This window comes from Lentisalinibacter salinarum (assembly GCF_040706555.1).
GTDB classification, from domain to species: domain Bacteria; phylum Pseudomonadota; class Gammaproteobacteria; order Steroidobacterales; family Woeseiaceae; genus Lentisalinibacter; species Lentisalinibacter salinarum.
This window is the reverse complement of the sequence record NZ_JAPDRH010000003.1, coordinates 737,839-850,825: the sequence shown is the minus strand read 5'-3', so window position 1 is coordinate 850,825 and position 112,987 is coordinate 737,839. Positions and strand designations below refer to the sequence as shown.

General features: G+C 67.8%; 104 protein-coding genes and 1 riboswitch (2 of these 105 running past the window's edge). Of the genes, 61 read left to right on the top strand and 43 right to left on the bottom strand.

Annotated features, from left to right (window positions below):
- From ACJMKZ_RS14425 to ACJMKZ_RS14405, 5 genes are all read left to right on the top strand, one after another.
- Positions 1–471: the 3' portion of a MotA/TolQ/ExbB proton channel family protein gene (locus ACJMKZ_RS14425; RefSeq protein WP_405233901.1), read on the top strand. Its footprint begins 330 nt before the window's first position; only the last 471 of its 801 coding nucleotides appear in the window; the start codon falls outside the window, past its left edge; its stop codon occupies positions 469–471.
- 10 nt (positions 472–481) lie between these two features.
- Positions 482–1,840 (top strand): FHA domain-containing protein, encoded by a 1,359-nt coding sequence (locus tag ACJMKZ_RS14420; protein WP_405233900.1) that lies wholly within the window; start codon positions 482–484, stop codon positions 1,838–1,840.
- Positions 1,830–2,930 (top strand): vWA domain-containing protein, encoded by a 1,101-nt coding sequence (locus ACJMKZ_RS14415; RefSeq protein WP_405233899.1) that lies wholly within the window; start codon positions 1,830–1,832, stop codon positions 2,928–2,930. The genes ACJMKZ_RS14420 and ACJMKZ_RS14415 overlap by 11 nt, the downstream gene beginning before the upstream one ends.
- A 3-nt stretch (positions 2,931–2,933) precedes the next feature.
- Positions 2,934–3,938, top strand: a complete 1,005-nt coding sequence (locus tag ACJMKZ_RS14410) for a VWA domain-containing protein (protein ID WP_405233898.1) — start codon at positions 2,934–2,936, stop codon at positions 3,936–3,938.
- Positions 3,939–4,067: 129 nt separating this feature from the next.
- A complete protein-coding gene (locus ACJMKZ_RS14405; protein ID WP_405233897.1) occupies positions 4,068–4,820 on the top strand; it encodes a DUF456 family protein in 753 nt (250 codons plus the stop codon).
- 79 nt (positions 4,821–4,899) lie between these two features.
- On the opposite strand, the gene ACJMKZ_RS14400 is transcribed toward ACJMKZ_RS14405, so the two are convergent.
- Positions 4,900–5,412, bottom strand: coding sequence for a GFA family protein (locus tag ACJMKZ_RS14400; RefSeq protein ID WP_405233896.1), 513 nt, complete (start codon positions 5,410–5,412; stop codon positions 4,900–4,902).
- Between the two features lie 59 nt (positions 5,413–5,471).
- Here ACJMKZ_RS14400 and ACJMKZ_RS14395 point away from each other — a divergent pair, with 59 nt between their 5' ends.
- From ACJMKZ_RS14395 to ACJMKZ_RS14385, 3 genes are all read left to right on the top strand, one after another.
- Entirely contained in the window at positions 5,472–6,044 is a 573-nt protein-coding gene (locus tag ACJMKZ_RS14395; protein WP_405233895.1) for a GNAT family N-acetyltransferase, read from the top strand.
- A 99-nt stretch (positions 6,045–6,143) separates the two neighbouring features.
- Positions 6,144–6,923, top strand: coding sequence for a hypothetical protein (locus ACJMKZ_RS14390; RefSeq protein WP_405233894.1), 780 nt, complete (start codon positions 6,144–6,146; stop codon positions 6,921–6,923).
- 104 nt (positions 6,924–7,027) lie between these two features.
- Positions 7,028–7,369: a 4a-hydroxytetrahydrobiopterin dehydratase gene (locus tag ACJMKZ_RS14385; RefSeq protein ID WP_405233893.1), complete on the top strand. Its 342-nt coding sequence runs from the start codon at positions 7,028–7,030 to the stop codon at positions 7,367–7,369.
- Positions 7,370–7,375: 6 nt separating this feature from the next.
- Here ACJMKZ_RS14385 and ACJMKZ_RS14380 read toward each other — a convergent pair whose 3' ends face one another.
- Positions 7,376–8,170 carry a DUF1295 domain-containing protein gene (locus ACJMKZ_RS14380; protein ID WP_405233892.1) on the bottom strand — a complete coding sequence of 265 codons (795 nt, stop codon included), beginning with the start codon at positions 8,168–8,170 and terminating at the stop codon, positions 7,376–7,378.
- 135 nt (positions 8,171–8,305) lie between these two features.
- Here ACJMKZ_RS14380 and ACJMKZ_RS14375 point away from each other — a divergent pair, with 135 nt between their 5' ends.
- The 3 genes from ACJMKZ_RS14375 to ACJMKZ_RS14365 all read left to right on the top strand — a co-directional run bounded on the left by ACJMKZ_RS14375 (position 8,306) and on the right by ACJMKZ_RS14365 (position 11,793).
- The gene (locus tag ACJMKZ_RS14375) at positions 8,306–9,301 is read left to right on the top strand and encodes a threonine ammonia-lyase (RefSeq protein WP_405233891.1); all 996 of its coding nucleotides are present in this window, start codon (positions 8,306–8,308) and stop codon (positions 9,299–9,301) included.
- A gap of 67 nt (positions 9,302–9,368) precedes the next feature.
- Positions 9,369–10,313, top strand: coding sequence for a DUF1838 family protein (locus ACJMKZ_RS14370; protein WP_405233890.1), 945 nt, complete (start codon positions 9,369–9,371; stop codon positions 10,311–10,313).
- Positions 10,314–10,356: 43 nt separating this feature from the next.
- Positions 10,357–11,793, top strand: coding sequence for an aldehyde dehydrogenase family protein (locus tag ACJMKZ_RS14365; protein ID WP_405233889.1), 1,437 nt, complete (start codon positions 10,357–10,359; stop codon positions 11,791–11,793).
- A 30-nt stretch (positions 11,794–11,823) separates the two neighbouring features.
- On the opposite strand, the gene ilvB is transcribed toward ACJMKZ_RS14365, so the two are convergent.
- Complete coding sequence (ilvB, locus tag ACJMKZ_RS14360) at positions 11,824–13,674, bottom strand: biosynthetic-type acetolactate synthase large subunit (protein ID WP_405233888.1); 1,851 nt, start codon at positions 13,672–13,674, stop codon at positions 11,824–11,826.
- 171 nt (positions 13,675–13,845) lie between these two features.
- On the opposite strand from ilvB, the gene ilvN reads away from it, so the two are divergent.
- Genes ilvN through glpD form a run of 4 tightly spaced genes read left to right on the top strand, consistent with a single transcriptional unit; the run spans position 13,846 to position 18,461 of the window.
- The gene (gene ilvN, locus ACJMKZ_RS14355) at positions 13,846–14,364 is read left to right on the top strand and encodes an acetolactate synthase small subunit (protein WP_405233887.1); all 519 of its coding nucleotides are present in this window, start codon (positions 13,846–13,848) and stop codon (positions 14,362–14,364) included.
- A 19-nt stretch (positions 14,365–14,383) separates the two neighbouring features.
- Positions 14,384–15,541, top strand: coding sequence for a glutamate 5-kinase (gene proB, locus ACJMKZ_RS14350; RefSeq protein WP_405233886.1), 1,158 nt, complete (start codon positions 14,384–14,386; stop codon positions 15,539–15,541).
- Positions 15,538–16,842: a glutamate-5-semialdehyde dehydrogenase gene (locus ACJMKZ_RS14345; RefSeq protein WP_405233885.1), complete on the top strand. Its 1,305-nt coding sequence runs from the start codon at positions 15,538–15,540 to the stop codon at positions 16,840–16,842. The genes proB and ACJMKZ_RS14345 overlap by 4 nt, the downstream gene beginning before the upstream one ends.
- Complete coding sequence (gene glpD / locus ACJMKZ_RS14340; protein WP_405233884.1) at positions 16,839–18,461, top strand: glycerol-3-phosphate dehydrogenase; 1,623 nt, start codon at positions 16,839–16,841, stop codon at positions 18,459–18,461. The genes ACJMKZ_RS14345 and glpD overlap by 4 nt, the downstream gene beginning before the upstream one ends.
- A gap of 106 nt (positions 18,462–18,567) precedes the next feature.
- On the opposite strand, the gene aceK is transcribed toward glpD, so the two are convergent.
- The 5 genes from aceK to ACJMKZ_RS14315 all read right to left on the bottom strand — a co-directional run bounded on the left by aceK (position 18,568) and on the right by ACJMKZ_RS14315 (position 24,856).
- Entirely contained in the window at positions 18,568–20,328 is a 1,761-nt protein-coding gene (gene aceK / locus ACJMKZ_RS14335; protein ID WP_405233883.1) for a bifunctional isocitrate dehydrogenase kinase/phosphatase, read from the bottom strand.
- A gap of 20 nt (positions 20,329–20,348) precedes the next feature.
- A complete protein-coding gene (icd, locus tag ACJMKZ_RS14330; RefSeq protein ID WP_405233882.1) occupies positions 20,349–21,647 on the bottom strand; it encodes an NADP-dependent isocitrate dehydrogenase in 1,299 nt (432 codons plus the stop codon).
- A gap of 108 nt (positions 21,648–21,755) precedes the next feature.
- Positions 21,756–23,870 (bottom strand): TonB-dependent receptor, encoded by a 2,115-nt coding sequence (locus ACJMKZ_RS14325; protein WP_405233881.1) that lies wholly within the window; start codon positions 23,868–23,870, stop codon positions 21,756–21,758.
- The gene (locus ACJMKZ_RS14320) at positions 23,870–24,124 is read right to left on the bottom strand and encodes a hypothetical protein (protein WP_405233880.1); all 255 of its coding nucleotides are present in this window, start codon (positions 24,122–24,124) and stop codon (positions 23,870–23,872) included. The genes ACJMKZ_RS14325 and ACJMKZ_RS14320 overlap by 1 nt, the downstream gene beginning before the upstream one ends.
- Positions 24,125–24,187: 63 nt before the next feature.
- Positions 24,188–24,856 carry a serine/threonine protein kinase gene (locus tag ACJMKZ_RS14315; RefSeq protein WP_405233879.1) on the bottom strand — a complete coding sequence of 223 codons (669 nt, stop codon included), beginning with the start codon at positions 24,854–24,856 and terminating at the stop codon, positions 24,188–24,190.
- A 120-nt stretch (positions 24,857–24,976) separates the two neighbouring features.
- Between ACJMKZ_RS14315 and ACJMKZ_RS14310 the strand changes: the two genes are divergently transcribed.
- A complete protein-coding gene (locus tag ACJMKZ_RS14310) occupies positions 24,977–29,044 on the top strand; it encodes an AAA-like domain-containing protein (protein WP_405233878.1) in 4,068 nt (1,355 codons plus the stop codon).
- Here the strand turns inward: ACJMKZ_RS14310 and ACJMKZ_RS14305 are convergent.
- Positions 28,989–30,878: an MFS transporter gene (locus tag ACJMKZ_RS14305; protein ID WP_405233877.1), complete on the bottom strand. Its 1,890-nt coding sequence runs from the start codon at positions 30,876–30,878 to the stop codon at positions 28,989–28,991. The two genes, ACJMKZ_RS14310 and ACJMKZ_RS14305, sit on opposite strands and share 56 nt — an antisense overlap.
- Positions 30,879–31,096: 218 nt before the next feature.
- Here ACJMKZ_RS14305 and ACJMKZ_RS14300 point away from each other — a divergent pair, with 218 nt between their 5' ends.
- Positions 31,097–31,564 carry an EexN family lipoprotein gene (locus tag ACJMKZ_RS14300; RefSeq protein WP_405233876.1) on the top strand — a complete coding sequence of 156 codons (468 nt, stop codon included), beginning with the start codon at positions 31,097–31,099 and terminating at the stop codon, positions 31,562–31,564.
- Positions 31,565–31,657: 93 nt separating this feature from the next.
- Here the strand turns inward: ACJMKZ_RS14300 and ACJMKZ_RS14295 are convergent, their stop codons facing one another.
- From ACJMKZ_RS14295 to ACJMKZ_RS14285, 3 genes are all read right to left on the bottom strand, one after another.
- A complete protein-coding gene (locus ACJMKZ_RS14295; RefSeq protein ID WP_405233875.1) occupies positions 31,658–32,533 on the bottom strand; it encodes a lipid-binding SYLF domain-containing protein in 876 nt (291 codons plus the stop codon).
- 145 nt (positions 32,534–32,678) lie between these two features.
- A complete protein-coding gene (locus ACJMKZ_RS14290) occupies positions 32,679–34,616 on the bottom strand; it encodes a M48 family metallopeptidase (RefSeq protein WP_405233874.1) in 1,938 nt (645 codons plus the stop codon).
- 35 nt (positions 34,617–34,651) lie between these two features.
- Positions 34,652–35,242, bottom strand: coding sequence for a LemA family protein (locus tag ACJMKZ_RS14285; RefSeq protein WP_405223081.1), 591 nt, complete (start codon positions 35,240–35,242; stop codon positions 34,652–34,654).
- On the opposite strand from ACJMKZ_RS14285, the gene ACJMKZ_RS14280 reads away from it, so the two are divergent.
- The 11 genes from ACJMKZ_RS14280 (at position 35,241) to ACJMKZ_RS14230 (ending at position 46,166) form a co-directional block, all read left to right on the top strand.
- Positions 35,241–36,278, top strand: coding sequence for an FAD:protein FMN transferase (locus ACJMKZ_RS14280; RefSeq protein ID WP_405233873.1), 1,038 nt, complete (start codon positions 35,241–35,243; stop codon positions 36,276–36,278). The two genes, ACJMKZ_RS14285 and ACJMKZ_RS14280, sit on opposite strands and share 2 nt — an antisense overlap.
- Before the next feature lie 390 nt (positions 36,279–36,668).
- On the top strand, positions 36,669–37,154 hold the full coding sequence (locus ACJMKZ_RS14275) for a TlpA family protein disulfide reductase (protein ID WP_405233872.1): 486 nt from the start codon (positions 36,669–36,671) through the stop codon (positions 37,152–37,154).
- 52 nt (positions 37,155–37,206) lie between these two features.
- On the top strand, positions 37,207–37,761 hold the full coding sequence (locus tag ACJMKZ_RS14270; protein WP_405233871.1) for an AraC family transcriptional regulator: 555 nt from the start codon (positions 37,207–37,209) through the stop codon (positions 37,759–37,761).
- Between the two features lie 7 nt (positions 37,762–37,768).
- Positions 37,769–39,616, top strand: coding sequence for a tetratricopeptide repeat protein (locus tag ACJMKZ_RS14265; RefSeq protein ID WP_405233870.1), 1,848 nt, complete (start codon positions 37,769–37,771; stop codon positions 39,614–39,616).
- Entirely contained in the window at positions 39,613–42,414 is a 2,802-nt protein-coding gene (locus ACJMKZ_RS14260; protein WP_405233869.1) for a tetratricopeptide repeat protein, read from the top strand. The genes ACJMKZ_RS14265 and ACJMKZ_RS14260 overlap by 4 nt, the downstream gene beginning before the upstream one ends.
- On the top strand, positions 42,392–43,057 hold the full coding sequence (locus ACJMKZ_RS14255) for a tetratricopeptide repeat protein (protein ID WP_405233868.1): 666 nt from the start codon (positions 42,392–42,394) through the stop codon (positions 43,055–43,057). The genes ACJMKZ_RS14260 and ACJMKZ_RS14255 overlap by 23 nt, the downstream gene beginning before the upstream one ends.
- On the top strand, positions 43,057–43,485 hold the full coding sequence (locus ACJMKZ_RS14250) for a hypothetical protein (protein WP_405233867.1): 429 nt from the start codon (positions 43,057–43,059) through the stop codon (positions 43,483–43,485). Before ACJMKZ_RS14255 ends, ACJMKZ_RS14250 begins: the two co-directional genes overlap by 1 nt.
- Before the next feature lie 44 nt (positions 43,486–43,529).
- Positions 43,530–44,177, top strand: a complete 648-nt coding sequence (locus tag ACJMKZ_RS14245; RefSeq protein ID WP_405234173.1) for a MotA/TolQ/ExbB proton channel family protein — start codon at positions 43,530–43,532, stop codon at positions 44,175–44,177.
- The gene (locus ACJMKZ_RS14240; protein WP_405233866.1) at positions 44,174–44,680 is read left to right on the top strand and encodes an ExbD/TolR family protein; all 507 of its coding nucleotides are present in this window, start codon (positions 44,174–44,176) and stop codon (positions 44,678–44,680) included. Before ACJMKZ_RS14245 ends, ACJMKZ_RS14240 begins: the two co-directional genes overlap by 4 nt.
- 3 nt (positions 44,681–44,683) lie before the next feature.
- Positions 44,684–45,208 carry an ExbD/TolR family protein gene (locus ACJMKZ_RS14235; RefSeq protein WP_405233865.1) on the top strand — a complete coding sequence of 175 codons (525 nt, stop codon included), beginning with the start codon at positions 44,684–44,686 and terminating at the stop codon, positions 45,206–45,208.
- 10 nt (positions 45,209–45,218) lie between these two features.
- Positions 45,219–46,166, top strand: coding sequence for an AgmX/PglI C-terminal domain-containing protein (locus ACJMKZ_RS14230; RefSeq protein WP_405233864.1), 948 nt, complete (start codon positions 45,219–45,221; stop codon positions 46,164–46,166).
- 144 nt (positions 46,167–46,310) lie between these two features.
- Here ACJMKZ_RS14230 and ACJMKZ_RS14225 read toward each other — a convergent pair whose 3' ends face one another.
- From ACJMKZ_RS14225 to ACJMKZ_RS14190, 8 genes are all read right to left on the bottom strand, one after another.
- Positions 46,311–47,213, bottom strand: a complete 903-nt coding sequence (locus tag ACJMKZ_RS14225) for a radical SAM protein (protein ID WP_405233863.1) — start codon at positions 47,211–47,213, stop codon at positions 46,311–46,313.
- Positions 47,206–47,601 carry a hypothetical protein gene (locus tag ACJMKZ_RS14220; RefSeq protein WP_405233862.1) on the bottom strand — a complete coding sequence of 132 codons (396 nt, stop codon included), beginning with the start codon at positions 47,599–47,601 and terminating at the stop codon, positions 47,206–47,208. The genes ACJMKZ_RS14225 and ACJMKZ_RS14220 overlap by 8 nt, the downstream gene beginning before the upstream one ends.
- Entirely contained in the window at positions 47,598–48,308 is a 711-nt protein-coding gene (locus ACJMKZ_RS14215; protein WP_405233861.1) for a glycosyltransferase, read from the bottom strand. Before ACJMKZ_RS14215 ends, ACJMKZ_RS14220 begins: the two co-directional genes overlap by 4 nt.
- The gene (locus tag ACJMKZ_RS14210; protein WP_405233860.1) at positions 48,305–49,762 is read right to left on the bottom strand and encodes a dihydrolipoyl dehydrogenase family protein; all 1,458 of its coding nucleotides are present in this window, start codon (positions 49,760–49,762) and stop codon (positions 48,305–48,307) included. The genes ACJMKZ_RS14215 and ACJMKZ_RS14210 overlap by 4 nt, the downstream gene beginning before the upstream one ends.
- The gene (locus tag ACJMKZ_RS14205) at positions 49,759–50,466 is read right to left on the bottom strand and encodes a TVP38/TMEM64 family protein (RefSeq protein ID WP_405233859.1); all 708 of its coding nucleotides are present in this window, start codon (positions 50,464–50,466) and stop codon (positions 49,759–49,761) included. Before ACJMKZ_RS14205 ends, ACJMKZ_RS14210 begins: the two co-directional genes overlap by 4 nt.
- Complete coding sequence (locus ACJMKZ_RS14200; protein WP_405233858.1) at positions 50,463–51,155, bottom strand: TIGR04282 family arsenosugar biosynthesis glycosyltransferase; 693 nt, start codon at positions 51,153–51,155, stop codon at positions 50,463–50,465. Before ACJMKZ_RS14200 ends, ACJMKZ_RS14205 begins: the two co-directional genes overlap by 4 nt.
- Positions 51,156–51,273: 118 nt before the next feature.
- On the bottom strand, positions 51,274–53,715 hold the full coding sequence (locus ACJMKZ_RS14195; RefSeq protein WP_405233857.1) for a TonB-dependent receptor: 2,442 nt from the start codon (positions 53,713–53,715) through the stop codon (positions 51,274–51,276).
- Between the two features lie 237 nt (positions 53,716–53,952).
- Entirely contained in the window at positions 53,953–54,291 is a 339-nt protein-coding gene (locus ACJMKZ_RS14190; RefSeq protein WP_405233856.1) for a P-II family nitrogen regulator, read from the bottom strand.
- 65 nt (positions 54,292–54,356) lie between these two features.
- Here ACJMKZ_RS14190 and ACJMKZ_RS14185 point away from each other — a divergent pair, with 65 nt between their 5' ends.
- Together ACJMKZ_RS14185 and ACJMKZ_RS14180 are read left to right on the top strand one after the other, a co-directional pair.
- Complete coding sequence (locus ACJMKZ_RS14185) at positions 54,357–55,169, top strand: NUDIX hydrolase (protein ID WP_405233855.1); 813 nt, start codon at positions 54,357–54,359, stop codon at positions 55,167–55,169.
- On the top strand, positions 55,166–55,999 hold the full coding sequence (locus ACJMKZ_RS14180; RefSeq protein ID WP_405233854.1) for an MBL fold metallo-hydrolase: 834 nt from the start codon (positions 55,166–55,168) through the stop codon (positions 55,997–55,999). Before ACJMKZ_RS14185 ends, ACJMKZ_RS14180 begins: the two co-directional genes overlap by 4 nt.
- A gap of 25 nt (positions 56,000–56,024) precedes the next feature.
- Here ACJMKZ_RS14180 and ACJMKZ_RS14175 read toward each other — a convergent pair whose 3' ends face one another.
- The gene (locus ACJMKZ_RS14175) at positions 56,025–56,393 is read right to left on the bottom strand and encodes a (2Fe-2S) ferredoxin domain-containing protein (RefSeq protein WP_405234172.1); all 369 of its coding nucleotides are present in this window, start codon (positions 56,391–56,393) and stop codon (positions 56,025–56,027) included.
- A 198-nt stretch (positions 56,394–56,591) separates the two neighbouring features.
- Between ACJMKZ_RS14175 and ACJMKZ_RS14170 the strand changes: the two genes are divergently transcribed.
- From ACJMKZ_RS14170 to ACJMKZ_RS14160, 3 genes are all read left to right on the top strand, one after another.
- Complete coding sequence (locus ACJMKZ_RS14170) at positions 56,592–57,188, top strand: malonic semialdehyde reductase (RefSeq protein WP_405233853.1); 597 nt, start codon at positions 56,592–56,594, stop codon at positions 57,186–57,188.
- A 90-nt stretch (positions 57,189–57,278) separates the two neighbouring features.
- Positions 57,279–58,151, top strand: coding sequence for an HDOD domain-containing protein (locus ACJMKZ_RS14165; protein ID WP_405233852.1), 873 nt, complete (start codon positions 57,279–57,281; stop codon positions 58,149–58,151).
- Between the two features lie 13 nt (positions 58,152–58,164).
- A complete protein-coding gene (locus ACJMKZ_RS14160; RefSeq protein WP_405233851.1) occupies positions 58,165–58,629 on the top strand; it encodes an NUDIX domain-containing protein in 465 nt (154 codons plus the stop codon).
- Between the two features lie 32 nt (positions 58,630–58,661).
- Here the strand turns inward: ACJMKZ_RS14160 and ACJMKZ_RS14155 are convergent, their stop codons facing one another.
- The 4 genes from ACJMKZ_RS14155 to ACJMKZ_RS14140 form a co-directional block, all read right to left on the bottom strand.
- On the bottom strand, positions 58,662–59,849 hold the full coding sequence (locus tag ACJMKZ_RS14155; protein WP_405233850.1) for a CaiB/BaiF CoA transferase family protein: 1,188 nt from the start codon (positions 59,847–59,849) through the stop codon (positions 58,662–58,664).
- Positions 59,850–59,865: 16 nt separating this feature from the next.
- On the bottom strand, positions 59,866–60,669 hold the full coding sequence (locus tag ACJMKZ_RS14150) for an alpha/beta fold hydrolase (RefSeq protein WP_405233849.1): 804 nt from the start codon (positions 60,667–60,669) through the stop codon (positions 59,866–59,868).
- A 71-nt stretch (positions 60,670–60,740) separates the two neighbouring features.
- Positions 60,741–61,055, bottom strand: coding sequence for a Rieske (2Fe-2S) protein (locus ACJMKZ_RS14145; protein WP_405233848.1), 315 nt, complete (start codon positions 61,053–61,055; stop codon positions 60,741–60,743).
- A gap of 74 nt (positions 61,056–61,129) precedes the next feature.
- Complete coding sequence (locus ACJMKZ_RS14140) at positions 61,130–62,062, bottom strand: SMP-30/gluconolactonase/LRE family protein (RefSeq protein WP_405233847.1); 933 nt, start codon at positions 62,060–62,062, stop codon at positions 61,130–61,132.
- Between the two features lie 75 nt (positions 62,063–62,137).
- On the opposite strand from ACJMKZ_RS14140, the gene ACJMKZ_RS14135 reads away from it, so the two are divergent.
- The 6 genes from ACJMKZ_RS14135 to ACJMKZ_RS14110 are packed head-to-tail and all read left to right on the top strand — an operon-like array spanning position 62,138 to position 69,026.
- Positions 62,138–63,106, top strand: coding sequence for an alpha/beta fold hydrolase (locus ACJMKZ_RS14135; protein ID WP_405233846.1), 969 nt, complete (start codon positions 62,138–62,140; stop codon positions 63,104–63,106).
- Positions 63,107–63,153: 47 nt separating this feature from the next.
- Positions 63,154–63,999 carry an SDR family oxidoreductase gene (locus tag ACJMKZ_RS14130; RefSeq protein ID WP_405233845.1) on the top strand — a complete coding sequence of 282 codons (846 nt, stop codon included), beginning with the start codon at positions 63,154–63,156 and terminating at the stop codon, positions 63,997–63,999.
- A gap of 2 nt (positions 64,000–64,001) precedes the next feature.
- Complete coding sequence (locus ACJMKZ_RS14125; protein WP_405233844.1) at positions 64,002–65,081, top strand: phosphotransferase; 1,080 nt, start codon at positions 64,002–64,004, stop codon at positions 65,079–65,081.
- A complete protein-coding gene (locus tag ACJMKZ_RS14120; RefSeq protein ID WP_405233843.1) occupies positions 65,078–65,917 on the top strand; it encodes an enoyl-CoA hydratase-related protein in 840 nt (279 codons plus the stop codon). The genes ACJMKZ_RS14125 and ACJMKZ_RS14120 overlap by 4 nt, the downstream gene beginning before the upstream one ends.
- Positions 65,918–65,943: 26 nt before the next feature.
- Positions 65,944–66,807: a MaoC family dehydratase gene (locus tag ACJMKZ_RS14115; RefSeq protein ID WP_405233842.1), complete on the top strand. Its 864-nt coding sequence runs from the start codon at positions 65,944–65,946 to the stop codon at positions 66,805–66,807.
- A 17-nt stretch (positions 66,808–66,824) separates the two neighbouring features.
- Positions 66,825–69,026, top strand: a complete 2,202-nt coding sequence (locus ACJMKZ_RS14110) for a PQQ-dependent dehydrogenase, methanol/ethanol family (RefSeq protein ID WP_405233841.1) — start codon at positions 66,825–66,827, stop codon at positions 69,024–69,026.
- A gap of 4 nt (positions 69,027–69,030) precedes the next feature.
- Here the strand turns inward: ACJMKZ_RS14110 and ACJMKZ_RS14105 are convergent, their stop codons facing one another.
- A complete protein-coding gene (locus ACJMKZ_RS14105) occupies positions 69,031–69,777 on the bottom strand; it encodes a YceI family protein (protein WP_405233840.1) in 747 nt (248 codons plus the stop codon).
- Positions 69,778–69,831: 54 nt separating this feature from the next.
- On the opposite strand from ACJMKZ_RS14105, the gene ACJMKZ_RS14100 reads away from it, so the two are divergent.
- Positions 69,832–70,638 carry a crotonase/enoyl-CoA hydratase family protein gene (locus tag ACJMKZ_RS14100; protein ID WP_405233839.1) on the top strand — a complete coding sequence of 269 codons (807 nt, stop codon included), beginning with the start codon at positions 69,832–69,834 and terminating at the stop codon, positions 70,636–70,638.
- Positions 70,639–70,662: 24 nt separating this feature from the next.
- Here the strand turns inward: ACJMKZ_RS14100 and ACJMKZ_RS14095 are convergent, their stop codons facing one another.
- Positions 70,663–71,019 (bottom strand): DUF1330 domain-containing protein, encoded by a 357-nt coding sequence (locus ACJMKZ_RS14095; RefSeq protein WP_405233838.1) that lies wholly within the window; start codon positions 71,017–71,019, stop codon positions 70,663–70,665.
- Between the two features lie 95 nt (positions 71,020–71,114).
- On the opposite strand from ACJMKZ_RS14095, the gene ACJMKZ_RS14090 reads away from it, so the two are divergent.
- The gene (locus ACJMKZ_RS14090) at positions 71,115–71,861 is read left to right on the top strand and encodes an SEL1-like repeat protein (protein ID WP_405233837.1); all 747 of its coding nucleotides are present in this window, start codon (positions 71,115–71,117) and stop codon (positions 71,859–71,861) included.
- Between the two features lie 25 nt (positions 71,862–71,886).
- Here ACJMKZ_RS14090 and ACJMKZ_RS14085 read toward each other — a convergent pair whose 3' ends face one another.
- The 3 genes from ACJMKZ_RS14085 to ACJMKZ_RS14075 are packed head-to-tail and all read right to left on the bottom strand — an operon-like array spanning position 71,887 to position 74,974.
- Positions 71,887–72,759, bottom strand: a complete 873-nt coding sequence (locus ACJMKZ_RS14085; protein WP_405233836.1) for a MipA/OmpV family protein — start codon at positions 72,757–72,759, stop codon at positions 71,887–71,889.
- Positions 72,756–73,421 carry a TetR/AcrR family transcriptional regulator gene (locus ACJMKZ_RS14080; protein ID WP_405233835.1) on the bottom strand — a complete coding sequence of 222 codons (666 nt, stop codon included), beginning with the start codon at positions 73,419–73,421 and terminating at the stop codon, positions 72,756–72,758. The genes ACJMKZ_RS14085 and ACJMKZ_RS14080 overlap by 4 nt, the downstream gene beginning before the upstream one ends.
- Positions 73,418–74,974, bottom strand: coding sequence for a fatty acid--CoA ligase (locus ACJMKZ_RS14075; protein WP_405233834.1), 1,557 nt, complete (start codon positions 74,972–74,974; stop codon positions 73,418–73,420). Before ACJMKZ_RS14075 ends, ACJMKZ_RS14080 begins: the two co-directional genes overlap by 4 nt.
- Positions 74,975–75,147: 173 nt before the next feature.
- On the opposite strand from ACJMKZ_RS14075, the gene ACJMKZ_RS14070 reads away from it, so the two are divergent.
- The 4 genes from ACJMKZ_RS14070 to ACJMKZ_RS14055 are packed head-to-tail and all read left to right on the top strand — an operon-like array spanning position 75,148 to position 80,602.
- The gene (locus ACJMKZ_RS14070) at positions 75,148–78,591 is read left to right on the top strand and encodes a methylmalonyl-CoA mutase family protein (protein ID WP_405233833.1); all 3,444 of its coding nucleotides are present in this window, start codon (positions 75,148–75,150) and stop codon (positions 78,589–78,591) included.
- A gap of 22 nt (positions 78,592–78,613) precedes the next feature.
- The gene (locus ACJMKZ_RS14065; protein ID WP_405233832.1) at positions 78,614–79,369 is read left to right on the top strand and encodes an enoyl-CoA hydratase/isomerase family protein; all 756 of its coding nucleotides are present in this window, start codon (positions 78,614–78,616) and stop codon (positions 79,367–79,369) included.
- The gene (locus ACJMKZ_RS14060) at positions 79,369–79,833 is read left to right on the top strand and encodes a PaaI family thioesterase (protein ID WP_405233831.1); all 465 of its coding nucleotides are present in this window, start codon (positions 79,369–79,371) and stop codon (positions 79,831–79,833) included. Before ACJMKZ_RS14065 ends, ACJMKZ_RS14060 begins: the two co-directional genes overlap by 1 nt.
- Before the next feature lies 1 nt (position 79,834).
- Entirely contained in the window at positions 79,835–80,602 is a 768-nt protein-coding gene (locus ACJMKZ_RS14055) for an SDR family NAD(P)-dependent oxidoreductase (protein WP_405233830.1), read from the top strand.
- Between the two features lie 61 nt (positions 80,603–80,663).
- Here the strand turns inward: ACJMKZ_RS14055 and ACJMKZ_RS14050 are convergent, their stop codons facing one another.
- Complete coding sequence (locus tag ACJMKZ_RS14050; protein ID WP_405233829.1) at positions 80,664–81,404, bottom strand: SDR family NAD(P)-dependent oxidoreductase; 741 nt, start codon at positions 81,402–81,404, stop codon at positions 80,664–80,666.
- A 190-nt stretch (positions 81,405–81,594) separates the two neighbouring features.
- On the opposite strand from ACJMKZ_RS14050, the gene ACJMKZ_RS14045 reads away from it, so the two are divergent.
- Positions 81,595–81,981 carry a cupin domain-containing protein gene (locus ACJMKZ_RS14045; protein ID WP_405233828.1) on the top strand — a complete coding sequence of 129 codons (387 nt, stop codon included), beginning with the start codon at positions 81,595–81,597 and terminating at the stop codon, positions 81,979–81,981.
- On the opposite strand, the gene ACJMKZ_RS14040 is transcribed toward ACJMKZ_RS14045, so the two are convergent.
- Positions 81,959–82,705: an aspartate/glutamate racemase family protein gene (locus ACJMKZ_RS14040; RefSeq protein ID WP_405233827.1), complete on the bottom strand. Its 747-nt coding sequence runs from the start codon at positions 82,703–82,705 to the stop codon at positions 81,959–81,961. The two genes, ACJMKZ_RS14045 and ACJMKZ_RS14040, sit on opposite strands and share 23 nt — an antisense overlap.
- 112 nt (positions 82,706–82,817) lie before the next feature.
- On the opposite strand from ACJMKZ_RS14040, the gene ACJMKZ_RS14035 reads away from it, so the two are divergent.
- From ACJMKZ_RS14035 to ACJMKZ_RS14025, 3 genes are all read left to right on the top strand, one after another.
- On the top strand, positions 82,818–83,270 hold the full coding sequence (locus tag ACJMKZ_RS14035) for a GNAT family N-acetyltransferase (RefSeq protein WP_405233826.1): 453 nt from the start codon (positions 82,818–82,820) through the stop codon (positions 83,268–83,270).
- A 275-nt stretch (positions 83,271–83,545) separates the two neighbouring features.
- On the top strand, positions 83,546–83,884 hold the full coding sequence (locus ACJMKZ_RS14030) for a TfoX/Sxy family protein (RefSeq protein WP_405233825.1): 339 nt from the start codon (positions 83,546–83,548) through the stop codon (positions 83,882–83,884).
- 601 nt (positions 83,885–84,485) lie between these two features.
- Positions 84,486–85,373: a substrate-binding domain-containing protein gene (locus ACJMKZ_RS14025; RefSeq protein ID WP_405233824.1), complete on the top strand. Its 888-nt coding sequence runs from the start codon at positions 84,486–84,488 to the stop codon at positions 85,371–85,373.
- Between the two features lie 12 nt (positions 85,374–85,385).
- Here the strand turns inward: ACJMKZ_RS14025 and ACJMKZ_RS14020 are convergent, their stop codons facing one another.
- From ACJMKZ_RS14020 to ACJMKZ_RS13995, 6 genes are all read right to left on the bottom strand, one after another.
- Positions 85,386–86,192, bottom strand: coding sequence for a substrate-binding domain-containing protein (locus ACJMKZ_RS14020; RefSeq protein WP_405234171.1), 807 nt, complete (start codon positions 86,190–86,192; stop codon positions 85,386–85,388).
- A 53-nt stretch (positions 86,193–86,245) separates the two neighbouring features.
- Positions 86,246–87,004: an ATP-binding cassette domain-containing protein gene (locus ACJMKZ_RS14015; protein ID WP_405233823.1), complete on the bottom strand. Its 759-nt coding sequence runs from the start codon at positions 87,002–87,004 to the stop codon at positions 86,246–86,248.
- A complete protein-coding gene (locus tag ACJMKZ_RS14010) occupies positions 86,997–87,704 on the bottom strand; it encodes an ABC transporter permease (protein ID WP_405233822.1) in 708 nt (235 codons plus the stop codon). Before ACJMKZ_RS14010 ends, ACJMKZ_RS14015 begins: the two co-directional genes overlap by 8 nt.
- A 96-nt stretch (positions 87,705–87,800) precedes the next feature.
- Entirely contained in the window at positions 87,801–88,925 is a 1,125-nt protein-coding gene (locus ACJMKZ_RS14005) for a putative porin (protein ID WP_405233821.1), read from the bottom strand.
- A 287-nt stretch (positions 88,926–89,212) separates the two neighbouring features.
- Positions 89,213–89,590: a VOC family protein gene (locus ACJMKZ_RS14000; RefSeq protein ID WP_405233820.1), complete on the bottom strand. Its 378-nt coding sequence runs from the start codon at positions 89,588–89,590 to the stop codon at positions 89,213–89,215.
- Positions 89,591–89,647: 57 nt separating this feature from the next.
- Entirely contained in the window at positions 89,648–91,021 is a 1,374-nt protein-coding gene (locus ACJMKZ_RS13995) for a cytochrome P450 (protein ID WP_405233819.1), read from the bottom strand.
- A gap of 155 nt (positions 91,022–91,176) precedes the next feature.
- Here ACJMKZ_RS13995 and ACJMKZ_RS13990 point away from each other — a divergent pair, with 155 nt between their 5' ends.
- From ACJMKZ_RS13990 to ACJMKZ_RS13960, 7 genes are all read left to right on the top strand, one after another.
- The gene (locus ACJMKZ_RS13990) at positions 91,177–91,815 is read left to right on the top strand and encodes a TetR/AcrR family transcriptional regulator (RefSeq protein ID WP_405233818.1); all 639 of its coding nucleotides are present in this window, start codon (positions 91,177–91,179) and stop codon (positions 91,813–91,815) included.
- Positions 91,816–91,854: 39 nt separating this feature from the next.
- Positions 91,855–93,063, top strand: a complete 1,209-nt coding sequence (locus ACJMKZ_RS13985) for an acetyl-CoA C-acetyltransferase (RefSeq protein ID WP_405233817.1) — start codon at positions 91,855–91,857, stop codon at positions 93,061–93,063.
- Positions 93,060–95,243, top strand: a complete 2,184-nt coding sequence (locus tag ACJMKZ_RS13980; protein ID WP_405233816.1) for a 3-hydroxyacyl-CoA dehydrogenase NAD-binding domain-containing protein — start codon at positions 93,060–93,062, stop codon at positions 95,241–95,243. Before ACJMKZ_RS13985 ends, ACJMKZ_RS13980 begins: the two co-directional genes overlap by 4 nt.
- A 10-nt stretch (positions 95,244–95,253) precedes the next feature.
- On the top strand, positions 95,254–96,048 hold the full coding sequence (locus ACJMKZ_RS13975) for an enoyl-CoA hydratase/isomerase family protein (protein WP_405233815.1): 795 nt from the start codon (positions 95,254–95,256) through the stop codon (positions 96,046–96,048).
- Positions 96,049–96,078: 30 nt separating this feature from the next.
- Positions 96,079–97,278, top strand: coding sequence for an acyl-CoA dehydrogenase family protein (locus ACJMKZ_RS13970; RefSeq protein WP_405233814.1), 1,200 nt, complete (start codon positions 96,079–96,081; stop codon positions 97,276–97,278).
- 85 nt (positions 97,279–97,363) lie between these two features.
- A complete protein-coding gene (locus tag ACJMKZ_RS13965; protein ID WP_405233813.1) occupies positions 97,364–98,134 on the top strand; it encodes a 3-hydroxyacyl-CoA dehydrogenase in 771 nt (256 codons plus the stop codon).
- Entirely contained in the window at positions 98,131–99,306 is a 1,176-nt protein-coding gene (locus tag ACJMKZ_RS13960) for a CaiB/BaiF CoA transferase family protein (RefSeq protein WP_405233812.1), read from the top strand. The genes ACJMKZ_RS13965 and ACJMKZ_RS13960 overlap by 4 nt, the downstream gene beginning before the upstream one ends.
- 59 nt (positions 99,307–99,365) lie before the next feature.
- Here ACJMKZ_RS13960 and ACJMKZ_RS13955 read toward each other — a convergent pair whose 3' ends face one another.
- The 3 genes from ACJMKZ_RS13955 to ACJMKZ_RS13945 all read right to left on the bottom strand — a co-directional run bounded on the left by ACJMKZ_RS13955 (position 99,366) and on the right by ACJMKZ_RS13945 (position 106,807).
- The gene (locus tag ACJMKZ_RS13955; RefSeq protein ID WP_405233811.1) at positions 99,366–100,598 is read right to left on the bottom strand and encodes a lytic murein transglycosylase; all 1,233 of its coding nucleotides are present in this window, start codon (positions 100,596–100,598) and stop codon (positions 99,366–99,368) included.
- A gap of 181 nt (positions 100,599–100,779) precedes the next feature.
- Positions 100,780–104,061, bottom strand: coding sequence for a TonB-dependent receptor (locus tag ACJMKZ_RS13950; RefSeq protein ID WP_405233810.1), 3,282 nt, complete (start codon positions 104,059–104,061; stop codon positions 100,780–100,782).
- Between the two features lie 454 nt (positions 104,062–104,515).
- Positions 104,516–106,807, bottom strand: a complete 2,292-nt coding sequence (locus ACJMKZ_RS13945; RefSeq protein ID WP_405233809.1) for a DUF3604 domain-containing protein — start codon at positions 106,805–106,807, stop codon at positions 104,516–104,518.
- A gap of 122 nt (positions 106,808–106,929) precedes the next feature.
- Between ACJMKZ_RS13945 and ACJMKZ_RS13940 the strand changes: the two genes are divergently transcribed.
- The 4 genes from ACJMKZ_RS13940 (at position 106,930) to ACJMKZ_RS13925 (ending at position 109,929) form a co-directional block, all read left to right on the top strand.
- Positions 106,930–107,805 carry an NAD(P)-dependent oxidoreductase gene (locus tag ACJMKZ_RS13940; RefSeq protein WP_405233808.1) on the top strand — a complete coding sequence of 292 codons (876 nt, stop codon included), beginning with the start codon at positions 106,930–106,932 and terminating at the stop codon, positions 107,803–107,805.
- A gap of 40 nt (positions 107,806–107,845) precedes the next feature.
- Positions 107,846–108,577 (top strand): urease accessory protein UreH domain-containing protein, encoded by a 732-nt coding sequence (locus ACJMKZ_RS13935; protein ID WP_405233807.1) that lies wholly within the window; start codon positions 107,846–107,848, stop codon positions 108,575–108,577.
- Between the two features lie 117 nt (positions 108,578–108,694).
- A complete protein-coding gene (locus ACJMKZ_RS13930) occupies positions 108,695–108,961 on the top strand; it encodes a hypothetical protein (RefSeq protein WP_405233806.1) in 267 nt (88 codons plus the stop codon).
- 14 nt (positions 108,962–108,975) lie between these two features.
- Complete coding sequence (locus tag ACJMKZ_RS13925) at positions 108,976–109,929, top strand: DUF4437 domain-containing protein (protein WP_405233805.1); 954 nt, start codon at positions 108,976–108,978, stop codon at positions 109,927–109,929.
- Between the two features lie 259 nt (positions 109,930–110,188).
- Here the strand turns inward: ACJMKZ_RS13925 and ACJMKZ_RS13920 are convergent, their stop codons facing one another.
- Together ACJMKZ_RS13920 and ACJMKZ_RS13915 are read right to left on the bottom strand one after the other, a co-directional pair.
- Positions 110,189–111,661, bottom strand: a complete 1,473-nt coding sequence (locus tag ACJMKZ_RS13920) for a class I adenylate-forming enzyme family protein (protein WP_405233804.1) — start codon at positions 111,659–111,661, stop codon at positions 110,189–110,191.
- Complete coding sequence (locus ACJMKZ_RS13915; RefSeq protein WP_405233803.1) at positions 111,654–112,547, bottom strand: amidohydrolase family protein; 894 nt, start codon at positions 112,545–112,547, stop codon at positions 111,654–111,656. The genes ACJMKZ_RS13920 and ACJMKZ_RS13915 overlap by 8 nt, the downstream gene beginning before the upstream one ends.
- 40 nt (positions 112,548–112,587) lie before the next feature.
- Positions 112,588–112,722: riboswitch (TPP riboswitch) on the top strand.
- Between ACJMKZ_RS13915 and ACJMKZ_RS13910 the strand changes: the two genes are divergently transcribed.
- Positions 112,714–112,987 carry the 5' portion of a TonB-dependent receptor gene (locus ACJMKZ_RS13910; protein ID WP_405233802.1) on the top strand. Its footprint extends 1,850 nt past the window's final position, so only the first 274 of its 2,124 coding nucleotides appear in the window; it begins with the start codon at positions 112,714–112,716; its stop codon lies beyond the right edge, outside the window. It overlaps the preceding riboswitch by 9 nt.

Sequence of the window (112,987 nt, the reverse complement as noted above, 5' to 3'; positions counted from 1 at the left end):
CCGGAAGACACCCGCGAGTACGCCCGCCAGATCCAGGCGCTGGACGACGCCCAGCAACGCATGCTCTTGCCGCGCGCCCTGCTGAATGCGCTGCAGCGCTTCAACTCCACCCATAACGTGCAGGATGTCGCCTCGAGCACTCATACCATCTGCGAGTCCGAGGCCGAGCGGCTGGACTCCGAGCTGGCGATGATCCGCTACATCTCCTGGGCCATCCCGTCCATCGGCTTCATCGGCACGGTGCGCGGCATCGGCGAGGCGCTGGCCCAGGCCGACCGGGCCGTGGAGGGCGACATCGCCGGCGTCACCCAGAGTCTGGGCGTCGCCTTCAACTCCACGTTCATCGCGCTGCTGCTGTCCATCGTGCTGATGTTCCTCGTCCACCAGATGCAGCTGTTCCAGGAACGGCTCGTCTTCGACACCGAGAGCTACGTGGATCAGCAGCTGATCCGCCACATGAAGTCCGACTGACGGAGACGGTTTGACGACCCTCGCGATATCCCTGAACGACGCCGCCGTCACGGCGGTGACCGGCTCGCGGCTGGTCTACCGGGAGCCGGGATTCGCGCTGCTCGGCGACGGCGACCTGGTCACCGGCCGGCGGGCGATGGCGGAGGCGCGCCGCCATCCGCGCAGCGTCGTGAATCATTTCTGGCGCCATCTCGGCCTCGAGCCGGTCCAGGAGCTGAAGTTCCGCCACCTGACGCCGGCGGACCTGGCGTCCCGGCAGCTGGAGGAGATCTGGCGCAGCGAGCGCTCGGCGGCGGACGGCGTGGTGTTCGCGGTGCCTGCCTGGATGGAGCGTGACAGCCTCGGCGTGCTGCTCGGCATCGCCGGTGAGCTCGAGCTGCCGGTCACGGCGCTCGTGGACTCCGCCGTGGCCTGCTCCCGGCGTGCCTATCCGGGCCGCTCGCTGCTGCACATCGACCTCTCCCTTCACACGGCCACGGTCAGCCGCATCGCCCAGGAAGAAGGGGCTGCGACCGACCGGGTGGAGCTGGTGGACGCGGCCGGCCTCGCGGCGCTGCGCGACACCTGGGTGGCGGTGATCGCCGAGGCCTTCGTGCGCCAGAGCCGCTTCGACCCGCTGCACACTGCCGAGTCCGAGCAGCTCCTCTACGATCGCCTGGAGGCGTGGCTGGAGACGGCGCAACGCAGCGGCGAGGTGCGCATGCAGCTCGAGTTCGGCGGCCATACCCACGAGGCCGCGCTGGGGCTGCTGACCTTCACGGAGGCGGTGAGCGGCATCTACCAGAGTCTCGCCGGCCACGTCCGCTCCCTGATCCGGGCCGCCGAGTCGCCGGCGCTGCAGTTCACCCGGCACACCGCAGCTCTGCCCGGGCTGGTGGACTTCCTCGTGGCCCGCGCCGGCGGCGAACCCTTCGTGCTGGAGGAGGCCGCGGCCGCGCGTGGCGCGCTGGCGCGGGCCCCGGCGGCGACGGCGGGACCTGCCCGGCTGACCCGGCGCCTGCCCTGGGACCAGAGTCCGGTGGAGGCGCCCGCTGCGCCGGTTCGTGAGGCCGGGGAGTCGCCCAGCCATCTGCTCCACGGCCACCGTGCCTGGGCGCTGGACGGCGACGGTCTCGCCATCGGTACCAGCCTCGGCGGCGAACGGGGTATCACGCTGGCCGCCGACATGGCCGGCGTCTCCCGCCGCCATTGCGTGCTGCGCCGGGACAACGGCCAGTGCATCGTGGAGGATCTCAGCCGCTACGGCACCTGGCTGAACGGCAGCCGCATCGAGCGATCGGCGGTGCTGCAGGCGGGGGACAGCCTGCGGGTGGGTACGCCGGGCCAGGAGTTCCGGCTCATCCGGGTGGTGGAGAGCGATGACGCGTAAGCGCCGCAGGACAGAGGCCATCAGCCTGTCGTTCCTCGACATCATGAGCTGCGGCTTCGGCGCGGTGGTGCTGTTCTTCATGATCATCAACGCCACCGTCTCCCGCAACGCCGACACCGAGACGGCCGAGCTCATGAGCGAAACCACGCGCCTGGAGGAGCAGGTGCTCGAGGGACGCAAGGACATGGTGAAGGTCCGCAACGTCCTGGAAGAGGTGGAGGAGGAGCGGATCCGGACCGAGGGCGAGGCCGAGCGGGTGCAGCGGGAGATCGAGCGCATCCGGGAGGAGCTGTCCGAATACGAGGACACCACCCTGGCGCGCATCGAGCGCATCGAGAAGCTGCGCGCCGATATCGAGCAGCTGGAGGCGGAGAAGAAGCGGCTCGAGGCGGCGGCCGCAGAGCGGGAGGCTGCGCTCGGCGACCAGGTGCGTGCCTTCCGCGGCGAGGGCGACCGCCAGTACCTCACCGGCCTGAAGGTGGGCGGCGACCGCGTCCTGGTGCTCCTGGACGCCTCGGCGAGCATGCTGGACAAGAAGGTGGTGAACGTCATCCGCCGGCGCAACATGGGCGACGAGCAGAAACTGCGCGCGGCGAAGTGGCGCCAGGCCATCGCCTCGGTGGACTGGATCACCACCCAGTTCCGGCCGGACGCGAAATTCCAGATCTATACGTTCAACGATAGCGCCGAGCCCGTGCTGGACGGCAGCGACGGTGTCTGGCTGGACGTGGGCGACGGCCTGAAACTCGGCGAGGCCATCCGACGGCTGCGCATCACCGTGCCGCAGGGGGGCACGAACCTGCAGGGGGCCTATGAGGTCATAAGGAAGATGAATCCGCGGCCGGACAACGTGTTCCTGCTGGTGGACAGCCTGCCCACCCGTGGCAACAAGCCGCCGGCCCGGCGCACCATCTCCGGGCCCCAGCGCCAGGCCCTGCATGCCCAGGCCGTGCGGGAGGTGCCGAGCGGCGTGCCGATCAACATCATGCTGTTCCCGATGGAGGGCGACTACGCGGCGCCGATCGAATTCTGGAAGCTCGCGTACCGCACGCGCGGTTCGTTCATGAGCATCAGCAAGGACTGGCCCTGAACCATGGCGCGGCGCAGGAAAAGAGACGCGGAGGGCTTCAGCCTCTCGTTCCTGGATGCGATCAGCTGCGGCTTCGGCGCGGTGCTGCTGCTGCTCGTGCTCACCAAGATCTACGAGCCGCAGACCATCGAGCGCACCCAGCAGGACCTGGAGGGACTCATCGCCCGGCTGGAGCAGGAGCTGTTCGACATCCGCGGCGAAACGGTCATCCTGAACCGGGAGCTGGACAGCGCCAAGGAGCAGGTCTCCGAATCGAAGGAGAAGCTCGCGCGCCTGTACGGCGATCTCTCCCGCATCGAGGGACGCTACGACGCCACCGCGGGCGACCAGAGCATCCCCACCGTGGACGAGGGCGAGCTGCGGGCGGCCAGGCAGCAACTCACCGAGGAGATGCGGCGGCTGAACGCGGACTACAGCCGTCCGGAGGATGCGCCCGTCGGCGGCATTCCGGTGGACAGCGAGTACATCGTCTTCATCATCGACACGTCCGGCTCCATGCAGGAGTTCAGCTGGAATCTCGCGCGGCGCAAACTCACCGAGACGCTCGATCTGTATCCCCAGGTGAAGGGCATACAGATCATGAACGACAACGGCCGTTACATGTTCGAGAGCTTCGCCGGCAAGTGGATCCCGGATACCCCGTCCCGCCGCAAGGCGATCCTCTCGGCCATGGCCAGCTGGCGGCCGCTCAGTTTCTCCACCCCGGTGAATGGCATCCAGACCGCCATCCGCACTTTCGCTGCGCCGGACAGGAAGGTGAGCCTGTACGTCTTCGGCGACGAGTACACCGGGCAGTCGGTGGAGGGGGTGGCCGATGCCGTCGACCGGCTCAATCCGGAGGGGCAGGACGGCCAGCGCCTGGTGCGCATCCACGCCGTCGGATTCCCATACCGCTTCGGCGGCCCGGGCAACATCCAGAATTCCACCATCCAGTTCGCCGCACTCATGCGTGAACTCACCCACCGCAACGGCGGCACCTTCGTCGCGCTGGTCGACGACAACCGCTGAGGCGCCTCGCCACAATTCGTCATATTTCGTCCCGATCCGTCACGGGTGTTCCACTGCGGCGCCCGGCCGCGGCGCTTCAATGGCAACCGTAGCCAACGGACGCGGCCATCGCCGCAGGAGAATGACGACATGAAGACGAAAACCATGAGCCGGTCCCTCGCCCTGATCACGAGCCTCGCGCTGGGCATCACCGCCGCGGTGCAGCCGGCCTCGGCCGCCGAGGCGTCGCGCCAGGAGACAATCGGTTTCGGTACCGGTGCCGTCGTCGGCGCCGCCGCCGGCGGCCCGGTCGGATTCCTGGTGGGCGCCGCGCTGGGGGCGAAACTCGGCGACATGTACCACGAGAAGGACGCGCGCAACGAAGTCCTGAGCGGCGAGCTGACGGCCGCGCGGCAGCGTCTCGACCGGATGGAGGCCGAGCTGGCCGCCACCGACGGCGATCTCCGGAAGGTCGGCGCTGAATTGCAGGCGCTGGTCGCCAGTGGTGCGCCCCAGATGCTGGAGCTGATGACGACCGGCATCGAGATGGACCTGCTGTTCCGTACGGAGGCCGACCAGTTGAATGCCGAGACCGCGGCCCGCGTGGACGAACTGGCGCGGGTGCTCGCGGCGCTTCCATCGGTGCAGATCAGGCTCGACGCGTGGGCCGATCCCCGCGGCGAGGAAGACTACAATCAGTCACTGTCCGAACGCCGGGCCGAGCACGTCCGCGGCCTGCTCACTGCCGGCGGCATCCCCGCCTCCCGCGTCACGGCCAATGCCCACGGCGAGGCCGGAGGCGAGGAGGGCGACCCGGACCGCAACGCCCTCGAGCGCCGGGTCAGCCTGACGCTGTACGTGCCGGAGGACGGCGCGGCGCAGCGGGTGGCGGAGACGCGTTGAGAGTCGGCAACGGCCCCGGTCATACGGCGAGAGGAGGCGGCTGCCGGCGACGGCAGCCGCCTCTCCTTTGCCGGCCCGCCTAGACTCGCGGCGACTGGTCCTTGTGGCCGGCCCACTTCGGCAGGTCGTCGTCCACGTCTATCACCCGCATGCCGTAGAAGATGTGACAGGTCGGGCGGAACGCGTCCGGTATCCGCCGGGGCCGGCCGAAGTCGAACAACTCGGGGAACGCGAGCCACATCCGCCGTCCCTCGTCGGCGATGGGGGTGCCGCAGCGGCCGCAGGAGACCTTGCAGGGCAGGATGCGCTCCGCCCGGCCCGGGCCGCTCGCGTAGAAGCGCAGGCGCTCGATGCCCGCCGTGACGCGTACATGCCGCTTGTGGAATATCGCCGCCCACTGCATGGGTGCGCCGTGCAGCACCTGGCAGTCGCGGCAGTGGCAGAGCTTCACATCCACCGGGTCGGCGCCCACCTCGTAGCACACGGCGCCGCAGTGACAGCGGGCCGCATACCGCGCGCGGAACGCCGGATCGGCCGGAGAGCCGTAATCCGGTCCGAGGGTGTCGGGTCCTCGCTCGCCGCTTCGATACATCAGAGTCCATCCGGACGGGGTATGCTTCGCCAGTCGGGATTATGACGGATCGACGAAGCGTGAAAAGGCCGGTGATCGAGACACGGCGGCTGCGGTTGCGGCCTTTCGAGATGTGGGATGCTGCCGACGTGCAGCGTCTCGCAGGGGACCGTGCGATCGCCGATACGACGCTGAATATCCCGCATCCGTACGAACAGGGCATGGCCGAGCGCTGGATCGCTTCCCACCAACCGGAGTTCGAGGCGGGCCGGCTCTGCAATTTCGCCATCACCCGCGGCAGCACCGGTGAGCTGATCGGCGCCATCGGACTCCGCCGCCTGGAAGCTGCCGAAGTCGCGGAGCTCGGTTATTGGCTCGGCGTGCCGTTCTGGAACCGGGGTTACTGCACCGAAGCTGCGATCGCCGTCGTGGCTTTCGGGTTCGAAGAGCTGGGCCTGACCCGGGTGCAGGCACATCACCTGCTGCGCAACCCGGCCTCGGGCCGCGTGCTCGTCAAGGCGGGGATGCGCAGGGAAGGCGTGGCCCGGCAGGAGTTCCGCAAGGGAGAGCGGCACGAGGACATTGTGCTGTACGGGATCGGCAGGGACGACTGGCAGCGGCCATCCCGCGCGGACACGACGTCCGCCGGCTGACCGCCCCGAGGGTATACTGTGCCGCGGGGGAGCCGCGGGCGCTGTCGTGTGCCGCCGGTACCTCAGAAAAAAACCGATAACAACGATGAGGATACGAGCATGAAGATACGAGCGATACTGGCGGGTGTCCTGGCGACCCTCGCACTGACTGTGCCGCTGAGTCTGCCGGCGGACAATCACGAAGAACCGAAGCCTCTGACCGACGTCTGGTACGTCATACCGAAGCGGGGCATGGAGGCCGAGTTCGAGGCCGCCGTCAAGGCGCATAACCAGTTCCGGGTGGATCAGGGCGAGGCCAGGGAATGGGCGATCTACGTCCCCGTGGTGGGCCACAAGCTCGGAATCTACCAGTTCCGCTCCTGCTGCCACGACTTCGCGGACCTGGACAAGTTCGAGAGTGAAGACAGCAAACAGGGGTTGTCCCGACACTGGAACGAGAACGTGGATCAGTACGTCGATCACTACCATCACTATCTCGAGCGCAACGACTGGAAGCACAGCCACATGCCCGAGGATGCCGGCCCGTACAAGTATTACGGCGTCACGAGCTGGGTCTGGAAGGAGGATGCGGGCCCCGCAGCCGGCATCGCGCGCAGGCACTTCAGCAAGATCGCGAAGGAGGAAGGCTGGGCGGATGGGGATCACCAGTGGCTGTGGCTGTCGCGCATCGGCGGCAAGTCGGTGCTGATGCTGGTCAACCCGATGGAGAATTTCGCGGACATGGCGCCCACGGATCCGAGTTTCTACGACTTCCTGGCCGAGAAGCTGGGATCCGAGACGGCAGCCGATGCCGTATTCGCCGACTTCAACAGCGGCTTCGCGAGCTCCGACTACACCATCTGGACGGAGCGTGAGGACCTGAAGCCGGCCGACGACTGACAGGGCCGGGCTCCGTTGATACCGTGGCCTCACGGCGGATCGTCGATCGACCGTCGTGAGGCCGCCTGAAGGGTTGCGAACGGAACGATGTGCAGGAACCGTCGATGACATCACTGGCAGACAAGCATTGCCGGCCCTGCGAGGGCGGCGTGGAGCCGCTGACCGCCGAGCAGGCGCAGGCGCTGATGAAGGGGTTGGATCCGGAGTGGAACCTGTCCGGTGACGGCAAATCCATCAGCCGGGACTTCGAGTTCACGGGATTCGCGCGCACCATCGCGTTCACCAATGCCGTGGCGTGGATGGCGACGGTGGAGGGTCATCACCCGGTGATGGAAGTGAGCTACGGGCGTTGCCTGGTGCGCTACACCACCCACGCCATCGACGGGCTCTCCGACAACGACTTCATCTGCGCGGCCAAGATCGACCGTCTGGCCGCGGGCGCGTGAGTGGCGCTAGTCCTTCGGCGGCAGCGGGAAGAACGCGCTGGTGCGCCGCACGTATTCCTCGTACTTCGGCTTGGTCTTCTTCAGCGAGCGCTCCAGCAGGCTCACGCCGCTGACCTTCAGCAGCAGCCAGGTCATGGCGACAGGGGCGTAGACCGTCCACAGGCCCACCGGATTCTCACAGGCGATGACGAACAGGCCCCACCACAGGCAGGCATTGCCGAAGTAGTTCGGATGCCGGGTATAACGCCACAGACCCCGGTCCATCACCTGGCCCTCGTTGGCGGGGTCGGCCTTGAAGCGGGCCAGCTGCCAGTCGCCGACGGCCTCGAACAGGAAGCCGATGAGCCAGAGGGCCGCGCCGATGGCGGCGACGATGCCGAGTTCGGCCGGCCGGTCGTAGATCTGGCCCACCTGCACGGGCATGGAGATCAGCCACATCAGCACGCCCTGCAGCAGGAATACCTTGAACAGGCTGGCGGCGACGAAGTTGCCGCCGGCGGCCTCGGTCTTCTCGCGCATCCGGCGGTAGCGGGGGTCTTCGCCATGGCCGATATTGCGCCAGGCGAGGTACAGCCCGAGCCGCGCCGCCCAGATGACGGTGAGCGCCGTCAGCAGGTTCTGTCGTGCGAGCGCGCCCTCGGCCAGGAACCAGGTGACCACGGCGATGACCCCGAAGCCCGGGCCCCAGAAAATGTCGACGATGCTGGCGTTCTTCAGCGGTATGCTGAGCAGCCACAGAATGAATACGCAGACGAGGGTGACGATGAGGGTCGTGCCGAGGACGAGTGCCAGTTCCTGCATGGATGACGGCTCCTTGGTGCCGGGAGGAGTGAATTTTCCGGCGGTTATTCGTATCGCTATTCGTATAGCGGCTGCCGCCGGACGCAGCGTCGAGGGTAGCAGTTTCCGTGCGGGTGCGCGCCGGGAGACGGCGTCGTGACGGCGGAGCGCGAGCCGGACCTGGCGGTCATCGAGGCCGCCGCCGCACGCATCGCGGGCGTGGCCGTGCAGACGCCGCTGCTGGAATCGCCGGCGCTGAACGAGCGGGCCGGGGGCCGCGTGCTGCTGAAGCCGGAGTGCCTGCAGCGCACGGGATCGTTCAAGATCCGGGGCGCCTATAACTGCCTGGCGCAGATCCCGCCTGAGGCGCGGGAGCGCGGCGTGGTGGCCTGGTCGTCGGGCAACCACGCCCAGGGCGTGGCGGAGGCGGCCCGGCTGCTCGGCATGCGCGCCACCATCGTCATGCCGGAGGACGCGCCGCAACGCAAGGTGGAGGCGACGCGGAGACTCGGCGCTGAGATCCGCCCCTACGACCGCTACCGGGAGGACCGGGAAGCCATCGGCCACGCCATCGCCGAGGAGCGCGGCGCGACGCTGGTGCCCTCCTACGACCACTACGCGGTGATCGCCGGCCAGGGCACCGTGGGGCTGGAGATCTGTCGGCAGGCCCGGGAGCTCGGCGCGATGCCGGACCGCATCCTGGTGTGCTGCGGCGGAGGTGGCCTGAGCGCCGGCATCGCACTGGCGGCCGAGTCGCTGGCGCCGGCGACGGAGATCTGGGCGGTCGAGCCCGCCGCGTTCGACGACACGGCCCGCTCGCTCGCCAGCGGCCGGCGGGAGAGCGTCTCGCCGGAGGCGCGGTCGGTCTGCGATGCCCTGCTCACGCCCTCGCCCGGGCGGCTGACCTTTCCGGTGCTGCAGCGCCGACTCGCGGGCGTCCTCACGGTTACGGACGAGGAGGCCGTCGCCGCGATGCGCCACGCCTTCGAGGAACTTCACCTGGTGCTGGAGCCCGGCGGCGCAGTGGCGCTAGCGGCACTGCTGGCCGGCAAGGTCGGGAGCGCCGGCACCACCGTGGTGGTGCTCTCCGGCGGCAACGTGGCCACCGGGGATTTCTGTCGTCTCACAGGCGGGGGCACGGAGGCGGCGTGATAAGCTTGAGCCGCCCGCGGGGAGCGGTCCGGCGGGCAGTGCGGGAACAGCGAGAAGGAGAACAGGAATGCACGCGAGCCCGACGAGGATCCTTGCGAATGCCAGTGCGATGACCATTGCCATGGCAGCTGCGATGATGGTCTGTCTGACGGCGGCACCTGTGGCGCAGTCGGCCGGGATCGATCTGTCCACCGGCGAGGGCGCCGTAGCCGCCTCGCGCAAGATCATGTGCTCCCTGGAGGACGAGAAACCGGTGTATTACTGGTGGCACGGGCGGGCCTACAGCCGCGTGCCCGGCGAGGCGGACAAACTGCTGCTCCTGGTGGAGGGCATGAACGTGCGTCAGTGCGGCACGGTCACCGACCCCGAGAGGGGCGAGGGCTACCGGCTGGTGAGCCGCGAGATCCTGCTCTACAAGGATCCGCAAACGGGCGAAGTGCTGCAGGAGTGGGAAAACCCCTGGACCGGCGAGACCGTGGAAGTGGTGCACGTCACCAACGATCCGGTGAACGGCCGGCCCACCTTCGAGCGCACCGCCGACGGCGAACCGTATCAGGTCGGCCTGTCGACGAAGAACAACGCCTGGTGGATGACCATCACGGTGCCGCTGTTCTACCCGAACCCGCTCGGCGGTGACTACCAGCCCTACGTCGGCGGCACTTATCACGCCACGGAGATGTTCAATTTCATGGGCGACATCGACGATCTGGTGGACGCCGACAAGCACACGGCCGACGTCCGCGTGGGCTGGGTGCGCCGTTCCCAGTGGCTGCCCTGGATGAAGATGGGCGGACGCCACGGCGACATGTACATGCACACGGCGGGCCTGAAGATCAACGGCTACGACGAGCTCTCGGACACGATGAAGACGCAGATCGAGGAGAACTACCCGATCTATCGCGAGCCGCCGCCGGTGGACGATGCCCGGCGCAACGTCACCAGCTGGTCGTACTTCCGCAGCCTCATGGAGCAGCGCCGCGAAGCGCGCGAGGAGGCGGGGTCCCGCCACTGATCCTCAGTCCTCGTCAGATCGCCATAGCTGGCCACAAAATGTCATGAGCGACGAGCGCCTGCTCGACGTCCGCAATCCGCGGACCGGCGAGTACGACTACCGAATCGCGCCGGCCGACGCCGGGGCCGTTGCCGCCGCCGCTGCCCGCCTGCGGGCGGGCCAGCCGGCGTGGGCGGCGCGGCCGCTCGAGCAGCGTATCGGTGTGCTGGGTGACTGGGTCGATGCGCTGTCCCGTTACCGGCAAGAGCTGCTGGACGCCCTGGTCGCCGACACCGGACGGCATTTCGTCTCCGTGGCGGAGATCGGCGGCGTCGCCGGCACCGTGCAGCGCTGGTCGCGGCTCGCGCCCGAGATACTGGCCGAGCCGCTGCGCTCGTCCTCGGTCCCGGGCATTACCTACCGCACCCAGCTGGTGCCCGTGCCGCTGGTGGGCGCCATCAGCCCCTGGAATTTCCCGCTGACGCTGTCGCTCATCGACGCCATACCGGCGCTGATCGCGGGCTGCGCGGTGCTGGTGAAGCCGAGCGAGGTGACGCCGCGCTTCGTCGCGCCGCTCGCCGCCGCGCTGGCGGAGGTGCCGGAACTCGATGCCGTGCTCGGCTTCGTGCAGGGCGACGGCGCCACCGGCGCGGCGCTGATCGACAACGTGGACGCCGTTTGCTTCACTGGCAGTGTGGCCACCGGGCGCAAGGTGGGTGCGGCCGCTGCCGCCCGCTTCATCCCGGCCTTCCTGGAACTCGGCGGCAAGGACCCGATGGTGGTGCTGGCGAGCGCCGACCCGAAGCAGGCGGCAGCCACGGCGCTGCGTGCGTCGGTGACCGCAACCGGACAGGCCTGCCAGTCCATCGAGCGCGTTTATGTTGCGCGGGAGATCTTCGACGAGTTCGTCGCGGAGCTGGTGGCTGCGGCCGAACGGGTCGAGCTGAACTGGCCCGACATCCACGCAGGCCACATCGGCCCGCTGATCTTCGACCGGCAGGCGGAGACCATCCACACGCAGCTGGAGGATGCGGTGGCGCGGGGTGCGCGCATCCGCTGCGGCGGCGAGATCGAGACCCACGGCGGCGGCCTTTGGATACGGCCGACCGTGGTCACGGGCGTCGATCACGGTATGGCACTGATGCGCGAGGAGACCTTCGGGCCGGTGATCCCGGTGATGCCGTTCGATACGGTGGAGGAGGCCGTCGCGCTCGCCAACGACAGCGAGTTCGGCCTCTCGGCCGCGGTCCTGGGCGGCAGCCTGGAGGAGGCCGAGGCCGTGGGCCGGCAACTGGAGGCCGGTGCGGTCAGCCTCAACGACGGGGCGATGACCGCCCAGTTCTACGAGGCGGAGAAGGATTCGTTCAAGAGCTCCGGCCTGGGCGGCTCGCGCATGGGTCCGGCAGGCATGCGGCGCTTCCTGCGCCGGCGCGCCCTGATACGTCAGGAGAACGCGCCCGTCACCATCGAGGCGGTGGCCGAACGCCACGGCCGACCCTGAGCGCTGCGCCGCGCCCGCCGCACCGCGGGCTCAGAACATCTCCGACGGACCGGCCTCCCGCGAGCCCTGCTTGCTGCGGCTCGGGATGAAGTCGCCCGTGATCATCTCCGAGTAGGGCATGCCGGGGCCCACCATCGGGAAGACGCTCGCCTCCGGGTCGATGATGACCTCCAGAAACGCGGGGCCGGGATACTCGATGAACTCGCGGATGGTCTCGGGCACCTGCTGCTTGTCCGCGAGCCTGACGGCGTACTGAAAGCCGTCGGCCTGGGCCGCCTTGACGAAGTCCTTGCTGTGCAGCGACTTGTCGCTGGCCGACAGGCGGCCCCGGTAATAGAGCCGCTGCCATTGCTTCACCATGCCGTCGCCGTAGTTGTTCAGCACGACGACCTTCACCGGCAGCTCGTAGGTGGTCACCGTCTCCAGCTCGCCGAGGTTCATGCGGATGCTGGCATCGCCGTCGATGTCGATCACGAGGCGATCGCGGCGGGCGAACTGGGCCCCCACGGCCGCCGGCAGGCCGAAACCCATCGTGCCCATGCTGCCGGAGGTCAGCCACAGGCGCGGCGCCTTGAAGTCGAAGTACTGCGCCGCCCACATCTGATGCTGGCCCACGCCGGTGGAGATGATGGCCTCGCCGCCGGTCAGCCGGTTGATTTCCTCGATGACGTACTGGGGCTGGATCAGCTCGCTCGCCCGGTCGTAGTTGAGCGCGTAGGTCTTCTTGAGGTCGGCGATCTCGCCGTGCCAGCGGGAGTAGTCCTTGTCGAAGCCGATACGCCGGCCGTACGCGGACAGCTTGCGCAGACTCGAGGTCAGCTCGCCGATGTAGTGCCAGTGCACGCTCTTCACCTTGCCGATCTCCGACGGGTCGACGTCGAAGTGGGCGATGTGGCGAGCGTTCGGCGCGAACTTCTTCGGTACCCCTGCCACCCGGTCGTCGAAGCGCGCGCCCACGGCGATGAGGAAATCGCAGTCCTCCACCGCGTAGTTGGCGAAGGCCGTGCCGTGCATGCCCAGCATGTGCAGCGACAGCGGCTGCGTGGTGTCCGCCGCGCCGATGCCCATGAGCGTGGTCGTGACGGGTATGCCGTGCTGGTCGGCGAACTCGCGCAGCGCCTCGGTGCCGTTGGAGTTGACCACGCCGCCGCCTGCGTAGATGAGCGGCCGCTCCGCCTCGGCCAGCATGCGGTAGAAGTTCTCGCACTGCTCGGCCGAGAGCGAGTCGCTCATGGCGGTCTGCAGCCGGCGCCGGTAACCCGGCACGGGCAGCGAGCCACCGCCGCGGAAACTGCCTTCCCAGTTCTGCACGTCCTTCGGGACGTCCACGACCACCGGGCCGGGCCGGCCCGTGCGAGCGATCTCGAAGGCGGTGCGCACGGTGGCCTCGAGGCGCTCCGGGTCGGTGACCAGGAACACGTGCTTGGCGACGGCGCCCATGATGGCGGAGACCGGCGCCTCCTGGAATCCGTCGCTGCCGATGGCGCCGGTGGGCACCTGCCCGCTGATGACGACGATGGGCACCGAGTCGGCCATGCAGTCGCGCACCGGCGTCACCGTGTTGGTGGCGCCGGGGCCGGAGGTCACCATGACCACGCCCACCTTGCCGCTGGCCCGCGCATAGCCTGCCGCCATGAAGCCGGCGCCCTGTTCGTTCGCGGGCACCACCAGCGGCACGGGCGAGCGCCCGTCCTCGCCGCGGTGTTCGTCGTTGTAGCGGAACACGGCGTCGTAGGTCGGCAGGATCGCGCCGCCGCTGTAGCCGAAGATCGTGTCCACGCCCTCGTCCACCAGTACCTGCACGATGATGTCCGCGCCGGTCATGGTCTTGCCCGCCAGCGGGTGGGCGGGGGCGGCTCTCGTCTCGCTGATCTCGCTCATGGCAACTCGCTCGCGGCATCGCGCTGTGGCTGCGGCCTGCCGCAACCCTGGGAACGGCGGAAAATCAAGGGTCCGATCGAGTCTCGGTCAATTCCTTGTGCATTGCAATAGCCGGGAATAAGCGCCAGTATCATCACGTTACGTCATTCTTGCCACGGGACCAGCCGGACCATGCGACACGTCATCTCCGTACTCATGCAGAACGAGGTGGGGGCACTGACCCGTCTCACGGGCATGTTCTCCACCCGCGGTTACAACATCGAATCGCTGAACGTGGCGCCCACCGACGACCCCACGCTGTCCCGCCTTACGGTGGTCTCCAGCGGCTCGGATGCGGTCATCGCCCAGATCGTGAATCAGATGGGCAAGCTCATCGACGTGGTGAGCATCCACGACATGACGCTGGGCGAGCACTTCGAGCGGGAGCTGTTGCTGCTGAAACTGAAGATACCCACGGGCGCCTACGAAGAGTTGCGCGGGGTGGTCGACGCGGCCGGCGCGCGCGTCCTCGACGACTCCCAGAACAGCTTCACCCTGGAGCTGACGGCCACCGTGAAGGAAGTGCAGGATTTCATGGACCGCTCCGCCGGCATCGCGCGGATCATCGCCGTGGTGCGCAGCGGCGCGCTGGCCATGTCGCGGGGCGAGCAGGTGCTGGCCCACGAGTCCGGCCTGCGCGACAGCGCCTGAGATCGTCGGGGCCCAGGCCGTGAGTTCGCGCGGCAGACCGGGAGACTACCGGCGCCTGGTGGTCAAGATCGGCTCGGCGCTGCTGACCACTGAGGACGGCGCGCTGGACCGGGACTGGCTGGCGGCGCTGGCGGCCGACCTGGCGGCACTCCGCGCCGAGGGACGTCAGGTGCTGGTCGTCTCTTCCGGCGCCGTGGCGCTCGGCAGCGCACCGCTCGGACTCGCACGCCGCCGCTCCCGGCTGGAGGAACAGCAGGCGGCGGCCGCGGTGGGCCAGGTGCGCCTCGCCCATGCCTGGCAGTCGGTGATGGCGGAGCACGGCGTGACCGTCGCCCAGGTGCTGGTCACGCCGGACGACACCGAGGACCGGCGCCGTCATCTGAACGCCCGCGGCACGCTGGAGACGCTGCTCGAGCTCGGCGCGATGCCGGTGATCAACGAGAACGACACTGTGGCCACCGACGAGCTGCGTTACGGCGACAACGACCGCCTCGCGGCCCGGGTGGCGCAGATGATCAGCGCGGACGGCCTGCTGCTGCTGTCCGATATCGACGGCCTGTACACGGCCGATCCCGCCGCGGATGACTGTGCCGAACATATCCCGGAGGTCGAGCGTCTCACACCGGAGATCGAGGCGATGGCCGGGCCGGTATCTTCCCGCTGGGGCTCCGGCGGCATGCGCACCAAGCTCGCCGCGGCCCGCATCGCGCTGGCGGCGGGCTGCGACATGATCATCGCCGACGGTCGGGTGCACTCGCCGATTGCGGCGCTGGCCGCGGGCGGTCGCTCCACCCTGTTCCGTGCGGGCGCCACGCCGGTGGCGGCGCGCAAGCGCTGGATCGCCGGCAGCCTGGAAGTGCGCGGCCGGCTGCTGCTGGACGCCGGCGCGGTGGCCGCGCTGGCCCGGGGCGGCAGCCTGCTGCCGGTGGGCGTCACGGCCGTGGAGGGTGAGTTCGCCCGGGGCGATACGGTGGCCCTGGCCGATGCCGACGGCACGGAGATCGGCCGCGGTATGATCGCCTATTGCGCGGAGGATGCCCGCCGCATCCGCGGCAGGCGCTCGGCGGAGATCGATCGGATACTCGGCTTCGCCGGCCGCAGCGTGATGGTCCACCGGGACGATCTGGCGCTGTTCCCGGCGGCGGACGACGGACGGAAAGACGAGGCAACGGCATGAGCGAACGCGCGCACGCGAGTGCGGAAGAGAGCGAACTGCAGGCGGAAGTCGACGCACTGATGGAAGAGATGGGTCGCGCGGCGCGTGATGCTGCCGGCGAGCTGGCCCGTTCCACGGGCGAGCAGCGCGAGCAGGCGCTCAGGGGGGCGGCTGCGCACCTGCGCGACTCCGCTGCCGATGTCCTGAGCGCCAACGGCAGGGACATGGCGCTCGCCCGGGAGAAGGGCCTCTCAGCGGCCATGCTCGATCGCCTCGCGCTGGACGAAGGCAGGGTCGAGGCCATGGCGGCGGGCCTCGAGGCCATTGCCGCGCTGCCGGATCCGGTCGGCCGGGTGATCGCGGAGTGGGACCGGCCCAATGGCCTCACCATCCAGCGCGTGACGGTGCCGCTGGGCGTGATCGGCATCATCTACGAGAGCCGGCCCAATGTGACGGCGGACGCGGGCGGGCTGTGCCTCAGGTCCGGCAATGCGGTGATATTGCGCGGGGGCTCGGAGAGCTATCACTCGAGCCGGGCGATTCTCGCCAGCCTGACCGCCGGCCTGGCCGCCGCCGGGCTGCCCGAGGCCGCCATCCAGATGGTGCCCACGCGGGATCGTGCGGCGGTCGGCGCACTCCTGTCCGGGCTGGACGGCTGCGTGGACGTGGTCGTGCCCCGGGGCGGCCGGAGCCTGGTGGAGCGGGTGCAGCGGGATGCCCGGGTGCCCGTCATCGGCCATCTGGAGGGGTTGTGCCACGTCTACGTGGACGGGAGTGCCGACCCTGACAAGGCGGTGGCGGTCGTCGTCAACTCCAAGATGCGTCGCACGGGGATCTGCGGCGCGGCGGAAACGCTGCTGGTCGATCGTGCAGTGGCCGGTGTGCTGCTGCCCCGGATCGGCGCGGCGCTTGGCGAGGCGGGCTGCCGGTTGCGGGGCGATGCGGAGGCCTGCCGGAGGCTGGATCACTGCGAGCCGGCGGAGGAGGCGGACTGGCGCACCGAATATCTGGACGCGGTCATCGCCATCCGGGTGGTGGACGGCGTGGACGGGGCCATCGCACACATCCGCCGCTACGGCTCGGGCCACACGGAATCCATCATCGCGGAAGCCACCATGCCGGTGGAGCGCTTCTTCCGCGAACTCGACAGCGCCATCCTGCTGCATAATGCGTCCACCCAGTTCGCCGACGGCGGCGAGTTCGGCATGGGGGCGGAGATCGGCATCGCCACCGGGCGCATCCATGCGCGCGGGCCCGTCGGCGCCGAGCAGCTCACGAGCTACAAGTACCTGGTTCGCGGCGACGGGCAGACGCGGCCGTGAGCGAGGCCGCGGCCGGCGAGGGCGGGAGCGGGTCCCGCTACGATGTCGTCGTTATCGGCGGCGGCATCAACGGCGCGGGCATCGCGCGGGATGCGGCGGAGCGGGGGCTCGATGTGCTGCTGCTCGAGCAGGACGACTTTTCCGCGGGCACTACGGCCTGGTCCAGCCGGCTCATCCACGGCGGGCTGCGTTATCTGGAATACGCGGAAATCTCGCTGGTGTACGAGTCGCTGCACGAGCGGCGCCACCTGCTCGAGGCCGCACCGCACCTGGTGCATCCGCTGAAGCTGGTGATCCCGGTCTATCGGGGCGCGCGGCGGGGCAAGGCGCTGATCCGCGCCGGCATGCTCGCCTATGACCTGCTTTCGCTCGGCAAGGAGCTGCCGGGGCACGACATGCTGAGCCGGCGGGAGCTGCTCGACGAGGAGCCGGGGATACTGGCCGAGGGGCTGCGTGGGGCGGCCGCCTATTACGACGCCCAGGTGCCCTGGGCGGAGCGACTGGTGATCGAGAATCTGGTGGCGGCCGAGCGGGCCGGCGCCGTGCTGCGCAACTATTGCCGGGTGGAGGCGCTGTGCGACGGCTCGGGCAAGATGGACGGCGTCGAGTACCGGGATCTGGCGACGGGAGATCGGCACCGCGTGCATGCCCCGGTGGTCGTGAACGCCGGTGGCCCGTGGGTGGACAGGGTGCTGAAAGGGCTGCCCGCGCGGCTGCCGCGGCTGATGGGCGGCACGAAGGGCAGCCACGTGGTCGTCTCGCCGTTCGAGGGAGCGCCGTCCAGCGCGTTCTACATCGAAGCCGAGGCCGACGGCCGGCCGATGTTCGTTATCCCGTGGAGCGGGCTGTATCTGATCGGCACCACGGATATCCGTTACTCCGGCGACCCGGCGGATGCGCGGGCGAGCAGCGAGGAGGTGGACTACCTGCTGGCGGAGGCCAATCGGGTCTTCCCGCGGGCGGGCCTCCGGCGGGAATCGGTGCACTACACCTACTGCGGCGTGCGGCCCTTGCCCTGGGAGGAAGGGCCGGAGGGCGCGATCACGCGCAAGCACATCATCCGGGAACACGACGACGTGGCCCGGGGGCTGCTGTCTATCATCGGCGGCAAGCTCACTACCTATCGCCACCTGGCGGAGGAGGTCGTGGACCGCATCGGCCGGCTGCTGGAACGGGATCTGCCCGAGTGCCCCACGGACGACGAGCCGCTGCCCGGCGGTGCGGATTTCGAGGAGGCGCGGCAGCGGCTGGCTGCGGCCGCGATCGTCGCGGAGAAGACCGCCGGTCACCTGCTCTCGGTCTACGGCAGCCGGGCCCTGGAGATCGCGGAGATGGCAGTCGCCGAGCCGGCGCTGGGTGAGATCGTCTGCGAGCGTACGGGCGCGATCGCCGCAGAGGTGGTCTTCAGCCTCGAGCAGGAACACGCCCGCACGCTGGACGATCTGCTGCAACGGCGCATGATGATCGGCCTGGGTCCGGAACTGGGGCTGGACGTGCTGGATGCTGTGGCGTCTGTCGCCGGCGACCACCTGGGCTGGAGCGACGAGGAACGCAGTGCGGCCAAGGCCGCCTACCACCAACGCCTCGACCGCTTCCAGGTGCCGGACCGAACTTTTTAAACTTTTGAAACTTATTTGCCGGGAAGACGGCGGACAATAGCGGCAGCCGCCTATGGACTGCCAACAGGAATAAGTTTCAAAAGTTTAAAAAGTTCGGTCCGGCACCTTAGTGACGCAGGGCGTAGAGGCCTGGGCCGCGGTGGTCGGCCCAGCTGCGCGGCGAGTAGGGCACCACCTCGATGATCTCGCCGGCCTTCAGGCGCTTTTGCACGCCGATCCACCACTCCGCCTGCAGCAGCTCGGAGTGGTGCTCCATGAACGCCTCCCGGTAGTCGGGCTTCAGACCCAAGAATTCGATGAACTGCTCCGGGAAGACGTCGTTCGGGCCCACATAGAACCAGGCACCCGACTGCATCTCCTCCATGTCGTCCCGCGGCGTCGGCATGTTGCGGAAATTCGCCTCGGTGACCAGGCACAGCTCGTCGTAGTCGTAGAAGATCACCCGGCCGTGGCGGGTGACGCCGAAGTTCTTCAGCAGCAGGTCGCCGGCGAAGATATTGCTGAAGGCCAGATCCCGTATGGCCTGGCCGTAGTCGATGACCGCCCGCAGCGCGTCGTCGTATTCCGCTTCCTGCACGTAGAGATTCAGCGGCGTGAGCCGACGCTCGATGTAGGCGTGCTCCACGATCAGATCGTCGCCCTCGATCCGGCAGGTATCCGCGCAGCCGGTCAGCAGATCCTCCAGCAGCGACTGCTCGAAGCGGTGCTTGCCGAATTCCAGCTGGCGGAATTCCTGCGCGTCCACCAGCCGCCCGGCCCGGTCGTGCTTGAACACCAGCTGATACTTTTCCAGCACGTCCTTGCGCACCGTCGTCTTCGGAAACGCGAAACGATCCTTGATTATCTTGAACACGATGTCGTAGGAGGGCAGCGTGAACACCTCCATCACCATGCCCTTGTCGCCCCGCGCCCGCACGAACAGGTCGTCCGACTGCTCGAGGTGGTGGAAGAAACTGCGATATCGCTCCGTCTTACCCTGCTTCGCCCGGCCCAGCACCGTGTAGATCTCGGCGATCGGCTTTTGCGGCAGCATGGACTTCAGCATGGCGACCGTCGCCCCCACCACCTCCAGGTCCACGTGGAAATAGCTGCGGGTGAAGCCGAACAGCATGCTGACGTCGTTCTCGGACAGGATCACCGCGTCGGCGTAGATGCCCTCGTCGGTGTTCTTCAGCGCGATCACCAGCGGCGACCACCAGTCGTTGCCCTGGATGCGCCCGACCAGATAGGCCCGCGTGCCCTGGTAGAAGACGGGCTCGAGCAATTCGATGCGGCGGATCCGCGCATTGGGCCCGTGCGACTCGCGGAAGGCGTTCACCTCCAGCGTGATGTAGTTGATGGTGCGCTCCCGGTCGCGGAAAGGGACCGAGAAGCTGTAATCCGACAGCACCTCGTCGAAGACGAAGTCGAGCGCACCCCGGTTCTTGTAGACGCGGCGCTGGATGCCGTCCAGCAGGTGCTCGGTCGGCTCGACGTCCAGCGCGATGAACTCCACGGCCGGGTCCACGCCGATGGTGGCGAAGATGCGCCGGGTGATGGAGCTGAAGAAGGTCTTGAAGAACTCCGAGTCCGGATACTCGAGGATCATCCGGGCATAGTGTTCCTTGATGGCGGCCCAGAGTTCCCGGTCCTGCGCCCGATCGTCGAGCTTCCCCTTCAGCTCGGAGACGGTACCGTTGACGATCTTGTCGTAGAGGTCGATGCGCTCGGCCGCGTCCTTCTGTCCCGCGGCCCACTCCCGCCGCTCGAACCGCCCGCGTGCGCGCTGGGTGATCAGGCGGAATTCCCGGTTGTAATGCAGGAACGCCTCCACGATGTACTCCGCCGTATCGGCGGCCATCGTGGAGGCGTTGTCGTCGGCGCTCAAGATCGACGCGATCCGTCGGCTTACATGTTGCCGATCATCGCCGTGGCGAATTCGCTGCACTTCACCTCGGTGGCGCCTTCCTTGAGGCGGGCGAAGTCGTAGGTGACCGTCTTGGAGCCGATGGTCGCGTCCATGGCCTGGATGATCTTGTCGGCGGCTTCCTCCCAGCCGAGATGGCGCAGCATCATCTCGCCGGAGAGGATCAGCGAGCCCGGATTCACCTTGTCCTGCCCCGCGTACTTCGGCGCGGTGCCGTGGGTGGCCTCGAACACGGCGTGACCGGTCTCGTAGTTGATGTTGCCGCCCGGCGCGATACCGATGCCGCCGACCTGGGCGGCCAGCGCGTCCGAGAGGTAGTCGCCGTTGAGGTTCATGGTGGCGATCACGTCGAACTCCCCGGGCCGGGTCAGCACCTGCTGCAGGGTGATGTCGGCGATGGCGTCCTTGATGAGGATGCGGCCCTCGGCCAGCGCCGCCTCCTGCTCCGCGTTCGCTGCGTCGCCGCCTTTCTCGGCCTTCGTGCGGTCGTACTGGTCCCAGGTGTAGGTCTGGTCCGCGAACTCGGTCTCGGCCAGCCGGTAGCCCCAGTTGCGGAAGGCGCCCTCGGTGAACTTCATGATGTTGCCCTTGTGCACGAAGGTCACGCTCTTGCGCTTGTTATCGATGGCGTACTGGATCGCCGCCCGCACGAGCCGCTCGGTGCCCTCACGCGAGACCGGCTTGATGCCGATGCCCGAGGTCTCGGGGAAGCGGATCTTGTTGTACTCGGCCGGGAAGTTCTCCTTGAAGAGACGCAGGAAGCGGGCGTTGTCGTCGGAGCCCTCCTGGAACTCGATGCCGGCGTAGATGTCCTCCGTGTTCTCGCGAAAGATCGCCATGTCGACGTCGGCGGGGTTGCGCACGGGCGAGGGCACGCCCTTGAACCAGCGCACCGGCCGCAGGCAGACGTAGAGGTCGAGCAGCTGGCGCAGCGCCACGTTCAGGGAGCGGATGCCGCCGCCGATGGGCGTGGTCAGCGGCCCCTTGATGGAGACCAGGTACTCCCGGCACGCCTCGACCGTGCTCTCCGGCAGCCAGCTGTTGTAGCGGTCGTTGGACTTCTGGCCCGCGAAGATCTCCATCCAGTGGATCTTGCGCTTGCCGTCGTACGCCTTCTCCACGGCCGCGTCGAAGACCCGCACGGCGGCGGCCCAGATGTCCGGACCGGTGCCGTCACCCTCGATGTAGGGGATGATGGGATTGTCCGGCACGCGCAGGTTGCCGTTGTCGTTGACGATCTTCTCGCCGCCCTGGGGCGGTGTCAGTGTTGGTTCGGACATGGTGTCTCCGTTCTGGATGTCGTTGTTCCGGCGGCGGCGCCCGGAGGCGGACGCCGGCGTCGCGCGATGCCCGTATTATGAGGGATAGGCCGCGGCAGTCCCACCCCGCTAACGGGCCGGCGCCAGCCGCCAGGCCAGCTCGACGTAAAGCTCCCGCCCGCGGCCCGGGAAATAGCGGTAATTGCCGAAGGCGAAGTCTGCGCGGTCGGCGTATTCCCGGTCGGTGACGTTGTTCAGCCGGGCGCGCAGGCCGAGCCGGGGCGAGAGGTCGAGCTCGGCGCCCAGGTCCAGGAGTTCGTGGCCCGGATAGCGGTGTTCGTTCTCGGCGTCCAGGTAGTAGCTGCCCTGGTGGCGCAGATCCGCGGTGAAAGCGTAGCCCGGCACCGGCTCCCAGCGCAGCTTGAGGTTGGCGAGCGTCTGCGGGGCCGTGTCCACCAGGTTGCCGGAAACGAAGGTCTCGCCGCGGTCGGCCACGAGGTCGAAGCGGTAGGTCTGGCGCGTCCAGGTGCCATCCAGCGACAGGCTCAGCCTGTCGGTGAGCAGCCAGTCGAAGTTCACCTCGACGCCGAGGTGCCGGCTGGCGCCGCCGCTCACGTTGAAGCCCTCGGCGTCCCTGAGGACGCTGTCCTCCTTGTCCATCAGGAAGCCGACCAGTTCCAGCCGGACGGCCTCGCCCAGGCGGCGATAGCCGAGTTCGAGGCTGTCCACGCGCTCGCTGTCCAGGTCGGCCACTTCCTGGCCGTTCTGCAGGCGATAGAGCTCGGTGGCCTGGGGCGCGCGGAAGCCCCGGCGCAGATTGGCGAACACGGCCTGTGCCGCGTCCAGGCGGTAGTTGAAGCCGAGCTTCGGGGCGAGGTTGGTGAAATCGTCGCTGCCATCGGCGGGACGGGTGTAGAGGCAGCCGCCGAAGCCGCAGGGCGTGCCGTCGTCCCGGGTGTTGCCCGCGAGCATGCGGTTGTCGTAGTCGTAGCTGAGGTGCTCGAGGCGCAGGCCGAGCTCCAGCGTGAGCCGCTCGCCGATGGTGGGCGTCCAGTGCACGAAAGGCGCCGCCGACCAGGCTGCCACCTCGTAGTCGTATTGCTTGCCAGGCGGCCGGGTCTCGACCAGGAAGGGCGGGCCGTCCTGCACCGGGCCGTCCTGGGTCTGGCGCAGGTAGCCATCCGACCACTCCATGTCGATGCCGGCGAGCAGCGGCAGGCTGCCGCCGGTGAAATCGAGCACGCCGTTCAGGCCGGCGCTCACCTGGCCGTTCTCCTCCAGCGGCTGTCCCGGCAGGAAGTGCTGCAGGAATTCCATGTCGGAGCGGCGGGCGTAGGCGGTGAGATCCAGCTCGAGCGCGTCGCGGCTGAAGGCGGTCCAGCGGGTGCTGAGCCGCTGCGCGTCGGCGTTGCGGAAGGCCTCCGGGTTGGGATTGGTACGGTTGAGATCGGGGTCTTCGTAGGCATCTTCTCCGAGGACGTAACCGGCGGTCTCCTGTTCCAGGTGGGTCGCAGCGAACGACCAGCGCACGTCGCGGCCGGCCAGCGGCGTCACCACATTCAGGTTCAGCTTGCCCTGCCCGTAGCCGGAATCCTCGCGGAAGCCGCCGTCTTCCTCGCCGTGCAGCCGCAGCACCCAGGGCGCGGTCTCGCCGCCCGCCCAGCGCGCCGAGCCCCGCAGGTAGTCGTTCGGCCCGGCTTCCGCGCTGAAGCCGCGGCGACGGTCGCTGCGCGGGTCCGGCGTGATGACGTTCACCAGCCCGTGCAGTGCGTTGGAGCCGTAGAAGGCACTGCCGGGACCCCGCACCACCTCCACCGCGCCGGCCTGTTCCGTGTTCACCTCGAACAGCTGGTTGACGTTGCAGAAGCCGGTGGGGCGGACGGGCAGACCGTCCTCGAGGAACAGGAACGCGCCGCAGGAGCCCGCGCCGGTCAGGACGGGCGAGCGGATGGCCGTGAGGTGCTCCTGACCGCTGCCGCGGCTGATCCAGGTGCCGGGCATCTCCAGCATCAGTTCGTGCACGTGGTGGTGCCCCAGCGCCTCGATCGCCTCGCCCTCGATCCGCGCGGCGTTGCCGGTCGCCGTGATGAGCGGCTGGTCCCGCCGGGTGGCGGTGACCACGATCTCCTGAATCGAAACGGTCGTCGTCTCCGCCGCCGCGGGCATTGCTGCGCCCGCGCACAGTGCGACGGCCGGCAGGAGCACCGGCGCGACGCGGGCTCCGTGTCCGGCGCGGAGCGGCATCAGGTCTGCTTCCCCACCTTCTCGAAGATGAGGCTCACCTCGTCGCCGATGCGATAGTAGCCGTGGCGGGTGCGCATGCGCTCCAGCGCCTCGTCCCGTTCGCGCTCGGTGGCGTACCAGTGGACCTTCTCCCAGTCGGCGTCGACCAGGTTGTTGAACGGGTCCGAGGGCGGCAGCGTGACGCGGATGCCCCAGGGGCGGTCCTGTCCGGCCCGGTCCTTGTCGACGAGATTGTGACGATGGGCGTATTCCATGACGGCTCGCGGCTCGGCCCGCAGTTCAGGCGGAGGCGGGATTATAACGGTTAGCGCGCCGCGTCACCGCCGCTCGTCCGGGCCGGGCGGGCGGTCGCCGGCGCCCTCGCGGTCGGCCCAGCCCAGCCAGCGGCGGGTGACCAGCAGGTAGAGGCGCTTGCCGGAGGCCATCCAGATGCGTGACGTCCAGGCCGGCGTGGCGAGGATGCGCCGCTCCCGGGCGGTCAGCGCCTCGGGCCGATAGGTGCGCTTGTGCTTCAGGAAATGGCGCAGATCTTCCCGCGCCAGCAGGCGGAACAGGGGGCCGCGGCGACGGCTGACGGAGGCCAGCTGGAAGTCGACCAGCGCCGGCATGCCGTCGTCGTCCACCAGCCAGTTCGGCTCCTTGGCCAGGTCGTTGTGGGCGACTCCGGCACGGTGCAGCCGCCGCAGCAGCCGGAAGGCCTCGCGGAAGTAGCGCGCATCCCGCGGCCGGGCCTCGTGCATGGGGCGGCCGGCCAGCCACTCCCGGTCCAGGCCCCAGCGGCCTTCGCGCAGGACGGTCGGAGTACCCGGCACGGCCGCCAGCACGGCCAGCGCGCGTGCCTCGCGCCGGGCGAGCCGGCGGGCCAGCCAGCGCGACCAGACGGGCGCCGCGCCGACGTCGCGCCGGATACAGTTGCGTCCGGCGTCGTCGCGCACCCGCAGGACGCGGCCGAAGGTATCGCTCTTCAGTAATTCCGTGCTTTCCATGGCTCCGTGGCGCCGTCAGCCGCCGGCGGGATAGCGCCCGCGGCGGGATTTGGCCAGAATGGCTCGCTCGGGTCCGTCCGCCGGACGGGCCGGTGGACGCATGATAACCGCCGGGGTGCCATGAGCCAGCCGGGCAAGAAAAAACAGGACGGCCGCCGGGACCTGGACGGCTTCTTCGTCGCCGGCGGGCCCGTGCAGCCGGGCCGGGGCTGTTACGTGCGCCGGGCCGCGGACCGCGAACTGGGACGGCTGGTGCGCGCCGGCGAATACGTCCAGGTCATGGCGCCGCGCCACATGGGCAAGTCCAGTCTGATGGCCCGGCTTGCCGAGGAGCTGCGCGGCGAGGGCCGCCACGTCGCGGTCGTCGATCTCACCCAGGTGGGCGCCCGGGAGCGGCCGGACGACCTGGGCCGCTGGTTCTACAGCTTCGCCTTCCGCCTGATCCGTCAGCTCCGTCTCAAGGTGGACCTGCAGGAATGGTGGCAGGACAAGGCCGTGCTGACCAACCGGCAGCGGCTCACGGAACTCTACTGGGACCTCATCCTGGAGAGCACGAGCGGACCGGTGACCATCTTCATCGACGAGATGCAGTGCCTGGACAACTTCCCCGGCGTCGAACAGCTGCTGGCGAGCATCCGGGCTGCGCACAATGCCCGGGCCGCGGAGCCGGGGCTGGCCCGGCTCAATTTCGTCATGCTGGGGATGAGGGTGCCGGAAGGCTTCGAGACGGATTCGGAATACTCGCCCTTCGCCGTCGCCCAGCCGGTGGTGCTGCGCGACTTCCGCCTGCACCAGCTGGACGTGTTCGGCCCTGCGCTCGGCCTGCCGCCGCCGCGGGCGAAGGAGGCGCTGGAGCGGATCCACTTCTGGACCAACGGTCAGCCCTATCTCACGCAGAAACTCGCCCGTGCCGTCGCCCGGGCGAAGATGCGCGAGGCCGACCTCGAGGACCCGGCGTTCGTCGTCGACGCGCTCGTCTACCGGCTGTACCTGAATCCGTCGGCGCTGAGGAACGAGCCCCACCTCAGCTACCTGCACCATGCGCTGACGGAGCCGCGCAAGGAGCACGATGAGATCCTGGCGGTCTACGGCCGCGTGCGCAAGGGCGGCAAGGTCATCCTGGACCCCGAGTCCACGGCACAAAGGCGTCTGATTTCCCAGGGCCTGCTGGTGCCGACCCGGGGCGGCACGCTGGCCGTACGCAGCCGCCTTTACCATCAGGTATTCACCGCGCGCTGGGCCAACGAGCAGCTGCCTTTCCGCTGGCGGCGCATCAGTACGGTGGCGGCGGCGGTGCTGCTCACCATACTGATCCCGATCTGGTACACCCAGTTCCTGCCGCGACCGTGGACCGCCGTCCTGACCTCCGCCGGCGCCACCCTGCCGGAGGCACGGCAGGCCTGGGAGACCCTCTCCCGGCTGCCGGGTCACGGGGCCAGCGCGGACCGCATGTTCCTCGACTACCTCACCCGCATGAGCCGGGGCGCGACCGATGTCACCGCCGTGGAGGCGGCCGATGACTGGCTGCGGACGCTGCCCGGCGCGGAGCCGCTGGCCGACCAGCTGGTGGCGGAATTCTGGGACCGCAGGGCGCTGGCGGCCGAGTTCCGCCACGAGCGCGACGCCGCCCTTCTGGCCAGGCTTCGTTCGCTGGTGGAGCCCACCGTGGAGCGCCGGCGGCGCGCGGCCGCGCTCATCGGCGCGGACTACGATCTGCTGGCCGCGACGCTGCGTGTGCCGCGGGGCTTCGATCAGGCCGTTCTCGACCGGGACGGGCGCCGGCTGATCGCCGTGCGCGGCAACAGCGTGCATGCCTGGCGTATCGACCGCCTGCCGCCGGTGGCCGAGCCTGCCTGGGACGCCACGGCGCTCGCGTTCCTGCCGGCGGTCAGCCGCCGCCAGGTGCAGGCCGAGGGCAGGGCCGGCGCGGGCCTGGTGCTCGAGGCCCAGCTCGATCACGACCGTCCCTTCGACCTCAGCATCACGCTGACCGCGCCCTCGGGCCGCAGCGTGACCTTCCAGCCGGGTCTTGCCGGTGCGTCTCCGCTGCGCCATCGCTTCACTGCGGAAGCGGGCGCCGTGCTCGCGCCGCTGGCGGACGAGCCGCGGGGCGGTACCTGGACGCTGTCCATCGCCGATCGGGTGCCGGGCGTCACGGGCGCGCTGGAGGGGTGGAGTCTCGATTTTGGCGACGTCCGCGCCGACGGATCGCCGTCCGGACCGCCGCTGCCGCTGGAGGATCCGACACCCGAATCCGCGTCGGCGTTGTTCCTAGGTCCCGCCGGGCGCTACGCCATCGCCGTGCCGCCGGCAGGTGATGCGGCCGCCCGGGTCTGGGATCTGGCCTCGCTGAGTCCCGTGTCCACGCTGCCGATCACCCGGGAAGACCGCATCATCGGCTTCGTGCTGGATCAGCGGGTCGTCCTGGTGCACGGTGCGGCCGGCATCGAGGCATGGACCCTGTCCACCGGGGATCCGGCCGAGCTGCCGGGAACGGGGCGCGAAGCCACGCTGAGTGCATTGTCACCGGACGGCGAGATGCTGGCGCTGGTGGGCGCCGGCCCCGAGCGGGCGGTGGAGGCTTTCGATCTCATCGAAGGCCGGCAGCTCGGGGTCACCGCGGCCGGCGTGGACCACGGCGCCATCGCGATCGCGCCCGGCGGCCGGATGGTGGCCGTCGCCGATCCCGACCGCGCCGTGCGCATCTGGCGATTCGGTGACGAACAGCCCGCCGCGGAGCTCGATCCGCCGGGCCAACCGGTCGCTCTGGACTTCGACGTCGGAGGCGGCCGCCTGGCCGTGCAGCTCGCCGATGGCGGCCTGATGCTGTGGCGTGCGGGTGACGAGGGGGCGGGGCAGGTGCGCAACTTCCCGGGGCCGGGCCCCTGGCGGGTGAGTTTCGACGAAACCGGCGACCGCCTGCTGGTGGGGTCGGCCGGGTCCGGCTTCCGTCTCCTCGGCGAGAATCTGGAGACTCTGGCCGGGCCCCTGCTGAGGGGCGGCTTTGCGACGGGCCAGCCGGTCTGGGCCGCGCATCGGGACGCGGACCGGCTCGCACTGACCGGCAGTCCGGGCGAGGGCTGGATGCGTGTGTGGCGGCTGCTGCCCCGGCCGGCCGCCGTCGGCAGCAGCGGGTCGGGCGTCGTGACGAGCGTCGCGCTGTCTCCGGACGGCCGGACCATCGCCATCGGTACCCGCGACGGCAGCCTGCGGCTGCAGGCGATCGGCGATGACCAGAGCAATGGCATTGGCAATGGCAGCGACGAGGGCGGTGCCGACGAGCGGGCGGCAGAGCAGGTCGACTACTTCGGCCATGCCCGCGCCGTCTGCTGCGCCGCATTCAGCCGTGACGGCAGCGTGCTCGCCAGTGCTGCCGTCGACGGCAGCCTGCGGGTCTGGGACGCAGAGGCCGGCGAACCGAGGGAGTTCATCGCGCTGCAGCCGAGCGCCCACCCGGTCAGCGCGCTGGCGGTCTCCGCCGACGGCCGTCGGGTGGTGGTTATCGCCGGACCCCATCTGCGGATCTGGGACGCGCGGGATGGCACCCTGCTGTCGGAGCGTCAGCCGGGTGCCCGCATCACGACGGTCGAAAGCCTGCCGGCGGGCGAGGGATTCCTGTTCGGCGATGCATCGGGCAGCGTGTGGCGGCTGGCCGGGGACGATCGGATGGAGCGTCTGACCGGCGTCGGCGGGCCGGTCACGGCCCTGGCGCCCACCCGCGACGGCGGCATCCTCGCCGTCGCCACGGCCGAGGGCGCGCTGCAGCTGCTGGACATGGCCGATCGCCAGCTGAAGGGCGCGGCGGATCCGTTGCCGGGAGCGGCGACCTCGCTGGCGTTCAGCGCGGACGGCGACCATCTCGTCGCCCGCAGCGGCCACTGGCTGCATCGCTACCGCCTGTCCGTTTTCCAATTGCTCCCGGAGTCCGCCCGTTTGCTGCCCGCCACGGTCATCCGCGGCGGGATGAGCCTGCCGGGCGATGACGGCGAGAGGGTGCGCGTGCTGGCAGGCTACGGCGCACCGCGGCCGGTGGGCGTGGACTTCGGTGCGGCGGACGTGGCGCCGCTGCAGGGCGAGTCGGCCGTGCTGGTGGAGCAGTGGCGGGACCGTCTGCGGGCGGGCACGGCCCTGGTCAGCGAGCCGGTCCCCGCAGGGCCCGAACGACCATCTCCAGTCCCCGGGCCGTGACCCGCCCGGGCGGCAGGGGCGCGGCCGCCTGCAGTTCGACCGGGGCGCGGAAACGACGCGGTCTCTTCAGCAGCGCGCGTCCGCCCCGACGGCTGAACCAGCTGTCCCAGAGACCCCGCAGCGCCATCGGCACGACCGGCACCGGCCGCATGGCCAGGATGCGCTCGATGCCCGGGCGGAATTCGCCGATGCGGCCGTCCGGTGTCAGGGCGCCCTCCGGGAATAGGCAGATGAGGTGGCCGGCGGCCAGTTCGTCGTCGATGGCGCGGTAGGCGGCCTCGAGCAGCGCCTCGTCGTCCCGGCGCGAGGCGATGGGGATGGCGCGGGCGGCACGGAATAGGTAGGACAGCACCGGCACCGCGAATATGCGGTGGTGCATCACGAAACGCACCGGCCGCCGCACCAGTCCGCCGATGATCAGCGCATCCACGAAGCTGACGTGGTTGCAGGCGAGCACCGCCGGCCCGGTCTCCGGGATGTGTTCGAGCCCCCGCACCCGCACCCGGTACATCACGTGGACCAGCAGCCAGGCGGAGACGCGCAGCAGGAATTCCGGCAGCGTGACGCAGAGATACGCCGCCACCAGGGCGTTCACCGCGGCGAGCACGAGGAAAAGCCCCGGCAGCGTCAGGCCTGCTGCGAGCGCGGCCAGGGCCAGGGCGGCGGCGAGCACCATGAACAGGGCGTTGATGATGTTGTTGGCGGCGATGACCCGCGAGCGGTGCCGCTCGGCACTGCGCTCCTGCATCAGTGCGTAAAGGGGTACGCTGAACAGGCCGCCGAACACGCCCAGCAGCAGGAAGTCGACGAAGATGCGCAGGGTGCCCTCCCGGGCGAAGGTGGCGACGACGCCGGCCTGCTGCCCCGTCACCGCTGTCGGGTGCGCCAGGTACACGTCGAGTGCGAACACCGTGAGACCCAGCGCGCCGATCGGCACCAGACCCAGCTCGATACGGCGCCCGGACAGCCGCTCGCACAGCAGCGCGCCGAGGGCGATGCCGACGGCGAAGGCCACCAGCAGCACCGTGGCGACGCCCGGGTCGCCGCGCAGGATCTCCGCGGCGTAGACTGGCAGTTCCGAGAGGACGACGAAACCGAAGCTCCAGAACCAGGAGATGCCGAGAATGGCGAGCAGCACGCTGCGCTCCTCGCCCGCGAAACGCATGATGCGCAGCGTCTCGGTGAACGGATTCCAGCGCAGCACCAGGTCCGGTTCCGGCGGCGGCGCCTCCGGGATGAAACGTGAGGCGGCATAGCCCGCCACCGCGAAGACGAGCAGCAGCAGTGCGAGCAGCACCGACCCCGGGCCGCCGGCCGCGACGGCGAGCCCGCCGATCGCGAGTCCCAGGATGATGGCCAGATAGGTGCCGCCCTCCACCAGTGCGTTGCCGCCGACAATCTCTCTCTCCGTGAGGGTCTGGGGCAGGATCGAGTACTTCACGGGACCGAACATCGTGGATTGCAGTCCCATCAGGAAGACGAGCGCCAGCAGGGCGCCGCCGTGGGCGGCGGTGACGGCGAAGGCGGCGAGCAGCATCAGGGCGATCTCGGCGAGCTTCACCCGGCGCATGAGCAGTGCCTTGTCGTACTTGTCGGCGAGCTGCCCGGCGAGGGCGGAGAACAGGAAGAACGGCAGGATGAACAGCGCGGCGCTCAGGTTGACCGCCAGCGAGGGCGCCAGCCCCGCGATGCTCACCGCATGGAAAGTGAGGAGGAAAATCAGCCCGTTACGCAGTACGTTGTCGTTCAGCGCGCCGAGGAACTGGGTGACGAAGAATGGCAGGAACCGGCGTTCCCGCAGCAGATCGAACTGGCTTCGAGCAGACTCCGCCATGGTGCTCCCCCGGCAATGCCCCCTGCCGGGGCGGCGGTCGTGGCGACGTCGGACAATGGTAACCGACGGTATTGTGTGACGGTATCGTGTGACGGTATTGGGTGATGGCAGGGGCGGGACCTGCGTCACGGGACGGGTCGGCCCTGCATGGTAGTATTTTTCGCGTTTCGTGCCGCCGGGCAGAGATCCGTAGTCCAGTGAATCCGCGTATCTGCAAAGTGCTATTCCTCGTCGCCGCCCTGGCGGCGGCCGGCTGCGTGCCCGAGCCCCCGCCACGGACCACGGCCGACTTCCTCGACGACCCGATCGCCCTCGACGCGACGCTGGCCCGCTGCAATGCCGATCGCACCCGCACGCTGCGCGACCCGGAATGCCAGAACGCCAGGGAGGCGGCACACCGCATCTCGGTGGAAGAGGAGCAGGAGAGGCTGCGCAAACTGGAGGCCCAGTCCCAGCGCAAGCTGGAGGAGCTGCGGGCGCTGCAGCGTGCGGCCGACGAGGCCCGCCAGCGTGCCGAGGAAGCCGAGCGCCGGGCCGAGGAGGCTGAGCTGCTGCGGCAATTGATCGAGGGCGGTGCCACTGCGCCGGGCGGTGAGACTGTGCCCGGCGAGCCCGGCGGGATGCCGGCAGGGGAATTGCCTGACGACGACCCCGCTGCCGCGGACGATCAGCGCGGGGACGGCTGAGCGGCACGCGAATCCGCCGCCGCTCGGTCGGCCCGCCTGCCTCGTTGATGATTTTGCCGTCGGCGCTGACGCCGTTTGGGTTTATTCCCGGCTTTATTCTCGGGTTTGTTCGTCGGGTTCGATCGGTTCGAACGTCTCCGGCTCCTGCTCGGGCGGCGGCGGCTCACCGGCGCCGTCCCCGATGCCATAGGTGCGCACTTCGGGTTCCGGTCCATCCGGCCCTTCTGGCGCCGGTGCCCGTCCGCCGTCATTGCCCGGCTCCTGCGCCGGCGGCGGCAGCGCCGTGCCGTCCTCGGGCGTCAGGCGGGTGAGGGTGGCGACGAAGCGTCGCGCCTGCACGGGGGCGGTGACGCCGTCGGCCGAGAAGATGGACTCCGCGCTGACGCCCGGCGTCGCGTAGAATGCGGCATTGGCGGACTGGTCGATGCCGAGCGAGGCGCCGTCGACGGCCACGCCCAGGAACAGCCCCCGGGTGCGTGAATAGGAATATACCTCCGAGCGGAGGCGGATGTCGGTGCTGGCGGAGGTGTAGCGGCCCACCGGCCCGGCTGCCACCGAAGCGTCGGCGCCCAGGGTCAGCTTCCCATTGGTGATGCCCTCGACCCCGCGGCGGTTCTTGAAGACCAGGATCAGATCCGAGGACTGCGCGCCCGCCTGCCAGCCGACGCTGCCGCCGGTGACGGTGATGAAACTCGGCTGGCTCCACTGGCCGTCGGGCTGACGCACCACCAGGACACCCTTGCCCCATCGGGCGCCGACGACGAGGCCCACCTTCAGTACGTCCGGGATGACGGCCACGCCGTAGGCGCTGCCGAGCAGCGCCGGCGGGATGCCGTCCTCGGGGATGGCGGCCAGCTGCTCCAGGACTTCGGTCGCGTTGATCAGGCGCTGTTCTTCCGGCGTCTCGGCCTGGGCGGCGCCGGCCAGCAGGACGGCCGCGCACAGCCAGGCGGTCATCGGGATTCTCATTGGCTCGCTCGCTCTCTGATTCGCTGTTCGGGTCTTTCGGCGGCGGCCTCCCGCAGGGGGCCGCGGCTCGGGTCCGAAGTGGTTATCGAAGTGGCATTATGATGCGAATGATACGCGATTTCGCCGAGCGGCGATCCGGCCGGTCTCAGTGCTCCGCCACCTCCGCGGCCAGCGGCGGCAGGGGGCAATCCAGCATGGCGCAGACGGCACGCAGGAGTTCCGCTTCGGCCAGGGTGGTGCGCCGGTCGTGGCGGATCACGGCGATCAGTGCGACGACCACGCGCCGCCGGGCCCGGCCGGAGAGATGGCGCAGAATCTGCAGCGAGGCGTCCAGTTCCCGCTGCCACTCGGACAGCGGACGATAGGGCGGCCAGTCGCCGTCCAGCGTGGCGACACCCGCCTCGTAGGCGCGCCGGCTTGCCTCCTCGTTGCGCGCGCCGTGCGCCGCCACCGTGGCGAGCAGTCGCTGCACCGCGGTGCGCGCGTTCCGGCGGTCGATGTCCGTGCCGTCCCGCCGTGCCTCCGCGCGGGGCGCCAGGGCCTCGGACAGGTGTCCACGCAGTGTCCGGGTGAAGCAGTACTCGTAGAAATCGAGTGCGCCGTCGAGGGTGGTCAATTCCTCGCCGAGTTCGACCAGGAAGGCGAGCTGAGCCTGCGGCCGATCCTTCAGGGCCGGGAAGGCGAGTTCGAGCAGGGGCAGGCGGTAGAGGGGACCCAGGGCGGCGCAGTCCTCGTGCAGCCTCTCCACCCGCCGGGTGCGCGCCTCGCCGATACGGCTCTGCAGCAGTGCGAGCTGGCGTTGTCTCGCCGCCGGCTCGGCATGCAGGACCAGCGCCAGCGCCAGCAGCACGGCGCCGTCGCGGGAGCGTGCCGCGTGGTGCACCTCTTCCGGGATCGTGCGCCGCAGGCGGCCAGCGAACGCCACCTGCTCGTCACCCGGATTGCCGATGCTCGCGGTGATGCGCTCGGCATCCAGGGGTACTTCCGCGGCGCCGGCCGCTCCCGCCGCGATACCGGCTACCCGGCCCTCTTCGTCGGCGGCGACTTCGCCCGCTGCAATGTCGGCCAGGCTGTCCGGGTCGAAGGACGGATCGAGGGCGAGGATGCGCTGCTCGAGCGGCGGATGGGTGGCCATCAGGCGGGTGAACGACCGGCCGCCGAAGGCGAACAGCATGTGGCTCACCTCCTCGGGGTCGGCGGCGCGGAAACGCGAACCGGCGCTTGCCGCCGCGATCTTCTTCAGCGCGCCGGCGATGCCCTGCGTCTGGCGGGTGAACTGCACCGCCGAGGCATCCGCCAGATACTCCCGCTGGCGGGAGACGCCCGCCTTGATGAGGCGGGCGAACATCACACCGATGGAACCGATGAGGAACAGCCCCACGCCGATGACGAGCACGACCGGCGCGCCGCCCCGCCCGGAGCGTCCGCTCAGGCGCACGTGGCGGGTGCCCCGCAGCACCATGCGGCCGGCCAGCGCGATGGCGAGGATGCCGAACAGCAGCCCCATGAGGCGGATATTCAGACGCATGTCGCCGTTCAGGATGTGGCTGAATTCGTGGGCGACCACGCCCTGCAACTCGTCCCTGTCCAGCGTCTCGAGCGTGCCGCGCGTGACGGCGATCGCCGCATCGCCCGGGTTGAAGCCGGCCGCGAAGGCGTTGATGCCCGGCTCCTCCTCGAGGACGTAGATTTCGGGCACCGGCACTCCGGAGGCGATCGCCATCTCCTCCACGACGTTGCGCAGGCGCAGCCGCAGCGGCTCCTGCACGTCGGTGGGTACCGGCGTCGCGCCGAGTTCGCGCGCCACCTGGCCGCCGCCGTCGGAGAGCCTTGCCGTGCGATACAGGCTCGCCAGGCCGATCACACCGCCCGTGGCCAGCGCGACGGTGCCGAGCAGGCCGGCGTTCGCGGACAGTCGGCCGCCGTAGATCAGGCCGGCGGCGCCTTCGGGTTGCATCAGGGCGAGCGCGGCGGCCACGATCAGGGTCACCGCCGCGATGATGGCGGCGGTGGCGAGCAGGAAGACCGCCACGAGCCAGCGGCTGGTGCGCCGGCTGCGGTCCTGGGCCTCGAAGAAGTTCACGGCGGTTACTCAGCGGGCGGCGCCGCTCCCGCTCATCAGGTGAACGAGACCTCCGGCACCGTGCGCTTCTCCTCGGACTCGATGTCCAGGAAGGAAGCCGGCTCGAAGCGGAACATGCCGGCGACGATGTTGTTCGGGAAGTTCTCGCGGGTGTTGTTGTAGGTGAGCACCGCGTCGTTGAAGGCCTGGCGGGCAAAGGCCACCTTGTTCTCGGTGCTGGCGAGTTCTTCCTGGAAGCGCAGCATGTTCTCGTTGGCCTTCAGGTCCGGATAGGCCTCGGCCAGGGCGAACAGGCGTCCGAGCGCGCCGCCCAGCGTCGCCTCGGCGGCCGCAAGTTGCTTGATGGCGTCGGCGTTGGCGGGGTCGGCCTTCGCCGCTGTCAGCCCGGAGGCGGCGGCGTTGCGGGCACTGATGACGGCCTCGAGGGTCTCACGCTCGTGTTTCATGTAACCTTTCACCGACTCGACGAGGTTCGGTATCAGGTCGTAACGGCGCGTGAGCTGGACGTCGATCTGCGCGAAGGCATTCTTCACCCGGTTACGCGAGTTGACGAGCCGGTTGTAGATGCCGATGCCGAAGACGGCGACAACGACGATCAGGCCGAGGAATATGAGGAATCCAGACATGGACGGGCTCTCCGCAACAGTCCCGGGGCCCGAGCATACCCATCGCGGCACGGCAGGACCAGCGCTTTGGTGCCTGCTGGCCTGCCTCGCCTTTGCCCAGCCGGCCGCGGCGGCCTGGCTGGACCGCAGCGAGGCGATGATGGGCACGCGCGTCAGCGTCCGGCTCTGGCACGAGGACGGCGAGGCGTCGCAGCAGGCCGCCGCCGCCGCGGTGGATGCGGCGATTGCCGAGATCGACCGCATCGAGCAGCTCATGAGTACCTATATCGACGACAGCCGCATCTCCGAGATCAACCGCGATGCGGCCGAGCGGCCGGTGCCGGCAGGCGCGGAGCTCTACGGCCTGATCGAGACGGCTTTACGGGTATCGCGCCTGACCGACGGCGCCTTCGACATCACCTACGACAGCGTCGGGCAGCACTACGACTACCGCGCCGGCAGGCGGCCCGACGCCGGCACTATCGAGGCGGAGATCGGGCTCCTGGACTACCGCCTGGTCACGCTCGTGCCGGAGGACGATGCGATCCGCTTCCAGCGGGAGGGCGTGCGTATCAATCTGGGCGGCATCGCCAAGGGCTACGCCGTGGAGCGCGCCGTCGCCGTGATCGCCGAGGCGGGTTACCGTCATGCCATCGTTACGGCGGGCGGAGACTCCCGCCTGCTGGGCGACCGCGGCGGGGAACCCTGGGTGGTGGGCGTGCGCGATCCCCGCTCCGCGGAGGGCGTGGCCGTGCGTCTGCCGCTGGTGGACGAGGCCATCTCCACCTCCGGCGACTACGAGCGCTACTTTGAGGAGGATGGCGTCCGTTACCACCACATCCTCTCACCCGCCACCGGCGAGCCGGCACGAGGCGTCTACAGCGCGACCGTGGTGGGGCCGGACGGCGTGCTGACGGACGCGCTGTCCACCTCCGTGTTCGTGCTCGGCGTCGAGCGCGGTCTCGCCCTGATCGAGCAGTTGCCCGGCTACGAGGCCATCGTGATCGATGCCGGCGGGCACATGCATTACACCGCGGGGCTGGCCCCGCCGGGGTGACACCGGCGTCGCCTTTCGGCGACAGGAAAAAGCCATGATTTTCATGGTCTTACCTGGCCGTCTTCGGGGCCTGTCCGCTGCCGCCGACACCGGCGCCTCCTGCCGGCCGGCGCCCCGCCGCTAAGTCCCTGATAAACCGCGTCCCGCCGCGCCTGGCACGCCATTTGCTACGGATCTCTGCGGCGGCCGTCGCTGCCCGTTACAGAGCCACCCCGTTTACTGCCCGAAAGCAGGCCTGACGGTACTGTGACAGGCATCACGGCTGCTTACGTGCCGGCGCTGCGACCATTATGTCCGGTCGCCGACGGGCTGCCGCCCGTGTAATCCGTACGGGCCTGCCGCCCGTGCAATCAGTCCAGTAAGGAGTCCGTGATGGAGATAAGGAGATCTTTGGCTGCCCTGCTGCTCGTGGCGTTCGCCGCTACGCCGGCGCTGGCCAGCAAGGGTGCGCTCGACGGCCAGCAGGCGCCCGACTTCGCCCTGACGAGCCTGGACGGCGAGAACCTGCGCCTGTCCGAGTACCGGGGCGAGGTCGTCATGATCAACTTCTGGGCCACCTGGTGCGGGCCGTGCCGCCAGGAGATGCCGCTGCTCGACGAACTCTACGGCCGCTACGAGCGGGTGGGCTTCCAGCTGCTCGGCGTGAACATCGACGATGATCCGCGCCGTGCCATGGAGATGGCCGAGGAGCTCGGCATCAGCTTCCCGGTGCTGTTCGACGACCGCAAGGAAGTGAGCGAGCTGTATCGGGTGGAGGCGATGCCGGTCACCGTGATCCTCGATCGCGAAGGCGTGGTCCGCTACACGCACTACGGCTACAAGCCCGGCTACGAAGAGTATTACCTGGACCAGGTCCGCACGCTGCTGCGCGAATGACGGCGCACGGAACCGGTCGCGAACAGGCGCCGCGGCGCCCGGAGTCAGGACAGTGAGACGATTGCTTTTCCCCCTGCTGCTGCTGGTGATCACCGGGATCAACGCCCATGTGCTTTCCGCCGATGCCGCCGATGCCGCCGACACCGGCGACGAGCAGGAATTCCGCAGCCTCGACCAGCAGGTCCAGTCGCTGAAGAAAGAGGTGCTGGATCTCAACCGGGAGCTCTTCCTGCTGGAAGAAGACCTCCTGTTCCCGGCCAACTCCCAGGTGGCGATGTTCGTCTCTCTCGACGTCGGCACCTTCTTCGAGGTGGAGTCCGTGAGCCTGGAGGTGAACGGCAAGGAGGTCGCCAACTATCTTTACACCGAACGCGAGGCCGAGGCGTTGCGCCGGGGCGGCGTGCACCGCATCCACGTGGGCAATCTCAAGGTGGGCGAGCACGAACTGGTGGCGTTCTTCAGCGGCAAGGGTCCCCATGGCCGGGACTACCGACGCGGTGCGGACCTCGTGTTCGAGAAAGGCATCGGCGCCAAATACATGGAACTCAAGATCTCGGACCGCCAGCACAAGCAACAGCCCGAGTTCGTCGTCGCCGAGTGGGAGTAGGGATTTGGTGGCCGGGCGAAAATTCCTGGCCGCCGCGGCGGCCCTGTTGCTGCCGGCGGCCGCCGTCACAGAGCAGGGACCGGTCACCGTGGAGGACCCGCATTACGGCGAGGTCCTTTTCCATTTCTATCAGCAGGACTATTTCACCGCGCTGGTGCATCTGACCGCCGCGGAGGAGCGCGGGCTGGTGGCGGATCATGCCGCCGAGGCGGAACTCCTGCGCGGGGGGCTCTACCTTTCCTACGGCCAGCACGAGGAGGCGTCGCTAATCTTCGAGCGGCTGCTGGCCGAGAGCACCGATCCGTCGATCCGGGACCGGACGTGGTTCTTCCTGGCCAAGATCCGCTTCCAGCGTGGCTATCACCGTGACGCCGAACTGGCGCTGGCGGAGATCCGTGACGCGTTGCCGGAAGAGCTGGAGGCCGAGCGCCGCATGCTGGCCGCCCAGGTGCTGATGGGCCAGGAGCGCTACCCGGAAGTCATCGACAAGCTCGCGGACTGGCGCGGCCCCGGCGACTGGCTGGCCTATGCCCGCTACAACCTGGGCGTTGCGCTGGTCCGCAACGGTCAGCTGGCGGAGGGCGCCGCGCTGCTCGACGAGGTCGGGCGCACCACGGCCGACAGCGAGGAGCTGAGGAGCCTGCGGGACAAGGCGAACGTCGCGCTGGGCTACAGTTATCTGCAGGACGAGCGCCCGGAGGCCTCCCGGCCGGTGCTGGAGCGGGTGCGCCTGCAGGGCCCGTTCTCCAACAAGGCGCTGCTGGGCACGGGCTGGGCCGATTCGGCGGATGCGGAATTCGAGCGCGCGCTGGTGCCGTGGCTGGAGCTGCGCTCGCGGAACCTGCTGGATCCCGCCGTGCAGGAGTCGCTGCTGGCCGTGCCCTACGCCTACGGCATGCTGGGCGCCAATGCCCGGGCCGCGGAGCACTACCTGGGAGCCATCGAGGCCTTCGAGGCCGAGTCGTCCCGCATCGACGGCGCCATCGAACGCATCCGCCGCGGCGAGATGATCGACACGCTGCTGGCCGCCGACCCCGGCGACCAGATGGGCTGGTACTGGAAGCTCGACGCACTGCCCGCGACCACGGAGAACCGTTACCTGCTCCATCTGCTCGCCAGCCACGAGTTCCAGGAGGCGCTGAAGAATTACCGCGATCTGCGCTTCCTGCAGCGTAATCTGCTGGACTGGAAGGACAGCGTCGTCGTATTCGACCATATGCTGGAGACCCGCGGGCTCGCCTATGCCAGCCGCCTGCCCCGGGTGGAGCAGGCGCTCGCTGACGCCGACCTGGACGCGATCGATCAGCGCCGCCGGGAACTGGAGTCCCGCCTGAACCGCATCGTGGAGGAGCGCGACACGCTGGCCCTGGCGACCCCCCGGGAACACGACCTCTGGCAGGAGGTGCGGACGCTGTCGGCGACCCCCGCCCTGGAAGCGGACCTGCCGGAGGCCCGGGACGCCGCCGCGAAGCTGCGCCTGATGCGCGGTGTGCTGGCCTGGGACCTGGACAAGCATTTCAAGGCCCGCGTCTGGCGTCAGCGCAAGAACCTGCGCGATCTGGAGCGCGCGCTGGCCGAAGGCCGGCGCTCACGCCAGAACGTCGAGCAGGCCCGAGTCGACGGGCCGCAGACCCTGGCAGGTTTCCGCTCGCGCATCGACAGTCTCTCACCGCGCATCGATGCTCTGCTGGCCCGCCTGGCCGATCTCGCCGATCGTCAGGAGGCCTACCTCAGGCGCATCTCGGTGCGTGAGCTGGAGGCACAGAAGGGCCGCATGGCCACCTACACGGTGCAGGCGCGCTTCGCGCTCGCCTCCATTTACGATCGCGCCGCCCAGCTAAGGGAGACGCCGTGAACGGCGCAGCCATCAGCCTGATCGCGCTGAGCTGGCTCTGGCCCTTCGGCGCCGACGAGCCGTCGGACGAGGACACGATAGGCAGCCTCGAGGAGCAGCGGGTCGAGGTGGAGCCCGCCGGGTCCATTCCGGACAGCAACCGCCTCGCCCGCGAGAACTACCGGCGCTTCCTCGAGCTCGCCGACGACGATCCGCTGAAGGCCGAGGCCATGCGCCGGCTGGCCGATCTCGAGCTGGAGGCCACGGAGGCCGCGGAGCTGACCGCGAATGCGGAGGCCATCGAGCGGCTGGGCTACGACAATGCCATCGAGCTGTACGGCAAGCTGCTCGAGACCTATCCCGACTACGCCCGCAACGACCTGGTGCTCTACCAGCTCGCGCGGGCCTACGAGAGCGCCGGCCGCCAGGAAGAGGCGCTGGTCGTGCTGGATGAGCTCGTGACCGCCTGGCCGGACACCGCGCACTTCCACGAAGCCCAGTTCCGCCGCGGCGAGATGCTGTTCGTCCTGAAGCGTTACGCGGAAGCCGAGGATGCCTACCGCATCCTGGCGGCGGCGGGCACCGACACCGGGTTCTATCAGCAGGCGCTGTACAAGCTCGGCTGGAGTCGTTTCAAGCTGGCGCTGCACGAGGAGAGCCTCGAGCCGTTCTTCGGCCTGCTGGACCTGAAGGTCGCCCCCGGTGCGGCGGACCGGGAGGCGATGCTGAGCGGGCTGAGCCGCGCCGAACGCGAACTGGTGGCCGACACCTTCCGCGTGCTGTCCATCACGTTCTCCTACATGGATGGCGCGGAGAGCATCGATGCCTACCTCGACGATCAGGAGGCGCCGCATTACACCTACGCAATCTACGAGAATCTGGGCGACCTCTACCTGGAGAAGGAGCGCTACGACGATGCCGCGGCCACATACCGCGCCTTCGTCGAGCGCGACACCCTGCATGACCGCGCGCCACACCTGCTGGTGCGGGTGGTGGACGCCTACCGGGTGGGCGGTTTCCCCAGCCTCGTGCTGGAAGCCAAGGAGGAGTTCGTCGAGCGCTACGGCATGGATACGCCCTGGTGGGCCGGTCGCGAGCGCGGCGATCAGGAGGCGGTGGTCGGCTACGTGAAGTCCAGCCTCACCGACCTCGCACGCTACTACCACGCCCGTGCCCAGGAGGAGGGCGAGACCGTGGACTACCAGCGGGCGGCGCGCTGGTACCGCAAGTACCTCGATTTCTTCCCCGGTGAGGAGGACTCGGCGAAGACCCATTTCCTGCTGGCGGAAATCCTGTACGAGAGCGGCGATTATCAGGCCGCCACGGACGCCTACGAAGCGACCGCCTACGGCTATGCCTTCCATGAGCGGGCCGCCGAAGCGGGCTATGCCGCGCTGCTGGCGTATCGCCGCCACGAGGATGGCCTGCAGGCGGAAGCCCGCGTCGCCTGGCACGAGCGCTATCTCGCGAGCGCGCTGCGCTTCGCCGATACCTTCCCGGCCCACCCCGACACGGGCGCGGTCCTGACCACGGTGGCCGAGGACCTGTTCGGCCAGGGTCGTTTCGAGGAGGCCATCGCCGTGGCCGGCGATGTGGTGGCGAAGATGCCGCCGGTCGACCCCGCGCTCGAGGAGACGGCCTGGCGGGTGCTGGCCCACTCCCGCTTCGACCTGGGCCGCTATGCGGAGGCGGAGAGCGCGTACCTGGAGCTGCGGGCGCGCACCGATCCGCAGGATACCGAGGCCGTGGCGGAGATACGCACGCGCATCGCCTCATCCATCTACAAGCAGGGCGAGATCGCTCGCGAGGCGGGTGAGCAGGAGGCGGCCGTCGGGCACTTCCTGCGCGTCGGTACCGTCGTGCCCGCGGCCTCGATCCGCGAGACGGCGGAGTACGATGCGGCGGCGGTCCTGATCGCCATGCAGGCCTGGGACCGGGCTGCGCGCGTCCTCGAGACTTTCCGGCGCGATTATCCCGACAGCGGCCGCGCCGACGAGGTGACCCGCCGGCTCGCCGTCGTGTACATGGAGTCGGGCCGCAAGGCGCGCGCGGCGGACGAGTTCCGCCGCATCGCCGTCGCCGGCTCGACGGCGCCGCAGCTGCAGCGCGAGGCCCTGTGGCAGGCTGCCGACCTCTACCAGGAGACCGGCAGCACCGCCGAGGAGCGCGCCGTGCTCGAGGATGTCGTCGCGCGTTTCCCTGCGCCGGTGGCCGAGGCGTTGGAGGCACGCCGGCGACTCGCCGACCTGGCCAGGGAAACCGGCGATGCGGGCGCCCGCCAGCGCTGGCTGGAGGCCATTGTCACCGCGGACGCCGGCGCCGGCGAGGAGCGCACGGAGCGCACGAGGTTCCTGGCGGCGAAGGCTTCGCTCGAACTCGCCGAACCGAAGCGGCGCTCCTTCGCCGCCGTGCCGCTAACCCATCCCCTGAAGGAGAGCCTGGCGGCCAAGAAGGCCATGATGGAAGAGCTGCTGGCCGCCTACGGCAGGGCGGCCGACTACGGCGTCGCCGAGGTGACGACGGCGGCGACCTTCCGCATCGCGGAGGTCTACCACCGGTTCAGCAAGGACCTGCTGGACTCCGAGCGGCCGGCGGGACTGGACGAACTCGAACTCGAGCAATACGAGATCCTGCTGGAGGAGCAGGCGTTCCCGTTCGAGGAGAAGTCCATCGAGCTGCACGAGGTCAACGCTGCCCGCGCGACCGACGGCGTCTACGACGAATGGGTGCGCCGCAGCTTCGAGGAGCTGGCGGCGCTGATGCCGGCGCGTTATGCGAAAGCGGAGAAAACGGAAGATGCGTTACCGGGCCTTTACTGAAGCGGGCGCCATCCGCCGCCGCTGGCCGCGCCTGGCGCTGCTGGCCGGCATGGTGGCAATGGCGGCGCTGGCGGCCGGCTGCGCCGGCACCGGCGGCGGGAAGCGTGCCGTCGACGAGGTGTCGGCGGATCCGGAAGCCGAGGTCGCCGCGGCAGTCAGGGCCGATTACGACAAGGCCGTGGCGCTGCTCGAGGCCGGTGACCTGGAGGGCGCAGAGGCCCTGCTGCGCCGCTTCGTCGACGCCAACCCGGCCTATCCGGGCGCCTGGACGAACCTCGCCATCGTCTGCCGCCGCGACGACCGGCCCGACGAGGCCAGGGCGGCTCTCGACCGGGCGCTGGAGCTCGACCAGGCCTATGCGCCGGCCCTGAATCAGCTCGGCGTCATGCACCGGGAGGCCGGGCGCTTCGCGGAAGCGGAGGCCGCTTATTTGAAAGCCGTCACAGCGGATCCCGGGTACCCGTTGGCACACTTCAATCTCGGCGTACTCAACGACCTGTATCTGGGCAGCCCGGAAACGGCGCTGATCCATTACGAGAAGTACCAGGCGCTCACCAGTGGAGGCGACGACAGGGTGGCGATGTGGATAGTGGATATCAGGCGGCGTCTCGGCATCGAGACCCAGTCGGCGAGGGCCGACTGATGCGCTGTGCGCCCGCCATGCGCCTGCTGCCGGTGCTGTTCCTGCTGGCCGCCCCCGCATTCGCCCCCCTCGGCGCGCAAGAGAGCGACGAGCGGGACGCGGTGGAGCCGGCCGTGTCGGGTGAGGCGCTGTCGACGGAGACGCCGGCGCCGCCGGTCCGCGGCGAGGCACGGGTGATGGACGAACTGGACCTGGAGCGCACCGAGATCACCGGCAACCGGGAGCTGCCGAAGGTGCTCTACATCGTCCCGTGGAAGACATCCGACCTCGGCGACCTGGTCGGCCGCCCGGTCAACAGCCTCCTGGACGAGGTGCTCGCACCCGTGGACAGGGAGGTCTTCCTCCGCCAGGTGGGCTACTACCAGAACCTGTATGCCGGCCCGGAGGCCGGCGATGAGTCCGGCAGCGATGCCGGCAGTTCGCAATGACGTTTGATTACAAGTTTGATTACTAGAGGAGCAATCAAATGGATATGTTCGGCGCCGTAGTGCGTTTTTTCCAGGACGGGGGCGAATTCATGTACCCCATCCTGATCGTGTTCGCGATCGGTATGGCGATCGCCATCGAGCGGTATCTGTATCTTACCTATTCCGGTGCTTCCAACCGTCAGCTCTGGAACAAGATCGTGCCCTATCTCAAGGCCGGCAACTTCCAGAAGGCGGTGGAGCTGACCAGTAAGTCCAAGGCGGCTATCGGCACCATCCTCACCTACGGCCTGTATCGCATACGCTCGGCCCGCCGCCGGGACGACATCGAGAAGGCCATGGAGGAGAGCATGATGGAGGTGCTGCCACGACTCGAGCAGCGTACCCACTACCTGGCGACGCTGGCGAACATCGCCACGCTGCTCGGCCTGCTCGGCACCATCATCGGCCTGATTCGCGCCTTCACGGCGGTGGCCAACGCCAACCCGGCCGAGAAGGCGGACATGCTGTCGGCGAGCATCTCGGTGGCGATGAACACGACGGCATTCGGCCTGATGGTGGCCATCCCGCTGCTGCTCATCCACACGGTGCTGCAGACGAAGACGAACAAGATCGTCGACAGTCTGGAGATGGCCTCGGTGAAATTCCTGAATGCCATCACGGAGCGCGAAGGCAAGGGCACGGAGGCAGCATGATCCGCAACCGCAGGCCCCGGCGTCACATCGAGACGGCGGAGCTCAACATCACCGCGTTCATGAACCTGATGGTGATCCTGGTGCCGTTCCTGCTGATTACGGCGGTGTTCTCGCGACTGGCGGTTCTGGAACTGAACCTGCCGGGCTCCTCTTCCGGGGCCGCCGCCGAACCCCAGCAGACGCTGACGCTGGAGATCACCGTGCGCACGGACATGATCGAGATCGGTGACCGCAACCAGGGCCTGCTATCGCGTATCCCCAACACCGACGAGGGCTACGACCTTCTGGCGATGGCCGAGAAGCTGCAGCAGATCAAGGCGCGCTTCCCCGAGAAGCTGGATGCGACCCTGCTGCTGGAGCCGGACATCTCCTACGACGTCATCGTGCAGGTGATCGACAAGGTCCGCGTAGCCGAGCAGGTGCGCGGCGGCAGTCTCGTCAAGGCCGAGCTGTTCCCCGAGATCGCCATCGGCGACGCCGTGGCCCGCCAGGAAGGAGCCTGACCGATGCATTCCGATCGCGCCAAACGCATGGACCGGCGCCACAAGCGCTATAAGGACTCGAAGGGCCTCAACCTGGTTTCGTTGATGGACATCTTCACCATTCTCGTGTTCTTCCTGCTGGTGAACTCCAGCGAGGTGGAGGTGTTGCCGAACGCCAGGGACGTACAGCTACCGGAATCCATCGCCGAGGAGAAGGCGGAAGAGACGGTGGTGATCCTCGTCTCAGAGACGGAGATCCTCGTGCAGGGAACGCCGGTGATCACGATCGAGGAGGCCATGGCGCAGAAGGAGCACGTGATCGCGCCGTTGAAAGCGGCCCTCCAGTCACAGAACGACCGCGTACTGAGGAAAACGGCGGAAGAGGATATCGCCCAGCGTCAGGTCACGATCATGGGTGACCGGGACATCTCCTACAGTCTGCTGAAGCGGGTGATGCGTACGTGCAGCGATGCGGACTATGGCCGCATCTCGCTGGCGGTGCTGCAGAAGCCGTCCGAACAACTCGCCATGGTGGGCGAGGGCGCCTGAGGGGACGGACTTGGATATACCGTTCTACAGAGAGTACGAGCTCCCCTGGTCCGTCTCGACGGAGCAGGAGCGGCGCTTCCGGCGCATCCTGGCGGCCGTGGGTGGCACCCTGTTGTTGCTGGCCCTCGTCTGGCCCTGGCTGCCGGTGCCGGAGCGCGATCCGTTCGAGGCGGAGGAGATCCCCGAGCGTTTCGTCGAGCTGATGATGGAGGAGCGCACGCCGCCCCCGCCTCCGCCCAGGGTGGAGGAGAAGACCGAGGAGCCGGAGCCCGTGGTGGCCGAGGAGACGGTCCCCGAAAAGGTGGTCGCGGAGCCCCAACCGGAGCCGGAGCCGGTCGACCGGGTGGAGCAGGCACGGGAGAAAGCCTCGGTGGCGGGTCTGCTGCCCTTCGCGGACGAGCTCGCTGATTTACGCGACAACGAGGCGGTGGCCGCGGTCAAGTCGGACAAGGAGCTGACCGGATCGGTCGGCAGCGGACCCAGTAACGTACGTTCGCTGGTCACGTCCAACGTGGCCGGCGGCAGCGGCGGCATCAATACGGCTTCGCTGTCGCGCAATACCGGCGGCAGTGGACTCGCCGCGCGGGACACCACCAGGGTGGAGAGCCCGGTCGCCGGCGTCGGCCGCGGCGGTGGCGAGGCGCGCCGGACCGGCGACAGTGGCAAGGCGTCGCGCAGTCGGGAAGAGATCGAGCTGGTCTTCGACCGCAACAAGGGCGCGATCTATGCGCTGTACAACCGTGCGCTGCGCCGCGACCCCACGCTGCAGGGCAAGCTGGTGCTGAGGCTGACCATCGCCCCGTCGGGTGCGGTAACGGCCTGCGAGATCGTCTCCAGCGACCTCGGCGACGATGAACTCGAACGCAAGCTCGTCCAGCGCGTCAAACTCTTCCGCTTCGACGCGAAAGACGTGGAACCCGTCACGACCACAAAACCGATCGACTTCTTCCCCGCCTAGCAAGGCCTAGCACGTCTAGCACGTGCCGGACCGAACTTTTGCAACTTTTTGAACTTGTTGTCCTGCGATTCAGACAGCCGCCCGACGCGCAAACGTCGAAACGCAAAAAAGTTGCAAAAGTTCGGTCCGGCACCTTCAGCACCTTCAGGATTCGCTGCAGGAGGCGCCGTAGGCGAAGCAGCTATAGCAGCGGTGGTGGCGCAGGAAGACGCGCCGGTCGGCCTCCGCCAGGCTGCCACCCAGATCGTAGTCTTCGTCGTCGTCCACCAGCGTGCAGGCGTACACTCGCATCCTGCCCGCTTTCTTGATCACCATGCGGGAATATGCGCACATGAAGCCGCGCCGGGATTCCTCCGTGTGATAACGGGTCATGCAGTCCTCGGTGATCTCCGGGACGTCGAAGGCGCTGCCGGGCGTGCCGAAATCCGGGAATGATACGATGCGGGTGTTCCGGTCGATACCGTTGGCGGCGAACAATTTGCGGAAGACTTCGTCTGCCGCGGAGCTGTCTTCGTCCTTCTCTGCCTGGCGCGCCATCGAGACGGCAAAACCGAGCGCGGCAAGGGACCGTATGCCCTCCAGCGCCTGATCGAAGGTGCCGGCGCCGCGACCCGCATCGTGACGATCCCGCTCCGGCCAGTCGATGCTGACGCGGAACGAGATCGGGTGCTTGCATTCCCGCAGGCTCCCGATCTGCGGCAGCCGCTTCAGCACCGGCTCGGTGCCGTTGGTCAGTACCAGGCAGGGGCGCAACGACGCCGCAGCCCGGAGGATGCGCACGAAGTCCTTGACGATGAACGGCTCGCCGCCCGTAAACGAGAACTGCCTCACCCCCCGGTCGCACGCCTCCGCCATCAACGGCTGCACGTCCTCCAGCGTGATCCGGTCGAGCCTCGTGTCGCCCGGCTTCGACCCCTCCAGGCAAAACGGGCAGGCCAGGTTGCAGGCTGTGCCGGTATGAAACCAGAGTTCGTCGAGAGCATGCGCATCGATATAGCCTCGCGGCTCGCCGGCTCTCGTCCGGTAAAGGGACGGGCGTTCAGTCATCGACGAGGCTCAGCGTCTCCAGCATGGTCTCCAGCGCTTCGTCCTCCTCGCCCGCGTGTTCCAGCGAACAGTTATAGGTGAGGAAAAGCGCCAGAGTACCCGCCCGCAGGAACCACTGGCGCACGAGGACGCTCTCGCCCTCGATCTCGTAGCGGTAGCCCCGGAATTCGCCGCATTCCACGGCCTCGACACTGGCGCCTTCCTCCGGGTGCTGGGCCGCGAAGCCCTGCAGGTCCTCGTCCGTGACCGGATCGTCCTTGCGCGCCGCGCTTACGCGCAGCGCGCCGGCGCCCTCGGGGTGATAGAGCACTTCGGCGTCGTCCTCGCTGCGGCCGGTCCAGCCGGGAGCGAGCCTGAGCGCCCAGGAATTGCCAGCGTAGATGGTCATGATCGTGTCTGCCGGTTAACCCGGTTCTCCTTGCGATTATCGTAGATGCGCGCCAGCCGGCGCGGGGAAAACCCCATAGCATAGCCCAAAGCGAGCATGCGGTTGCTCAGCGTGCGGCGTATCCAGCCATCCCGCTCCCAGCGCCGGGGTGAGACGCCGAGCGGCGAGGGCAGGCCCACGAAGAGGCCCCGGCCCCGCGCGCGCCGGACCAGACGGACCTCCTCGAACAGCGGTTCGTCGGGGAAGCCGCCGCAGTCCAGATAGACGTCGCGCCGGAAGAACAGCCCCTGGTCGCCGTAGGGGATGCCCAGGCGGGCGCGGATGTTGATCAGCGCGGCCAGCAGCCGGCGTCCGGCCGTCTGCGGGCCCCGGAAGCGGAAGCGGAAATAGCCGCCCACTGCGCCTTGGCCGCCGGCCTCGCGGATCCGCGCGACCGACCCTGGGCAGGGCAGTGCGTCGGCGTGCAGGAACCACAACCAGTCGGCCCGCGCCGCCAGCGCACCCGCGTGCTGCTGAGGGCCACGGCCCGCCCGGGCGGTCAGGCACCGCGCCCCCGCCTCCGCGCAGATACGCCCGATGGCCGCGTCGTCGCCCGCGCTCACCACGATCGTCTCGTCCGGCTCGTCGCCCAGCTGGCCGAGCAACTCTGCCAGCGGTCCCGCATCTCCACGGACGGGGACGATTACGGCGACGCGCTCGCCACTCACCCGCGGAGCCTGAGCCAGAACCGGAACAACCTCGCGACGAACGGCGTGAGCCGGCTGCGGTTCCACGCGTCGGCGAGGCGCCGCAGGTACTCGGCGCGAGTAGGATAGGCGAAGACGGCAGGGTCCAGCGCGCCCAGTCCCTCGCCGCGGGCCAGCAGGATCGACAGCGGCGCTATCTGCTCGCCGGCGTCGCTGCCCACCAGCGTCGCCGAGAGTATCCGGTCGCCGCCTTTCTCCGTCAGTACCCGCGCGAAACCCGTCGTATCGCCGGTGGCGCGGCCCCGGTCGAGCTCGCCCCACTCGACCTCGTAGACGTCGAATGCTTCCTCCGCGAGTTCCGTCTCCTCCGCGCCGACGTGGGCGACTTCGGGCTGGGTGTAGACGCAGCGGGTCACATGGCGGGCATCCATCGTGCCGCTGCCCGGGAACAGCGCATTGCGGATGACGACCCTGGCCTGGCGGTCCGCATTGCTCGTGTAGCGCTGCCGCGAGGCCACATCGCCGATCGCGTAGACGGCGCGATTCGACGTGCGCAGCCGCTCGTCGACGTGGATTCCGTCCCGCGCGTCGTAGTCCACGCCGGCCGCTTCCAGGTCCAGGCCCTCGATGTTGGGCTGACGGCCAAGGGCGACCAGCAGCGCGTCCGCCTCGGCCGTGACGTCACCGGCACGCACCGTCACCGTACCGTCCTGCTGCCGGACCGACTCGACCGCGGCGCCGAAGTGGCAGTGCACGCGGTCTTGCCTGAGCCGGGCGGCGACGAGTTCGCCGGCGGCGGGAATCTCCGCCGGCAGCGGCCGCTCGGCCGCCTCGAACAGGTGCACCTCGGTGCCGAGCAGCGCCATCGCCTGCGCGAGTTCCGAACCGACGGCGCCGGCGCCGAGGATCGCCAGCCGGCGGGGCTGCTCGCGCAGGTCGAAGAAGGTTTCGTTGGTCAGCGGTTCGGCTTCGGCCAGGCCCTCGATGGACGGCATGGCGGCGCGGCTGCCGGTGGCGACCACCACCGAGCGCGCACGCAGGCGGGCATCGCCCACGGACACGGTGTGGCCGTCGATGAATCGGGCCTCGCCGAGGAAGACGTCCACGCCCGCCTCGCTGTAGCGCTCCACCGAATCGTGATGGGCGATTCCCGCGCGCACCGAGCGCAGCCAGGCGAAGGCCTCGTCGAAGTCCGGCTGCTCGCCGCCGCTCGCGCGGCGCCGCTTCGCCATGGCCAGCAGGGCCTTGGAGGGGATGCAGCCCGCGTTCAGGCAGTCGCCGCCCATCGCGTGGCGCTCGACCAGCGCCACTCTGGCACCGAGTCCCGCGGCGCCGATGGCCGTGACGAGCCCGCCGGGACCCGCCCCGATCACCACCAGGTGGTAGCGGTCAGCCGGTACAGGATTGCGGTAGTCCGCCGGGAAGACGAGGCTGCGCCATTCCCGGTCCGCCGCTGCGCCCGGATAGCCGCTCATGACTGGGCCTCCTCGGCCCGGGCAAGTTCCGTGCGCAGCGCGCGGGTGGCGAACCGGGTCACCAGTACCGTCACCAAGGCCGTGGCGCCGAGGCCGGCGAAGAACAGGATATCGCCGGCCGCCCCCGTGCCGAAGTCTCCGGCCAGCAGGGCTGCGAGGTCCTGAGCCGCCGAGCCGATGTACACGTAGAGGATGGTTGCGGGGAGCATGCCGATCCAGGAGGCCAGCACATAGTGCACGGTCTTCACGCCGGTCAGGCTCAGGAAATAGTTCAGCGCGTTGAAGGGGAACACGGGCGAGAGCCTGAGCAGCATGACGATCAGGAAACCGCGGTCCTCCGTGGCCCGGTCCACCGCGGCAAGGCGCCGGTCGGTGCCCACTTTGCGGCGCACCCAGTCCCGGCCGAGCCCCCGGCCTACCAGGAACGCCGCCGTCGCGCCGGCCACGCTGGAGATGCTGACCACGACGGTGCCGACCACGACCCCGAACAGGAATCCTGCCGCCACGGTGAGGATGGAACCGGGGATCAGGAAGACCGTGGCCACCACGTAGGTGGCGAAGAACGCCAGCCCCGCGGTCTCGCGGTGCGCTCCGATCCAGCCGATCACCGCTTCCAGCCAGCGGCCGACCGGCAGCGCATAGACCGCCACGCCGAGCGCCAGCAGGCCGGCCACAAGTATCAGTATGCGTATGCGTGAATTCACTGTCCGTCCTGCCGTTGTCCGTGTTCCTGTGGCCGCAGCCAGTCCTCCAGCCAGTCCCGCAGCCGCTGCCGCGCCGGCCGCGCGTCGTCGCCGAGCGCGGCGGCCAGCGTCCCGAGGTCTGCCGCCCGGTCGACGTCCGGCCAGCGCCCGAGCCAGCGCACCCGCAGGCCTGCGGCCTCGCAGGCGCCGGCCAGTGCCTGCGCCAGCCGCTCCGTGCTCCAGGGCAGCCCGGCCAGCGGCGGCCATCCCGGGCCGGTGCCCATGAATACCACGCCGCCGTCTTCCGCAGCGCCCAGCACCACGTCTGCCTCGTCCAGGGCGTTTGCCGCGGCCGTCAGTGCCGGGACGCCGAGGAGCGGGCAGTCGATGCCCATGTAGAGCCGCCTCCGATAACCTTCGTCGCGGAGCCGCAGGTCGATGTCGTCCAAACGCTCGCCGAGATTGCCGCCTCGCTGGAACAGTATGCATGAGCGCTCCAGGCCGAGCCCCGCGGCCCAGTCGCCGTCGCCGGGCTCGGCGGGGGAGAGCACGACGCTGCCCGGCCATCCCGCCAGGTCCTCCAGCGCACAGTCCAGCAGCCGGGCGGCCAGCTCCGCGGTGCGCCGCTCGCCCAGCACGGGCACGAGCCGCTGCTTGGAGCGCTCGGGCGGCTTGCAGAACAGCACGAGAGCGTCTTGTTCCCTGACCATCGTGTTTCCAGACTGACGTTTCCATCTAAGGAAGACCAGCCCGCGCGGCCCGAATATTTCAGACGGGTGAGGAAAAGCCCCCGCCGCGGACGACGGGGGCCGGAACGAGGCCGGCGGATCAGCTGCCGCCGAAGGAGTAGCTGACCTCCAGGCCGATCTGACGTCCGCGCCTGAGCGTGGTGAAGAAGGCGCGCGGCGAACCGGTGGCCGCACCCGGCACGAACGAGGCCGTGTTCAGCGAGAAGCCCGGCGAGATGTACGGGATCGCCAGCCAGCGCGTGGCGATGATCACCGAATCCTCGTCGAACAGATTGCGCACGAAGCCCGAGACCCGCCAGGTCGGCGTCTGGTAGCCGACCCGCAGACCCGCGAGCGTTGCGCCCGGTGCGTAGGCCAGGTTATGCACCTGCACGTACTTCTTCGATTCGTAGGTGACGTCGCCGGTGACGAACCACTCGTTCGAGCCCCCGGCCGGCAGATACCAGTTGAAGAAGGCGCTCGCCTGGTGCCTGGAGGAGATCGGGAACTGCTTGCCCTCGATGGAGCAGTCGCCGTTGCCCGTGAAGTCTGCGCTAACGGTCTCGCCGCCGGGCTGCAATTCGCCGCCGCCGCTGGTGAGCGTCCACTGGAAGTCGTCGCAGCCCTCGGTGAACTCGGAGTCGGCCAGCGCGTAGGTCAGGCCGACGTCGAGCTGATCCGTGACGTTCGCGCGCACGTCCAGCTCGAGGCCGACGACCTCGCCCGAGCCCTGGTTGGTGGCGATGGATGTGAGCGCGGAACCACTCTCGTTCGGCACCGGCGTCGTCAGCTGAATGTCCTGCGCGTCGATGAAGAACGCTGCCGCGGAGAACTGCACCCGCCCGTCGTTCAGGCTGGATTTCAGGCCCAGCTCGTAGTTCCAGGCCTCTTCCTGCTCGTAGGTCGGGTTGCCGTTGATCTCGCCGGGGGACCCGTTGAATCCGCCCGGCTTGACGCCCTTGGCCACCACACCGTAGACGAGGGTATCCTCGGTGATCTGGTAGTCCACCGTCGCGCGCGGCGTGAAGTTGGACCACTCGTCTCGATCGCTGAATCCGGCGGAGTCCCAGAGCTGCTTGGTCTCGTTCGCATACCGTCCCTCCAGCGTGGCGGTGAGCCGGTCGCTGAAGTCGTACTCGATGTAGCCGAAATACGCCTCGTTACGGGTGTCCGAGATGTCGATAACCGGCCCGCCGTCGGGATCGGCGAACGTGATGTCGCTGCCGTCCAGTTGCTGGGAGTAGAAGAAGCCGCCCACGAGCCAGCGGAAGGCGCGGTCGACCGGCGAGGCGAAGCGCAGCTCCACCGAATAGTCATCGACCTCGTCCTTGTTCGTGTTGGCGAAGAAAGCCTCGGTCAGGCCGCTGGGCAGCGGCGCGAAGAAGAAGTTCACCGACGTGTGGTCGCTGTCGTAGCCGGTCTTCACCTCGTCCGTGCGGAAGGCGGTGGACGCGGTCAGCTCGTAGCCCGGGCCGATGGTCCAGTCGGCGAGCAGGCTCACCAGCGTCTGCTCGCGTTCCAGGCCGTCGAAGGCCGTACCGTCGTTGCCTGAGTAGATGTCGCCGAAGAAGGTGGAGCCCGGCGGTATGCCCGGCACGGTCGGGCTAGGGCCGGAGATCGCGTCCGTGTTCAGCGCCACCTGACCGGGATTGATCTGGCCGCAGTAGTACTGGTTGTTATTGGTGCTGCCGCTGAAGGCCCAGGACGCCATGGAGCGGAATCCCGGGAAGCAGTTGTTGGACTCGGCCGGCTGCAGGAAGATCGGCGGCGGCCCGTCGTCGTCGTCGTTGAACTGCACCCGCGTGCGCAGCCGGAAGGTATCGGTGGGGGTCCAGTTGAGCACGCCGCTGATCGAGCGCGAGGACTCGTCGCCCACCGTGCCGCCGGTGACGGTGTTGGTCCACTCGCCGTCGTAGTCGTAGGCGCGCGCGGTCAGGCTGCCGCCGAGGACGTCGCGGAAGATCGGCCCGGACACCGTGGCCCGGAACTCGGTCTCGCCGTCGCTGGCGGTCAGCGCCTTCGCGTCAACGCGGAATTCGTCGCCGGGGCTGCGGGTCACGAAGTTGATGGCGCCGGAATAGGTGTTACGGCCGTAGAGCGCGCTCTGGGGCCCCTTGATGACCTCGACCCGCTCCAGGTCTCCCAGGTCCAGGTTCTGGATGTCGCCGGGGTAGTAGACGCCGTCGACGAAGTAGGCCGCACCGGCCTCGACGCCGAACTGCACGCCCGCGAGCACGTTACTGAGGCCGCGGATGACCGGTCGTTCCGTGGCGCGACCGAAGGCTTTCGAAAAGCTCAGGCCCGGCGTGAATCGGGACACGTCGTCGATGGACTGCAACCCCCGGTTCTCGATGGTCTGCGCGTCGAAGGCGGATACCGCGATCGGGATCTCCTGCAGCGACTCCTCGCGCTTCCTGGCGGTAACCACAATCTCTTCTATGGCGAGTCCCGCGCCCTCCTGGGCGAGGCTGCCGGCGGGATAGCCGAGACCGGCCAGTGAGACGGCACAAGCCCCCAGCGCCGTCGATAGCAGTATCCTCATGAGTGTCCCCTCCGGTGGTAGATGTCGCGGCGCGGCGTTTCTGCAACACGCCGTCGATGACCCGGTTCTTTTTCCATGGGGTCGAATCGAGAATAGCCGATTGTATACAGGCTGGACAACGATTTTGCGCGAATCGGCGCCCGGGCGGGCATCGAACGGGCCGCGGCCCGGTTGCTTTGTTGCAGATTGCATACAATCTGCAGGAGCGAAGGCCGCCGGAGGGCGGCGGCCGGCAGGTCAGATCGCCTGCTCGCCGGACTCGCCGGTGCGGATGCGAATCACCTGGTCGAGATCCTCGACGAAGATCTTGCCGTCGCCCACCTTGCCGGTCCGGGCGGCGTCGCAGATGGCTTCCACCACCCGCTCGGCCATGTCGTCGCCTACGGCCACCTCGATCTTCGCCTTGGGCAGGAAATCCACCACGTACTCCGCGCCCCGGTAGAGTTCGGTGTGGCCGCGCTGGCGGCCGAAGCCCTTGACCTCGGTGACGGTCATGCCCTGGATACCGACTTCGGCCAGGGCGTTGCGGACGTCGTCGAGTCGGAACGGCTTGATGATCGCGGTGATCAGCTTCATCGGATTTTTCTCGCTGTGGCCTGCTCGCGGTATCCTACCAACCGATGCCCACGGAGAACACAGACTTGCGGAAAACCGAAGCGGCCGCGCGGCCCGTCGACTCCGCGACCGTGATGCTGGTGCGCGACGGCGCCGACGGCGTGGAAGTGTTCATGATGCAGCGCCATGGCAAGGCCGACTTCGGCGGCGCCTGGGTGTTTCCGGGAGGAGTCGCCGCCGCCACGGACGAGGAGACTGACCTGGAGGCCGTCTGCACGGGCCTCGACGACGCCGCCGCGAGTGCGCAGCTGGGGCTGGAGGCCGGTGGGCTGCGCTTCTGGGTCGCCGGTATTCGCGAGACGTTCGAGGAGAGCGGCTATCTGCTCGCCAGCGATGCCGCCGGTCGCTACGTCGACCCGGGCGCGGCCGGGCGAGAGGCCGACTTCGCCCGCTACCGGGTGGAACTGGACGCCGGGCGCATGAGCGCCCTGGAGCTCTGCCACCGGGAAGGCCTGAGGCTCGCCTGCGACCGCATGCACTACGTGAGCTTCTGGACCACGCCGAAGGTGCTGCCGCGGCGCTATGCCACGCGCTTCTTCGTCGCCGGCGTGCCGCCGGGACAGCACGGCGTGCACGACGGCCGCGAGACCGTCGAGAGCCTGTGGATCCGGCCCTGCGATGCGCTGGAGCCCGCCATGCGCAAGCGGCTCCGGCTGCATCCGCCGACGGTCTCCAATCTCTCGCTGATCCGGGACTTCCGGACGACCGGCGACCTGCTGGACGCGATGGCGGCGCGGGACAAGTCCTCGATCGAGGAAATCCTGCCGAGGGTGGTCGTCGGCGAGGACGGCCACCGCGTGCTCATGCCCTGGGACGACGGCTACGCGGAGGCCGGATGAGCGGACTCGTCGCCGGCCGGCTGGAGCGCGTATCGCCGCTGGTATCGCGCCTCATCGCGCCCAACGCGGGGATGATGACCGGGCCGGGCACCAATACCTACCTGATCGGCACGGAAGAGGTCTCCGTGATCGATCCCGGTCCCGCGGACGAGGCCCATATCGAGCTGATCATGCAGGCGGCGGGCGAGCGGCTGCGCCGGGTGCTGGCCACCCACACCCACCGGGATCACTCGCCGGGTGCGACGCTGCTGGCCGAGCGCACGGGCGCAGAACTGCTCGGCATGCCGCCGCCGCCGACCCCGGAGAACGATCGCGCCTTCAGCCCGGACCGGGCGATCTCCCACGGCCAGCGCATCGCCTGCGGCGAGTACACGCTGGAGGTCATCCACACGCCGGGACACGCCTCCAACCACGCCTGCTACCTGCTGACCGACGAGAGTCTGGTGTTCACCGGCGACCACATCATGAACGGCTCGACGGTGGTGATCGCGCCGCCCGACGGCAACATGGCCCAGTACCTGCGCTCCCTGGAACTGCTGAAGACCTACGGCCTCGCGCGCATCGCGCCCGGGCACGGCGAGATGCTGGAGGCGCCGGATGCGGTGGTGGACTGGATCATCGCCCACCGCAACGAGCGCGAGGCGAAGGTGCTGGAGCGCCTGGCCCGTATCGAGCCCTGCGAAATCGATGCGCTGCTGGCCGAGGTGTACGACGAGGTGGATCCGAGGCTGCTGCCGCTGGCCAGGTATTCCCTGCGTGCCCATCTGGGCAAGCTGGAGGAAGAGGGCAGGGTGCGGGAGGAGGACGGCCGCTGGCAGCACGCCGGCTGAGCCGCGCGCCGGTTACCCGTTGCTATTACTCGTCGTCGGCCTCGTCCCCGTCCAGCGGGGCGACCGTAATCAGATTCTCCTCGACCAGTTCGCCACCCACGAGATGGCGCTGGATGATCTCCTCGAGGACCGCGGGCGTGCAGCCGTGATACCAGGCCCCCTCCGGATAGACGACGGCGACCGGACCGTCGCGGCAGATGCGCAGGCAGTTCGCCTTGGTACGGTAGACGCCGCCGCGGCCAACCAGCCCCAGCTCCTGCAGGCGGGATTTCAGGAAGGTCCAGGACTGCAGGGATTGCTTGCGGTCGCAGCACTTCGGCTCGGTCTGGTCGCAGCACAGGAAGATGTGCCGGCGGACGTTGCCGACACCCAGGTTGCGCGCGATGCGGCGCAGCTTCCTCGTCTCCTGATCGCTCACTCGGCTGGTCCGGATCTCCGTGCTGGGCCGGCGCGCCGCGCCGGCCGCATCGGACTATGGCAAAGAGGTCCGGCCGGGGCAAGCTGGTCCCGTCGGCACGAGCCCCCTGCAGGAAGCGCTCATCTGTGTTTAGATGATCCGTTGTCGACGGCACAGGAGAGAGGCAAGACTGCAATGGGTGACGGAGCAATAGACGACGCCGCGCTGGACCGCATATTCCGCGAGGCGCGGACCCACAACGCCTGGCAGGACAGGCCGGTGCACGAGGCCGACCTGCGGACCCTGTATGATCTCATGAAGTTCGGCCCCACCAGCGCGAACTGCTGCCCGGCGCGTATCCTGTTCCTCACCAGCGCCGGGGCGAAGGAGCGGCTGCGACCGCACCTGATCGAGGGCAACGTGGACAAGACCATGGCCGCGCCCGCCACGGCGATCATCGGCTATGACACGTTGTTCTACGAGAAGATCCCCCAACTCTTCCCGCACAACCCGGGTGCACGGGACTGGTTCGCCGGCGAGGAGAAGACGGGCAACGTCACCGCGTTTCGCAACGGCACCCTGCAGGGCGGCTATTTCATCATCGCGGCACGGGCGCTCGGTCTGGACTGCGGTCCCATGTCCGGTTTCGACAACGAGGGCGTGGATCGGGAGTTCTGGCCGGACGGGCAGGTCAGGTCCAATTTCCTCTGCAATCTCGGCTACGGCGACCCCGATGCGCTGTTTCCGCGCAGCCCCCGGCTCGAATTCGAGGAGGCCTGCGAGGTCCTGTAGGGCATCCCGCGGGACGGCGGGCTAAAGTATCCGCCGGGGCGGCCGATAGCAGGGGTAGAACCCTGTTTAGAAACGGAAGGAAGCCCGTCGATGCAGCCTCAGCCCGCCGTCCAGGATGCCAAGTTCGCTTTCGTCCAGTCCCTGGCAGAGCACCTGTCCCGGGGAGACCTGGAGATCCCTTCGTTCCCGGACGTCGTGGTCCGCATCCGCCAGGCTCTGGCCGACGAGGACTGCAGCACGGCCGACCTGGTGAAGCTGCTCGGCGCCGAGCCGGCACTGGCGGCGCGGCTGCTGAAGATCGCCAATTCCGCGGCGCTGCGCCCCGGCACCCACGCGGTCACGGAGCTGAACATGGCCGTGACCCGTCTCGGCCAGAACATGGTGCGCAACACCGTGATGTCGTTCGGCCTGCAGCAGATGAGCGATGCCACCTCGCTGGAGGAGGCGCGTCCGTTCATGGAACGCACGTGGGACCGCTCCACCTATGTCGCAGCGCTGTGCTACGTGCTGGCCCGCAAGTTCACGCGTCTCAACGCGGACGAGGCCCTGCTCGCCGGGTTGATGCATGGCGTCGGCAAGCTCTACATCATCACCCAGGCGGAGCATCACCCGGACCTGTTCGCCAACACGGCCGAGCTGGAGGACATACTGGAGGAGTGGCACAGCGCCATTGGCAGCGCCATCCTGGAATCCTGGAGCTTCTCCGAGGAGATTTCCGCCGCGGTCTCGCGCTACCGGGAGACGGAGTACGAGCACGATGGAGACGCCGATCTCACCGACGTGCTCATCGTCTCCAGCCTGCTGGCCGACTTCTTCCGCGCTGACGTCGAGGATACGACCGAGGTACACCTGCAGCAGGTACCGGCCAGCGCCAAACTCGCGGTGGAAGCCACCGACTTCTTCGGCATCATGCGGGAGTCGGACGAGCACATCAGCTCGCTGCGCAAGGCGCTCGGCAAGTAGCGTCGCCGCGGCTGTGGCCGGAAGCCGCTGCCGCTACAATGCCGCCATGCCGTTCTACGAACATCCCCGCCCCGCGCTGACCGCGGACGTGGTCCTCATCGCGGCCCGGCCGGGGCCCTCGGTACTGCTGATCCGGCGCGGCAAGCCGCCCTACGAGGGGCGCTGGGCACTGCCCGGCGGCTTCGTCGAGATGGACGAGGATCTGGAGTCCGCGGCACGCCGTGAACTGGCGGAGGAGACCGGTCTCGAAGCCGGTCCGCTGGTGCAGGTGGGAGCCTTCGGCAGACCCGGCCGCGATCCCCGCGGACGGGTGGTCAGTGTGGCCTGGACCGGTCCTCCGGCGACGGACGAAGCGGCGCCGGAGGCGGCCAGCGATGCCGCGGAGGCCCGCTGGTTCCCGCTGGACGATCTGCCGGCACTCGCCTTCGACCACGGCGAGATCATCGCCGCGGCGCTGGAGCGCGGGGACCCCGCCTAGGGCCTGTCAAAGGGTCTTGTTAACGGGTCTGGTCAGATGACCTCGTCGTGGCGCAGCGACGCGATTTCCTGTTCGCTGTAGCCGAGCTCGGTCAGTATCTCGCTGGTATGTTCGCCCAGCAGCGGCGGCCGCTCGCGCATGCCGCTCGCGTTCGCCGACAGGCGCAGGGGCAGATCGGCCACCGGCACGTCCTTCGGCGCGCCGGGGAACGAGACCGGCTTCAGCACGCCCATGGCCCGGACCTGGGGGTGCTTAAGCGCTTCGGCAGGGCTCAGCACCGGCGCCGCCGGCAGGCCGGCCTTCGCCAGTGCGGCGAGCGCCTGTTTCGTGGTCTTGTCCCGGCACCAGTCCGCCATACGCTCGCAGATCAGGTCCCGGTTGTCGCCGCGGGACTGGTCGGTGTCGAAGCGGTTGTCGTGGTCCAGCCATTCGTTGGCGCCGACGAGTTCGGCCCAGCGCCGGAACAGGCCGTCGCCGACCACCTGCACCAGGATGTGACCGTCCCGGGTGGGGAACATGTCCGCCGGCGCCGCGTGCTGGGAACGGTTGCCGGCCGGCTGACGGCCCAGGTGCAGCGCGCCTTCCTCGGTCAGCGTCGTGCCGAATACGGCCAGCGCCGTGCCGAGCAGCGTCGCCTCGACGTGCTGGCCCTCGCCGGTCTCGCGCCGGTGCATCAGCGCCGCGAGCACGCCCATCGCCGAGAGCGCCGCGGTGGAAAAGTCCACCCAGGGTGCCGCCGCCTTGGAGGGCTCGCCCGGCGTGCCGCCGAACCACGCGGCGCCGGACATCGCCTGGCCGAGCCCGTCGAAACCGGGCCGGCCGGCCCAGGGGCCCTGGTCGCCGAAAGTGCTCTGATTGGCCACGATCACGTCCGGGCGGATCTTCCTGAGCGTGGCGTAATCGAGCCCGTAGCGCTTCAGGGCGGCGCCAGGCAGGTTCGCGACCACCACGTCCGCGGTGGCCACAAGCCGCTTGAGGATCTCGCGCCCTTCGGGCCGCGAGAAGTCCAGGGTCATGCCCCGCTTGTTGACCCCGGTCTGCAGGAACAGGGCGCCCTCGCCGGAGTCGGCCAGGGAGGCCAGGTAGCGGTCCTCGCCGCCGCCCACCTTCTCCACCCGGATGACCTCGGCGCCGAGGTGGCCCAGCAGCGTGGCGCAATAGGGTCCGGCGACGTAGCGGCCCAGGTCGACGACCCGTATGCCCTTGAGTATCGCGTCCATCGTCCGAGCCCTCGGATCAGTGTTCGGCCAGGAACGGCAGCAGCGTGTCGCAGAAGCGGATCTTCTGGTCCTTGCCCGCGACCACGTGGGCGACGTCCTCCATCATGACGCCCCGGGCGTTCGGGATGCCTTCCTCGAGGGGCAGCGTCGTGCGGGGGCTCGTCACCAGATCCTGACCCGCATGGATGATCAGCGAAGGCGCCTCGATGCGGTCCAGCCGGTCGGCCACGTCGTGGGCGATGCAGGCCTGCACGAAGCGCGCGTGCGCCTCCTGCCGGCCGTTCAGTTCCTTCCAGCCGCCGTCGGGCCCGAGCAGCTTGTCTTTGTGGGCGTTGTAGTACTCGGGCAGGAACGACATCACCGTCACGAACTTCTGGAACGCATAGAAGCCGGAATCCCGGTGCACGTCGCTGAACAGCTGCAGCTGGTCGGCAAGGAAGTCGTCGCAGCGGACCCAGGCCCCCATGTTCACCATGGAGCGGACCAGATCCGGGCGCTTGACGGCCACGATCTGCGAGATGCAGGCGCCCATGCCCACCAGACCGACGAAGTGGACGTTGGTCCAGCCCAGGTGCTCGAGCAGTCCGATGACGTCGTCGGCGTACAGTTCCATGGACGGCTCCACGGAGAGGTCGTCGTCCGATTCGCCGATGCCCCGGTAGTCGATGATCAGCACGGAGTAGTCATCGGTCAGGCCGCGGGCCAGGTGGCGTTCCCCGCCGTGGCAGAAGGTACCCCATCCGCCCATGCAGATGGCCGGCGGCCCCTCGCCATGGATCTCGTAGTACATCTTGTGGTTATTGATATCGGCTGTAGGCATGTCTGGTCCTGGTTCTTCTCTGTCTCTGTTTCATTGTGACTCCGTCGCCGCATCGCGGTGCGGCGACGCCGTCAGGTCACGCTGACCTCCAGCATATCCCCGACGATGCGCACCGGATACGGCCTGACCGGCAGCATGGCCGGTCCCTTGACGACGCGTCCGTCCCGCAGGTCGAAGGCAGCGCCATGCAGCGGGCAGACGATGCGGCAGCCCTTCAGCCGGCCCTGGCTCAGTCGCGCCTCGGCATGCGTGCACAGATCGTGCACGGCGAAGAACCCGTCCTTGGTATGGGCCACCACGATGTCGTTGCCCGCCACGTTGAAGCTCCGGCACTGCTTCTTCGGTATGTCGGCGACTCTGGCGACGGGCTGGAAGGATTCGACCATGGATTAGTGGCGCTGGGCGCTCGCCGTCCGGGCGGTCCCGGATCATAGCATAGTGGTTGCGGGCTACTTTCGGCTCAGCGATTCAGGAAGTTGAGCGCCAGGCCGGGCCGCGGCCAGTCGAACGAGACCAGGCGCCCCGTGCCCGACAGAGTGACGAAGGCCGTGCCCAGCCCGTCGCCGCCGAAGCAGATGTTGGTGGTGTAGGGGTCGTCCAGGGCCAGGTGTTCCGCCTGTCCGCCGGTGGGCGGAATGACCGTGATGCCCCCGTTGATCACCGTGGCCACGCACACGTTGCCGGCGCCGTCCACGGCCAGGGAATCGAACAGCTGCAGGCCCGGGGCGCCGTAGAGCAGGCGCTCGGGATCCACCGTGTCGGCGCCGCAGCCCACCGTGCCCGGCGCGGTGAGCGGATAGTGGTACACCCGTCCCGTCCAGGTCTCGGCGACGTAGAGGACGCTCTCGTCCGCGGATAGCCCGATGCCGTTGGCGTGGTGCAGCGGGAACAGAGCGCGCTCGATGCGCGAGCCGTCGGGCAGGGCATAGTAGACCGCGGCCAGATCCTCGCCGGTGCCGGTGTTTCTGCCGAGGTCCGTGAACCAGAAACCGCCCGCGGCATCGAACACGATGTCGTTCGGCCCGCGCAGCGGGACGTCGCCACAATGGGTATAGAGGGTCTCCACCTCGCCCGAATCGAGGCAGACCCGCTGGATCGAGCCGCCCGCGTACTCGTCGCCGCCGGCCGTGCCGACCGGGATCAGCAGGCCGCCGGATTCGGCGAAGCGCAGGCCGCCGTTATTGCAGACGTAGCAGTGACCGTCCGGCCCGATGGCCGCGCCGTTCGGGCCGCCGCCGGTCTCGGCCACCACCTCGACGTCGCCGCGCTCGCTGACCCGCGAGAGCGTGCCGCGGGCGATCTCCACCAGCAGGACGCTGCCGTCCGGCATCGCGATCGGTCCCTCGGGAAAACGCAGACCTTCCGTCATCTGCCGGTAGCTGCCGACTGCCATGGCCGGGTCTCCTCTGATCCTGCAGTTGATCCTGCAATCGGGCTATTTTGACATTTGCCCGGGCCCGCCGCATTCTTGCGCCGCCTCGCGCGGCGCCGCCGCGCCGGCTACCCCGCCGGACCAGGAGAGACGCTTATCCCTGCCGACCCACGCGGACACAGCGCAGACAACAACGAGACCCCGGAGCCGCTGACCTATGCCGGCTCGGCGGGCAACCGCCTCGCCGCGGAAGGGTGGGGCGCCGCCAGCGCGCCGCCGGTCCTGCTGCTGCATGGCGGCGGCCAGACCCGCCACGCCTGGTCGGATACGGCGCGCCTGCTCGCCGCGTCCGACTTGCGGGCGATCGCCCTCGACCACCGCGGCCACGGCGACAGCGAATGGGTGGCGGACGGCGATTACAGCTTCCACGCCATCGCCGCCGACATCGCGGCCGTGCTGCGTTCGCTGGGCCGCCCGACGGTCCTGGTCGGCGCCTCCCTCGGGGGCATCGGCTCGATGCTGGCGGCCGGTGAGATGGTGCCGGGCCTGGTGCGGGCGGTGATCCTCGTGGACGTGGGGCTTTCCATGAACCGGGCCGGCGTCGCCCGCATCCTCGAGTTCATGAGCGCCCACCCGGACGGATTCGCCGACCTGCAGGAGGCCGCCGACGCCGTCGCCGCCTATCTGCCGCACCGGGAGCGGCCCCGGGACCCGAGCGGCCTGATCAAGAACCTGCGCGAGAGCGCCGACGGGCGGCTGCGCTGGCACTGGGATCCCCGCATGCTGGACCACGCCTCGGAGTCCGGCCACATCTCCGAGTTCGCGGACGTGGAACGGGCCGCGGCGCGCATCGCCGTGCCGGTGCTGCTGGTCCGCGGCGGGCTGTCCGAAGTCATGGACGAGACCAGCGTCCGGCGCACGCTGGAGGTGATCCCCCGGGCCGACTACGTCAACGTGGCCGACGCGGATCACATGGTGGCGGGCGACCGCAACGACGCCTTCACCGCCGCCGTCATCGACTACCTCGCACGCCTGCCCGGAGACACGGCAGGGACGGACGACTGAGTTATCATGAATCACTGCAAAGCACGACCGGGAGGGGCCGTCACACCATGAGCACACTCGAAGGCAAGACGCTATTCATCTCCGGCGCCAGCCGCGGCATCGGCCTGGCCATCGCCAAGCGCGCCGCGGCGGACGGCGCCAACATCGCCATCGCCGCCAAGACCGCGGAGCCGCATCCGAAGCTGCCGGGCACCATCTACACGGCGGCCGAGGAGATCGAGGAAGCCGGCGGCCAGGCGCTGCCGGTCGTCTGCGATATCCGCGACGAGGAGCAGGTTCAGGCGGCCGTGGCGGCCACGGTCGAGCGCTTCGGCGGGCTGGATATCTGCGTCAACAACGCGAGCGCCATCTCGCTCACCGGTACGCTGCAGACCGAGATGAAGCGCTACGATCTCATGCACCAGATCAACACGCGGGGCACCTTCCTGGTCTCGAAGATCTGCCTGCCCCACCTGCTGGAGGCCGACAACCCCCACATCCTGAATCTCTCCCCGCCGCTGAACATGGAGGAGAAGTGGTTCGCGCCCCACGTGGCCTACACGATGGCCAAGTTCGGCATGAGTCTGTGCGTGCTCGGCATGGCCGGCGAGTTTCGCGACAAGGGCGTGGCCGTGAACGCGCTCTGGCCGCGCACCACGATCGCCACCGCGGCGGTCAAGAACCTGCTCGGCGGCGACGACATGGTGGCCCACTCGCTGAAACCGGAGGTGATGGCGGACGCCGCCCACGTGATCCTCACCCGTCCTAGCCGGGAGTTCACGGGCAACTTCTGCGTGGACGACGAGGTGCTGGAGAGCGTCGGCATCACCGATCTCACATCCTACCGGGTGGTGCCCGAGAACGAGCCTTATCCGGACTTCTTCGTGGAGCCGCGGGCGAAGGGGGGAGCGTAGCCTTGGCGAGCAGACAGGAACAATTCTCCGGCACGAAGGAGGTGGTGGAGGCCCACCGCTTCGACGAGGCGCGTCTCGAGGAATACATGGCCGCGCACGTGGAAGGCTTCGAGGGTCCGCTGACGGTGCGCCAGTTCCGCGGCGGCCAGTCGAACCCCACCTATCACCTGAGCTCGCCTTCGGGCACCTACGTCCTGCGCCGCAAGCCGCCCGGCAAGCTCCTGCCCTCGGCGCACGCGGTGGACCGGGAGTTCCGGGTGATCAGCGCATTGTACGAGCAGGACTTCCCCGTGCCGCGGCCCTACGTGCTCTGCGACGACGAGAGCGTCGTCGGCACGATGTTTTACATCATGGACTGCGTCGACGGGCGCATATTCTGGGAGCTGGACCTGCCAGCGCTGGAACCGGACGAGCGGACGGCCATCTACGACAACGTGAACGCGACCATCGCGACGTTGCACTCCATCGACTACCTGGCCGCCGGCCTGGAGACGTTTGGCAAGCCGGGTAACTATTTCGCCCGCCAGATCTCGCGCTGGTCGAAACAGTACTACGCCTCGGAGACGCAGAAGATCCCCGAGATGGACCGCCTGATCGAGTGGCTGCCCGAGAACATCCCGGAAGACGACTCCTCCAGCATCGTCCACGGCGATTTCCGCCTGGACAACATGATCATCCATCCCACGGAGCCGCGGGTGATCGCTGTGCTGGACTGGGAGCTCTCCACCATCGGGCACCCGCTGGGCGATTTCACCTACCACCTCATGAGCTGGCAGATGCCGCCGCTGGGCGTCGGCTCCAGCGGTCTGAAGGACCGCGACCTGACGTCGCTCGGCATCCCCACCGAGGACGAGTACGTGGACATGTACTGCGAGCGCACGGGCCGCGACGGCATCGAGAACCGGGACTTCTACGCCGCCTATAACTTCTTTCGCATCGCGGCCATTTTGCAGGGCATCGCGGGGCGGGTGCGCGACGGCACGGCGGCCAGCGAGCATGCGAAGCAGTCGGCGCGCTCGGTGCAGCCGCTGGCGGAGATCGCCTGGGACTACGCGCTGCGCGCGGGAGCCGGGGGCGGATGAGCGAGCCCGTCCTGCATGAAGTGGCCGACGGCGTGATGATGATCACGCTGAACCGGCCCGAGCGCCTGAACGCCTTCAACCCGGCCATGCGCGACGCGCTGATCGAGGCCTATGCCGAGGCGGGCCGGAACGACGACGTGCGCGTGGTGATACTGACCGGCGCGGACCGGGCCTTCTGCGCCGGAGCGGATCTCGAGTCCGGCGGCGACACCTTCAACCGGGCGGACCGCAGCGCCGAGGCCCATCGCGACGGCGGCGGCCGCGTCACGCTGGCCATGTTCGACTGCCCGAAGCCGATCATCGCGGCCATCAACGGGCCTGCGGTGGGCGTGGGCCTGACCATGACGCTGCCGGCCGACATCCGGCTGACGGTGCCGGACAACAAGCTCGGTTTCGTCTTCCTCGCCCGCGGTATCGCGCCGGACGCCTGCTCGAGCTGGTTCCTGCCCCGCATCGTCGGCGTCAGCAAGGCCATGGAGTGGTTCGCCACCGCCCGGGTCTTCGGCACGGACGAGGCGCGGGAGGCCGGCCTGGTCTCGGAGGTGCTCGATCCGGATGCGCTGCTGCCCCGGGCCCGGGCGCTGGCGGCGGAGATCGCGGAGAATACGGGCGCGGTGTCGGTGGCACTGGCGCGGGCGCTGGTGTGGCGCATGCTGGGTGCCGCCGGGCCGCACGAGGCACATCGCCTCGAGTCCCGGGCGATCTGGCACATGGGGCAGTCCGCGGATGCGGCGGAGGGGGTCACGAGCTTCCTGGAGAAACGCAAGCCGCAGTTCCCGCTGCGGGTCTCCGAGGACATGCCGCCGTTCTATCCCTGGTGGCAGGACGAACACTGAACCGACCAGAGAGCGGAAGACCAAGCATGGCACTGGACTATGACAGACTGATGGCCTGCCGGGCGAAGGACGTGCCGGTGGCCTGGAGCGATCGGGAGACCCTGCTCTACGCCCTGAGCGTCGGCTTCGGTCAGGATCCGACCGACGAGCGTGAACTCGGCTACGTCTGCGAGCGGCGCGTGCTGAAGACCGTGCCCACGCTTGCCACCGTGCTGCGCGACGACGGTTTCGCGGGCTATCTGGACGCGAGCGGCTGGGACTTCTCCCGGGTGCTGCACGGCGAGCAGCGCCTGGCGCTGCACCGGCCGCTGCCGCCGGCCGGCAGGCTCCTGCTGGACTCCCGGGTGACGGCCGCCTACGACAAGGGGGAGGGCAAGGGCGCCATCATCCTTACCGAGACCGAAGGCCGCCTGGCGCGGGACGACACGGCCCTGTTCACGCTCGGCAATACGATATTCGCCCGCGGCGACGGCGGTTTCGGCGGGCCCGCCGGCTCGGGCCCGGCACCGCATCCGGAGCCGGACCGGGAGCCGGATCTCGTCTGCGAACTCGCCACGCGCCCGGAACAGGCGCTGCTCTACCGGCTGAACGGCGACCGCAATCCGCTCCACGCCGACCCGGCGCTGGCCGCCCGGGCCGGCTTCGACAGGCCGATCCTGCACGGTCTGTGCACCTACGGATTCGCCTGCCATGCCGTCCTGAAGACGGTGTGCGAATACGACCACACGCTGATCACGGGCTTCGACGCGCGTTTCTCGGCGCCGGTGTTCCCGGGCGAGCGGATACTTACGGAGATGTGGCAGGATGGGAACGTGGTCTCGTTCCGCTGCCGGGTCCCGGAGCGGGACGTTACGGTCGTATCGAACGGCAGATGCACTCTGTCGCTTTGAAGGGGGGAAGATAGCTGATGGATCGGTCGAATTCCGGGCGGGCACTGGTATTCGTCGTGCTGCTGGCCGCCACGCTGCCGACGGCCGCCGCCGCGGCCCTGGACGAGCAGACGCGCAAGTCGCTGCAGCGCGTCGACGGCGAACGCATCGTCGATGCCGACGGCGAGCCGGGCAACTGGCTCACCCACGGCCGCACCTACAGCGAGCAGCGGTTCAGCCCGCTGGCCCAGGTGGATACGGAGAATGTGGACGAGCTGGGCCTCGCCTGGTCCTTCGAGCTGCCCACGCGGCGCGGCCAGGAGGCCACGCCCATCGTCGTCGACGGCGTGATGTACGTCACCGGCTCCTGGAGTATGGTCTTCGCGCTGGATGCACGCACCGGCGAAAAGCTCTGGAGCTACGACCCGCGGGTGCCCCGCGCCACCGGGCGCAACGCCTGCTGCGACGCCGTCAACCGCGGTGTCGCGATCTGGGAGGGCAAGGTCTTCTTCGGCACCCTTGACGGCCGTCTGATCGCGCTCGACGCGGTCACCGGCGAGAAGCTCTGGGAGCGGGTCACGGTCGATCAGTCGCAGCCCTACACCATCACCGGTGCGCCGCGGGTGGTGAAGAACAAGGTGCTGATCGGCAACGGCGGCGGCGAATATGGCGTGCGCGGCTACCTGAGTGCCTACGATCCGGATACCGGCGAGATGATCTGGCGCTTCCACACGGTGCCGGGCAACCCGGCCGACGGTTTCGAGAACGAGGCCATGGCCATGGCCGCCGAGACCTGGAACGGCGAATGGTGGAAGCTCGGCGGCGGCGGCACCGTCTGGGATTCCATGGCCTATGACCCGCAGCTGGACCTGCTCTACGTGGGCGTGGGCAACGGCTCGCCGTGGAATCAGCGCCAGCGCAGCCCGGGGGGCGGCGACAACCTGTTCCTGTCTTCCATCGTGGCGCTGCGCCCCGACACCGGGAAGTACGTCTGGCACTACCAGACGACGCCCGGCGAGACCTGGGACTACACCGCCACCCAGCACATGATCCTGGCGGACCTCGAGATCGGCGGCGAGACCGTGCCGGTGATCATGCAGGCACCCAAGAACGGCTTCTTCTACGTGCTGGACCGCCGCGACGGCCGTTTCATCAGCGCCGAGAATTTCGTTCGCATCAACTGGGCCACCCACGTGGATCCGGAGACCGGCCGGCCGGTGGAACTCCCGGACGCGCGTTATTCGGACGAGCCCCGGCTGACCTTCCCGTCGCCGTCGGGCGCCCACAACTGGCAGCCGATGTCGTACAGCCCGCAGACCGGTCTGGTCTACATCCCCGCGATGGACGTGCCGGCCACCTACGGCGCCGACCCGGAGTCGCCGCGGGCGTCAACCTACTGGCAGACCGGCACCGACATGGCGAAGGGCACCACGCCGATGCAGCTCGGCCCCGACATCGAGCGCAGCATGTACCAGCAACTGGTGAAGGCGTCCCTGCTCGCCTGGGACCCGGTGCGCCAGGAAGCCGCCTGGCGGGTGCCCCACCAGCACCCCTGGAACGGCGGCACCCTCTCCACGGCGGGCGGTCTGGTCTTCCAGGGCGACGCCATGGGCTTCTTCAGCGCCTACCGGGCGACGGACGGCGACCGGCTCTGGCAGGCACCCGCGAACAACGGCATCGTGGCCGCGCCCGTCAGCTACGAGGTGGACGGCCAGCAGTACGTCGCGGTACTGGCGGGCTGGGGCGGCTCCATGGCGCTGTACGGCGGTGCCGCGAACGACGATGCCGTGGGCGGTGCGACGGGCCGGATGCTGGCCTACCGGCTGGGCGCGGAAGGCGACCCGCCGCCCGGCCCGGCGCCACTGGCGGAGATGCCCGAGCCGCCGGAGCTCGATGCGAGCGACGAGATGCTGGAGCGGGGCTTCGATCAGTACGCCCGCCACTGCTCCGTCTGTCACGGCTTCCGCGTGATCGGTGGTGGATTGATCCCGGATCTGCGTTACCTGACGCCGGACCGGCACGAGATATTCGGCCAGATCGTGGGCCAGGGACTGCTGGCGGGAGCCGGCATGCCGAGCTTCGAGGACCGACTGAGCGAGGAGGACATCGAGGCCATCCACGCCTACGTCATCTTCGAGGCGCAGCGCGAGTGGGAGCGTCAGAACGACTGGGGCTGGTGGCGGGCCGTGAAGGAGACCGCGGCAGACGCCGCCGCCTGGGTACTGCTGAAGCTGCAGTGACCGCTCAGCGCCGGTGCGCCACCACCCGGTAGCGCACGCCGATATCCTCGGCCACGGACAGCGCGCCGCCCATGACGCTGAACGGCTCGAGGCCGAGCGCGGCATGGCTCACCGTGGTCTCGCCCGTGGCCACCAGCCGGTCGTCGTCGACTCGCACTTGCAGCGGGAAGTCCACCAGCCGGCGCCGGCCGCGGATCGTCAGCGCCGCCGTCGCCGTCAGTGCCTCGCCGCGGCGATCGACCGCCACCAGTTCGGCGGTCAGTTCGGGATGGCGGGCCGCATCCAGTACCGCCTCGCCGAGCATGTTGCGGCGGGTTCCCTCTATGTCCTCGGGCGGGATCTCGCCGGGGAAGTCGTCGCCGGCGGCCTCGCGCAGTGCGGGCTCGTCGACGGTCAGTCTTGCCACCGGCAGGCTGATCCGGAACGCCGAGCGGCCCCGGCGATCCCGATACCAGACCGTGCCCTGCAGGTCCCGACTCGCGACCACGTGGTTGTGTCCCAGCCGCGCCAGCGGGCCGGCGCGGTAGACGTACAGCTGCAAGAGCGAGGCCTCCGTGTCGACGCGGTATTCGGTGGCCGTCGCCCGGTCGACTTCGGCTGCGCGGCTCTTCTCCGCGGTCGGAGCCGGCTCGACCGGCGCCCTGCCGGCGCAGGCGGCCAGCAGCACCAGCGCGGCCGTCGCGGCGACAGCCGCAGACAGTCTCGGGCACGGGGTTTCCTTGCCGTAAATGGTGCGGTCGAGCTCTGGCATCGCTATCCTCCCGTCGGTGGATCGATGTTAACAGTCGTGGAGACGGAGCCGGATATGAGTGAACGCGTGACCATCCAGATCAGGGACCACGTGGCGGAGGTGGCGCTGAACCGCCCCGAGAAGTACAACGCGCTGGACCGGGAGATGTTCGAGGCCATCATCGAGGCCGGCGAGTCCCTGGCCGGCCGTAAGGACGTGCGCGCGGTGGTGCTCCGGGGCGAGGGCGGCAACTTCTCCGCGGGCATCGATACCTCCACCTTCACGCAGCCCCAGGAGGGAGGACCCGGCTTTGCCGCCGAAGCCATGCAGCCGCGCGGCGATACGCCGGCCAACCAGTTCCAGAGCCCGGCATGGGTCTGGAAGGCGCTGCCGGTGCCGGTGATCGCGGCGCTCGAGGGCGTAGTCTTCGGCGGCGGACTGCAGATCGCCCTGGGCGCCGACATCCGCTACGCAGCGCCGGACGCCCGCCTATCGGTCATGGAGATCAAGTGGGGACTGATCCCGGACATGGGCCTCACGCATACGTTGCGCGGCATCATGCCGCTGGACCGGCTCAAGGAACTGACCTACAGCGGACGCATCGTGGACGGCAGACAGGCCGCCGAACTCGGCCTGGTGACGGCCGTGAAGTCCGACCCTCTGAAGGCCGCCCGCGGCCTCGCCGCCGAGATCGCCAACCGTTCGCCGGATGCGATTCGCGCCAGCAAGCGTCTGCTGGAAGAGGTGTTCGCGGGCGACGGCGCCGCCGGGCTCGCCCTGGAGGCGGAGCTTCAGTCCGGTCTCATGCTGCAGCCGAACCAGATCGAGGCCGTGATGGCCAACGTGGAGAAGCGCTCGCCGCGGTTCCGCGACCCGGAATAGATGCTCTGCGGGGGGGCTGCCGGCTCAGAAGCCGCTCCCGGCCCACTCGATGTGGCCGGGGACCGGCAGTTCCTCGAACAGACCCACGGTGAACCGGCCCGCACCGGCGCGCAGCGGCTTGATCTCGTTCTGGTACTTGTCCGAATTCCAGAACGCCCGCGCGTGTTCCGCGGACGGGAAGCGGGCCAGTACCAGCCCCTGGTGGGAGGGCCAGTCCTCCTCCAGCATCGCCACCGGCTTGCCGACGGCCGCGTAGTAGCCCTCATGCTGCTCGTACAGCAGGGACTCCGCCAGGGCCTCCGTGTAGGCCTTCATCTTCTGCGGGTCGGTAATCTCGCCGATCACCACCATGAATACCGGTTGCGAGGCATCTTGCTCCATAATTAAGCTACTTTGTCGCAGCAGGGAGCGGGTGACAAGTCCCAGGAAATGCCCCCGTCGTCGCGATACGGAAACAGGAGAGGGGGAGCCCCGCCATGATGGCTACGAGATTCCCGATGCCGACCACACGCATGCCGGCCTGGCGCGCACTGCCGTGCCTCGTACTGGGGGCCGCCCTGGCCCTGTGGACCCTGCCCGCCGCCGCCCAGGATCGCTTTCCCGGCAGCGCGCCCAGTAACCGGACGGTCAAGATCCAGCAGAAAGCGGAGCAGGCCTATCAGGAAGGCGACTACGAGCGGGCCTTCAATATCTGGCGCAAGGACCTCGTCGAGATCGGCGACAAGTACGCCCAATACATGGTGGGGTACCTCTACCTCACGGGGCAGGGCACCGAGCGCGACGTCGCCAGGGCCTACGCCTGGTACCGTCTCGCCGCGGAGCGCGGCCACGACGAGCTGGTGGCCGTGATGGAAGAGCTGGAGGACCACCTCGCGCCGGCCGAGCTCGAGGCCGGCATGGCCGAGTACGAGCGCCTCGCCGGCAAGTACGGCGACCGCAGGCTGGTGCGCCGCCTGATCCGCATCGACGAGCTGCGCCTGAAGAAACGCACCGGCCGCGTCGGCGCATCCGTCGGCGCGCCGATGACGGTGGTCCTGCGCAACGGGCGTTCCGTGGATGCCACGCGTTATTACGCCGCCATCGAGGAACGGCTGCAGCGTCGCTACGAGTACCTGCAGGGCTACGTCGAGTTCGGCGAGCTGGAGACGCTCCCGGACGAGCTGGACCAGGACCTGGCGGAAGATGGGGACGGGGCCGCAGAGGAGCCCGGGACGCGGGACTAGTGCCCGCTCAACGGGCGGGGCCATCTCAGTCCGGCGCCGGTTCCTCGCTCTGCCAGAAGGCGAAGATCACGCCGGCGTACACCGCCCAGGTGAGGTCGCGGCGATAGAGCGGGCTCGCCTCGTTGCGCGACCCGGTATGGGCGTTCACGGTGACTCCAACGAACAGAAAGCGCCTCGGGTCGCGCCGGGTCAGCCGGGCGCCGAATTCCGTCTGCAGGTAGCCGCCTCGTGCCTCGTACACCGGCCGGGACGTCGTCGCGTAGATTGGATCCACGGTGTAGAAGTAGTCGTGCAGTTTCTCCGTCGCGAACACGGGCGCGACGCTGAGGGACAGCTCCCAGGGCGTGCCGGCGAATTCCGGCGTCTCGTACTCCAGCTCCGGGTTGAACACCAGGCCCCGGGAGCGGAGGCCGTCGTCGTCCCACGAGAACACGCCGCGAAGCGGCAGCTCCAGCTTCAGCGTGCGGGACTCGTCGGCCGGGTCGTTCAGGACGATCTCCAGCTCCGGGCCGGCCTCGAACAGGAAACCCAGATCCGGCATGCCGCGGCGGACGTCGATATCGTCGCTCTCGGCGTCCAGCGAGCCGTCCAGGCTCACGTCCAGCTCCAGCCGGGGCGAGCGGAACAGTCGGCCCGACACGACGCTGGAATCGCCGATGCGCAGGAAGTCGCCCCGGTAGACGACGGCGGGGAAGGGCAGGGCGCGGCCGCTCGAATCTTCCGCCGCCGGATAGTCCGGCGTCCACGCGGCCGCCACACCGGCGCCCACCTCCCACAGCGGCAGCGGCTCTTTCTCCTCCTCCTCCTCTTCCGTCGCGCCCGTCTGCGGCAGACCGGCGGCGAGTAGTGCCAGGGGCAGCGACACGAGGAGGGCGGGCAGTCGCGCGGTCCGCGTCATCGCGGCGCCAGCCCCCCGGTCAGGATGGCGGGGAACTCTGCGAGGATCTGCGCCGCCACGCCGGGGTCGCCGTGGAACCACTTCGGCACCCAGTTGACCGCGCCCATGATCGCGTTGCCGGTCATGCGCACATCGCAGGGCGCGATGCTGCCGTCGCCGATGCCCTGCTCGAGAATGGCCTCGAACGCCCGGCTGTGCGCCCGGGAGCGGCGCAGGATTTCTTCGCGGTGGCAGGGAGCCAGCGCCGGTATCTCGCTCATGATGGCGATCGGCCCCTCTTCCCCGCACATCGCCTCCAGGTGGTAGCGCAGATAACGGCGTGCCTGATCGAGGCCGCTGCCGCCCTCGCCGACCGCCCGCTGCAATGCCGCTGCGCCGATCTCCGCGGCCCGCAGGTAGCACTCGTAGACCAGCTCCTGTTTGCCCGAGACGTAGTGATAGATGGCGGCGTCCGTCATGCCGAGCTGATCCGCCACATCCCGCAGCGACGTGCCGCTGTAGCCCTTCTGGTTGAAGCAGGCCGCCGCGGCCCGCAGCAGACGGCCGCGTTTCAGCTGAAATGCGGTCGCCGGCCCGCCCTCCGCGGTGCCGGCGACCGCCTCGTTACCGACGGCTCCGGTATTGGCGCCGTTGGTGCTATTGGAGGCGCTGCTCCCGCTCACGACACCTGCCGGTCGCGGCCCTGCCAGTACTGCTCGCGCAGCTCGCGCCGCAGTACCTTGCCGCTCGGGTTGCGGGGCAGCTCGTCGACGAAGTCCACGCTGCGCGGCACCTTGTAGCGTGCGATACGCTCGCGGGCGAAGTCGATCAGCCCGGCGGCGTCCAGCACCTCGCCGGGTTTGCGGACGACAATCGCCTTGACCGCCTCGCCCCATTTTTCGTCCGGCACGCCGATGACCGCGACGTCGGCCACCGATGGATGCGCGAACAGCGCGTTCTCCACCTCCGCGGGATAGATGTTCTCGCCGCCGGAGATGATCATGTCCTTGAGGCGGTCGTGGATGTAGAGATAGCCGTCCTCGTCGAAGAAGCCCGCATCGCCGGTGTGAAACCAGCCGTCGTGCATGGCCTCGTCAGTCGCTTCCGGCCGGTTCCAGTAGCCCTTCATCAGCCAGTCCGACTTCAGGCAGATCTCGCCCACCTCGCCGGCGGGCAGCTCGTTGCCGTCGGCGTCGAGAATGCGGATCTCCGAGCCCTCGTAGGGCAGGCCGCAGGAGCGCAGCTTGCCCCGCGCCGGGTCGTGATCCTCCGGCGGCAGCTGGGTGGCCAGGCCCAGGTTCTCGGTGAGGCCGTAGAGCTGCGTGAAGTTACAGCCGAATACCTCGCGGGCCTTCAGCAGCACCGCCTCGGCGATGGGCGAGGCGCCGTAGGCGATGTTGCGCAGGCTCGAGTAGTCGAACTCTTCCACGTTGGGCTGGTGAATCAGCGCCAGTATCACCGCGGGCACGAAGAAGGTGTGGTTGACGTCGTACTCGTCCAGCAGCCGCAGGATCTCCTGGGGATCGAAGTCGGCCACGATCACCGTGCGCGTGCCCTGCATCAGCGAGAACAGGCCGCTGTTGGAGCCCGCGACGTGGAACACCGGCATGCAGATGAGCGCGGTCTCGCCCGGCTCATAGGCCGCCCAGTCCACTTTGGTGGCCGCATCCACCGCCGGGAACCAGGCGCCGTGGGTGAGCTGCACGCCCTTCGGGTGGCCCGTGGTGCCGCTGGTGTAGAGCTGCTCGAAGTCGTCCTCGGGATCGTACGGCAGCATCGGGTCTTCGGCGGACTGCTTGTCGCGCCAGTCCGCGTAGGACTCCCAGCGTTCGTGGCCGCCGTCCAGCGCGATGATCTTCCCTATCTGTTCGAGGTCGCCCTCCAGCGCCTCGATCATGGGGTAGAGCTCTTTGCCGACGAACAGGATCTGCGCATCGGCATCCTGCAGGATGTATTTCACCTCCAGCGCGGCCAACCGGGTGTTGACGGCCACCATCACGTTGCGGGATTTCGCGCAGCCGAGGACGATCTCGAAATAGTTCGGCGCGTTCTTGGAGAGATAGCCCACCCGGGTCTGCATCGGCAGCCCCTCCGCGGCGAGCCCGTTCGCCACCCGGTTCACCCGTTCGTCGAGTTCGGCGTAGGTCGTGACCTCGCCGTTGAAGATCAGGGCCTCGCCCTGCGGATTCTCCCGTGCGTGCACACGGCTGATGTCGGCCAGATTCAAGGTCGGCATGCTCCCCTCCCGGTCAGGAAATTACTCCAGAAAACATTAAATTAAGTCTGCACGAGCCCCCGGCGCGCGCTTGTATTGCACCGTCCGCGACGGTATTTTAATCCACATTAAATTTCCAGCTGGTCTCCGGCCGGAAGCGCCGCTTCCGGAGGCCGAACCACGAGGACTCGTTCATGAGTACCGCAGCCAGCGATCTGCCCCGCGTCTCACGCGATGCCGAGACCGCGCCGCTCCGTTTCGTCACCGCCGCATCGCTGTTCGACGGCCACGACGCGGCTATCAATATCATGCGGAGACTGATCCAGTCCAAGGGCGCGGAGGTGATCCATCTCGGACACAATCGCAGCGTGGCCGACGTGGTGCGCGCGGCCCTGCAGGAAGACGCCGACGGCATCGCCATCAGCTCCTACCAGGGCGGCCACGTCGAGTACTTCCGCTACATGGTCGACATGCTGCGCGAGGCCGGGGCGGAACACATCCGTATCTTCGGCGGCGGCGGCGGCACCATCACCCTGGACGAGATCCGCGAGCTGATGGACTACGGGGTCGAGCGCATCTACCACCCCAACGACGGCATGAAGATGGGCCTCGACGAGATGATCGAGGATCTCATCCGCCGCACAATGGCGGCGCGCCGTTCGACGGTGCAGCCCGGCGAGCCGGACCCGGACGACATTACGGCCGTCGCGGCCATGATCTCGGCCATCGAGGAGGGCGCGTTCAGCGACGACGAACTCGCCACGCTGCGCAAGACCTGGCAGATGCGCTCGGGCCGGGTGCCCGTGGTCGGCGTCACCGGCACCGGCGGCGCCGGCAAGTCCAGCGTCACTGACGAGCTGCTGAACCGGTTCCTGCAGTCCTTCCCCGACATGCGCATCGCGGTGCTGGCCGTGGATCCCACCCGCCGGCGGACGGGCGGGGCCCTGCTGGGCGACCGCATCCGCATGAACAGCCTGCGCTCCGAGCGGATCTACATGCGCTCCATGGCCACGCGACGCCAGCACCTGGCCACCAGCGAGATGCTGGGCGACGCCATCGCCTTCCTGAAGTCCATGGGCAACGACCTCGTGATCGTGGAGACGGCCGGCATCGGCCAGAGCGACAGCGAGATCGTCGACCTGGTGGACTACTCGGTGTACGTGATGACCTCTGACTACGGCGCGGCCAGCCAGCTCGAGAAGATCGACATGCTGGACTTCGCGGATCTCATCGTGCTGAACAAGTTCGACAAGCGGGGCGCCGAGGACGCGCTCAGGGACATCCGCAAGCAGTGGAAGCGCAATCACCTGAAGTTCCAGGCGACCGACGACGAGGTGCCGGTCTATCCCACCATCGCCAGTCAGTTCAACGACCCGGGCGTCTCCTGGATGTTCGTCAACCTGTGCGGAAACCTCGTGGACAAGCTGGAGCTCGACGCCGCGCGCTGGACGCCCGACATGGACGTGCCGGAAAAGGAGCCGAAGGCCACTGCCATGATCCCCGGGTCGCGAGTGCGGTATCTCGCCGAAATCAGCGAGCAGGGCCGGGATATCAACGAGCGCATCGCCGCCCAGGCGGAGGCCGCCAGCCGGGCGCAGCAGATGTACGAGGCGCTGCGGGCGCTGGAGGACGCGGAGCTGCCCGAAGCGCTCGCGCCTTATCCCCGCGAAGCCCTCACCGCCGACGAAGACCGCTCCCTGCTGGTGCTGCGCCAGCGCTACCAGGAGGCTGTACAGGAGCTGGACGGGGAGGCCGTCGAGCTGCTGCAGGAATGGCCGGATCGCTACGAAGGCGTGCGCGCCGAGCGCTACAGCTACACGGTGCGCGGCAAGGAGGTCACCGGCGAGAATTATCGTGAGAGCCTCAGCCACCAGCCCATCCCCAAGATCGCGCCGCCGAAGTACCGGGACTGGGGCGAGCTGCTGGCCTTCCTCATGAAGGAGAACCTGCCGGGCTCCTATCCCTACACCGGCGGCGTGTATCCTTACCGGCGCACCGGCGAGGACCCCATCCGGATGTTCGCCGGCGAAGGCACGCCGGAGCGCACCAACCGCCGTTTCCATTATCTCTCCCGTGGTCACGACGCGGCGCGGCTGTCCACGGCCTTCGATTCGGTCACCCTGTACGGCGAGGATCCCCACGAGCGCCCCGACATCTACGGCAAGGTGGGCAACTCCGGCGTGTCGATAGCGACGGTCGACGACATGAAGAAGCTCTACTCGGGCTTCGATCTGTGCGATCCGTCCACCTCGGTCTCCATGACCATCAACGGTCCGGCGCCGATGATCCTGGCGTTCTTCATGAACACGGCCATCGACCAGCAGGTGGAAAAGCACCTGCGCGAGACCGGGCAGTGGGAGGACGCGCAGAAGACCATCGACGCCTGGTTCGAGGGCAAGGAGCGGCCGCAGTACCGCGGCGAGCTGCCCGAGGGCAGCGACGGCCTGGGGCTTGGGCTCCTCGGCATCCCCGGCGACCAGGTGGTGGACGCCGAGACCTATGCACGCATCAAGGCGGAGACGCTGGCCACCGTGCGCGGCACGGTGCAGGCGGACATCCTCAAGGAGGACCAGGCCCAGAATACCTGCATCTTCTCTACCGAGTTCGCCATGAAGATGATGGGCGACGTGCAGCAGTACTTCATCGACCACAACGTCCGCAATTACTACAGCGTCTCCATCAGCGGCTATCACATCGCCGAGGCCGGCGCGAACCCCATCAGCCAGCTGGCCTTCACGCTGGCGAACGGCTTCACCATCGTCGAGTACTACCTGGCCCGCGGCATGGACATCGACGACTTCGCGCCGAACCTGTCGTTCTTCTTTTCCAACGGCATGGATCCGGAGTACGCGGTGATCGGGCGGGTGGCACGGCGCATCTGGGCGCGTGCGATGCGCGAGCGCTACGGCGCAAGCCGCCGCAGCCAGATGCTGAAGTATCACATCCAGACCTCCGGCCGCAGCCTGCACGCCCAGGAGATCAGCTTCAACGACATCCGCACCACGCTGCAGGCGCTCTACGCCCTGTTCGATAACTGCAACAGCCTGCACACCAATGCCTTCGACGAAGCCATCACCACGCCCACGGAGCAGTCGGTGCGCCGGGCAGTGGCCATCCAGCTCATCATCAACCGGGAACTGGGCCTGAACTACTGCGAGAATCCCTGGCAGGGCTCGTTCATCATCGACGAGCTCACAGACCTGGTGGAGGAAGCCGTCTACCGGGAGTTCGAGAGCATCTCCGAGCGCGGCGGCGTGCTGGGTGCCATGGATACCATGTATCAGCGCGGCAAGATCCAGGACGAGAGCCTGTACTACGAGAGCCGCAAGCACGACGGTAGCCTGCCGATCATCGGCGTGAACACTTTCCTGCCGGCCGAGGGTCAGGAGGACGAGGTGGGCACGCTGGAGCTCATGCGCTCCAACGACGAGGAGAAGCAGGCACAGATCGACGCGGTGCGCGCGTTCCAGCGCAACCACGTCGGCGACCGCAGCGAGTCGCTGGAGAAGCTCAGGAAGGTGGCGCGGGCCCGCGGCAACATCTTCGAGGAGCTCGTGCAGACCGTGAAGACGAGTTCACTGGGTCAGATCTCCAGGGCACTGTACGATGTGGGCGGAGAGTACCGCCGCAACATGTGAGTCACGACCGAGGCATCGCGAAATGGCAGAAGAAAAAGAACTGCTGACGGAGACGAAAGACGGTGTCACCACCATCACGCTGAACCGGCCCGACGCGCTGAATGCGCTGACGCCGGGCATGCTGGAGGCGCTGGGAAATGCAATGGAGGCTGCCGGCGACGACGACGACGTGCGCGCGGTGGTGGTCACCGGAGCCGGCCGTGCGTTCAGCGCGGGGGTGGACCTGAAGTCGCTGGGCGACCGGCCGATCATCAACGGCAGCGTCGGCGACATCCTGGATATCCCGGCGCGGCGGGCCATCCGTTACATGGAGATCGCGCCGAAGCCGGTCATCGCCAAGGTGAACGGCCATTGCTTCACCGGCGCGCTGGAGCTCGCGCTCGGCTGCGATCTCATCTACACCGCCGCCGAGGCGAAGCTCGGCGATACCCACGCGAAATGGGGCGTGCGGCCCTCCTGGGGAATGAGCCAGCGGCTGCCGCGGCGTGTGGGCATGACCCGCGCAAAGGAGATGTCGCTCACGGCCCGCAGCGTCACTGGTGCCGAGGCGGTGGAGATCGGGCTCGCCAACGACTGCGCGCCGGCCGCGGAACTGGACGATCTCGTGGGCTCGGTGCTCGAGCGGATACTGGAGAACAGCGCCCACGTCCTGGCGGCCTACAAGGTGCTCTACCGCGACACCGAAGACAGGACGCTCACCGCCGGCCTGGCGTTCGAGGCCGGCACCATCTTCGAGATACCCGATACCGCAGAGCGCCTGTCCGGCTTCCGCAAGTAATGGCCGCGGCCTCCTCGGACGACGCCCTCGGTGCGGTGCTGGACATCGCCGGCGCAGAGGGCACCTTCCTCGACATCCTCGGCCTGCGCCAGCTGGACTGGTCGGAAGGCTACGCGCGCCTGTCCCTCGAAGTGGAGCGGCGACACACAAACACCGTCGGCCTGCTGCATGGCGGCGTCATCCTCTCCCTGCTGGATATCGGCGGCGCGATGGCCTGCCTGTACGGCAAGCGGGAGGAGTACGTGGCCATCACGGTGAACCAGAACACGAGCTTCGTCACCGCGCACCGCTCCGACCGGGCCATCGTCGAGGCGCGGCTCATCGGCCGGGGCGCCCGGCTGTGCTTCACCGAGACCACGGTGCTGGACGCGGGATCGGATACACTCTGCGCCACGGCGCTCGGCACCTACAACCTGTTCCGCCGCCAGCGCGAATCGAAACCCACACAACCAGATCGGGAGTGACATGAGCGATCTATTCGACCTGAAGGGGCATCGTGCCCTCGTGACTGGTGCCGGCAGCGGCCTCGGCAAGCAATTCGCGAAGACCCTGGCCGCGGCCGGGGCGGAAGTCGTGCTGGCCGCAAGGCGCCACGAGAAGCTGAAGGCCACCGCGACGGAAATCGACAACGCCGGCGGCACGGCGGCCTGCATCGACCTGGATGTCACGAAGTCCGACTCCATCCGCGAGTGCTTCGCGCTGGCGGAGCAGGAGATCGGCCTCATCGACATCGTGGTGAACAACGCCGGCATCAGCCGGGACAGCTTCGCCGTCGAGCTCTCGGAAGAAGACTGGGACGCGGTGATCGATACCGATCTGAAAGGTGTCTTCATGGTGGCCCAGGCGGCGGCGCAGCGGCTCATCAAGGCGGAGAAACCCGGCAGCATCATCAACATCGCCTCCATCCTCGGCAGCCGCGTCACGAAGATGCTGGTGCCCTACAACGCGGCCAAGGCCGGCGTGAAGCACATGACGAAGAGCCTGGCACTGGAGTGGGCGCGCTACGGTATCCGGGTCAATTCCATCTCGCCCGGCTTCTTCCGGACCGAGATCAACGAGCACGCCATGCAGGCCGGCTACGAGGAACGGCTGAAGAGCATGATACCGATGAAGCGGATCGGTCAGGTCGAGGAGTTGTCCGGCGCGCTGCTGCTGCTCGCATCGGATGCCGGCAATTTCATGACCGGCAGCGACATCGTGGTGGACGGCGGGCATCTCTGTAGTTCGCTTTGATGACATATCTCCGGCCTGCCGCGGGCAGGCTCGTCTCGGCGCCCGTGACAGCCGGAGACAGCTAAGCGGTATTGCCGCCGTCGATGGGTATGGCAGCTCCGGTAATCTGGGCGGCTGCATCGGACGCCAGAAAGGCCACGAGAGCCGCTACTTCCTGCGGGGTCGTAACCCGGCCCGTCGGGCTGCCGGCATCTGCCTCGCGTCTCGCCTGTTGCGGATCCAGACCGCGCGTTGCCCCTTCCGCGTAGAGCATGGGCGTTTCCACGTCGCCGGGGCAAATGGCGTTTACCCTAATGCCCTCGGGCGCGTGATCGAGCGCCATCGCTTTGGTCATCAGTACCAGGCCGCCTTTGCTGGCACAATATGCCACTGCGCGCTCGCCGCCGCTCAGCCCCCAGTCTGAGGCGATGTTCAGGATCACGCCTTTCGTTTCACGCAAATGCGGAATCGCTGCCCGGCTCAGGAAGAAGGGCGCGTTCAGATTGATGGCGATTGTCTCCAGCCAGAGGGCGTCGGTGGTCTCCTCGGCATTCGCCCGGCCGTAGATTCCTGCGTTATTGACCAGAATATCCAGCCGGTCGAATTGTGCGATACAGGCGGCAATCAGGTCAGTGCACGCGTTCGGCGATGTGATGTCTCCCACCCAGGTTGCGACGTTCGAATAGCGATTGCGAAGCCGCCTCGTTCTTGCGCTGTCCCTCCCCGCCGCGAAGACTCGATAATCCGACTCCGCAAGATGTGAAACGATGGCTTCGCCTATTCCCGAACTTGCGCCGGTGACCAGCGCGGCTTTCTGCTTCATGCCGTCCCTTCCCCGACTTCAATTGGCCAGGTGGATGTGGGAGAGTGACAAGCTTCGCATGCGCTGCCGCCGGGATCCACCATGCAATTGCCACTGTTCATCAGTCTCGCCGCACCACCTCGACGGCTCCAGAGGTGCGTAGTTACAATGAAAATGACACTCCACAGCCGGAGCAACGAGAGGGGACAACATGCGAATCACGAAGCAGGATATACCCGTCAAGGTGGATGCGCCGGGCGCCACTGCGCGCCAGCAGCAGAACTTCGGCAACGCTTCCGACTGCGGCGATATCGGCGCGGAGTACTTCTCGATGGCCGCGGGCACGGATCTCGCAGAGCTGCTGCAGGGGCTGCAGGACGACGCCTGCCAGTCACCGCACTGGGGCTACCTCATCGAGGGTCAGGTCACGGTGACCTACACGGACGGCAGCGAAGAAGAGGTGCGGGGCGGTGATGTGTTCTACTGGCCGGCCGGCCATTCCGTGCGAGTCGGCGAGGACGCGGAGATCATCCTCTTCAGCCCCCAGCACGAGCACACGCCGGTGATGGACCACATCAACGGGAAGCTCCAGGGCTAGGAGCATGCCCGGCCGCCCGGTCGGTCGGTCTCTCGCTGCTCCGAGCGCTGACCAGTGACTCCAGGTGGCGGTAACCGGCTGCCATCGGTTCGATGATAGACAGGCCGTCCGCCTCGAGCAGCTCTGCGACCGGGTGCATGCAGGTGCAACCGAGTACGATGACGTCGGCGCCGTCTTGTTCGAGCGCCCGCATGCAGACGGCCCGGATCTTCGCCATCGACGTCATGCCACAGGCCTGCATCTCCTGCACGAAGTTGTCCGCCTGACCGAGCGTCGCGAGGTCGGCGTCCCCGGACAGATGGCGTATCGCGACACAGTCTTCGCGGGCGTTCGTCGCTGCAAGCGCCGCGTCGTAGACGAAGCGCAGGGACGGCGGCCAGATCGTCACGATGGCGAAACGTCGGGCCCCGGCCTGCGCGGTGCGGATCGCACCCTCGCCGGCGCCGGTGACGGGGATGTTCGCCGCTTCCCGTAATTCGGCGATCCCGTAGTCGCCCACCGTGTTGATGTACAGGCCCGCATAGCCTTCTCTCTCGGCCTCGAGCCCTGCCTGCAGGTAGGCGTGTGCGGAAATCTCCCGGGCGCCGGGATTGCGCGGGAAGACGGCTCCCGGTACGGCGCGGAGTTCGGGGTGAAAACGCCGGGCGGCACCGGTGATGGGCTCGGGCGTGGCCTCGTCAGGCGAGGGGGTATCGCCGGTGCCAAGGATTGCGAGCTTCTCCATGCCACGACCCTATCCGATCACGCCCGGCCGCACCACCGGCATCGCAATGGTCGCAATGGTCGCGGTGGTATTCTGATCAGCGGTCTCAACCAGGACCGTTCGAGAATACGGTATGTTCGAATTACTGGATCATCGGTCGGAGAGCGTCGCGGCGCATATTCATGCGCTCTTCCAGCGTTCGTACGAGGTCGAAGCGCGACTCATCGGCGCGGAAGACTTTCCGCCGCTGCGGCGTACCGCGCCGCAGATTCGATCGTCTCCCGGGGCCTACCTCGGCGCCCGCCAGGGCCTCGACCTCGTGGCGGCGGTGGAGTATGCGATCGATGGGTCGCATCTCGACATCGAGAATCTGGCGGTAGACCCCGGTTACTTTCGGCAGGGCTGGGGCACCCGGTTATTGCAGGCCTTGCTCGAAAGGGTCAAGTGGCGAACGGCGGCCGTGGAGACAGCGGCGGGGAATCTGCCGGCCGTGGCGCTCTACGAGAAGACCGGCTTCTCGGTATCCAGACGGTGGACGACCGCCGAGGGCATCGAGAAGGTCGGGCTGTCGCGAAGTAGGCCGTGAGGTATCGCAATTGGAGCGGCAATCGGTTATTCATAGAAATTGGGAATGAGCATTGTCTGATCGAGCACTCTTCCAGCTTTTTTTTGGCGACCTTCACTGGCATCTAGGCGACTAGCGTGTCGACACACGAAGTATTCGCCGGCTCCTCTCGATCCGACGACGGCAGCTGTTGGCCGCAAAGGGTCGTTGCTCACCTCTGACGCATGAGTTCCGAAGTTGACGCGAAGCGGCTATCGCGCAATTGTTGTAGAGCGTTTTACGACAGGAGACCGAGAGTGGCGCAAAGACTGGAGTTTGTTGAGTACGTCACTGACCAGGTCGACGACAGCTGCAACCTGACGCACCGGATGATGTTTGGTGGTTGCACACTCTACCTGGACGGCAAAGTCGTAGCGCTTATCTGCGACGACCAGTTATTCGTCAAACCCACCAGGGCGGGCAGGGAATTCATCGGTAATGTCGTTGAAGCACCAGCCTACCCAGGCGCGAAGAACTCATTTCTGATTGGAGACCAGATCGAGGATCGCGAGTGGTTGACGGAGTTACTGACGGTGACCGCGGCGGAGCTACCAGCGCCGAGGCCCAAGAAGAAAAAGAAGAAGAAGAAGCGCTAATTGTGTACGACTGATTTTGACCTTAAAGCGCCCGTAACCGCTTTCTGAGGTAGGATATCCGCTATCAAGTCGCTGCAGACATCGCGATAATCTTGAGTCATTAGCAAATGATGATTGGGCTACTTGTCATCGTTAATCTGCTGTCGGTGCTGATCTGCCGTCGGATTGCCAAGTCGCGAAAGGCAGATCGTTGGTATTGGTCTCTTGCGGGCCTGGTATTCGGTCCTTTCGCTATTCCGTTTGCGTTCTTTGCAAGCCCGACCAGTAGTTCGCGTAAAACAAGGGACGGACGATGACTCGAGCGTCTGCTCCTGGCCGACTGCGGACCAATAAGCTCAGCTAAACCACACCGAGTAAGTGCCCGCTTCGCTCACAACAGTGGACGAACCACTAATCGACTCCGCGTTTCTGCGGGAACATCATCCTGAGTCCACCTGACGTTCGGCTGGCGACTTGTGTCGTTGCAGTCGGGGTCGCCCAGACAGGCGATGTAAAGATCGCACGTGCTCCATGGCCGTGCCGCTGTTTGACTTCAGTGGCACCCGCCTGCAAATATTCCGTGATGGCGCATGCTCCGCGCCGCTGGCCGGGGGTTGAGCGGTTGCCTGATCTTTCCAACGAATTCCTGACAACGCGGGAGCTGGCCGAGCTCCTGCACATCAAGGAACGCAAGGTCTATGATCTGGCGGCGGCTGGGGATGTCCCATGCTCGCGGGCGACGGGCAAGCTCCTTTTTCCCCGTCGCGGAATCGAGGCGTGGCTTGCGCGGCACAGCTCCGGCGGCGAAGCTACCGAGCGGCCCCGGCCGGCTCCGGTGGTGCTCGGTAGTCAGGATCCGCTGCTGTCCTGGGCGCTGGGCGCTTCGGGGGCCGATCTCGCGAGCCTCATGGAGGGGAGTCTGGACGGGCTCGACCGGTTCGCGGCGAGAGAGGGGATGGCCGCGGGCCTGCACCTGTACGAACCGGAGACGGACAGCTGGAACGTCCCGGTCGTCCGAGAGCGATTCGGGTCAGAGCCGGTGGCCCTGCTGGAATTCGCCTGGCGGGAACGCGGCCTCATCGTCGCGGCGGGTGCGGAGAGCGAGCTCGACGCCGTCACCGCCCTCGCCGGACGCCGCTTGGTACCCAGGCAGGACGGGGCCGGCAGCCAGGTGCTGCTGCAGAGCATGATGAAGGAGGCGGGGCTCGACGCTGATCAGGTGGAATGGATCGAGGCCGCGAGGACCGAGGCGGAAGTCGGTATCGCGGTCCTCGAAGGCAAGGCGGATGCTGGCTTCGGTCTGCGGGCGATGGCCAGGCAACTGCGTCTGGGGTTCGTGCCCGTTGTGCGCGAACGCTACGACCTGCTGGTCGATCGTGGAGCCTGGTTCGATCCGCCGCTGCAGCGGCTCTTCGGCTTCTTCCGCTCGGATGCCTTCCAGGCGAAGGCACGGGAGCTGGGGGGTTACGACGTAAGCGGTCTCGGCACCGTACATTTCAACGGAGCCTGAGACTTCCGGCGATCACCGTCCGGCGTTCGGGAAGAAAAGCTGCTGGCCGTCGAGCCGGTAACCGGCGATGGCCGCCTGGCCGTCGTCGCTGAGTATCCAGTCGATGAACACCTGGCCGGCGTTTGCATTCACGTTGGGATGTTTCCCGGGATTGACCAGGATCACCCCGTACTGATTGAAGAGGTTCGGATCGCCCTCGACCAGAATCTCGTGGTTACCCTTGTTCTTGAAGCTGATCCAGGTGCCCCGATCGGTCATCGTGTAGGCGCTCATCCCCACGGCTGCGTTCAGCGTCGCTCCCATACCCGATCCCGTCTCCCGGTACCAGGTGCCGCTGGCCACGGTCGGGTCCACGCCGGCCTCTTTCCAGAGCGCAATCTCTTTCTTGTGGGTGCCAGAGTTGTCGCCGCGGGAGGCAAAGGGCACCTTGGCCTCGGCGATCCTGGCGAACGCCTCTGTCGCGTCCTCGCTGCCGGCAATCCCTGCCGGGTCGTTCGGCGGCCCGACGATGATGAAGTCGTTGTACATCACGTCGAAGCGCTCCACGCCGTAGCCCTCCGCCACGAACTGCTCTTCCGCGGACCTGGCGTGGACCAGCAGGACGTCGCCGTCCCCGTTTCTGGCGTTCTTGATCGCCTGTCCCGTGCCGACGGCCACCACGTTGACCCGGATGCCGGTCTCCTCTTCGAACATCGGCAGGATGTAGTCGTAGAGGCCCGAGTTGGCCGTCGACGTCGTGGATTGCAGGATGATGGCGTCTTCCGCCCCGAACGAGGCTGGAGACGCCAGGATGCCGGCAGCCAGCGCCACGGACAGCATTCGGGTGAGGGACTTCGTGAACACGTTGGTCTCCTGTGCTTGTCGGGTCGTGGTCAATCGAGCACCAGGCGCCCGGCCAGGTAGTCACCGGCCGCCCGGGATTCGGGATCGGCGAAGAACCGGTCGGCAGCCGTGTGCTCGACGAGGCGGCCCCGATTCAGGAATACGACATCGTCGGCGAGGCGCCTGGCCTGACCCAGATCGTGGGTAACGAAGATGATCTTCACGCCACGCTCGTGTGCTCGCCTGACGATGGACTCGATGGAGGCGATCGCCGAGGGATCCAGGCTCACGGTGGGTTCATCCATGAACATGACCTGCGGCTCGACGGCGAGTGCCCGGGCGAGAGCCAGACGCTGCTGTTCTCCGCCGGACAAGAGTCGCGCGGGCTGGCCGGCACGGTCTGCCAGGCCCACCTCGTGGAGGAGTTCATGGATGCGCGCAGGCGTCGCCGTTCCCCGGAGTTTGAGTACGAAGCGGATGTTGGCTGCCACCGAACGCCGCAGGAGGACCGAGCGCTGGAACACCATGGCCTGCCTGAGCCGGGTCTCCTCGGCGATGGACCGTCCGCCCCACAGAACCTGGCCGTCGGTGGGCGCGATCAGGCCGTGCATCAGCCTGAGGAGGAGGCTCTTGCCGGCGCCGTTCGGGCCCATCACGACCGTCAGGCTTCCGCCCGACACGCGCAGATCGACGCCGTCGACCAGGTTGCGGCCTCCCGCGGTGTAGACGAGATTGCGGGTCTCGCCGACGATGTCGGAGGACACGGTGGCCGGCGCTGACCGGCGATTGGAGACGGCGAGCTCAAGCATAGGCATACCTGCTGGCGGTCATGCGCAGCATCATTACCGCGGCGTTGACGGACAGGGCGAGGGTGACGAGCACGATGCCCAACGCCAGGGCCAGGGCGAGATCGCCCTTGGAGGTTTCGAGGGCGATGGCAGTCGTCATGACCCGGGTGAGATGGTCGATGTTGCCGCCCACGATGATGACGGCGCCGACCTCCGCGACGGCCCGGCCGAAGCCTGCCAGCCCTACCGTAAGGAGGCTGTAACGGGCATCCCAAAGCAGCGCCCGGACCGCCTGCATGCGGGTCAGGCAGAGGGACCGGAACTGCTCCGCGTATTCGTTGTAGAGATTCTCGACAACCTCCCTGGAGAGCGCCGCCACGATCGGCGTGACGAGTACTGTCTGGGCGATGATCATCGCCGCAGGCGTGTACAGAAGTTCCAGCCAGCCGAGCGGACCGGCGTTGGACAGCAGCAGGTAGATGAGGAGCCCCACCACGACCGGCGGGAGACCCATCAGCGCGTTGACCAGGATGATCACTGCCGGGCGCCCCGGGAAGCGCGCGATCGCCAGGGCGGCACCGAACGGCAGGCCGATGGCACACGCGATGACCGCGGCGGACAGGCTGACCCGCAGCGACAGCAGAATGATTTCCAGTAGATCGGCATCGGCGGTGAATACGAGCCGGAACGCCAGGCCGAAAGCTTCGCTGAAATCCTGCATTTTCTACAAATAGCCGTGATCACTCGTGCATTCCGCAGAAGATCGCATAATAAGGGCGACGGAAACAACTGCGGCGGTGCAGCCGCCCGGTCCACTCTAGAATTTGAAGAGCAGATCGAGCTGGTAACGGTTGTAATCGCGCTCGTCGGCGAGCTTGTCGATCGAGTTATCGAACCAGATGAAGCTGCCTGTCCAGTTCTTCGTGATGGCGTAGGTGCCCTTGACAGAGAAGCCGTCGTGGGCGCTGCGGCCGCCGGCGAACGTCGCGTCGATCATGCCGCCGTACAGGGCATCCTTCTCCATGTCCTGGTAAGCCGCCGCAATCGACCACGAGCCAGGATAACTGACCTTTCCGTAAACCGCGCCAAAGGCATAGGCGGTGTCTTCGTCGGCATCGCCATTGCGGGCCCAGGAACCGAAAATATCGAAGCCGGCGAGCTTTACGCCGCCGCGCAACCGGGTGATGTTGTAGTCGTATACGAGGTTCCTGTCGGCGTCGAGCGTGTTACCGTTACAGATGCTCAGGTAGCAAGGGTTGTAGCCTTGCATGTCCTGAAAGTCCTGATAGCCAAGGCTCGCATAGAATGTGCTGCCGTTGTAACCCAGTTCACCACCCCAAACCGAGCTGTCGTCACTGCCAAGGCGCTCGTCGATCTGCAGCCAGTAGCCCTTGCCGTAGAAGCCGGCACCACCTGTGAATGCGACGGCCAGGCCCTCGGGCATGTAGTCGCTGTCGTAGAAATACTCGACCGGGTTGCGTGCCCAGGGCTGGGACATCTTGCCGGCCGTGACCGTCATCCTGTCGGTGGCCTGCCAGGTCACGTAGGCGCGACGAAGGGAGATGTCCTTGGCGCTGGCGTCTCCGTCGAGGGTGACGTCCCGGGAACGCGGGTTCGAGCCGCCGGTGGAGATCTCTATACCCACCCGGATGTCGTCGTTGACGTCGGCGTTGATCATGAGGCGGCTCCGGAGGCGCTGCCGGTCCCGGTTCTCCAGGCCTTCCACGTCGATCCCCTCGAAGCGATAGCGAAAGTCGCCCTTGAGGGACAACTTCTCCGCCCAGCTGAATTTCGCCTGTTTGGCTTCCAGCGCCGCGACCTTCTCGTTCAGCTCCCTGACCTGGGACTCGAGCTCGGCATTCTTGTCCTGGCTCTGCGCGAACGCGGATATGGATACGGTCAGGGCCAGCGCAATCACGCTTCCCGCGAGGGCTCTTCTCATGGCATTCCCCTTCCTGGTCAACGAAAACCCGGCGGCAGAGTCGATGACTCGAGTGACGATCGGTAATATTGCAAAACCGCGTGAAATTTTGCGCTTGTATGGATTAAAACGCAATAAAAGACACAAAAAACATATAAAAGACAGTCAGGCAAGCCTACGCCTGCCGTGTGCACAGTCGCTTGACGGGATTGCTGCCCAGGGTGGTCCAGGGTGGCCGAGGGTGGCCAAGGGGGGCGGAGACGCTCGTCGGGGAGCCGTGAACGCGCTGCGCGGTAGCGCAGCGGTACTCAGCGTGACAGGTGCAGCGCGCAGATCTTGTTGCCGTCGGGATCGCGCAGGTAGGCGAGGTAGAGATCGCCCATGCTGCTCGGCCGCGCGCCGGGCGGGTCTTCGATGGCTGTGCCGCCATTCGCCAATCCTGCGGCGTGGAAGGCTTCAACCTGCTCGGGGCTTTCCGCCGCAAAGCCTATCGTGCCGCCGTTGGCGCTGCTCGGCGGTTCGCCGTTGATGGGCTTTGTGATGCCAAAGGTCGCACCACGCGCGCGGTAGAAGTACCGGTCCTTGTCGCGGATCGGCTCGCGCACGCCCAGTGCGCCGAGCACGGCGTCATAGAACTGCTTCGATCGCTCGAGGTCGCTCGCGCCGACCATCACGTGTGTGAACATGCTTTGCTCCTTTGTTCCTGTAATGACTCTGTCGCGAAGAGGCCGGAGCCGGAACCCTCAGCCACCGACCGCTTTCAGGTCCAGCTTCAGCCCGTCTTTCGGTTTCGGGATCGGCACCTGCTGCACCCGGTATTCGTAGCCTTCAGGCACGCTGCACTCATAGGTGAGCACGAAACGATGCAGGAAGACCTTGGCCAGGATGGCCGCGAAGTGCATGCCCAGACACTTGTGCACGCCGCCGCCGTAGGGCGCGTAGGCAAACGCATGGCGCTTGTGTTCGGCGCGTTCCGGGCTGAAGCGCTCGGGGTCGAATTTCTCCGGCTCGGTCCAGATGTTCGGGTCGCGGTGCGCTGCGTCCGGCGACACCGTGACCTGGCTGTTGGCCGGTATCCGGAAGCCTTCCCACTCGAATTCTCTCAGCGTGCGGCGGGGGATGTAGGGTACCGGTCCCCACATGCGCATGGCCTCGCTGAAGAGCCAGTCGGTCTGCTCGAGCTTGTCGAGATCGTCGTATTGCACCGGCCCCTCGCCGATGCTGCGAGCCTCTGCGCGCAGCCGCTCCTGCCACTCGGGATGGGCGGCGAGGGCGTAGGCGCTGGTCGTCAGCGTGCTGGTGAGCGTGTCGTGGGCCGCCATCATGAGGAAGATCATGTGGTCGATGATGTCCTGATCGGTGAAGGACTGGCCGTCGTCGGTGGTTGCGTTGCAGAGCCGGGTGAACATGTCCTTGCCGTCGGTGCCGCGGCGTTCCGGTATCAGCCGCGCGAAGAAATCGGCGAGGACTTCGCGGCCTTTCAGGCCCTTCCAGAAGCTCAGGCCGGGGACGGGGACGCGGATGATGGCGAGGCTCGCCGCCACGGTGTCGATGAAGGCCTTGTTCAGCCGATCGGCCTCCGGGCCGAGTTCGAGACCGAGGAAGGCGACCGCGGCGTTGTCCAGGGTGAGCTGCTTGATGGCGGGGTAGAAGCGGAAGTCGCGCTCGTTCGCCCACGGCCGGATGCCCTCCGTGACCACCGCGTTCATGCTGTCCATGTAGTGCTCGAGCGCCTCGCGCTTGAAGGCGGCGTTCATGATGCGCCGGTGGTAGCGGTGCTCGTCGAAGTCCATGAGCATGAGGCCGCGGGTGAAGAGCCGCCCGAGGGTGTGGTCCCAGCCGAGTTCGCTGGAGAAGTTCATGTCCCGGTTCAGCAGGACCTTCTCGAGCGCGTCGGCTCCGGTGAGCGCGATGCTCGACTGTCCCGCCATCTTCGAGCGGTAGACTGGCCCGTAGGTCTCGCGCATGCGCCGCGACAGTGCGCGGGCGTCCTTCAGGAGCTCGAATCCGTGGCCGACCCACGGCAGCCCGTCTTCCCCGGGAATATGGCTGAGATCGTTGGTGGCCCGCGCCTTCTCCTGCGTCCGATGATGTATCTGTGAGGCTTCTGCGCTCATGGATGGAGACCCCCGGTTTCCCTGCTTTCCGCGTCCGGCAACATGCACCGCGACCGTGCGGTGCGCATGGCTTGTTGCCCTGCAATAGTGCGAGTATACTCGCTTGCTTGTTGACAACAAGTAAATTCTGACCGTAGCAACGATAAGGCACCCTTTTGTCCGTAAATCCCCGCGACATCGCCGAAGAGGCCACGCCCCGCACCCAGGCGGAGCGCTCCGCGCAGTCCGATGCGGCGATGATCGAGGCGGCCAAGGCGCTGATCCTGGAGCGGGGCACCGAAAAAACCACTTTACAGCTCATCGGCGAGCGCGCGGGCTACAGCCGCGGGCTGGCCTCCTACCGCTTCGGCACCAAATCCGGCCTGTTCCAGGCCGTGGGCAAGTCCGTCCTGAGGCACTGGATGAGCCACCTGGACCGCGCCGTGGACGGACAGGTGGGCATCGAGGCCATGTGTTCGGCGGCCGAGGCCTACCGCCGCTTCATCGAGAAGTGGCCGGACGAGATCCGGGTGCTGCACATCCTGCTGTGCGAGGCGGCGAGCCCCCGCTCGGAGTTCCGCCAGATCGCCGACGAGAGCTATGAGCGCCAGCGCGAGGACGTCGCGGGCTGGGTGCGCCGCGGCATGGAGCAGGGCACGGTGCGTGCCGACGCCGACCCGCAGAGCGAGGGCGCCCGCTACGTGGCCTACATCTCCGGCATGACCTATCTGTGGCTGATCAGCCCCGGCGCGATCGACTGGCAGAAGGTCAATGACGACTTCAAGGACCAGATCCGCAACTCTCTTTCCCCCTGAACGGGGCGACCCATCAACCCAGCAACAGGAATCACGCAAATGGCAGACGCATACATCTTCGATCACGTCCGCAGCCCCCGTGGCCGCGGCAAGTCCAGCGGCTCGCTGCACCAGGTGACGCCCATCGAGCTGCTGACCCAGGTGCTCGAGGCCGTCCGGGACCGCAACGAACTGGATACGAGCAAGCTCGACGACGTGGTCATCGGCTGTGTGGCGCCGGTGGGCGAGCAGGGCTCCAACGTGGCCCGCGTGGCGGCGCTGAACGCCGACTACGCCGAGAACGTGCCCGGCAAGCAGCTGAACCGCTTCTGCGCCTCGGGCCTGGACGCGGTGAATACGGCGGCCTCCCAGGTCATGGCCGGCCAGGCGGATCTCGCCATCGGCGGCGGCCTGGAGAGCATGTCCCGGGTGCCGATGGGCTCCGACTCCGGCGCCATGGCGGCCGACCCCCAGGTGGCTTACAAGACTTACTTCGTGCCCCAGGGCATCGGTGCCGACCTCATCGCCACCAAGTACGGCTTCTCACGCGACGACGTGGACGCCTACGCCGCCGAGAGCCAGAAGCGGGCCGCCAACGCCTGGGAAAAGGGCTACTTCAAGAACTCCGTCGTGCCGATCAAGGACACGCTGGGCATGACTCTGCTGGATCGCGACGAGCACGTGCGGCCCGACACCACCGTCGAGGGGCTGGGCGAACTGAAGCCGGCATTCGTCATCCCCGGCGAGCAGGCGGGCTTCGACGCGGTGGCGCTGCAGCGTTATCCGGAGGTCGAGGCCATCAATCACGTGCACACGGGCGGTAATTCCAGCGGTATCGTCGACGGCGCCGCCGCCGTGCTGGTGGGCACGAAGGAGATGGGCGAAGCGCTGGGTCTGAAGCCCCGCGCACGCATCCGCGGCTTCGCCTCCATCGGCACCGAGCCCACCATCATGCTGACGGGCCCGGCGCCTTCCGCGGAGAAGGTGCTGAAGCGCTGCGGCATGGACAAGAAGGACATCGACCTGTTCGAGCTGAACGAGGCCTTCGCCTCGGTGGTGCTGCTGTTCATGCAGCGCCTCGGCATCGAGCACGACCGGATCAACGTGAACGGCGGCGCCATCGCCATGGGGCATCCGCTGGGCGCCACCGGCACCATGATCCTCGGCACCGTGCTGGACGAGCTCGAACGCCGCGACCTGAACACCGCGCTCGTGAACCTGTGCGTCGGCGCAGGCATGGGCACAGCCACGATTATCGAGAGGGTATGAGCACGATGAACACGATTGATTTCCAAGTAGACGGCGACGGCATCGCGACGATCACCATCGACGTGAAGGACCGGCCGATGAACGTGCTGACGCCCGAGTTCATGGCCGAGCTGAAGGAGAGCATCGAGAAGGTGGCCTCCGACGACGCCATCAAGGGTGCCGTCATCACCTCCGGCAAGGATTCCTTCCTGGCCGGCGCGGACCTCAAGTCGCTGGTGAACGCGTTCGACAGCGGCGCCAGCGCCGAGGAGATGTACGCCAACAGCCGCGGCCTGCAGCAGACGCTGCGTGGCATGGAGACCAGCGGCAAGCCGTTCGCGGCGGCCATCAACGGCACGGCGCTCGGTGGCGGCCTCGAGATCTGCCTCGCCACCCACTACCGGGTGGCTGCGAACAATCCGAAGGCCGTGCTCGGCCTGCCCGAGGTACAGGTGGGCCTGCTGCCGGGCGGCGGCGGCACCCAGCGCCTGCCCCGGCTGATCGGCCTCGAGGCCTCCCTGCCGCTGATGCTGCAGGGCACGCACGTGAAGCCGGAGAAGGCGCTCTCGCTCGGCATCGTCAACGAGGTGGTGGAGCCGGGCAAGGAAGTGGATGCGGCGAAGAAGTGGATCAGGGAAGCGGGCGATCCGGAGCAGCCCTGGGACAAGAAGGGCTTCAAGGTGCCGGGCGGCACCGGCCTGATGAACCCGAAGGCCATCCAGACGCTGATGGTGGGTTCGGCGCTGCTGCAGAAGAACACCAACCACAACTACCCGGCGCCGATCGCCATCATGTCCTGTGTCTACGAGGGCACGGTGCTCCCGATCGACCAGGGGCTCGACATCGAGTCCAAGTACTTCGTCTCGTTGCTGCGCGACCCGGTGGCACGCAACATGACCCGCACGCTGTTCATCAACAAGGGCGCGGCGGACAAGCTGGTGCGCCGGCCGAAGGGCGTCGACAAGAGCCAGGTGAAGAAGCTGGGCGTGCTCGGTGCCGGCATGATGGGCGCGGGCATCGCGTTCGTCTCCGCAAAGGCGGGCATGCAGGTCGTCCTGCTGGATACGACGAAGGACAAGGCCGAGAAGGGCAAGGACTACTCACGCGAACTCCTGCAGAAGCGCATCGACCGGGGCCGCATGGATTCCGACAAGGCCGCGGACATGCTGGAGCTGATCAGGACCACGGACGACTACGCGGACCTGGAAGGCTGCGATCTGATCATCGAGGCCGTGTTCGAGGACCGCAAGATCAAGGCCGACGTCACGGCGAAGACCGAGGCGGTGATCCCGGAGAGCGCAATCTTCGCCTCCAACACCTCGACGCTGCCGATCACCGGTCTCGCCGAGGCCTCGAAGCGGCCGGAGCAGTTCATCGGCATCCACTTCTTCTCGCCGGTCGACAAGATGCCGCTGGTGGAAGTGATCGTGGGTGAGAAGACCGGCGACGAGGCCATTGCCCGGTCGCTGGACTATATCCAGCAGATCAGGAAGACGCCGATCGTGGTCAACGACAGCCGCGGCTTCTACACCAGCCGGGTGTTCGGCACGTTCACGCGCGAGGGCATGTCCATGCTGGCCGAGGGCGTAAACCCCGCGCTGATCGAGAACGTGGCCAAGCAGGCCGGCATGCCGGTGGGGCCGCTGGCGGTCACCGACGAGGTGTCGCTGGAACTCGCTTACCACGTCGGCAAGCAGACCCGGGAGGACCTGGGCGACGACTACGTGGGCACCCCGGCCGACGAGGTGGTGCGCAAGTTCGTCGAAGATCTCGACCGCCGCGGCAAGCGCTTCGGCAAGGGCTTCTACGACTACCCCGAGGGCGGCAAGAAGCATCTCTGGCCGGGTCTCGCCGAGCATTTCCCGGTGGCCGAGGAACAGCCCAGCGTCGAGGAGGTGAAGAAGCGCATGCTCTACATCCAGGCGCTGGACACCGTGCGCTGCATGGACGAGGGCGTGGTCACTGACCCGGCGGACGCCGACGTCGGCTCCATCTTCGGCTGGGGATTTCCGCCGTATACGGGCGGCACCATCTCGCTGATCGAGACCGTGGGCCTGAAGGAATTCGTGGCCGAGTGCGACCGCATGGCCGAGGCCTACGGCGAGCGCTTCAAGGTGCCGGACATGCTCCGGCAGAAGGCGGAGAAGGGCGAGACGTTTTATCCCCGCGGTGGCGCGTCCGAGACGCGCTCGGCCGCCTGAGGCCGCTGCGGTGAGCGAGTGGGAGACGGTGGATTACGCGACCGAGGGAGCGGTCGCGACCATCTCCATCGACCGCGACGAGGTGATGAACGCCTTCAACCGGCAGCTCCGGCTGGATCTGCTGGCGGCGTTCGGAAGAGCCGTGGACGACCCGGAGGTCCGGGTCATCGTCTTCACGGGGGTCGGTCGGGGCTTCTCGGCCGGCGCCGACCTCAAGGATGCGATGAGCGCCCGGGAGACGGGCAACCAGCGGATCGAGGAACAGCTGCAGCGCGAGTACCGTCCGGTGCTGGAGATCATCGGCCGCTGCGAGAAGCCGGTGATCGCCAGCATCAACGGCGCGGCGGCCGGCATCGGCCTGTCGTTCGCGCTGATGTGCGACCTCGCCATCATGTCGGACAAGGCCTTCCTGCTGGCGCCGTTCGCAAGCATCGGCCTGGTACCCGACGGCGGCGCCACCTGGCTGCTGGCGAATCAGCTCGGCTACAAGCGGGCCTTCCAGGCCTGTGTGGAGGCCGAGCGCATCCCGGCGGACAGATGTCTCGAGTGGGGTCTGGTCAACAAGGTGGTCCCGGCGGACGAACTCCTTGAGGCCACCGCCGCCTGGGCGGCCTCGCTGGCGAAACGCGCTCCGCTCTCGATGGCCGCGACGAAGCGGGCCATGCGCCACGCCATGGCCGGCAGCTGGGGCAGCACATTCGACGTGGAGGCGAGTCTCCAGGACGCACTCATCCGGAGCGAGGACAACACCGAGGGCGTTACCGCCTTTTTCGAGAAACGGGAACCGGAATTCAAGGGCCGCTGAGCGGGCCACGACATCAACGAGGTATAGGTCATGGAAAGAAAGCTGTTCGACGATGAGCACGAGATATTCAGGGATTCGGTCCGCACGTTCCTGAAGAACGAGATCCAGCCCCACTCGGATCGCTGGCACGAGAAGGGCATCGTGGACCGCGAGGCCTTCCTGAAGGCCGGCGAGCAGGGACTGCTGCTGATGTGGGCCGACGAGAAGTACGGCGGCGCCGGCATGAAGGACTTCCGCTACGAGCAGATCTTCATCGAGGAGATGGCCCGCTGGGGCGATCCCGGCTTCTTCGCCACGCTGCACAGCCGCCTGGTGGGCCCCTACATCGGCGAGCTGGGTACCGAGGAGCAGAAGGAACGGTGGCTGCCGAAGTGCGTCAGCGGCGAGAACATCCTCGCCATCGCCATGACCGAGCCGGGCGCCGGCAGCGACGTGGCGGGCATGCGCACCAAGGCCGAGGACAAGGGCGACCACTGGCTGCTGAACGGCTCCAAGACCTACATCTCGAACGGCATCAACGCCGACCTCGTGGTGGTGGCGGCGCGCACCGTGCCCGACTCCACTCACGGCCTCGGGCTGTTCGTGGTCGAGCGCGACATGGAGGGCTTCGAGCGCGGCCGCAACCTGAGCAAGATGGGGCTCAAGTCCCAGGACACGGCGGAGCTGTTCTTCAACAACGTCAAGGTGCCGAAGGAGAATGTGCTCGGAGAGGCCACCAAGGGCTTCTACTACCTGATGCAGTTCCTGGCCGAGGAGCGTCTGCTCGGTGCCTGCGGCTATCTTGCGGCGGGCCAGGCGGCTTTCGATATCACCATGGAGTACATCACCGAGCGCAAGGCCTTCGGCCGTCGCATCGCCGATTTCCAGAACTCGCGCTTCGCCATGGCCGACATGCGCATGGAGCTCGACATCGCCCAGGTGTATGTCGACCGCTGCGTCGAGGAGCATAACGAGGGCAAGCTGACGGCCGAGGTGGCGGCCCGCGCGAAGCTCTATACCAGCGAGCTCGAGGGCCGGGTGATGGACCAGTGCGTGCAGCTGCACGGCGGCGCGGGCTATATGGACGAGTACGTGATCTCGCGCATGTACACCAACGCGCGCGTCTCGCGCATCTATGCCGGGTCCTCGGAGATCATGCGCGAGATCATCGCGCGCTCCATCGGCCTGGATCCGCGGCAGAAGAAGCCGAAATCGCTGGAGGAGGCCAAGGCGAAGGCCAGCGCGGCCTGATTTCGCCATGCGGCAATGACGGCAGGACGCCCGCCCCTGGTGGCGGGCGTCTCTGTTTCGGGGTATCGAGAAGGAGGGGAAGTCGATGGATCTCGCCAACAAGACGGCGATCGTGACCGGCGGTGCTTCCGGGCTCGGCAATGCAACCTGCCGGGAGTTCGTGAAGCACGGCGCCAACGTCATGATCCTGGACATCAACGAGGACGCCGCGAAGCAGGCAGCGGAGGAACTCGGCGAGCGCGCCGACTACGTGGCGGCCGACGTGACCGCCGAGGCGTCCGTGCAGGGAGCGCTGGAGAAGACCATGGATCGCTTCGGGGCGCTGCACATCTGCGTGAACTGCGCCGGCGGCGGGCCGCCGGGCAAGACGCTGGGACGGGACGGCCCGCTGCCGCTCGAGCGCTATGCCTCGGTGGTGAATCTGAATCTCATCGGCACGTTCAACGTGCTGCGTCTCGCCGCCGAGCAGATGGCGTGCAACGAGCCGGAGGGCGAGGCCGGCGAGCGAGGCGTGATCATCAACACGGCGTCGGTGGCGGCCTACGACGGCCAGATCGGCCAGGCGGCCTACAGCTCCAGCAAGGCGGGCATCTGCGGCCTGACGCTGCCGGTGGCCCGTGACCTCGCGCCGCTGGGGATTCGGGTGATGACCATCGCGCCGGGAATCATGAACACGCCGCTGCTGCAGTCGCTGGACGACAAGGTGAAGCAGCCGCTGATCGAGATGGTGCAGTTCCCGAAGCGGCTCGGGCTGCCGGCCGAGTTCGGCCTGCTGGCACGGCACGTCATCGAGAACGCCTACCTGAACGGTGAGGTGATCCGCCTCGACGGCGCCATCCGCATGCAGCCGCGATGAGCGGGGCGGAGCGTGGTGGCCCCCTCGCGGGGCTGAAGATCATCGAGATCGCCGGCATCGGTCCCGGGCCGTTCTGCGGCATGATGCTGGCGGATATGGGGGCCGAGGTGATCCGCGTGGAGCGCAAGTCGGCTCCGGGCGGCGGCCGGCCGCTGCCGGATCCGCTGAACCGCAGTCGCCGGTCCATCGCGCTGGACCTGAAGTCGCCGGAGGGCGCGGCGGTGGTGCTGCGGCTGGTGCGGGATGCGGATGCGCTGTTCGAGGGCTTCCGGCCGGGCGTGGCCGAGCGCCTGGGGATCGGGCCGGACGAGTGCCTGGCGGCGAACCCGAAGCTGGTGTACGGCCGCATGACCGGGTGGGGACAGGACGGGCCGCTGGCGAACGCGGCCGGGCACGACATCAATTACATCGCGCTGTCGGGCGCGTTGCACGCCATCGGGCGCCGGGGCGAGAAGCCGGTGCCGCCGCTGAATCTTGTGGGGGATTTCGGCGGCGGTGGCATGCTGCTCGCTTTCGGCATGGTGTGCGCGTTACTGGAGGCACAGAAGAGCGGCGAGGGCCAGGTCGTGGATGCCGCCATGGTGGACGGCTCGCTGTCGCTCATGGCCATGTTCTTCGGTTTCCGGGCGATGGGATTGTTCGACGGCGGTACGGGCACGCATTTCCTCTCGGGCGCTTCGCACTTCTACGATACCTACGAGACGAAGGACGGCCGGTATGTGGCCGTCGGCTCGATCGAGCCCCAGTTCTATCAGCTGCTGATCGAGAAGGCGGGGCTGGATGCGGAGACGTTCGGGCCCGGCGTGTTCAGTGGCCGAACGGATGCGCAGACGGTAGCCCAGTGGGATCGTCTGGGCGAACGGCTGGTGGAGGTGTTCCGGACGAAGACCCGGGACGAGTGGTGCGAGATCATGGAAGGCACCGACGTCTGCTTCGCGCCGGTGCTGGATCTCGGCGAGGCCGGGGCTCATCCGCATAATGCGGCCAGGCGCAATGTCATCGAGGTGGACGGCGTGCCCCAGAATGCCCCGGCGCCCCGGTTCAGCCGCACGCCGCCCGGCGATCCCGCCGGTCCGCGGCCGTCGGGTCAGGATACCGACGTCGTCCTCGGGGATTTCGGTTTCGCCGAGGATGAGATTGCCACGCTGCGCGAGCGGGGTGTCCTGAGCTGATCCGGTCCGGATTTGTCGCCGTTGGCGCCGGGACGGGGCAATAAGTTGCAAAAGTTGGATTAGTTCGGTCCGGCACCCAAAGTGGTGATCAGGTCTTCGTCTACGTGGCCGTCGGCTACCAGGCCGCGGTCCTGCTGGTACGCCGAGACGGCGCGGCGGGTGGCCGGGCCCACTATGCCGTCCGGCTCGCCGGGGTCGTAGCCCAGCGCCGCCAGCGCAACCTGGAGCCCTTCCACGTCTGCGCGCCGGAGCGGGCCGGCATCCTCGGGCAGGCCGGTCACCAGCGTGCCGCCGCCGGCGATGCGATCGGCCAGCCGGCCGACCGCCAGCGCGTAGAACTCCGAGCGGTTCCAGCCCATGATCACGTCGAAGTTCTCGTAGACGATGAATGCCGGGCCTTTGTGACCGGCGGGCACCAGGATGGCGGATTCGAGATCCAGACGGGGGAGGGGCCGGCTCCAGGCGTCCGTGACGCCCATGTCCACCCAGTCGGCCAGCGGCCGGCGCCGGTCGCGGCCGGCCAGCGCGTAGTCGAAGCCCTCCGGCAGCCGTACTTCCCTGCCCCAGCGCAGTTCAGGCTGCCAGCCGAGGCCCTGCAGGAAGTTGGCCGCCGACAGGATGGCGTCCTCGGTGCTGTGCCAGAGGTCGCGCCGTCCGTCGCCGTCCGCGTCGATGGCGTGGCGCAGGAAGACAGAAGGCAGGAACTGGAAATTGCCCATCGCGCCGGCCCAGGAGCCCACCATGCGCTCGGGTGCAATATCTCCTGCATCGACGATGCGCAGCGCGGCGATGAGTTCCTCCGTGAAGAACGGCCCGCGGCGAGCGTCGCAGGCGAGTGTCGCCAGCGCGTCCGGCACGGGGATCTTGCCGTAGTAGCTGCCGAAGTTCGTCTCCAGGCCCCAGAAGGCCACGAGGTAGTGCGCGGGCACGCCGTAGCGGCGCTGGGCTGTCATCAGCGTGTCCCGGTGGCGGTTCAGCATCTCACGGCCCCGCTGCACCCGTTCCTCCGTGACCCGGCGGCCGTAGTAATCCGCGAAGCTGCGCGTGAATTCGGGCTGACCCCTGTCCAGCTCGATGACCCGGTCGAGCGGCCTCGCCTTCGCCAGTACGTCCCGGATGACCGGCTCGCTGATGCCTGCCTCGCGCGCACGGTCGCCGATGCGCTCCAGGCAGGCGTCGAAGGCGGTCTCGTCCGTTGCTCCCTGCACGCCGGTGGCGAGCAGCAGCCCGAACGCCGCCGCCGCGGCGCGCATGGATAGCCGGCGGCCGGTGATCTGGCCGGTGATCTGCAATGCTCCTCCGTGAGCTGATGTCCTCGTCATGGTCGCTGCGGTCTCTGCGTTGCCCGGTCCCCCGAGGGTAATGGAAGCGCCGCCGGCTGCCCAGACGATCGTGCAAAAAAAGAAGGGCGGCCAGTGGCCGCCCTTCGGTTTGCAGCGATGCTGCCGTTGTCGAGCGTGAGTCGCTCCGCTGTCAATCGCCGCCGAACTTGATGTCGACGCCGATACGGGCTTCCCACAGACTGCGGTTGATGTAGGTCCGCTCGATGGAGCGATCGCTGAACTCCTCGTACACGAAGCGGCCCTGGGCATCGACGCTGGCATCGACGATCTCCGGCGTGAAGAACTGGGCGTCCACGATCTCGCCCCATTCGTCGTTCAGGAGGTTGCCGAGGTTGTAGATCTTCAGATACGCACGACCCCGGAAGCCCGCGGGCAGCGAGATGTCCTGGCTGACACGCAGGTCGAAGCGGGTGCTCCAGCCCGTGTTGTAGCCATTACGCTCGGTGAAGCCGGGCGCCAGGCCCTTGTCCGCGACCCAGGCGAAGAACGCCTGCTGGTCGAAGTCGGGACCGAACACCACGTTCGGATCCGCCGGGCCCGCCGGGATGTACAGCAGGTGGCGGCCGAAGAAGCCGTCGCCCTCGAGGTCGTTCGAGTTCATCGCGTAGCTCTGCGGCTGACCCTTGTTCACGAAGCCGTACAGCGTCACCTCGGTGAGATTGTCGCCGAAGAAGGCCCGTGCGTAGTTCAGGCGCAGGGTGTAGCGCTGGGGAACGACGTAGTTCGAGTTCGCAGCCTCGGGGTTGTTGATGTCCAGCAGTGCGGTGTTGTCGAAGTTCGACGCCGCTACCGCGGAGGTCATCGGGCTCACGTCCTCGGCCTCGGTCCAGGCATAGCCGAGCAGCACGTCCAGGCCCCAGTCGAAGTCCTTGCGGAAGACCACGGAGACGGTGTTGCTGACGGGCTCCTCGTCGGAGTTCGTCAGCATGAAGTTGTCCGTCTCCTCGTCGCCGTCGCCGTCGCGATCTATGTAGTCGTAGATAGGCGTTCCGGCGCGGGTGAAGCCGACGATCTCCTGGGACAGATCGACATAGTAGGCCGGATCGCGACCACGCGTGTGCAGGAAGTCGAAGTCCATCTGGATGTCGTACCAGGGCGTATCCCAGGTACCGCCGAAGGCGAACTTCCACTCGCTGGGCTGATCGTATTCCGGGTCGATGATGACGAGGTTCGAGTCGTTGGCATCGGCCGGCGACACGGCCAGCACGGCGTCGACCATCTCCTGAGGCACGTCGAAGCCGGGACGGCCTTCGCCGGAGAGATCCAGCGAGTCCGGGGATCCGGGCAGGACCGTCGCCGAATCGAAGTAGTTGAACTGGAACTGGGCGTTGGTCAGGCCGTCGTTGCTCCAGGCATTCGAGATCCAGACGTTCGGGTTGCCGCCGGAGTAGAGGCCGACACCGCCACGCAGGGTCAGGTCGTCACGCACGTCCCAGTTGAAGCCGAGACGCGGCATGATCAGGTCCAGGCCGTCGATATTGGCGTCGTTGCGGATGCCGTAGATATCGGTGAACGTCTGGTTGAAAACCGGACGGTCGTCGCTGGTGAACCACTCGTAGCGCAGGCCGGCCGTGATCGTCAGAGCGTATTCGTCGAAGAAGATCTCGTCCTGGATGTAGAGCGAGTTGAGCACGTTCTCGAAGGTCGCAGCCGCATCGGTGGCCACGTTGGTGCCGCCACCGCTGCCGTAGTAGACGCGGCTCGGACGGCCCAGCTCGAACCGGTCGATGCCGGACAGCTCGCAGTTCGGATCGGCGAGACGCCCTGCCGCATCCAGCGCCGCACAAGCGGCCGGGTTGTCCGTGGAGTCGTCGAAGAAGTCGTACTCACCGCCATTGGAGTGCTGCACGAAGATGTTAAAGATCTCCAGCGTCTCCCGGTCGTAGCCGGCCGTGATCACGTGGTCGCCGATGAAGTAGTTTCCGGCGAGGCGGAAGTAGTCGGAATCGGTCTTCAGCGCATTGGCCTGACGCGAGTCGTCTGCACCCAGGTAGACGGTGCCGTCGCGGCCGCCGACGCTGATCTGCATGTCGGCAAAGCCCTTGGGACCGACGGTGACCTGGGAGTCGTCCATGGAGCTGGAGCTGTAGAACACCTCGGTGGAGAAGTTGTCCGTCCACTGGGACCACAGTTTGGCCGTGTAGGTCTCGAACTCCGCACCCTTGGTGTAGAAGTGATTGGCGAATTCGAATTCGTCGTCATCGCCGTCCGAATCGCGGTCCTGGAAGCCGTCGAAGTAGTTATAGATGACGGCCGCATTGTGACGATCGTTGATGTTCCAGTCGAGGCGCACCATGTACTTCTCGGCCTCCTGAACGCCATCGCTGGGCTGGCCTCCGGGATCGTAGCCATAGACGTTCTGGGCGATGTTCGCGATGCGGTTGTAATCCGTCTCGCTCAGCCAGGGACGCTCTTCACCATTGCCCGAGCCGGCGAAGCCGCGGGCCAGGAAGCGGGGCTCCTCGGACTCCTCGTAGGCGGCGAAGATGAACAGGCGGTCCTTGATGATCGGGCCGCCGAGGTCGAAGCCCATGTAGGTCTTGTCGTAGTCAGGACGGCCGTAGTCGTTGGGGTCGTTGGCCACCGTGTCGCCACGAAGGTCGTTATTGGAGAATTCGTAGAAAGCGCCGACCTGCCACTCGTTGGTGCCCGACTTCGTGACCGCGTTGATGTTACAGGCCGAGAAGCCGCCGTAGGTGACGTCGAAGGGGGCGAGCTCGACCGCGATCTGTTCGATCGAATCGTACGGGAAGGGCATGCCGACAGCCGTCGCGTAGCCGTTCTCGTTCAGACCGAAGCGGTCGGTCTGGCTGATGCCGTCCAGCGTGATGTTGTTGAAGCGCGGATGCTTGCCGGCGCAGTTCACGCCGAAGCCGTCCTCGTCCGCATCGATCATGATGCGGGGATCGATGCCGTAGACCTCGGAGATGTCGCGGCTGAACGAGACGGCGCTCTCGATGTCGGCCACATTGAAGGTGGCGGCCGGTCCCGACGCGACGTCCACGAACTGCAGCGCCTGACCCATCACCACGATCTCTTCCATCTCGGCTTCCGACCGGAGGCCGACGGTGAGCGAGTAGGTATCGCCGATGCTGATGCTGGACACCTCGGTGGACTGGCCGCGGACCGAGATCTCGTACGGGCCGCCGGGCAGAAGGCGGGTCGCCAGGAACAGGCCGTTGGCGTCGGTGGTCAGCGTGCGCGTGACGCCGCTGCGCATGTCCTCGACGACGACGGTTTCGCCCGCTACGGGCGCGCCGCTCTCATCGAGAACCTTGCCGCGGATGTTGGACGTCGTTTCTTGTGCGAATCCCGCAACAGGGATCATGACGATGAGGAGGGCAGCGACCCAGGCACGGACGATGTTGCGCCACAGCCATGGGACCCTGCTAGGCGAGTCGATATTTAGCATCACTACTGTCTCCGATCTTGGGGTTCTTGCGCCCCTGTTAGGGTAGAGCCGCGGGAGTCTAGGGTAAGAATGTGAAGGTTTGATTGCTCCGAAAAAAACCGGTCCCGCTTCCCCATGCAGGACCAGGCCGCGCCAAATCTAGCGCACTGAAAAACCAGTCGCAATAAAGGGTTTACCCGATACCGGCGTACCCGTGATCGTGGGCCCGTCCAGACGGCCCGGCCAGAGCTGGAATCGCTGTCATAATCCCGTCACAAGGAATTGTTTCTAGGAGATTTCGGGTGAAACAACCCGGATGGGTCGCAGGCCGGCTGTCAGTACCGCATGCCTGCCCCGCCAGGCTGTAGCATCTTCGCGACGACGGAGGCGGAGCCGACGGGGCATCCACTTCGCGCAGAATATTGTCGCGTGCGGGCAACATCCGGCCGATGACGGCCGCGATGCCGATGTGTGCTCAGCCGCCCCAGTCGACGAAGATCGGCGACGACCAGGCGCGTTCCTCGTTCATGGCCAGGCAATCGTCGTCCGGCGGCGTGCGATCATCCGCGTAGCAAAGGTTGACCTCCACGCAGCGCCCGTCCTCGTCGTACTCGCAGCGCACGCCGCCGGCGTTGACCGCCGGGCTCGGTGACTCGATGGCACGGGCGTAGTAGAGGGCATCCCGCGCCAGGCCCGGATACTCCTCGTCCGTGAACGTGGCCGTGCAGCCGGCGGGATCCGGAATGCACTCGTGCACCTTCCACGGATCCTGGATCAGCGGTTCCACGGCCTCGCCGGGCTCCTGCTGGGGCAGGACGCGCACGATCTCGATGCGGGTGATCAGCTTGCGCTCGTCGGAGGGGTTGTAACACTCGCCCCGGCACATGGCCTCGAGACGTTCCGGCGTGAGTGCAGTGGCGGCATAGTCGGGGCAGCCCGGCTTCTGCTTGAAGGCACCGACGGCGCGCACCCGGAAGACCGGCGGCGCGGTCATCTCCGTCTCGGCGCCCATCGGTAACTCGCCGCCGTTGCCGTTCAGCAGGTCGAACCAGAGCAGGATGCGGTCGCCGCTGGTGCCGTAGACCTCCCGGCGCTCCATCGCATCCCAGATGGCGTTGCGGTCGCGGCCGCCGGCGTGGGCGGCGATCAGTCCGCCGGTCATGAAGAACGACGCCTGGCGCTCGGATTCCGTCAGCCGGAACGGCTGCAGGTCCACGGTCTGCACCGGCGAGTCCGTCTCGATCAGGTTGTCCGGCACCTCGAAGCGATCCTCGAAGTCCACCGCCCGGGAATAGGGCAGGGGCTCGCCGGCCGGCGGACCGAAAATCGACCGGACCTGCTCGTCCCGCCCGCCCGTGGGGTCGGCCATGCCCCGGCGGAAGAACTCCTTGTAACCGGTGCCCGGCCGGGCCCGGTGGTTGTCGCTGGAAGCCATGAAGCCGAAGCGGAAGCGGCGCGGCGCGTCCGGGTCGTCGAAATTGGTCAGCGCCATGATGTACTGCACGGCGCCGCCGGGTCGGTAGTTGAACGAGGGCAGATAGCAGTCCGTGCACTGGCCGGCGTCCAGCCAGTCGGCACCGGTCTCGCCGCCCACCACGAGGTGGCCGCCGACGCCCGTATTCACGTAATCCTGGCGGGCCATGGCCGCGCGCTCCTCGCAGAGCTCCGCACTCTCGCCGGCTTCCAGGCAGCGGGACTCGATGATCTGTCCCGCCCGCCAGCAGGACGGCAGATAGCCTTCCACCGGTTCCGGGCAATAGGGCCTGCCCTGATCGTCGAAACGGATCGCCCGCCACGGCCGGTACTCCTCCGAGTTGCCATGCCCGGAGAAGACCTCGATCAGGGACTGCAGCTCCGGGTCGTGCATATCGCCTTCGAGCTGTTTGTCCCAGTCGGAGCCCGCCGGCGTGTAGAAGCCCCAGGTGGTTCCGTGCGGGATGACCATGGATTCGTGGCCCTGGGCGCGCAGCCGCTCGAACAGCTCCGCCGGCGTCTCGGCGCTCTCCCGGCAGTCGTGCGGCAGCTCCGTTGTGGGCACGTCCATGGGGCAGTTTTCGGCGTTGCGCAGCTCCTCTACGTAGCGGGCGAAGTCGAGCATGCGCTTCGAGGGCTCCAGGGCGATGAGATAGGCACGGGCCGTGACCGAGATGCCGCCCAGCGCCTCGCGGGCGACGCCGCCGGAGTTGATCGGCCGGGGCGGGATCCTGTCGTCCTCGAGGTCGCGGAGGATCACGTTCTTGTGGCCGTAGTGACTGTCGGGCGTTGCGCCCACCTGGGTCCACTCCCAGCCGAGAAACGAGACGGTGTCGGGCACCGGGCCGCTAGCGGCGACCGCGTTGCACTGGCGGATGGACTCCACGGTCTCCTGCCAGCGGCGCGGCGTGGAGGCCTCTGCGTGATCGTTGATGGACCAGAAGTCCAGCGCCGAGCAGTAGCGTGCGAAGTCGCAGGCGTCGGCGAGTGGCTTCGCCCCCTCGCCGTTCATCAGGGGCAGGCTGCTCAGGAAGGCGTCGAAGGAGAGCGTGGTGTGCACGTGCAGGTCGCCGAACAGGATCTGCCTGTCGGCCGGTGCGCCGGCGGATTCCATGGCCTCGGCCTGGCGCTCGATGCGCTCCTCGAGGGCCTCGGTCGGCACGCGCTGGTCCGTGATGATCCCCGGCCCCTCGTGTTCCCCCAGCCAGCCCTTGCCGGCCGCGAATAACAGTCCCAGCGCGCCCGCGACCACGATGCCGACGGCGATCAGGAATCTCTTCATTTCGTCCCCCACTGCCTGATCCGGTTGCAGCTCCAGACATTAGGGCCTCGTGTCCCGTCCGGCAAGTCCACGATTGCTGACGGTAGTGTCCGCAAGTAGTGTGAGGCCGTGTCTCACTGCCGGGGCGGGCTGCGATGAGGATCGCTTTCACAGGGTTGGGCGTCATGGGTTTCCCCATGGCCGGTCATCTGTCGCGGGCGGGTCACGACGTCACCGTGTACAACCGCACGGCCGACAAGGCCCGCCGCTGGTGCGACACGCACACCGGCCGGTCGGCTGCGACGCCGGCCGAGGCGGCCAGGGGCGCCGACATCGCCTTCACCTGCGTCGGCAACGACGATGACGTCCGATCGGTGGTGCTGGGCGACGACGGCGTGCTGGCCGGATTGGGCCGGGGCGGCATCCTGGTCGATCACACCACCGCCTCCGCTGCGCTTGCCCGCGAGCTGGGCGAGGCGGCGGCCGACGCGGGTGCCGGGTTTCTCGATGCTCCGGTGTCCGGCGGTCAGGCCGGAGCCGAGCACGGCACGCTGACGGTCATGGCCGGCGGCGACCCGGCCGTCTACGAGCGGGCGGAGCCGGTCATCGACATCTACGCGCGGCGCTGCCGGCTGATGGGACCCGCCGGGGCCGGCCAGCTCACGAAGATGGTCAATCAGATCTGCATCGCCGGGCTGTTGCAGGGCCTGGCGGAGGGACTGGATTTCGCCCGCCGCGCAGGCCTGGACGGCCGCGCCGTCGTTGAGGCCATCAGTCAGGGCGCCGCCCAGTCCTGGCAGATGGACAACCGCCACGAGACGATGCTGGACGGCGAGTTCGATTTCGGCTTCGCCGTCGAGTGGATGCGCAAGGATCTCGGCATCGCGCTGGACGAGGCCCGCCGCAACGGCGCCTCGCTGCCGGTCGCCGCCCTGGTGGATCAGTTCTATGCCGAGGTCGAAGCCATGGGCGGGCGGCGCTGGGATACTTCCAGCCTGATCGCGAGGCTGGCAGACACGGCGGAAGCTTAGGAATACAATGATTTTTATCGCCCGGGAGGGGTGAATCATCATGGACTGGTTTACACCGGAGATCGCGGCGCTGGCCGCAACCGCCGCCACCATCGGCGTCCTCCATACCATCCTCGGGCCCGATCATTACCTGCCTTTCGTGATGCTTTCGCGTGCACGCGGCTGGTCCGCGCGCCGCACCAGCCTGATCACACTGGTCTGCGGCCTCGGCCACGTCATGGGCTCGGTGGTCATCGGCCTGGTCGGCGTCGCACTGGGCCTCGCCCTGACCCAGCTGGAATGGGTGGAGGGCGTGCGCGGCAACCTGGCGGCCTGGGCGCTCGTGGTCTTCGGCCTGCTGTACATGATCTGGGGCGTGCGCCATGCCTGGCGCAACCGGCCGCATACCCACTGGCACACGCATTCGGACGGCACCCAGCACCTGCACGAGCACCGGCATGCAAGCGAGCACGCCCACGTGCACGCGGAGGCCGGCAGGACTCTGACGCCGCTGGCGCTGTTCGTCGTCTTCGTGCTCGGCCCCTGCGAAGCACTGATACCCGTGCTCATGTACCCGGCCGCGCAGCATAATTATGCTGGTCTCGTGATGGTCACCGGCGTATTCGGCGCCGCCACGCTCATCACCATGGTGACCGCCGTACTGGTGGGTCTGTGGGGGCTGAACACGGTCGGCGAGAAGCTCGGCCTGCGGCGCTTTACCCACTGGTCCCATGCCGCCTCCGGCGGCGCCATCGGTTTGTGCGGCGCGGCCATCATCGGCCTCGGGCTGTGACAAGCTCCGTCAGGGGCTGGTAAAAGGAGATCTGGGGCAGGGAGCCCGGCGTTGGCCCGGCACGCTGTGCCCGGTCCGCGGCGGCCTCTGCGAATCACCGAGCGATCCGGAGTAGTCATGACATTCAGGAACACCCGCATCGAGCGCGAACTGCCGAAGGAAGTCCGCGAGTGGCTCGAAGAGGAAGTGGCAGAACAGGAAGAGCGCTACCGAAAAATCGTCGCGGAGATGGAATCTCTCGATCCCACCCGGGACCAGTGGTACGAGGAGTTCTTCGAGCGCATCCAGGAGTACGGCTTCAACGTGGACGGTGATCAGCGGATGAAGATCCCCGAGCACGACCTGCCGGTCAAGCCGGACCGCAAGCACAAAGTCGTCTACTGAGCCGGGAGAGCGCCATGACCAGACCGCATATCGAGCCGTTCTGCGACCGCGACGTCCATTTCAAGAACATGCCGCTCCCGGGCTTCGGCAGCGGGTATCGCTACAAGATGCTGAGCCTGGATCCGGAGATCGGTTCCTGCACGATGACCGTGCAGCTCGACTCGGGCTATCGCCAGCCGCCCGGCTTCAGCTACTCCGAGCTGGAGTTGATCGTCATCGAGGGCAGCATCAGACTGGGCGACAAGGTCTGTAACCGGGGGCACTACTTCTTCGTGCCGGCCGGCTATGCGCTGCCCGAACTCAGCTCGGATCAGGGCGCACTGCTGCTGATGATGTACAACACCGCCGAGCCGAGCCTGGTGGAGAGTGACGAGCACCACGAACTCTCGCGCACCGAGCTCTATCACGACGTCGATACGTATGCGGACATCGTCTGGGCGCCCGGCAACGTGGTGAGCCCTTCCGTGGCGGCCGGCTGCATGATCAAGCTGCTGAACTTCAATCCGCAGACCTTCGCCATGACCTTCCTCTACTGCATGGTGCCCCAGTTCCACCAGGACAACATCTCCTACCACGACTGCTGTGAGGAGGGTTACCACCTGTGGGGCACCTCGTGGATGATGCAGTTCGGCGATCTGCCCACCGGCGGCTACTTCTGGCGTCCGCCGTACATCAACCACGGCGCCTTCGCCAGCGAATACGGCTGCATCGCCATCGGCCGCACCGACTCGAAACTGTTCAACCACTTTCACTACAACCCGTGGAGCACGCCGGAGGAGAACGAGGAGCGTTCCGCCGCCCGCCTCGCCAAACGTGACCCGGTGCTCTACAAGTGGTGCGTGAACCACGCCCACAACCATCCCCACGGGCCGGAGGACTTCGAGGACACGATGCAGCGCCGCGGCACGCACTCCCACGCGGACGGGACGACGCACACGCATCACCACCACGGCGACCACGACCACTAACAATGTAGGAGGGCCTTCAGGCCCGACCCGCTTTCTTTTGGCGTTGGCCCGCCCGCTGACGTGCCCCCAGCTCTACGGAGTGGCACCAGTCGGTAGGCGCTGCTGACTGGCGCTTCCTTCAAGCCACCGCGAGCACGGCCGTCATGCGGGGGTATCCAGCGCCGCGACCTTTTGTCGGGAGCAAGATGGATACCCCCGCAGGGCGGCCACAATAGAAGGTGAGCCGGTTGGAAGAGCCGGGTCGGGCCTGAAGGCCCTCCTACCGGGGGTCTAGCTGCTGCGCCAGGTCTTTCTTCAGGATCTTGCCGAGGCTGGACTTCGGCATCTCGTCTAGGAAAATCACCGCGGCCGGCACCTTGTAGGGCGCGAGGCGCTCCGCGCAGTGGCTCAGCACCGTTGCCTCGTCGCGCAGCCCGCCGGTGACGAATGCGACCGGCTCCTCGCCGAGCTTCGCCGACGGGCGGCCCACGACGGCGGCCTCGTCGATGTCCGGGTGGGACAGCAGTGCTTTCTCGATCTCGCCGGGGTAGATGTTGACGCCGCCGCGGATGACCACGTCCTTCTCCCGGCCGCGCAGCATCAAATGGCCTTCCGGCCCCCGGGTGGCGAGGTCGCCGGGATAGAACCAGCCGTCGGATTCTGCGCCGTGTTCGTTGCCGTCCTCGTCCAGGAAGCGCGTGGCCACGCCGGGTCCGCGGTAGCGAAGTCGTCCCGTCTCGCCCTCCGGCACGGGTTCGCCTTCGCTGTCGAGTATCTCCACGTCCACGCGGAAGACCGGCCGGCCGACGGTGTCTGCGTATTCGGCCACCTCGTGGGGCTGCAGCACCGAGATGCCGCCGCCCTCGCTGGAGGCGTAATAGGAGAGCAGCCGCGGGCTCAGTCTGGCGCTGATCTCCCGGGCCTCGTCGGCGTGCAGCACGGCTCCCGAGGAGATCAGCAGTTTCAGGTGTGGCAGGAGGTGGCCGTCACCGCTCGCGAGCGGCAGCAGGCGCCGGAGCAGCGTCGGTACCAGGAAGGCGACCGTGGCCCGGGAGCGGTTGATGGCCTCGGCGAGTTCCTCCGGCTTGTGTGGCGGCGGATCCAGCACCACGGTGCCGCCGGCGGCGAGCAGGCACATGCCGAACGACCGGCCCGCCCCGAAGTACAGCGGCGTCAGGGCGACGAAGCGGTCGTTGACGTTGATGCCCAGGGTCACCCACTGGTTCACGAAGCGCTCGTAGAACTGGCGATGGGTGACCAGCGCTCCCTTGGGCCGTCCCGTGGTGCCGGAGGAGAGGGAGATCAGGAGCGGCAGGTCGCCGTCCTCCGGCATCGGCGGTGGCGCCTCGCCCGGCTCCTCGTACCAGCCGTCGTCGGGCCGCAGCACGGTCAGTTCGCCGTAGTCTGCGTCGCCGTCGTCCGCCAGCAGACAGCGGGCGTGGAACGCGCGGGCCACGTCCTGCTGCTCCGCTGCCGTCCAGCGGTGGTCGACGGGCAGGATCACCGCACCGAGGCGGGCCACGGCGTAATGCAGCAGCAGGTGGAGCGGATGATCGCCGAGCGCCAGCGCCACTCTGTCGCCGGTGCTCACGCCGGCCGCGGCGAGCCGGCCGGCGCAGGCCTCGATCCGCCGCCAGGCCTCACGGTAGTCGGTGGCGTCGTCCTCCCGGTCGCGCCAGACGATGGCCGGGTGGGCCGGACGGTTGCGGGCATGGCCGGCGACGAGGCCGGCCAGGTTCAGCGCATCAGTCACCGCCCTTGTCACCGCCCTTGCCGCCGTCCAGGCCGTAGATCCGGATGACGTTGTCGCGCAGCAGTTTGCGCTTCGGGTCGGGCCGCAGATCGAGATCGTCGATCTCCTGGCGAGTGCGCGAGAAGTCGAGCACGGGGAAGTCGGTGCCGAAAATCACCTTGTCCTGGCCGAACGTGTTGATGTAGTGCACGAACTCCTCCGGCCAGTATTTGGGACTGTGAGCATCCGAACCGATGTAGACGTTCTCGTGTTTCCACGCCATGGCGATCATCTCCCGGGTCCAGGGGATGCCGACGTGGATGCCGATCAGCTTCAGCTCGGGGAAGTCGCAGGCTACCGGGTCCAGCGTGATGGGCTGGCCGACGCTGCGGCAGCGGTAGTCCTTCGAGTAGATCATCGACTGGCCCACCTGCATCTGGATGGGCACGCCGAGCTCGACGCACTTGGCGTAGAAGGGATAGTACTTCGCATGGTCGGGGGCCAGCTCGAACCAGTGCGGATAGAGGTGGGCGCCGATGAAGCCGAGCTCTTTTACCGCCCGCTCCAGCTCGCGCACGCCGTCCATGCCCGTGTAGGGATCGATGCCGATCAGCCCGGAGAAACGATCCGGGTACTGCTCCACCGCGTGGGCGACGATCTCCGGCGGCATGTGATAGCAGCCCGGCAGGCCGGGACGGCCGGACTTGGCCGCCACCAGGAGGGCGTGACCGATGCCGGCCTCGCCCATGCGCTCGATCATCTGCGCGAGCGAGAGTCCGCCCATGAGACCGCCCTGGGCCTTCATCTTGCCGACGAAGAAGTCCGCACCCCAGTCCGGGCGCACCGACAGCGCTTCCTCGGTCCAGATGTTCACGACGGCATCGATGGCCTGGTATTGGTCGGTCATGGTTCGTCTCTTTGGCAGCCCTGGCGCGTGGGTTATAGTAACCCCTCCACAGGGGTGGCCCCAGAGGGCCTGAGACCCGTTGGCGCGGAGCCTTCATTTCCTCCGGCGCCGGCACGGGAACCCTCAGAACCTGATCCGGTTAGTACCGGCGTAGGGAGGAGGATCCATGACAATTCCGTTATCCATCGTCGCCCGTCTCGGCGCTGTCGCCGTTTTCCTGCTGGTTGCCGCGCCCGTCCTCGGTGCAGAGGACGAGGTCATCGAGGAGATCGTGGTCACCGCGGACTTCCGCGAGCGTGAGCGTGCCCGTCTGCCGACCAGCGTCGCCGTGCTGTCGCGGGAGACCGTACGCGAGGCGGCGGTGCAGCACTTCGAGGAGCTGACCCACCTGGTGCCGAACCTGAACTGGGCGGGCGGCAGCAACCGCCCGCGCTACTTCC

Bases quoted from the DNA above. Each gene is read 5' to 3' on its own strand.
- ACJMKZ_RS14415 (WP_405233899.1), top strand. From the start codon at position 1,830: ATGACGCGTAAGCGCCGCAGGACAGAGGCCATCAGCCTGTCGTTCCTC.
- ACJMKZ_RS14410 (WP_405233898.1), top strand. From the start codon at position 2,934: ATGGCGCGGCGCAGGAAAAGAGACGCGGAGGGCTTCAGCCTCTCGTTC.
- ACJMKZ_RS14405 (WP_405233897.1), top strand. From the start codon at position 4,068: ATGAAGACGAAAACCATGAGCCGGTCCCTCGCCCTGATCACGAGCCTC.
- ACJMKZ_RS14400 (WP_405233896.1), bottom strand. From the start codon at position 5,412: ATGTATCGAAGCGGCGAGCGAGGACCCGACACCCTCGGACCGGATTAC.
- ACJMKZ_RS14390 (WP_405233894.1), top strand. From the start codon at position 6,144: ATGAAGATACGAGCGATACTGGCGGGTGTCCTGGCGACCCTCGCACTG.
- ACJMKZ_RS14385 (WP_405233893.1), top strand. From the start codon at position 7,028: ATGACATCACTGGCAGACAAGCATTGCCGGCCCTGCGAGGGCGGCGTG.
- ACJMKZ_RS14380 (WP_405233892.1), bottom strand. From the start codon at position 8,170: ATGCAGGAACTGGCACTCGTCCTCGGCACGACCCTCATCGTCACCCTC.
- ACJMKZ_RS14370 (WP_405233890.1), top strand. From the start codon at position 9,369: ATGCACGCGAGCCCGACGAGGATCCTTGCGAATGCCAGTGCGATGACC.
- ACJMKZ_RS14365 (WP_405233889.1), top strand. From the start codon at position 10,357: ATGAGCGACGAGCGCCTGCTCGACGTCCGCAATCCGCGGACCGGCGAG.
- ilvB (WP_405233888.1), bottom strand. From the start codon at position 13,674: ATGAGCGAGATCAGCGAGACGAGAGCCGCCCCCGCCCACCCGCTGGCG.
- ilvN (WP_405233887.1), top strand. From the start codon at position 13,846: ATGCGACACGTCATCTCCGTACTCATGCAGAACGAGGTGGGGGCACTG.
- ACJMKZ_RS14345 (WP_405233885.1), top strand. From the start codon at position 15,538: ATGAGCGAACGCGCGCACGCGAGTGCGGAAGAGAGCGAACTGCAGGCG.
- icd (WP_405233882.1), bottom strand. From the start codon at position 21,647: ATGTCCGAACCAACACTGACACCGCCCCAGGGCGGCGAGAAGATCGTC.
- ACJMKZ_RS14325 (WP_405233881.1), bottom strand. From the start codon at position 23,870: ATGCCGCTCCGCGCCGGACACGGAGCCCGCGTCGCGCCGGTGCTCCTG.
- ACJMKZ_RS14320 (WP_405233880.1), bottom strand. From the start codon at position 24,124: ATGGAATACGCCCATCGTCACAATCTCGTCGACAAGGACCGGGCCGGA.
- ACJMKZ_RS14315 (WP_405233879.1), bottom strand. From the start codon at position 24,856: ATGGAAAGCACGGAATTACTGAAGAGCGATACCTTCGGCCGCGTCCTG.
- ACJMKZ_RS14310 (WP_405233878.1), top strand. From the start codon at position 24,977: ATGAGCCAGCCGGGCAAGAAAAAACAGGACGGCCGCCGGGACCTGGAC.
- ACJMKZ_RS14305 (WP_405233877.1), bottom strand. From the start codon at position 30,878: ATGGCGGAGTCTGCTCGAAGCCAGTTCGATCTGCTGCGGGAACGCCGG.
- ACJMKZ_RS14295 (WP_405233875.1), bottom strand. From the start codon at position 32,533: ATGAGAATCCCGATGACCGCCTGGCTGTGCGCGGCCGTCCTGCTGGCC.
- ACJMKZ_RS14280 (WP_405233873.1), top strand. From the start codon at position 35,241: ATGGACGGGCTCTCCGCAACAGTCCCGGGGCCCGAGCATACCCATCGC.
- ACJMKZ_RS14285 (WP_405223081.1), bottom strand. From the start codon at position 35,242: ATGTCTGGATTCCTCATATTCCTCGGCCTGATCGTCGTTGTCGCCGTC.
- ACJMKZ_RS14255 (WP_405233868.1), top strand. From the start codon at position 42,392: ATGCGTTACCGGGCCTTTACTGAAGCGGGCGCCATCCGCCGCCGCTGG.
- ACJMKZ_RS14250 (WP_405233867.1), top strand. From the start codon at position 43,057: ATGCGCTGTGCGCCCGCCATGCGCCTGCTGCCGGTGCTGTTCCTGCTG.
- ACJMKZ_RS14245 (WP_405234173.1), top strand. From the start codon at position 43,530: ATGTTCGGCGCCGTAGTGCGTTTTTTCCAGGACGGGGGCGAATTCATG.
- ACJMKZ_RS14240 (WP_405233866.1), top strand. From the start codon at position 44,174: ATGATCCGCAACCGCAGGCCCCGGCGTCACATCGAGACGGCGGAGCTC.
- ACJMKZ_RS14235 (WP_405233865.1), top strand. From the start codon at position 44,684: ATGCATTCCGATCGCGCCAAACGCATGGACCGGCGCCACAAGCGCTAT.
- ACJMKZ_RS14225 (WP_405233863.1), bottom strand. From the start codon at position 47,213: ATGACTGAACGCCCGTCCCTTTACCGGACGAGAGCCGGCGAGCCGCGA.
- ACJMKZ_RS14220 (WP_405233862.1), bottom strand. From the start codon at position 47,601: ATGACCATCTACGCTGGCAATTCCTGGGCGCTCAGGCTCGCTCCCGGC.
- ACJMKZ_RS14210 (WP_405233860.1), bottom strand. From the start codon at position 49,762: ATGAGCGGCTATCCGGGCGCAGCGGCGGACCGGGAATGGCGCAGCCTC.
- ACJMKZ_RS14200 (WP_405233858.1), bottom strand. From the start codon at position 51,155: ATGGTCAGGGAACAAGACGCTCTCGTGCTGTTCTGCAAGCCGCCCGAG.
- ACJMKZ_RS14195 (WP_405233857.1), bottom strand. From the start codon at position 53,715: ATGAGGATACTGCTATCGACGGCGCTGGGGGCTTGTGCCGTCTCACTG.
- ACJMKZ_RS14190 (WP_405233856.1), bottom strand. From the start codon at position 54,291: ATGAAGCTGATCACCGCGATCATCAAGCCGTTCCGACTCGACGACGTC.
- ACJMKZ_RS14180 (WP_405233854.1), top strand. From the start codon at position 55,166: ATGAGCGGACTCGTCGCCGGCCGGCTGGAGCGCGTATCGCCGCTGGTA.
- ACJMKZ_RS14170 (WP_405233853.1), top strand. From the start codon at position 56,592: ATGGGTGACGGAGCAATAGACGACGCCGCGCTGGACCGCATATTCCGC.
- ACJMKZ_RS14165 (WP_405233852.1), top strand. From the start codon at position 57,279: ATGCAGCCTCAGCCCGCCGTCCAGGATGCCAAGTTCGCTTTCGTCCAG.
- ACJMKZ_RS14155 (WP_405233850.1), bottom strand. From the start codon at position 59,849: ATGGACGCGATACTCAAGGGCATACGGGTCGTCGACCTGGGCCGCTAC.
- ACJMKZ_RS14150 (WP_405233849.1), bottom strand. From the start codon at position 60,669: ATGCCTACAGCCGATATCAATAACCACAAGATGTACTACGAGATCCAT.
- ACJMKZ_RS14145 (WP_405233848.1), bottom strand. From the start codon at position 61,055: ATGGTCGAATCCTTCCAGCCCGTCGCCAGAGTCGCCGACATACCGAAG.
- ACJMKZ_RS14140 (WP_405233847.1), bottom strand. From the start codon at position 62,062: ATGGCAGTCGGCAGCTACCGGCAGATGACGGAAGGTCTGCGTTTTCCC.
- ACJMKZ_RS14130 (WP_405233845.1), top strand. From the start codon at position 63,154: ATGAGCACACTCGAAGGCAAGACGCTATTCATCTCCGGCGCCAGCCGC.
- ACJMKZ_RS14120 (WP_405233843.1), top strand. From the start codon at position 65,078: ATGAGCGAGCCCGTCCTGCATGAAGTGGCCGACGGCGTGATGATGATC.
- ACJMKZ_RS14115 (WP_405233842.1), top strand. From the start codon at position 65,944: ATGGCACTGGACTATGACAGACTGATGGCCTGCCGGGCGAAGGACGTG.
- ACJMKZ_RS14110 (WP_405233841.1), top strand. From the start codon at position 66,825: ATGGATCGGTCGAATTCCGGGCGGGCACTGGTATTCGTCGTGCTGCTG.
- ACJMKZ_RS14105 (WP_405233840.1), bottom strand. From the start codon at position 69,777: ATGCCAGAGCTCGACCGCACCATTTACGGCAAGGAAACCCCGTGCCCG.
- ACJMKZ_RS14100 (WP_405233839.1), top strand. From the start codon at position 69,832: ATGAGTGAACGCGTGACCATCCAGATCAGGGACCACGTGGCGGAGGTG.
- ACJMKZ_RS14095 (WP_405233838.1), bottom strand. From the start codon at position 71,019: ATGGAGCAAGATGCCTCGCAACCGGTATTCATGGTGGTGATCGGCGAG.
- ACJMKZ_RS14090 (WP_405233837.1), top strand. From the start codon at position 71,115: ATGATGGCTACGAGATTCCCGATGCCGACCACACGCATGCCGGCCTGG.
- ACJMKZ_RS14085 (WP_405233836.1), bottom strand. From the start codon at position 72,759: ATGACGCGGACCGCGCGACTGCCCGCCCTCCTCGTGTCGCTGCCCCTG.
- ACJMKZ_RS14075 (WP_405233834.1), bottom strand. From the start codon at position 74,974: ATGCCGACCTTGAATCTGGCCGACATCAGCCGTGTGCACGCACGGGAG.
- ACJMKZ_RS14070 (WP_405233833.1), top strand. From the start codon at position 75,148: ATGAGTACCGCAGCCAGCGATCTGCCCCGCGTCTCACGCGATGCCGAG.
- ACJMKZ_RS14065 (WP_405233832.1), top strand. From the start codon at position 78,614: ATGGCAGAAGAAAAAGAACTGCTGACGGAGACGAAAGACGGTGTCACC.
- ACJMKZ_RS14060 (WP_405233831.1), top strand. From the start codon at position 79,369: ATGGCCGCGGCCTCCTCGGACGACGCCCTCGGTGCGGTGCTGGACATC.
- ACJMKZ_RS14055 (WP_405233830.1), top strand. From the start codon at position 79,835: ATGAGCGATCTATTCGACCTGAAGGGGCATCGTGCCCTCGTGACTGGT.
- ACJMKZ_RS14050 (WP_405233829.1), bottom strand. From the start codon at position 81,404: ATGAAGCAGAAAGCCGCGCTGGTCACCGGCGCAAGTTCGGGAATAGGC.
- ACJMKZ_RS14045 (WP_405233828.1), top strand. From the start codon at position 81,595: ATGCGAATCACGAAGCAGGATATACCCGTCAAGGTGGATGCGCCGGGC.
- ACJMKZ_RS14040 (WP_405233827.1), bottom strand. From the start codon at position 82,705: ATGGAGAAGCTCGCAATCCTTGGCACCGGCGATACCCCCTCGCCTGAC.
- ACJMKZ_RS14035 (WP_405233826.1), top strand. From the start codon at position 82,818: ATGTTCGAATTACTGGATCATCGGTCGGAGAGCGTCGCGGCGCATATT.
- ACJMKZ_RS14020 (WP_405234171.1), bottom strand. From the start codon at position 86,192: ATGCTGTCCGTGGCGCTGGCTGCCGGCATCCTGGCGTCTCCAGCCTCG.
- ACJMKZ_RS14015 (WP_405233823.1), bottom strand. From the start codon at position 87,004: ATGCTTGAGCTCGCCGTCTCCAATCGCCGGTCAGCGCCGGCCACCGTG.
- ACJMKZ_RS14010 (WP_405233822.1), bottom strand. From the start codon at position 87,704: ATGCAGGATTTCAGCGAAGCTTTCGGCCTGGCGTTCCGGCTCGTATTC.
- ACJMKZ_RS14005 (WP_405233821.1), bottom strand. From the start codon at position 88,925: ATGAGAAGAGCCCTCGCGGGAAGCGTGATTGCGCTGGCCCTGACCGTA.
- ACJMKZ_RS14000 (WP_405233820.1), bottom strand. From the start codon at position 89,590: ATGTTCACACACGTGATGGTCGGCGCGAGCGACCTCGAGCGATCGAAG.
- ACJMKZ_RS13995 (WP_405233819.1), bottom strand. From the start codon at position 91,021: ATGAGCGCAGAAGCCTCACAGATACATCATCGGACGCAGGAGAAGGCG.
- ACJMKZ_RS13985 (WP_405233817.1), top strand. From the start codon at position 91,855: ATGGCAGACGCATACATCTTCGATCACGTCCGCAGCCCCCGTGGCCGC.
- ACJMKZ_RS13980 (WP_405233816.1), top strand. From the start codon at position 93,060: ATGAGCACGATGAACACGATTGATTTCCAAGTAGACGGCGACGGCATC.
- ACJMKZ_RS13970 (WP_405233814.1), top strand. From the start codon at position 96,079: ATGGAAAGAAAGCTGTTCGACGATGAGCACGAGATATTCAGGGATTCG.
- ACJMKZ_RS13965 (WP_405233813.1), top strand. From the start codon at position 97,364: ATGGATCTCGCCAACAAGACGGCGATCGTGACCGGCGGTGCTTCCGGG.
- ACJMKZ_RS13960 (WP_405233812.1), top strand. From the start codon at position 98,131: ATGAGCGGGGCGGAGCGTGGTGGCCCCCTCGCGGGGCTGAAGATCATC.
- ACJMKZ_RS13950 (WP_405233810.1), bottom strand. From the start codon at position 104,061: ATGCTAAATATCGACTCGCCTAGCAGGGTCCCATGGCTGTGGCGCAAC.
- ACJMKZ_RS13940 (WP_405233808.1), top strand. From the start codon at position 106,930: ATGAGGATCGCTTTCACAGGGTTGGGCGTCATGGGTTTCCCCATGGCC.
- ACJMKZ_RS13935 (WP_405233807.1), top strand. From the start codon at position 107,846: ATGGACTGGTTTACACCGGAGATCGCGGCGCTGGCCGCAACCGCCGCC.
- ACJMKZ_RS13930 (WP_405233806.1), top strand. From the start codon at position 108,695: ATGACATTCAGGAACACCCGCATCGAGCGCGAACTGCCGAAGGAAGTC.
- ACJMKZ_RS13925 (WP_405233805.1), top strand. From the start codon at position 108,976: ATGACCAGACCGCATATCGAGCCGTTCTGCGACCGCGACGTCCATTTC.
- ACJMKZ_RS13915 (WP_405233803.1), bottom strand. From the start codon at position 112,547: ATGACCGACCAATACCAGGCCATCGATGCCGTCGTGAACATCTGGACC.